This is a genomic window from Noviherbaspirillum sp. Root189, assembly GCF_001428545.1.
Taxonomy (GTDB): domain Bacteria; phylum Pseudomonadota; class Gammaproteobacteria; order Burkholderiales; family Burkholderiaceae_D; genus Noviherbaspirillum.
Genome location: NZ_LMHZ01000012.1, coordinates 57,672 through 173,014 on the forward strand (window position 1 = coordinate 57,672; position 115,343 = coordinate 173,014).

The 115,343-nt window shown below is 56.8% G+C and carries 92 protein-coding genes, 2 tRNA genes and 3 pseudogenes (2 of these 97 cut by a window edge); 46 read left to right on the forward strand and 51 right to left on the reverse strand.

Translation table 11 applies throughout. The features are described 5' to 3' along the window. Positions 1–422 carry the 5' end (the start) of an L-histidine N(alpha)-methyltransferase gene (gene egtD, locus ASE07_RS08195; RefSeq protein ID WP_082584017.1) on the reverse strand. The gene continues 559 nt to the left of window position 1, outside the view, so the window shows 422 of its 981 coding nt (coding positions 1–422); the start codon lies at positions 420–422; the stop codon falls past the left edge of the window. 236 nt (positions 423–658) lie between these two features. Here egtD and ASE07_RS08200 point away from each other — a divergent pair, with 236 nt between their 5' ends. The 5 genes from ASE07_RS08200 (at position 659) to ASE07_RS08220 (ending at position 7,926) form a co-directional block, all read left to right on the forward strand. Continuing rightward, a complete protein-coding gene (locus ASE07_RS08200) occupies positions 659–1,324 on the forward strand; it encodes an ABC transporter ATP-binding protein (protein WP_057290557.1) in 666 nt (221 codons plus the stop codon). Beyond that, a complete protein-coding gene (locus ASE07_RS08205) occupies positions 1,321–3,855 on the forward strand; it encodes an FtsX-like permease family protein (protein WP_057290329.1) in 2,535 nt (844 codons plus the stop codon). Before ASE07_RS08200 ends, ASE07_RS08205 begins: the two co-directional genes overlap by 4 nt. Further along, entirely contained in the window at positions 3,855–5,048 is a 1,194-nt protein-coding gene (locus tag ASE07_RS08210) for a lipocalin-like domain-containing protein (protein WP_235548391.1), read from the forward strand. The genes ASE07_RS08205 and ASE07_RS08210 overlap by 1 nt, the downstream gene beginning before the upstream one ends. Beyond that, a complete protein-coding gene (locus tag ASE07_RS08215) occupies positions 5,045–6,832 on the forward strand; it encodes an ABC transporter transmembrane domain-containing protein (protein WP_057290330.1) in 1,788 nt (595 codons plus the stop codon). The genes ASE07_RS08210 and ASE07_RS08215 overlap by 4 nt, the downstream gene beginning before the upstream one ends. A gap of 119 nt (positions 6,833–6,951) precedes the next feature. Next, the gene (locus tag ASE07_RS08220; RefSeq protein WP_057290331.1) at positions 6,952–7,926 is read left to right on the forward strand and encodes a thymidylate synthase; all 975 of its coding nucleotides are present in this window, start codon (positions 6,952–6,954) and stop codon (positions 7,924–7,926) included. 138 nt (positions 7,927–8,064) lie between these two features. Here the strand turns inward: ASE07_RS08220 and ASE07_RS08225 are convergent, their stop codons facing one another. From ASE07_RS08225 to ASE07_RS08255, 7 genes are all read right to left on the reverse strand, one after another. Beyond that, entirely contained in the window at positions 8,065–8,568 is a 504-nt protein-coding gene (locus tag ASE07_RS08225) for a protein-disulfide reductase DsbD N-terminal domain-containing protein (protein WP_235548392.1), read from the reverse strand. A 170-nt stretch (positions 8,569–8,738) separates the two neighbouring features. Further along, on the reverse strand, positions 8,739–9,074 hold the full coding sequence (locus ASE07_RS08230; protein WP_057290332.1) for a copper-binding protein: 336 nt from the start codon (positions 9,072–9,074) through the stop codon (positions 8,739–8,741). Between the two features lie 21 nt (positions 9,075–9,095). Further along, positions 9,096–9,539 (reverse strand): DUF411 domain-containing protein, encoded by a 444-nt coding sequence (locus ASE07_RS08235; RefSeq protein ID WP_057290333.1) that lies wholly within the window; start codon positions 9,537–9,539, stop codon positions 9,096–9,098. Between the two features lie 2 nt (positions 9,540–9,541). After that, the gene (locus ASE07_RS08240) at positions 9,542–10,066 is read right to left on the reverse strand and encodes a cupredoxin domain-containing protein (RefSeq protein WP_057290334.1); all 525 of its coding nucleotides are present in this window, start codon (positions 10,064–10,066) and stop codon (positions 9,542–9,544) included. A 32-nt stretch (positions 10,067–10,098) separates the two neighbouring features. Further along, complete coding sequence (locus ASE07_RS08245; RefSeq protein ID WP_057290560.1) at positions 10,099–11,496, reverse strand: multicopper oxidase family protein; 1,398 nt, start codon at positions 11,494–11,496, stop codon at positions 10,099–10,101. A gap of 13 nt (positions 11,497–11,509) precedes the next feature. Next, a complete protein-coding gene (locus tag ASE07_RS08250; protein WP_235548393.1) occupies positions 11,510–12,946 on the reverse strand; it encodes a TolC family protein in 1,437 nt (478 codons plus the stop codon). Between the two features lie 10 nt (positions 12,947–12,956). After that, positions 12,957–13,289 (reverse strand): hypothetical protein, encoded by a 333-nt coding sequence (locus ASE07_RS08255; protein WP_057290335.1) that lies wholly within the window; start codon positions 13,287–13,289, stop codon positions 12,957–12,959. Between the two features lie 389 nt (positions 13,290–13,678). Here ASE07_RS08255 and ASE07_RS29625 point away from each other — a divergent pair, with 389 nt between their 5' ends. Then, positions 13,679–13,816: a hypothetical protein gene (locus ASE07_RS29625; RefSeq protein WP_235548394.1), complete on the forward strand. Its 138-nt coding sequence runs from the start codon at positions 13,679–13,681 to the stop codon at positions 13,814–13,816. 251 nt (positions 13,817–14,067) lie between these two features. On the opposite strand, the gene cueR is transcribed toward ASE07_RS29625, so the two are convergent. Together cueR and ASE07_RS08265 are read right to left on the reverse strand one after the other, a co-directional pair. Beyond that, a complete protein-coding gene (gene cueR / locus ASE07_RS08260) occupies positions 14,068–14,523 on the reverse strand; it encodes a Cu(I)-responsive transcriptional regulator (RefSeq protein ID WP_057290336.1) in 456 nt (151 codons plus the stop codon). A gap of 33 nt (positions 14,524–14,556) precedes the next feature. Continuing rightward, the gene (locus tag ASE07_RS08265) at positions 14,557–17,028 is read right to left on the reverse strand and encodes a heavy metal translocating P-type ATPase (protein ID WP_057290337.1); all 2,472 of its coding nucleotides are present in this window, start codon (positions 17,026–17,028) and stop codon (positions 14,557–14,559) included. A 453-nt stretch (positions 17,029–17,481) separates the two neighbouring features. Here ASE07_RS08265 and ASE07_RS08270 point away from each other — a divergent pair, with 453 nt between their 5' ends. Beyond that, positions 17,482–17,979, forward strand: a complete 498-nt coding sequence (locus tag ASE07_RS08270) for a dihydrofolate reductase (protein WP_057290338.1) — start codon at positions 17,482–17,484, stop codon at positions 17,977–17,979. Between the two features lie 260 nt (positions 17,980–18,239). Then, on the forward strand, positions 18,240–20,498 hold the full coding sequence (locus tag ASE07_RS08275) for an arginine/lysine/ornithine decarboxylase (protein ID WP_057290339.1): 2,259 nt from the start codon (positions 18,240–18,242) through the stop codon (positions 20,496–20,498). 562 nt (positions 20,499–21,060) lie between these two features. Here ASE07_RS08275 and ASE07_RS08280 read toward each other — a convergent pair. The 6 genes from ASE07_RS08280 to ASE07_RS08305 all read right to left on the reverse strand — a co-directional run bounded on the left by ASE07_RS08280 (position 21,061) and on the right by ASE07_RS08305 (position 27,429). Beyond that, positions 21,061–21,990 (reverse strand): glutaminase, encoded by a 930-nt coding sequence (locus ASE07_RS08280; protein WP_057290340.1) that lies wholly within the window; start codon positions 21,988–21,990, stop codon positions 21,061–21,063. 204 nt (positions 21,991–22,194) lie between these two features. After that, positions 22,195–23,430: an acyltransferase family protein gene (locus ASE07_RS08285; RefSeq protein WP_235548395.1), complete on the reverse strand. Its 1,236-nt coding sequence runs from the start codon at positions 23,428–23,430 to the stop codon at positions 22,195–22,197. 110 nt (positions 23,431–23,540) lie between these two features. Beyond that, positions 23,541–24,848 (reverse strand): glycosyltransferase family 39 protein, encoded by a 1,308-nt coding sequence (locus tag ASE07_RS08290; protein ID WP_057290341.1) that lies wholly within the window; start codon positions 24,846–24,848, stop codon positions 23,541–23,543. A 130-nt stretch (positions 24,849–24,978) separates the two neighbouring features. Beyond that, entirely contained in the window at positions 24,979–25,731 is a 753-nt protein-coding gene (locus ASE07_RS08295) for an SDR family NAD(P)-dependent oxidoreductase (RefSeq protein ID WP_057290342.1), read from the reverse strand. Between the two features lies 1 nt (position 25,732). After that, positions 25,733–27,031, reverse strand: coding sequence for an FAD-binding oxidoreductase (locus ASE07_RS08300; protein ID WP_057290343.1), 1,299 nt, complete (start codon positions 27,029–27,031; stop codon positions 25,733–25,735). Continuing rightward, positions 27,028–27,429 (reverse strand): GtrA family protein, encoded by a 402-nt coding sequence (locus ASE07_RS08305; RefSeq protein ID WP_057290562.1) that lies wholly within the window; start codon positions 27,427–27,429, stop codon positions 27,028–27,030. The genes ASE07_RS08300 and ASE07_RS08305 overlap by 4 nt, the downstream gene beginning before the upstream one ends. Positions 27,430–27,466: 37 nt before the next feature. Between ASE07_RS08305 and ASE07_RS08310 the strand changes: the two genes are divergently transcribed. Both ASE07_RS08310 and ASE07_RS08315 read left to right on the forward strand, forming a co-directional pair. Continuing rightward, positions 27,467–28,351 carry a decaprenyl-phosphate phosphoribosyltransferase gene (locus ASE07_RS08310; RefSeq protein WP_057290344.1) on the forward strand — a complete coding sequence of 295 codons (885 nt, stop codon included), beginning with the start codon at positions 27,467–27,469 and terminating at the stop codon, positions 28,349–28,351. A 2-nt stretch (positions 28,352–28,353) separates the two neighbouring features. Beyond that, entirely contained in the window at positions 28,354–28,776 is a 423-nt protein-coding gene (locus ASE07_RS08315; RefSeq protein ID WP_057290345.1) for a divergent PAP2 family protein, read from the forward strand. Between the two features lie 352 nt (positions 28,777–29,128). On the opposite strand, the pseudogene ASE07_RS29630 reads toward ASE07_RS08315, so the two are convergent. The 5 genes and pseudogenes from ASE07_RS29630 to hrpA all read right to left on the reverse strand — a co-directional run. Further along, positions 29,129–29,347: pseudogene (locus tag ASE07_RS29630) on the reverse strand (dCTP deaminase); the annotation flags it as partial. A gap of 3 nt (positions 29,348–29,350) precedes the next feature. Then, a pseudogene (locus tag ASE07_RS29635) lies at positions 29,351–29,860 on the reverse strand (hypothetical protein); the annotation flags it as partial. A gap of 42 nt (positions 29,861–29,902) precedes the next feature. Beyond that, positions 29,903–30,256 (reverse strand): annotated as a pseudogene (locus ASE07_RS29640) (dCTP deaminase); the annotation flags it as partial. A 139-nt stretch (positions 30,257–30,395) separates the two neighbouring features. Continuing rightward, positions 30,396–31,721 (reverse strand): NAD(P)/FAD-dependent oxidoreductase, encoded by a 1,326-nt coding sequence (locus ASE07_RS08325; RefSeq protein ID WP_057290347.1) that lies wholly within the window; start codon positions 31,719–31,721, stop codon positions 30,396–30,398. A 460-nt stretch (positions 31,722–32,181) separates the two neighbouring features. Next, entirely contained in the window at positions 32,182–36,114 is a 3,933-nt protein-coding gene (gene hrpA / locus ASE07_RS08330; RefSeq protein ID WP_057290348.1) for an ATP-dependent RNA helicase HrpA, read from the reverse strand. 67 nt (positions 36,115–36,181) lie between these two features. On the opposite strand from hrpA, the gene argA reads away from it, so the two are divergent. Both argA and ASE07_RS08340 read left to right on the forward strand, forming a co-directional pair. Beyond that, the gene (argA, locus tag ASE07_RS08335) at positions 36,182–37,492 is read left to right on the forward strand and encodes an amino-acid N-acetyltransferase (protein ID WP_057290563.1); all 1,311 of its coding nucleotides are present in this window, start codon (positions 36,182–36,184) and stop codon (positions 37,490–37,492) included. Positions 37,493–37,548: 56 nt separating this feature from the next. After that, positions 37,549–37,821, forward strand: a complete 273-nt coding sequence (locus ASE07_RS08340; RefSeq protein ID WP_057290349.1) for an oxidative damage protection protein — start codon at positions 37,549–37,551, stop codon at positions 37,819–37,821. A gap of 130 nt (positions 37,822–37,951) precedes the next feature. Here ASE07_RS08340 and rpiA read toward each other — a convergent pair whose 3' ends face one another. Beyond that, complete coding sequence (gene rpiA / locus ASE07_RS08345) at positions 37,952–38,623, reverse strand: ribose-5-phosphate isomerase RpiA (RefSeq protein ID WP_057290350.1); 672 nt, start codon at positions 38,621–38,623, stop codon at positions 37,952–37,954. A gap of 199 nt (positions 38,624–38,822) precedes the next feature. On the opposite strand from rpiA, the gene ASE07_RS08350 reads away from it, so the two are divergent. From ASE07_RS08350 to ASE07_RS08360, 3 genes are read left to right on the forward strand one after another with little or no spacing between them, the layout of a single operon-like run. Continuing rightward, positions 38,823–39,185, forward strand: coding sequence for a response regulator (locus ASE07_RS08350; RefSeq protein ID WP_057290351.1), 363 nt, complete (start codon positions 38,823–38,825; stop codon positions 39,183–39,185). After that, positions 39,185–39,799 (forward strand): chemotaxis protein CheX, encoded by a 615-nt coding sequence (locus ASE07_RS08355; RefSeq protein WP_057290352.1) that lies wholly within the window; start codon positions 39,185–39,187, stop codon positions 39,797–39,799. Before ASE07_RS08350 ends, ASE07_RS08355 begins: the two co-directional genes overlap by 1 nt. 27 nt (positions 39,800–39,826) lie before the next feature. After that, on the forward strand, positions 39,827–40,774 hold the full coding sequence (locus tag ASE07_RS08360) for a GGDEF domain-containing protein (protein ID WP_057290353.1): 948 nt from the start codon (positions 39,827–39,829) through the stop codon (positions 40,772–40,774). Between the two features lie 55 nt (positions 40,775–40,829). Here the strand turns inward: ASE07_RS08360 and ASE07_RS08365 are convergent, their stop codons facing one another. Both ASE07_RS08365 and edd read right to left on the reverse strand, forming a co-directional pair. Then, a complete protein-coding gene (locus tag ASE07_RS08365) occupies positions 40,830–41,453 on the reverse strand; it encodes a bifunctional 4-hydroxy-2-oxoglutarate aldolase/2-dehydro-3-deoxy-phosphogluconate aldolase (protein ID WP_057290354.1) in 624 nt (207 codons plus the stop codon). Positions 41,454–41,500: 47 nt separating this feature from the next. Further along, a complete protein-coding gene (edd, locus tag ASE07_RS08370) occupies positions 41,501–43,414 on the reverse strand; it encodes a phosphogluconate dehydratase (RefSeq protein ID WP_057290355.1) in 1,914 nt (637 codons plus the stop codon). Between the two features lie 253 nt (positions 43,415–43,667). Here edd and pgi point away from each other — a divergent pair, with 253 nt between their 5' ends. From pgi to tal, 4 genes are all read left to right on the forward strand, one after another. Continuing rightward, entirely contained in the window at positions 43,668–45,320 is a 1,653-nt protein-coding gene (pgi, locus tag ASE07_RS08375; RefSeq protein WP_057290564.1) for a glucose-6-phosphate isomerase, read from the forward strand. Positions 45,321–45,491: 171 nt separating this feature from the next. Beyond that, positions 45,492–46,982: a glucose-6-phosphate dehydrogenase gene (zwf, locus tag ASE07_RS08380; protein ID WP_057290565.1), complete on the forward strand. Its 1,491-nt coding sequence runs from the start codon at positions 45,492–45,494 to the stop codon at positions 46,980–46,982. Positions 46,983–46,985: 3 nt separating this feature from the next. Further along, positions 46,986–47,855: an SIS domain-containing protein gene (locus ASE07_RS08385; protein WP_057290356.1), complete on the forward strand. Its 870-nt coding sequence runs from the start codon at positions 46,986–46,988 to the stop codon at positions 47,853–47,855. Positions 47,856–47,941: 86 nt separating this feature from the next. Next, the gene (gene tal / locus ASE07_RS08390; RefSeq protein WP_057290357.1) at positions 47,942–48,877 is read left to right on the forward strand and encodes a transaldolase; all 936 of its coding nucleotides are present in this window, start codon (positions 47,942–47,944) and stop codon (positions 48,875–48,877) included. Between the two features lie 275 nt (positions 48,878–49,152). On the opposite strand, the gene ASE07_RS08395 is transcribed toward tal, so the two are convergent. From ASE07_RS08395 to ASE07_RS08405, 3 genes are all read right to left on the reverse strand, one after another. Continuing rightward, a complete protein-coding gene (locus ASE07_RS08395; RefSeq protein WP_057290358.1) occupies positions 49,153–50,448 on the reverse strand; it encodes a replication-associated recombination protein A in 1,296 nt (431 codons plus the stop codon). 84 nt (positions 50,449–50,532) lie between these two features. After that, a complete protein-coding gene (gene lolA / locus ASE07_RS08400; protein WP_057290359.1) occupies positions 50,533–51,192 on the reverse strand; it encodes an outer membrane lipoprotein chaperone LolA in 660 nt (219 codons plus the stop codon). Between the two features lie 9 nt (positions 51,193–51,201). Next, positions 51,202–53,541, reverse strand: coding sequence for a DNA translocase FtsK (locus tag ASE07_RS08405; protein WP_057290360.1), 2,340 nt, complete (start codon positions 53,539–53,541; stop codon positions 51,202–51,204). Positions 53,542–53,767: 226 nt separating this feature from the next. On the opposite strand from ASE07_RS08405, the gene trxB reads away from it, so the two are divergent. From trxB to ASE07_RS08420, 3 genes are all read left to right on the forward strand, one after another. Beyond that, positions 53,768–54,724 (forward strand): thioredoxin-disulfide reductase, encoded by a 957-nt coding sequence (gene trxB / locus ASE07_RS08410; RefSeq protein ID WP_057290566.1) that lies wholly within the window; start codon positions 53,768–53,770, stop codon positions 54,722–54,724. Positions 54,725–54,868: 144 nt separating this feature from the next. Next, positions 54,869–55,507 carry a Smr/MutS family protein gene (locus ASE07_RS08415; RefSeq protein WP_057290361.1) on the forward strand — a complete coding sequence of 213 codons (639 nt, stop codon included), beginning with the start codon at positions 54,869–54,871 and terminating at the stop codon, positions 55,505–55,507. Positions 55,508–55,712: 205 nt separating this feature from the next. Then, positions 55,713–56,315, forward strand: a complete 603-nt coding sequence (locus ASE07_RS08420) for a trimeric intracellular cation channel family protein (RefSeq protein WP_057290362.1) — start codon at positions 55,713–55,715, stop codon at positions 56,313–56,315. Positions 56,316–56,337: 22 nt separating this feature from the next. Here the strand turns inward: ASE07_RS08420 and ASE07_RS08425 are convergent, their stop codons facing one another. Continuing rightward, positions 56,338–56,676, reverse strand: a complete 339-nt coding sequence (locus ASE07_RS08425) for a P-II family nitrogen regulator (protein WP_057290363.1) — start codon at positions 56,674–56,676, stop codon at positions 56,338–56,340. Positions 56,677–56,737: 61 nt separating this feature from the next. After that, on the reverse strand, positions 56,738–58,804 hold the full coding sequence (locus ASE07_RS08430) for an NAD(+) synthase (protein WP_057290364.1): 2,067 nt from the start codon (positions 58,802–58,804) through the stop codon (positions 56,738–56,740). A 282-nt stretch (positions 58,805–59,086) separates the two neighbouring features. Between ASE07_RS08430 and ASE07_RS08435 the strand changes: the two genes are divergently transcribed. Further along, on the forward strand, positions 59,087–60,226 hold the full coding sequence (locus ASE07_RS08435; protein ID WP_057290567.1) for a GNAT family N-acetyltransferase: 1,140 nt from the start codon (positions 59,087–59,089) through the stop codon (positions 60,224–60,226). Positions 60,227–60,405: 179 nt separating this feature from the next. Continuing rightward, on the forward strand, positions 60,406–61,395 hold the full coding sequence (locus ASE07_RS08440; RefSeq protein WP_235548397.1) for a serine/threonine-protein kinase: 990 nt from the start codon (positions 60,406–60,408) through the stop codon (positions 61,393–61,395). Between the two features lie 87 nt (positions 61,396–61,482). Here ASE07_RS08440 and ASE07_RS08445 read toward each other — a convergent pair whose 3' ends face one another. Continuing rightward, a complete protein-coding gene (locus tag ASE07_RS08445) occupies positions 61,483–63,135 on the reverse strand; it encodes an HDOD domain-containing protein (RefSeq protein ID WP_235548398.1) in 1,653 nt (550 codons plus the stop codon). A 183-nt stretch (positions 63,136–63,318) separates the two neighbouring features. Beyond that, complete coding sequence (locus tag ASE07_RS08450; RefSeq protein ID WP_057290365.1) at positions 63,319–64,215, reverse strand: LysR family transcriptional regulator; 897 nt, start codon at positions 64,213–64,215, stop codon at positions 63,319–63,321. Between the two features lie 112 nt (positions 64,216–64,327). Here ASE07_RS08450 and ASE07_RS08455 point away from each other — a divergent pair, with 112 nt between their 5' ends. Continuing rightward, the gene (locus tag ASE07_RS08455; RefSeq protein WP_057290366.1) at positions 64,328–65,203 is read left to right on the forward strand and encodes an EamA family transporter; all 876 of its coding nucleotides are present in this window, start codon (positions 64,328–64,330) and stop codon (positions 65,201–65,203) included. 82 nt (positions 65,204–65,285) lie between these two features. Here ASE07_RS08455 and ppa read toward each other — a convergent pair whose 3' ends face one another. The 5 genes from ppa to hemC all read right to left on the reverse strand — a co-directional run bounded on the left by ppa (position 65,286) and on the right by hemC (position 70,222). After that, positions 65,286–65,825, reverse strand: coding sequence for an inorganic diphosphatase (gene ppa, locus ASE07_RS08460; protein WP_057290367.1), 540 nt, complete (start codon positions 65,823–65,825; stop codon positions 65,286–65,288). A 213-nt stretch (positions 65,826–66,038) separates the two neighbouring features. Continuing rightward, positions 66,039–67,232, reverse strand: a complete 1,194-nt coding sequence (locus tag ASE07_RS08465) for a heme biosynthesis protein HemY (RefSeq protein WP_057290368.1) — start codon at positions 67,230–67,232, stop codon at positions 66,039–66,041. A 2-nt stretch (positions 67,233–67,234) separates the two neighbouring features. After that, positions 67,235–68,401, reverse strand: coding sequence for a uroporphyrinogen-III C-methyltransferase (locus tag ASE07_RS08470; protein ID WP_057290369.1), 1,167 nt, complete (start codon positions 68,399–68,401; stop codon positions 67,235–67,237). After that, on the reverse strand, positions 68,398–69,180 hold the full coding sequence (locus tag ASE07_RS08475) for a uroporphyrinogen-III synthase (protein WP_057290370.1): 783 nt from the start codon (positions 69,178–69,180) through the stop codon (positions 68,398–68,400). Before ASE07_RS08475 ends, ASE07_RS08470 begins: the two co-directional genes overlap by 4 nt. Before the next feature lie 94 nt (positions 69,181–69,274). After that, positions 69,275–70,222 carry a hydroxymethylbilane synthase gene (gene hemC, locus ASE07_RS08480; RefSeq protein WP_057290570.1) on the reverse strand — a complete coding sequence of 316 codons (948 nt, stop codon included), beginning with the start codon at positions 70,220–70,222 and terminating at the stop codon, positions 69,275–69,277. A gap of 116 nt (positions 70,223–70,338) precedes the next feature. Here hemC and ppc point away from each other — a divergent pair, with 116 nt between their 5' ends. Continuing rightward, positions 70,339–73,215 (forward strand): phosphoenolpyruvate carboxylase, encoded by a 2,877-nt coding sequence (ppc, locus tag ASE07_RS08485; RefSeq protein WP_057290371.1) that lies wholly within the window; start codon positions 70,339–70,341, stop codon positions 73,213–73,215. Between the two features lie 209 nt (positions 73,216–73,424). Here ppc and ASE07_RS08490 read toward each other — a convergent pair whose 3' ends face one another. Both ASE07_RS08490 and ASE07_RS08495 read right to left on the reverse strand, forming a co-directional pair. After that, positions 73,425–74,195 (reverse strand): LytR/AlgR family response regulator transcription factor, encoded by a 771-nt coding sequence (locus tag ASE07_RS08490; RefSeq protein WP_057290372.1) that lies wholly within the window; start codon positions 74,193–74,195, stop codon positions 73,425–73,427. 2 nt (positions 74,196–74,197) lie between these two features. Beyond that, positions 74,198–75,298, reverse strand: coding sequence for a sensor histidine kinase (locus ASE07_RS08495; protein ID WP_235548399.1), 1,101 nt, complete (start codon positions 75,296–75,298; stop codon positions 74,198–74,200). Between the two features lie 1,084 nt (positions 75,299–76,382). Between ASE07_RS08495 and ltrA the strand changes: the two genes are divergently transcribed. The 4 genes from ltrA to ASE07_RS08515 all read left to right on the forward strand — a co-directional run bounded on the left by ltrA (position 76,383) and on the right by ASE07_RS08515 (position 82,372). After that, positions 76,383–78,086, forward strand: coding sequence for a group II intron reverse transcriptase/maturase (gene ltrA, locus ASE07_RS08500; RefSeq protein WP_057290373.1), 1,704 nt, complete (start codon positions 76,383–76,385; stop codon positions 78,084–78,086). Between the two features lie 106 nt (positions 78,087–78,192). Next, the gene (gene argH / locus ASE07_RS08505) at positions 78,193–79,587 is read left to right on the forward strand and encodes an argininosuccinate lyase (protein WP_057290374.1); all 1,395 of its coding nucleotides are present in this window, start codon (positions 78,193–78,195) and stop codon (positions 79,585–79,587) included. 491 nt (positions 79,588–80,078) lie between these two features. Further along, positions 80,079–80,663, forward strand: coding sequence for a TRAP transporter small permease subunit (locus ASE07_RS08510; protein ID WP_057290375.1), 585 nt, complete (start codon positions 80,079–80,081; stop codon positions 80,661–80,663). Between the two features lie 17 nt (positions 80,664–80,680). Continuing rightward, entirely contained in the window at positions 80,681–82,372 is a 1,692-nt protein-coding gene (locus ASE07_RS08515) for a TRAP transporter large permease (RefSeq protein ID WP_057290376.1), read from the forward strand. A gap of 498 nt (positions 82,373–82,870) precedes the next feature. On the opposite strand, the gene ASE07_RS08525 is transcribed toward ASE07_RS08515, so the two are convergent. Beyond that, the gene (locus ASE07_RS08525) at positions 82,871–83,950 is read right to left on the reverse strand and encodes a TRAP transporter substrate-binding protein (RefSeq protein WP_057290378.1); all 1,080 of its coding nucleotides are present in this window, start codon (positions 83,948–83,950) and stop codon (positions 82,871–82,873) included. A 296-nt stretch (positions 83,951–84,246) separates the two neighbouring features. Next, positions 84,247–85,326, reverse strand: a complete 1,080-nt coding sequence (locus ASE07_RS08530) for a TRAP transporter substrate-binding protein (protein WP_057290379.1) — start codon at positions 85,324–85,326, stop codon at positions 84,247–84,249. 555 nt (positions 85,327–85,881) lie between these two features. On the opposite strand from ASE07_RS08530, the gene ASE07_RS08535 reads away from it, so the two are divergent. Further along, positions 85,882–87,237: a dicarboxylate/amino acid:cation symporter gene (locus tag ASE07_RS08535; RefSeq protein ID WP_057290380.1), complete on the forward strand. Its 1,356-nt coding sequence runs from the start codon at positions 85,882–85,884 to the stop codon at positions 87,235–87,237. Between the two features lie 153 nt (positions 87,238–87,390). Here the strand turns inward: ASE07_RS08535 and pmbA are convergent, their stop codons facing one another. After that, a complete protein-coding gene (pmbA, locus tag ASE07_RS08540) occupies positions 87,391–88,755 on the reverse strand; it encodes a metalloprotease PmbA (protein WP_057290381.1) in 1,365 nt (454 codons plus the stop codon). Positions 88,756–88,827: 72 nt separating this feature from the next. Between pmbA and yjgA the strand changes: the two genes are divergently transcribed. From yjgA to ASE07_RS08555, 3 genes are read left to right on the forward strand one after another with little or no spacing between them, the layout of a single operon-like run. After that, positions 88,828–89,445, forward strand: a complete 618-nt coding sequence (gene yjgA / locus ASE07_RS08545; protein ID WP_057290382.1) for a ribosome biogenesis factor YjgA — start codon at positions 88,828–88,830, stop codon at positions 89,443–89,445. After that, positions 89,423–90,040 carry a molybdopterin adenylyltransferase gene (gene mog / locus ASE07_RS08550; RefSeq protein WP_057290383.1) on the forward strand — a complete coding sequence of 206 codons (618 nt, stop codon included), beginning with the start codon at positions 89,423–89,425 and terminating at the stop codon, positions 90,038–90,040. The genes yjgA and mog overlap by 23 nt, the downstream gene beginning before the upstream one ends. A gap of 51 nt (positions 90,041–90,091) precedes the next feature. Then, positions 90,092–90,763 carry an alpha/beta hydrolase gene (locus tag ASE07_RS08555; protein WP_057290384.1) on the forward strand — a complete coding sequence of 224 codons (672 nt, stop codon included), beginning with the start codon at positions 90,092–90,094 and terminating at the stop codon, positions 90,761–90,763. Positions 90,764–90,902: 139 nt separating this feature from the next. Here the strand turns inward: ASE07_RS08555 and purU are convergent, their stop codons facing one another. Both purU and ASE07_RS08565 read right to left on the reverse strand, forming a co-directional pair. After that, the gene (gene purU / locus ASE07_RS08560) at positions 90,903–91,772 is read right to left on the reverse strand and encodes a formyltetrahydrofolate deformylase (protein ID WP_057290572.1); all 870 of its coding nucleotides are present in this window, start codon (positions 91,770–91,772) and stop codon (positions 90,903–90,905) included. A 345-nt stretch (positions 91,773–92,117) separates the two neighbouring features. Beyond that, positions 92,118–92,666, reverse strand: coding sequence for a bactofilin family protein (locus ASE07_RS08565; protein WP_057290385.1), 549 nt, complete (start codon positions 92,664–92,666; stop codon positions 92,118–92,120). Positions 92,667–92,962: 296 nt separating this feature from the next. On the opposite strand from ASE07_RS08565, the gene ASE07_RS08570 reads away from it, so the two are divergent. After that, complete coding sequence (locus ASE07_RS08570; RefSeq protein WP_057290386.1) at positions 92,963–93,997, forward strand: NADP-dependent oxidoreductase; 1,035 nt, start codon at positions 92,963–92,965, stop codon at positions 93,995–93,997. 138 nt (positions 93,998–94,135) lie between these two features. On the opposite strand, the gene ASE07_RS08575 is transcribed toward ASE07_RS08570, so the two are convergent. The 6 genes from ASE07_RS08575 to gltX form a co-directional block, all read right to left on the reverse strand. Beyond that, positions 94,136–94,519, reverse strand: a complete 384-nt coding sequence (locus tag ASE07_RS08575; protein WP_235548400.1) for a hypothetical protein — start codon at positions 94,517–94,519, stop codon at positions 94,136–94,138. 213 nt (positions 94,520–94,732) lie between these two features. Next, positions 94,733–95,308 carry an elongation factor P gene (locus ASE07_RS08580; RefSeq protein WP_057290388.1) on the reverse strand — a complete coding sequence of 192 codons (576 nt, stop codon included), beginning with the start codon at positions 95,306–95,308 and terminating at the stop codon, positions 94,733–94,735. Positions 95,309–95,418: 110 nt separating this feature from the next. After that, positions 95,419–96,615 (reverse strand): elongation factor P maturation arginine rhamnosyltransferase EarP, encoded by a 1,197-nt coding sequence (earP, locus tag ASE07_RS08585; RefSeq protein ID WP_057290573.1) that lies wholly within the window; start codon positions 96,613–96,615, stop codon positions 95,419–95,421. A gap of 174 nt (positions 96,616–96,789) precedes the next feature. Beyond that, positions 96,790–96,865: transfer RNA gene (locus ASE07_RS08590), tRNA-Glu, on the reverse strand. Between the two features lie 56 nt (positions 96,866–96,921). Further along, positions 96,922–96,997: transfer RNA gene (locus ASE07_RS08595), tRNA-Ala, on the reverse strand. Between the two features lie 84 nt (positions 96,998–97,081). Continuing rightward, a complete protein-coding gene (gltX, locus tag ASE07_RS08600; RefSeq protein ID WP_057290389.1) occupies positions 97,082–98,476 on the reverse strand; it encodes a glutamate--tRNA ligase in 1,395 nt (464 codons plus the stop codon). Between the two features lie 186 nt (positions 98,477–98,662). On the opposite strand from gltX, the gene metG reads away from it, so the two are divergent. From metG to ASE07_RS08635, 7 genes are all read left to right on the forward strand, one after another. Next, positions 98,663–100,771, forward strand: coding sequence for a methionine--tRNA ligase (gene metG / locus ASE07_RS08605; protein WP_057290390.1), 2,109 nt, complete (start codon positions 98,663–98,665; stop codon positions 100,769–100,771). A gap of 68 nt (positions 100,772–100,839) precedes the next feature. Then, the gene (locus ASE07_RS08610; RefSeq protein WP_057290574.1) at positions 100,840–101,319 is read left to right on the forward strand and encodes a GNAT family N-acetyltransferase; all 480 of its coding nucleotides are present in this window, start codon (positions 100,840–100,842) and stop codon (positions 101,317–101,319) included. A 137-nt stretch (positions 101,320–101,456) separates the two neighbouring features. Next, a complete protein-coding gene (locus ASE07_RS08615; RefSeq protein ID WP_057290391.1) occupies positions 101,457–101,654 on the forward strand; it encodes a DUF3460 family protein in 198 nt (65 codons plus the stop codon). Next, positions 101,654–102,532: a segregation and condensation protein A gene (locus ASE07_RS08620; RefSeq protein ID WP_057290392.1), complete on the forward strand. Its 879-nt coding sequence runs from the start codon at positions 101,654–101,656 to the stop codon at positions 102,530–102,532. Before ASE07_RS08615 ends, ASE07_RS08620 begins: the two co-directional genes overlap by 1 nt. A 94-nt stretch (positions 102,533–102,626) precedes the next feature. After that, positions 102,627–103,466 (forward strand): pantoate--beta-alanine ligase, encoded by an 840-nt coding sequence (panC, locus tag ASE07_RS08625; RefSeq protein ID WP_057290393.1) that lies wholly within the window; start codon positions 102,627–102,629, stop codon positions 103,464–103,466. 40 nt (positions 103,467–103,506) lie between these two features. Next, positions 103,507–104,430 (forward strand): cobalamin-binding protein, encoded by a 924-nt coding sequence (locus ASE07_RS08630; protein WP_235548401.1) that lies wholly within the window; start codon positions 103,507–103,509, stop codon positions 104,428–104,430. A 515-nt stretch (positions 104,431–104,945) separates the two neighbouring features. Continuing rightward, positions 104,946–107,615: a protein kinase domain-containing protein gene (locus ASE07_RS08635; protein WP_057290394.1), complete on the forward strand. Its 2,670-nt coding sequence runs from the start codon at positions 104,946–104,948 to the stop codon at positions 107,613–107,615. 73 nt (positions 107,616–107,688) lie between these two features. Here the strand turns inward: ASE07_RS08635 and ASE07_RS08640 are convergent, their stop codons facing one another. Then, positions 107,689–108,300: a ParA family protein gene (locus ASE07_RS08640; protein ID WP_057290395.1), complete on the reverse strand. Its 612-nt coding sequence runs from the start codon at positions 108,298–108,300 to the stop codon at positions 107,689–107,691. Positions 108,301–108,458: 158 nt separating this feature from the next. On the opposite strand from ASE07_RS08640, the gene ASE07_RS08645 reads away from it, so the two are divergent. The 4 genes from ASE07_RS08645 (at position 108,459) to ASE07_RS08660 (ending at position 114,035) form a co-directional block, all read left to right on the forward strand. Further along, positions 108,459–109,817, forward strand: a complete 1,359-nt coding sequence (locus ASE07_RS08645; protein ID WP_057290396.1) for a hypothetical protein — start codon at positions 108,459–108,461, stop codon at positions 109,815–109,817. Then, positions 109,810–110,523 carry a hypothetical protein gene (locus ASE07_RS08650; protein WP_057290397.1) on the forward strand — a complete coding sequence of 238 codons (714 nt, stop codon included), beginning with the start codon at positions 109,810–109,812 and terminating at the stop codon, positions 110,521–110,523. Before ASE07_RS08645 ends, ASE07_RS08650 begins: the two co-directional genes overlap by 8 nt. A 14-nt stretch (positions 110,524–110,537) precedes the next feature. Beyond that, on the forward strand, positions 110,538–113,357 hold the full coding sequence (locus ASE07_RS08655; RefSeq protein WP_057290398.1) for an ATP-binding protein: 2,820 nt from the start codon (positions 110,538–110,540) through the stop codon (positions 113,355–113,357). 168 nt (positions 113,358–113,525) lie between these two features. Next, complete coding sequence (locus ASE07_RS08660; protein ID WP_057290399.1) at positions 113,526–114,035, forward strand: hemerythrin domain-containing protein; 510 nt, start codon at positions 113,526–113,528, stop codon at positions 114,033–114,035. A gap of 140 nt (positions 114,036–114,175) precedes the next feature. Here the strand turns inward: ASE07_RS08660 and ASE07_RS08665 are convergent, their stop codons facing one another. Beyond that, positions 114,176–115,343 carry the 3' portion of a cobyric acid synthase gene (locus ASE07_RS08665; RefSeq protein ID WP_200960906.1) on the reverse strand. 275 nt of this gene lie beyond the right edge of the window, so only the last 1,168 of its 1,443 coding nucleotides appear in the window; its start codon lies beyond the right edge, outside the window; the stop codon is at positions 114,176–114,178.

Consider the following 115,343-nt stretch of genomic DNA (forward strand, 5'->3'; position numbering starts at 1 on the left):
CCCGTCATGCGAATCTGCGGAAAACGCTGCCGCAAGCTCTCTACCGCATCTTTCAAAAACTCTACGGAAATATCGACGGGTACGTATTGCAGGGGCTGCAGATAAGGAAAAAACTGCGCCGCCTTTGCGCAGTTACCCGCCCCAAGATCGATCAGAGTCGTTCCGCGGCCTGTTGATTTTGCGATGTCATGCAACCGGGCATCGAATATCGCTTTTTCGGTGCGGGTCGGATAATACTCGGGCAGTTCACAAATTGCCTCGAACAGTTTCGAACCCAGGGCGTCATAAAGAAACTTGGGTGATGTAGCCGGCTGGTCGGCCAGCAAGCCAGCGGTCAATTCCGCCCGAATGGCGTCATCGTCCCTGCGGTACAGTTGTATGAAGCCGCTATGCGGCATGTCCCGAGAATTTAGTGGCGCCATGGAATCAGCAATAGTAGATTGCCCATCGGACAGAACGGGCGGTGGGGGATGAGCGGCAAGGTTTTTAGCTATCATAGTGAACACTTCCCGTCTGTTTTTGAGCCGACACAAGTCTTTTGAGTATATCGATATGTTGATAATGCGCTTGTAAGCTTACAAGGCAGCAAGATGTTCGATGCGGCCCGCCGTGTTTGTTCTTTGATGACGCATTTCCGGAAAACAACTACAGACTCTTCATGCTGATATTACGCGAGCTTACGAAATCGTATGCAAATGGACGCCAGATCTTAAACGGATTGAATTACACACTTGAGGCGGGCGAATATGTCGCAGTGATGGGAGAGTCGGGCGTCGGCAAGTCGACTTTGCTGAATCTGATTGCCGGACTTGATACGCCGGACCGGGGCCGCATAGAGATCGACGGCGTTGATATCGCTTCGCTCAGTGACGATGAAGCAACGCTGCTGCGACGCCAGAAATTCGGCTTCGTGTTCCAGGCTTTTCATATCCTGCCCCATCTCTCGATTGCACAAAACGTGGCGCTTCCTCTGCTGCTTAACGGGATTACCGATCGCAACGCTGAACACATGCTGGACGCTGTCGGGCTGGGAGGACGCGGACGCGATTTTCCACGTCAGTTGTCCGGCGGTGAAATGCAGCGTGTCGCGATTGCCCGTGCCCTGATCCACCGTCCGAAACTGCTGCTTGCAGATGAGCCGACCGGGAATCTCGATCCGGATACCGCCAACGACGTCCTGCGCCTGCTGCGCGAGGAAATCAAGCAGAACGGCGCATCGGCCATCATCGTTACCCATTCGCACGCAGCGGCAGCCAGCGCTGACCGGGTTCTCGAACTGACGAAGACCGGCCTGCACCCCATGGCAACGAGACAACAGGGATGAGGCCTCGCCGGATACCCGCGATTTATCAGAGCCTGCTGCTCGGCGAGTGGCGCGCCCATCCGGTGCGCGCAATCGTCGCCGTGGCGGCAATTGCCATCGGCGTCGCGCTGGGTTTCGCCATTCACCTGATTAACGCGGCCGCCTACAATGAATTTTCAGGTGCCATCAAAAGCCTGTCCGGTCAGGCTGACCTGCAGGTACGTGGCACGCAAGGACTCATGGACGAGGCGGTCTATGGGCGCATCGCAGGAAAGAAGGAAGTCACCGTGGCAAGCCCGGTGCTCGAACTCGATGCGGTACTCCCCGGGCGGCGAGAGTCCTTGAAAGTAATCGGCGTGGACGTGTTCCGGGCGGCTGCCATCGCCCCGGACCTGACCGGGTTGCCGGCGGAGGACCGCCCTTTCGATACGCTGGCCGATGACGCGGTGTTCCTTTCACCTGCCGCGATGGAATGGCTGAACCTTCGGCAAGGCGATCGTCTTGAGGTGCGTGTCGGCACGCAGCCCGTTTCGCTGCGTGTCGCCGGCGGACTTGTGCGTGCGCGTGCGGGCCAGCGTCTCGGCATCATGGATATCGGGGCGGCGCAGTGGCGCTTTGCACGTATCGGCAGTTTGTCCAGGGTGGACATCAAACTGACCGCAGGGGTCGATCGTGACGCCTTTCGCGCAACACTGACCCGTGAACTCCAACCGGGCTTTCTGGTTACCCAACCGCAGGATGAAGAAGCGCGCACCGCCAACATGTCGCGTGCCTATCGGGTCAACCTCAATGTGCTGGCCCTGGTCGCCTTGTTCACCGGCGCCTTCCTGGTGTTTTCGACACAGGCATTGTCTGTCATTCGCCGACGAAGCCAGCTTGCCTTGCTACGGGTGGTCGGCATGACTCGTCGACAGGTTCTGTTCCAGATTCTGCTGGAAGGAAGCACTCTTGGCGTACTGGGTTCGCTGCTCGGCCTCGCTGGCGGGTATGCCATGGCGGCGACCGCATTGCGACTGTTCGGCGGCGATCTCGGAGGCGGCTATTTCCCGGGCGTGCAGCCGACAGCCCAATTCGCCCCATTGGCTGCACTGACGTTCTTTCTGCTCGGTACGGCCGCCGCGGTGCTTGGTTGCATCACCCCCGCCTGGGAAGCCGCACGCGCCCGTCCTGCGCAGGCGCTCAAATCGGGAGCGGAAGACGCGGTACTGACACGGCTGTCCACGCCGTGGCCTGCGCTTGCTTGTATCGCTATCGGCGCCGGCATGACGCGTCTTCCACCGGTATATGAATTGCCGGTGTTCGGTTACCTTGCGATTGCCCTGTTGCTGATTGGTGGAATCGGCCTGATGCCACGTCTGGCCGCATGGAGTTTTTCTCTGCTTTCCGCTGCCGCGCCGCGCACACTGCTGACCTCCCTTACCGTGTCACGTCTTGCCAATGCGCCGAATCAGGCATCGATCGCACTGGGCGGCATATTGTCTAGCTTCAGCCTGATGGTGGCGATGGCCATCATGGTGGCAAGCTTTCGGGTATCGGTGGATGACTGGCTGTCGCAAGTGCTGCCTGCCGATCTCTATGTCCGATCGGCAGCCGGCGGCAATACCGGCGGGCTGTCACCGGACGAACAGGCAGGAATTGCGGCGATCCCCGGTGTCCGGCAGGCCGACTTTCTTCGTCAGTCGCAATTGATTCTTGACCCGGCACGCCCTGCGGTAGCCTTGATTGCCCGGCCTATCGATATCGACAATCCGGAAAAGATTTTGCCGCTGGTCGGTAGCACACTGTCCGAAGAAAACGCATTGCAGGGCCGCATGCCGATATGGATTTCTGAAGCCATGGTGGACCTGTACGGCTTTCATGTCGGTGCCGAAGTGACGCTGACGCTTGCAGGAAAGCCGCACCACTTCGTGGTGGCAGGGATCTGGCGTGATTATGCCCGTCAGACCGGTGCGATCCAGATGCGCTTATCCGATTATCAAAGCCTGACCGGAGACAGCATCGTCAATGACGCCGCGTTATGGCTGCAGAACGATATCGGCGCCGAACAGATCTCCAGTGCACTGAAGGACCTGCCCTTCGGTGACGCGCTGGAGCTTGCGCAGCCCAATGAAATCCGCGCGATCAGCCTGAGGATCTTCGACCGCAGCTTCGCCGTCACTTACCTGCTCGAAGCGGTGGCAGTCATCATCGGCCTGTTCGGGATTGCCGCGACCTTTTCCGCCCAGACGCTGGCGCGCGCCAAGGAGTTCGGCATGCTGCGGCATGTCGGAGTACTGCGGCGCCAGATACTCGCCATGCTGGCAGCAGAAGGCACCCTGCTGACCTTGCTCGGCATCGCGGTCGGGTTCATTCTCGGCGGTGCAATCAGCCTTATCCTGGTATTCGTGGTCAACCCGCAATCGTTTCACTGGAGCATGCGCCTGCACATGCCGTGGGCGCTGCTTGTCAGCGTCGCATCCGTACTGCTGATATCCGCCGCAGTCACAGCGCTCATTGCCGGCAGATACGCGGTATCCATGAGCGCCGTGCGCGCCGTTAAGGAGGATTGGTGATGAAATTGCGTCAGGCGAATCGTCAACGTAACCGGTACCAGGGTGTGGTTATGCATGTGGTTATGCAGGTATATCGTGCCTTGCGTGCCTGCAATTCCTGCTACCGAAACCTGGCAGGATTGCGCATCCTGCTCCCAGCCGCATTCCTGATTGGTCTTATCGGTCCGACCGCCCTCGCCGCCCCGCCGGCGCTTTCCACAGTGGTGCCAGGCAAGGCGCTCACCTTCCCTCAGGATTTCGGTTCGCATCCGGGCTATCGCACCGAATGGTGGTATGTCACCGGATGGCTGGAAACACCTGACGGTAAACCCTTGGGATTCCAGGTTACCTTCTTCCGTTCGGCCACTGACCATGATCCGGCGAACCTAAGCAAGTTCGCCCCAAGGCAACTGATCATTGCCCATGCCGCATTGTCCGATCCCGCGCTAGGCAAGCTGCTGCACGATCAGAAAGCGGCGCGTGAAGGGTTTGACATTGCCTACGCCAAAGAAGGCAACACCGACGTGCGACTGGGAGACTGGCACTTCTGGCGGGAAGCAGATGGTGCCTATACCGCCGAAGTCGGTGCCCGCGACTTCGGTCTCAGGCTGTCGTTACAGCCTTCGCAAGCGATCATGCTGCAGGGCGACGCCGGCTTTTCGCGCAAAGGTCCTGGCCGCGAGCAGGCAAGCTACTACTACAGCGAGCCGCATCTCAAGGTGTCGGGCACGGTGACCCGACACGGCAAAGCGGTCCAGGTTAAAGGCAGCGCGTGGCTGGATCATGAGTGGTCGACCAGCGTGCTTGAGCACGATGCCGCAGGATGGGACTGGATAGGCGCCAACCTGGATGACGGCTCGTCGCTAATGGCCTTCCAGATCCGCGGCAAGAATGGCGGCACCGTGTGGGCGCATGGCGCACTGCGCGACGCCAGCGGCAAGCTGACCCAATTGAATCCCGAACAAGTACGGTTTATTCCTCGCCGAACCTGGCGTTCGCCCCGTACAGGCGCCAGCTATCCGGTCGCGGTTCGGCTGGAAGCCGGCGCGAACGTGTGGGACCTTGACCCCCTGCAGGATGACCAGGAACTCGACTCGCGCCAATCCACCGGTGCAGTCTATTGGGAAGGTGCTGTTACACTGAAACGCGATGGCCGGCGGGTCGGACGTGGATACCTTGAATTGACCGGATACCTGAAGCCAATGAAGCTATGACAGAAAAACCCTCGCGCGACCGACAAAAGAGCAGCATCGCCACGCTGAAAGGCTTGCTGCCTTTCCTGATGCCTTACAAAAAACAGTTTGTGCTGGCCGGGATTGCCCTGTTGCTGGCCGCGGGCTCGACGCTTGCCATTCCATACGCCTTCAAGCAGATGATCGATCTTGGCTTCGGCGCGGCAGGCGAACAGAGCACGACCCATATCGACCTGTATTTTCTGGCGCTGTTTGGCGTTGCCAGTGTGCTGGCGATTGCTACCGCAGCGCGTTTTTACATGGTGTCATGGCTGGGCGAACGGGTGACGGCCGACTTGCGCAGCGCTGTGTACCGGCACGTCGTCACGCAGAGCCCGGAGTTTTTCGAAACCACGCAGACCGGCGAAGTCCTGTCTCGACTGACCACCGATACCACGCTGATTCAGACACTGGTCGGCACCAGCATCTCGATGGCCCTGCGCAACACGCTGCTCTTCGTGGGCGGTCTTGTCATGCTGTTTGTGACCAGCGTGAAGCTATCATCGATCATCATCGTCATGCTGGCGGCGGTGGTGCTACCTATCGTGCTGTTCGGTCGCCGTGTACGTGCCCTATCGCGCGACTCGCAGGACCGGGTGGCCGATGCCTCGGCACTGGCAGGCGAGATCCTGAATGCCATGCCGACCGTGCAGGCATTCACGCACGAAAAAGAAGAAGCAAGCCGCTTCGGCGCTTCCATCGAGCGCGCCTTCAGCGCAGCGATGCGCCGCATTCGCGCCCGCTCGATGTTGACGATGATGGCGATCCTGCTGGTGTTCGGCGCCATCGTGTTTGTGCTTTGGCTGGGCGCCCACGCCGTGATCCAGGGGCGGATGACCGCCGGTGAACTCGGCCAGTTCATTCTGTACGCGACGATCGTGGCCGGCGCAATCGGTGCGCTCTCGGAAGTGCTGGGAGAGGCACAACGTGCGGCTGGCGCGGCGGAGCGATTGCTGGAATTGCTGGCCGTGCGTTCCCCGATTCAATCGCCCATGCATCCCGTTTCTCTGCCACCGCGCACCGCTCAGGGTGCGTCGCTCAGCCTTCGCCATCTGGGCTTTCATTATCCTTCGCGTCCGCAATCCGCAGCCTTGTCGGATCTGACGCTCGATATTGGCGCGGGCGAAACAGTCGCGATTGTCGGGCCTTCCGGGGCCGGTAAAACAACCCTCTTCCAGTTGCTGCTGCGGTTTTACGATCCACAGCACGGCAGCATTCTGCTCGACGGCGTCGATATCCGTCAGCTCGACTTGCACACACTGCGCGAGGCAATTGGCGTCGTACCCCAGGACACGATCATCTTTTCCGCCAATGCGATGGAAAACATCCGCTATGGCCGGAGCGATGCCAGCGACGACGAAGTCATCGCTGCTGCGAAACAAGCCGCCGCCCATGAATTCATCGAGCGCCTGCCGGAAGGCTATCGGTCGTTCCTTGGCGAGCGAGGTGTGCGGCTGTCGGGTGGTCAACGTCAGCGCATCGCGATTGCCCGCGCCCTGCTGAAGAATCCACCGCTGCTGTTATTGGATGAAGCGACCAGCGCGCTGGATGCTGAATCCGAGCGACTGGTCCAGGCCGCACTGGAAGCCGCGATGGTCGGCCGCACGACGCTGGTCATCGCACACCGACTGGCGACGGTCCAAAGAGCCGATCGCATCATCGTGATGGAGCATGGCCGCATCATCGAAAGCGGGACGCATGCTTCCCTGGTAGAGCGTGGTGGGTTGTATGCCAGCCTCGCGGCGTTGCAATTTTCACAAGCATGAATGTGTCCTTATGGCTTGGTGATGCGACATAAAGCCGCCACACTACGCGTTTGGATAACTTAAAATAGCGCAACATCCAGAAATTCAGACTCCGTCCGACCCCAACCGACCGCCGCCCCATGAAGCAATATCAAGAACTCATCCAGACTATTCTCGACTCCGGAAGCTGGCAGGAAAACCGTACTGGCATCCGCACCATCAGCATTCCGGGCGCGATGATGCGCTTCGACTTGCAGAAGGACGGTTTTCCGGCCGTCACGACCAAGAAGCTGGCTTTCAAGTCCGTCATGGGTGAACTGGTTGGATTCTTGCGCGCCACACGCAGCGCGGCCGAATTTCGGGCACTGGGTTGCAAGGTCTGGGACCAGAATGCCAACGAAAATGCGGACTGGCTCGCCAATCCCTATCGAATGGGACAAGATGACCTGGGCCCGGTCTATGGCGTCCAATGGCGTGCATGGCCGGCTTACAAGTTGCTCGACGCGGATAAGCAACAGCAGATCGACGATGCACAGAAACGGGGTTTCCGACTCGTTTCCGCACTCGAAGACAACGGCAAGCCGAAAGTCCTTTTGTATAAAGCCATCGACCAGTTGCGCGAATGCCTCGACACCATCATCAAGAATCCCGGCAGCCGCCGCATCCTGTTCCACGGCTGGAACTGCGCCGACCTTGACGCGATCGCATTGCCGGCCTGCCACCTGCTCTATCAGTTCCTGCCGAACGCATCGACCAGGGAAATCTCGCTGTGCCTGTATATCCGCAGCAATGACGTCGGCCTCGGCACGCCATTCAATCTGGCCGAAGGCGCAGCTCTGCTGCATCTGGTCGGACGACTCACTGGTTACAAGCCGCGCTGGTTCACTTATTTCATTGGCGACGCCCACATCTACGAGAATCATCTCGACATGGTGAAGGAACAGCTTGCGCGTACACCGTATCCGGCACCGCGCTTCGTGATATCCGATCGCATTCCGGATTACGCGAACACTGGGCTGTATGCACCCGAATGGCTGGAAAAAGTCGAACCGAGTGATTTTTCGCTGGAAGAGTATCAGCATCACGCGCCGATTACGGCGCCGATGGCGGTATAGCGAACGAAGTTACTTGTATAAAAGATAGCCTCAGGTTCGGTGGACCAGTTATTTAGAAGTCATGGACCGCGGGCATTCTCTGACAATGCGCACAACCTGCCCGTCATGCGGCACACCAGCAAATAGCATCAACCCGATTCAGGGCAAATTTAGATTAATCTCTTTGCCCATCGGTGGATAGCAAACACCGGTCTTTTCATTGCACCCTTGATAATTGGCCGCGAGCGTGATGTTCTTCGCATTTGGAGCCCGTTCCAGTGCAATCTCAGCCTGAACTGGTTTTTCGTAGGTTTCCATTCTGCCAAATGTTGGGTCGTTCTTTACCTTGCCCGGAGGGAGTTTGACCGATTTGATTGCCACTCCACGCGCGTTTTTTAGCGCAAAGCGAATTCTGTCCCTGTAGAGGTAATAACCGTCTGCGGGTATCAGGTCTACAACCAGCGTGGTGGGACCGGAAGCGACTACCTTCAGTTTGAAGGCCAGGTCGGGTTCCAGGAGTTCCTCCTCTTTTGAACTTGAAAAGAGATCACTCAGCCGCTTCTGCATGCCAGGGCTTGTCGATTGCTGGGCCATGATGGATGGATGAGCCGACAAGAAAACCAACGCGAGCATCAGATATCTGGATAGGTGGTGTTTCAACATGGTGTGTTTCGGATTCGTAATTCGTAGTATGAGTGTACAGGGTTGAACGCAAGTCTTATCGCCAACGCGCCGCTCCAGCGCGTCGGCTTCCGTCGTTGCAAGACCATGCGTTCATCATCAAAACAGCAGGCATGATGCTCGCGCGCCATGACCGCATTGAGGGATTGGTATTACTGCTTTACCTGGATTTGTGTGACTGTAAATTTGCCACCAATCTTCTCGGCTAAAAAACTTACTTTGTCGCCCTGCTTTACTTTATCTACCATCTCGGGCTCTTTTACCTGAAATACCATTGTCATTGGAGGCATCTCAAGATTTTTAAGCTCGCCATGCCTGATGGTGATTTTCCTGGCTTCCTTATCGACCTTCCGGATTTCGCCTTCCGACATCTGGCCATCCGACTGAGCAGATGCGGAGGGCGTTGTCTCATCTGACGCTGCATGACTGCTAAATGGAGCAGTACCCAGAATTGCCGCAGCGAGCGCAAGTTTCGCGACAGTATGCATTTTCGAGTCCTTTCGTTTATATCAGTTGTAATGCTTGTACACGGAATACTTGCCGTTGCCTTGTACCAGCATCACGTCATACGGATCGTTACGGTGCCCCTCCATACCAGGCGAACCCATCGGCATCGAAGGCACTGCCAGGCCCTTTGCCTTGGGCTTTTCCGCCAACAAGCGCTTGATTTCGGCGGCTGGCACGTGGCCTTCCAGCGCATAGCCCTGGATCAGACCGGTGTGACATGAACCAAGCTCCTCGGGGATACCAAATTTCTCTCGATAATCGGAGGGGTTGGCGACGTTCTGCGTTTTAACCTTGAAGCCGTTACTCTCCAGGTGTTTGACCCATTCTGTGCAGCAACCGCAATACGCACTTTTGTAGACTTCGATAATCGGTGCGGCTGCCATGGCGGACAGGTGCAGCGTCAGGGCTCCGACGAGTGTGGCTTGTATTAGTAAGTGCCGTTTCATGACTATCCTTTCTTTACAGTGATTTTTCCAACCATACCGGCTTCGAAATGACCCGGGATCAGGCATGCGTAGTAATACTCGCCCGCCTTGGTAAACTGCCACACCATTTGTTCTTTCTTGCCTGGGCCGACATGCGACATATACGGCTCGTCATGCTCCATGCCAGGGTGCCTTTTCATCAGTTCACCATGCGCCTTCAGTTCGTCCATCGTGCCGATCACCATTTCGTGCATCATCTGTCCCTTGTTGGTAACGACAAACTTAATGGTCTCGCCTGCCTTGACGGCGATATCCACCGGGTCGAAGCGCATGGTGTCCGACATGCCGATGACAATGGTCCTCGTGACATTTTTCGGGTCACCTTGTTTACCAAACGCATGCTCGTCTGTGGAGACGGCTGCTTTGGCATTGGCATCGACCTGTATGTGTTTTTCTCCGGTGTGCGCATAGGCGGGCGATGCACTAACTGCGACCATGAGCGACATGGCGAAGGCGGAAAGCGTGTTGATTGTGTTTTGCTTGTTCATCTGATTTTCGTTGCGGTGTACGCTGATATGTTTTAGTGGTGTCCGCCGTGACCGGTCGGCTTCCTGACTGTCATTTCGAGATTTCCGGCACTGTTCGCCGACGGCATTGACTGACCACCTGCCGAACCGCTGCGTGCAGGAACCGGGGTTTCGCCCGTCCATTCGTAGGCGACAGTGCCCGCCGGATGCTTATACCAACCGGGATCTTTGTAATCCCCCGGCTTCTGCTCTTTGCGCACCTTGACGACCGTGAACATCCCGCCCATCTCGACGCCACCAAATGGCCCCTGCCCTCCCATCATCGGGAGCGTGTTGTCTGGAATGGGCATTTCCATCTCGCCCATGTCCGCCATCCCACGCTCGCCCATGACCATGTAATCCGGAACCAGCTTGCTGATCTTTTGGGCGACGCCGCGATGGTCCGCTCCGATCATGGTCGGTACGTTGTGACCCATCGCGTTCATCGTGTGGTGAGACTTATGGCAGTGGAAAGCCCAATCTCCCAGGTCAGTAGCTTCAAACTCAATGGCCCGCATCTGTCCGACCGCCACGTCGGTTGTCACCTCTGGCCAGCGGGATTCCGGACGCGTCCATCCACCGTCGGTGCCCGTTACAAAAAACTCGTGTCCATGCAGGTGAATCGGGTGATTGGTCATCGTCAGGTTGCCAAACCGGATGCGCACCTTGTCGCCCTGCCGCACGTTCATCGAGTCGATGCCCGGAAAGACCCGACTGTTAAAGGTGAACAAATTAAAGTCCAGCATGGTGTTGACCTTCGGCGTGAAGCTTCCTGGTTCGATGTCGTAATTACTCAGCAGGAAAACGAAATCCCGGTCTACCTTCATAAAATCCCGGTTCCTGGGATGGGTTACCCAAAACCCCATCATGCCCATTGCCATCTGCGTCATCTCGTCCGCATGCGGATGATACATAAACGTGCCGGGTCGTTTGGCGACGAATTCGTAGACAAAGGTTTTCCCGGGCTTGATGCCTGGCTGGGTCAAGCCTGTAATGCCGTCCATGCCATTCGGCAGGCGTTGGCCATGCCAGTGGACGCTCGTATGTTCGGGCAGCTTGTTCGTCACAAAAATACGCACGCGGTCACCTTCAACCACCTCGATGGTTGGTCCAGGCGATTGTCCGTTGTAACCCCACAGGTTGGCTTTCATGCCAGGCGCCAGTTCACGAACCACCGGCTCCGCGACAAGATGAAATTCCTTGACGCCGTTATTCATGCGCCATGGCAGTGACCAGCCGTTCAAGGTCACGACCGGATTATATGGACGCCCGTTTGGCGGTATGAGCGGCGCCTGTGTCGCGGCACCTTCCATGATCGGTGCCTCGGGGAGCGACGCTGCACCGACCCGGCTTACCATTCCTGCGCCGACCAATGCGGCGGCACCTGTAAAAAAATCTCTGCGTGAAACCATTTTCATTTCTTCCTTAGTGTTCTGCGCCGCCAACTCCGGCGGACGCGGCACTGCGAGTCCGCCCACCACTAGCATTTGCCCCGTCTGCACCGCCCGACCCATTGATCGCTGCCTGCAGATCTGTTTCTGAAATCCAGAAATCGCGTTGCGCCTCGATGGCGGCATTCACGCTGGTAATCTGGTCACGGGCGTCGGCGAGCAATTCAAAGACACTCGCCAGCATCCCGTTATAGCGAAGAAGGACTTCGTCGGAAATCTTCTTCCGCAATGGGACGACCTCGGCCTGATAGTGCTTTGCCAGGTCATAGGTCGTGCGGTATGCGGAGTATGCCTCTCGTACCTGTGACCGTGCACGCACAGCAATATCGGCTGTACGATGGACCGATTGCATATACGTGGCCTCTGCTTTTGCTGTACGGGCGCCGCCCCAATCAAATATTGGGAGTGCAAGCTCGATTTCATAGCCGTTCGCCCGTGGAGCACCAGTCTCGCTTTTGTTCTGATAACCGGCATCAAACACATTGATAAAGCGGGTTGCCCTGGATAAGCCAAGTGCGCTTGCCGTCGCTTCGGCATCATGCCTGGCCATCTGAATGTCGAGACGTTGTGACATGGCCAATTGCTCTGCGTCTGCCATGTCGTCAGGGGTCTTCGGCAAGTCCGGAAGCCTGTCGCGCAGCTTGAATGCCGCACTTGGTCCCCAGAGTCCCAGCAGACGCGTGAGCTGTTCACGGGCAGCGGTCGCGTTATGGCGGGCACGGGCGACCTGCGCAGTCGCCTCGGCATAGAACACTTGCTGGCGCGCCTGGTCGAGCTTGCTGAAGTTGCCTACCTGAGCCATCCGCCGTGCGAGTTCGTCGCCGGCGTCGGCGGCGGCCTGTACCTGTTCCATGTACCGAGCTGTTTGCTGCGCAGCTACCGCATTGAAATAGGCGCGACGCGTGTCAGCGGCAAGTTGCACGGCTTGAGATGTGGCTTGCAGCTTGGCTTGTTCAAATCGTCGTTGCTCGATTCCACTTCGAATCGGGATGGTCAGGAGGCCTACCAGGTCGAACATGACGCTGCGTTCGATTTCAACATCTTCACCGCCGCGCAGACGTCCAAAGGAAAATCCGGGGTTGCGCAGACGGCCGGCCTGGATCAGATCGGCTTCCGCCACGCCCAACTCAGCAAAGGATGCCTGCAGACCTTTATTGTTGAGCAAGGCAATCTGGACCGCGGTATCCGCTGTCAGCGGCTGTGCCAACAGCTGATGGACTTGCCCGGAAGTCGAACCGGCGTCCCGAGATGGTTTCGAAAACTGAACATCCTGGCCAGTCCGCTTGCCGGTCATCGTTGACACCGACTCCAGTCCGCCATCTTTCGAAAAATTAGCGCAACCGGTGAGGACCAAAGCAAGCAGGCCCGCCAGGGCGAACGAGCGGCCCGGCATATATTGTTTATCAGTCATATTGCCCACCTTAGTGATGCGTGCGGTGGTCGGCTGGAGTACCTTCCATCGGCACTTCCGCATCCGCGCCATGCTTCACAACGGGTTGACTTGCATCGGCTTTTATCTGGCCGACGTGGCCTCCGAGCCTGCCCATTTCTTCATTGGCAGACCGCCAGACCTTATCCGGTGTTTTCTCTTCATCTCCGGACGCGCGATAGCCCTTGAACGCAGACTCGTAGCCCATACTGGTGATGGGCGCGTTGGCGTCGGTGGGGGCGAACTGTGCTTGTTTTTGTTGCGCAGTAGCAGTCATGGGAACGACGACCCATGCGACAACTGCAAGCCATTGCTTGGATGACATTGCTTTCCTCAAAATCGGCAATACAGACGTGCCAGACATGCCAGACGTGCGTTGACACGAAAAACGACGTGAGCCGGAGACAAGGCAGGCGAACAAAGCCTGCCGCCAGGCCACGGCAGCGATTAAGCGAAAAGATGTCTTGGAGGACGTTCCAGCCCAGCAGGAATAAAGCCGGTGTAGGAAATTACAGGAGGATTGACTGCCGCTTCAACACTGCTGAATGCAGGCATCAAAGATACAGTTGGCGGCGGTGCTGCGGCGCCAAAACAGCAAGCGGCGCAGGCGCTGCAATATGACGTTTTGTGAACGTGTTTGGTGTCCGATGACGTGTCAGTGTCAGCTACGTCGATGTCCGTGTCAGCCAATGCAGTATTTACATCAGGGCTCTCATGATGATGAGGAAGGGACCCGGCATCGTGATGATGCTCGGCACCGTTCGTCGTAACAGCCGACATGTCATGGTGCTGCGGACCGCAAGACGCTTTGACGGCAGCCGCCATGCCCTGGATGGGCAAAGCGGCTATTAGTAGCCAAAGCAAAAATGTCTTGAGGACACGCATCATATAAGTAAATCTGGAAAATGCCTTTGGTTGCCAGTTGCAAGTCACCCCGGTATTGTAGACCTTCCTACAGGAGGCAGGTCAAGCCTTGGATGGCATTAATCGTCCGAAGTTGCCAAATAGGGCTTCGGGCTTCGAACATCGACGGAGAGAAAACACATTTCTCTTTTGGAAATGGAGATTTCAACGGAGCGGATCGAGCAGATGACGCAAGTCGTTTAATGTGCACAATCTGACGCACGCCTTCCCGGCGCGTCATGCTGTTTATGCGAAGCGTCCATGCCCTCCTCATTCGCCAGCCCGAGCAGGATCGGACAATCCGGTCGATCGTCACCGGCACAATTGAACGCAAGGTGTTTCAGTGTATCGCGCATCTCCGTCAGCTCCTGGATACGCCGATCAAGATCCGCCACGTGTTCGTGTGCGATCGCCTTGACATCCTTGCTGGCCCTGCTGCCATCCTGCCAGAGGGACAGCAGGTCGCGGATCTGTTCCAGTGAAAAGCCGAGTGTGCGGGCACGCTTTACAAAGCGCAGGATATGCAGGTCGTTCTGGCCATACGTACGGTAGCCGGAATCGGTTCGCGCCGATGCCTTGATCAATCCAATACTCTCGTAGTAGCGGATCATCTTTGCCGACACGCCGGTTGCGGTCGCAGCTTGTCCAATATTCATGTCAGTTTCCTTTCTTTTCCAGCACCGTAATCATTACGCTTGATGAACATCCGGCCGGGTAACGGCGGGCCGGGGTTTCCAGCGGCGCAGCAGCAAGGCATTCGACACGACGCTGACAGAACTGAACGCCATGGCGGCCCCTGCGATGACAGGATTGAGCATACCGAATGCAGCCAGCGGAATTCCGACCAGATTGTAGATAAATGCCCAGAACAGGTTCTGCTGGATTTTTGCATAGGTGCGCTTGGATATATCGATGGCGTCAGCGACCAGTACAGGATCGCCGCGCATCAACGTGATACCTGCCGTATGCATGGCGACATCGGTTCCTGTGGACATCGCGATGCCCACATCTGCCGCCGCAAGGGCGGGTGCGTCGTTGATACCATCGCCCACCATGGCGACCCTGCGACCTTGGGTTTTAAGCTGGGCAACCACGTCGGCCTTATCCGCTGGAAGGACTTCCGCCCTGAATTCATGAATGCCTACGGCCTCGGCCACTGCGCGCGCACTGCCGGGATTGTCGCCAGTCAGCATGATCGAATGCACGCCCATGCGTTCGAGGCGCGCGACGGCGTCACGCGCCGACGCTTTCACCGTATCGCCGAATGCCAGCAAGCCGATCAGGCGGGCATCATCCGATTCTGCGCGGGCCAGCCAGGAGACCGTACGTCCGGCGGCTTCATGCAACGCTGCCTGTTTTTCCAGCACCTGGATGGATGCACCGATTTCCTGCATCAGCCGCTTGTTACCCAGATACACGACGGCACCTTCGACGTTGGCCTGAACACCTCGACCGGGAAGCGCCCTGGCTTCCGTCGCGGCTTTCAGTATCACCGCTTTTGCGATGGCAGCCTGCTTCACGGCGGCGGCCAGTGGGTGATCGCTGTATTGCTGGACGGCGTGTGCCAGTTCGAGGACTTCGCGTTGAGCGTCGCGGGCTTCAGGATCTTGTGCTGCTCCCTCGATCGCAACGACCGCCGGCTTGCCTTCGGTCAGTGTGCCGGTCTTGTCGAATGCTACCGCAGACACGGCATGCGCGGTTTCGAGCGCCTCGGCATCTTTGATCAGAATACCGTATCGGGCGGCCACACCAGTGCCCGCCATGATGGATGTGGGTGTCGCCAGGCCAAGCGCGCACGGGCAGGCAATGACTTGCACGGCGACCGCATTGAGCACGGCCTGCTGCCAGTCGCCGGTCAACCATCCCCAGGCCAGAAGCGTCACGACGGAAACCAGCAATACCACCGGTACGAACACCGCGCTGACGCGATCGACCAGGCGCTGGATGGGCGCCTTGACGGCCTGTGCGTCTTCGACCAGCTTGATGATTTGCGACAGCATGGTGGCGCTACCGACGGCGGTGGCTTCCAGCACCAGCAAGCCTTCCGCGTTGATGGCTCCCCCGGTCACACCGTCTCCCGGGCCCTTCGCGACCGGCAGGCTTTCACCGGTAAGCAGGGATTCATCGAGATGACTGCTGCCTTCGACAATCCTGCCGTCGACCGGCACCCGCTCGCCAGGTCGTACGACCACCATATCGGCTGTGCGAACGGCTTCCACCGGCACCTTCAGATCACGCCCGTCCCTGCGCACCGTTGCTTCGACGACACGTAACGATTCCAGCGCGCGCAGTGCGGCAACCGTCTGCTGCTTGGCCCTGCCTTCCAGCCACTTGCCAAGCAGGACCAGGGTAATCACGACGGCGGAGGATTCAAAATAAAGATGAGCACTGCCTTCGTGGCCCGCATGCTGCAGGAGAAGATACAGCGACAGGCCATACGCGGCGCTGGTGCCGATTGCAACCAGCAGATCCATGTTGCCGGAACGGGCCAGCAGCGCCTTCCAGCCGGCTTTATAGAAACGCGCGCCCAGCCAGAATTGCACGGGGGTCGCCAGCAACCATTGAACCCATCCAGGCAGCATCCAGTCGCTGCCGAACAGCATGCCGATCATGGGCAAGACCAAGGGCAGGCTGAAGGCCGCCGACGCCGCCACCGGCCACCATGCCGGCAAGCCGCCGGATGTCTTTTCTTCAGGCGTATGGCGGGCGATGGACGCTTCGTAGCCGGCTTTGCGCACTGCCGCGATGAGCGCTTCCGCAGTGACACCGGTCGCCTGTACCTGGGCTTTTTCAGTCGCCAGATTGACACTGGCATCCTGGACACCGGCGACTTTCTTTAATGCCTTTTCCACCCGCGTGACGCAGGAGGCGCAGGTCATTCCGGTGATCGACAAGGAGACTGGCTCCACGGCAACGTGATAGCCAGCCTTTTCGACTGCGCCTGTGAGCGCTTCCAGCGATATGCCAGGCTGTGCCTGGACCGTGGCCTTTTCCGTCGCCAGGTTCACGCTTGCGCCATTGACGCCAGGAACCTTGGCAAGTGCCTTTTCAACACGCGCAACGCACGATCCGCAGGTCATGCCTTCGACGCCGAAACTCAGTTCGGTCAAGGTCAGGGTGCGGGCGGTGCTGTTGCGGTCAGCTTGCAATACGGTATCCATAGGGTGCTCCATTAGCTATACCTGCAGGATAAACCTTCCAATGATAGCAAGGTCAAGCTAAATTCCAGATCCTTAAGGAATATACAATCCGAGGCCGAATTACTAAAAACGCACCGCCCAAAACCCTGGTCGGCTCAGGGCGATCCGGCAATCTTTTTAATACATCCAGTCCAACCGGTTTGAACCAGTGCTGGTCGAGTCCAGCCTGGTAAGCGAAGCGATCAAGGTGGGGGCGTCAGTGTGGCACCGTATAATGGCGGCGGTTTTAGCAGACGTATGGGGACTGCGCCGCCGAAGGCGCCATTGAGCTTATTGGTCTAACCCGCCTTTTGAGCCGGTTTAGGCAATTAGCAGTTCGAGTCCATAGGTCGTCGATAATTCCGCATTTTGCCGCCCCAGCCGATGCGGCAAAAGCCGCAATAACAAGTTAACTCTTCGATAATGCACTTTTTCATGATCCAGTCACCACTTACCATCGTCGTCGCCACCGATGCACAACGCGGAATCGGTATCAATAATTCGCTGCCATGGCGCTTGAAGGAAGACATGGCGCACTTCAAACGCACTACGGTGGGACATCCGGTGATCATGGGGCGTAAAACGTTTGAATCGATTGGCAAGCCGCTGCCCAATCGGCGCAACATCGTTATCACACGTAATCCGGACTGGCAGCAGGAGGGTGTCGAAGCGGTAACGTCGGTGGACGCGGCGCTGCGACTCGTCGAGGGTGTGCCGGCCTGCATCATCGGTGGCGCGCAGATCTACACCGAAACGCTGCCACGCACATCCAGACTGGTCGTTACCGAGATTGCCAGAACTTTTAATTGTGATGCTTTTTTTCCTGAAATCGATGCAAAGGATTGGAAAGAAGTGACCCGCGAACAGTACCATTCCCAGGAGAACGGGTTTGATTATGCGTTCGTCACTTATGAAAGAATCCAAGGGAATTAATGTCCGGCCTCGGTTTTCATGTGCGTGGCCCGCACGCTGGGGAAGATCGATCCGATCACATCCGCCAGTCTGGCTGCGGCGCGGACCGCTTCAGGCGTTCCTGAAGCGAGTCGACAGCCTGACCAGATCTGATTCGATCCTTACCCGGCACTTTTCACACACATTTCACTCATATCTGCGAAAATCCCGGTTTTCGTAATTTTGGCGCGCAAGCTCTCCCGCCCAGGCGTCTCCCTCGTACCCTTCATCCTGGAGACCACATGAAATTCCGCTTTCCCATCGTCATCATTGACGAAGACTTCCGTTCCGAGAATACCTCGGGCCTAGGCATTCGCGCGCTCGCCGCAGCCATGGAGAAGGAAGGCATGGAAGTCCTGGGCGTGACCAGCTATGGCGACCTGTCGCAGTTCGCCCAGCAGCAATCCCGCGCATCGGCTTTCATCTTGTCGATTGACGATGAAGAGTTTGGCGGCGGCACGTCGGAAGAAACCGACTTCGCGCTGAAATCGCTGCGCGCGTTCGTCGAAGAAATCCGCTACAAGAACGCCGATATTCCAATCTACATTTACGGTGAGACCCGTACCTCGCGCCATATCCCCAACGATATCCTGCGCGAACTGCACGGCTTCATCCATATGTTCGAGGACACGCCCGAATTTGTGGCGCGCCACATCATCCGTGAAGCGAAGTCCTACCTCGATAGCCTGGCGCCACCCTTCTTCCGTGCGCTCGTTCATTACGCGCAGGATGGTTCGTATTCATGGCACTGTCCCGGCCACTCCGGTGGCGTCGCGTTCCTGAAGTCACCGGTGGGCCAGATGTTCCACCAGTTCTTTGGCGAGAACATGCTGCGCGCCGACGTCTGCAACGCGGTGGAAGAACTCGGCCAGCTGCTCGACCATACCGGCCCGGTCGCCGCGTCGGAACGCAATGCGGCGCGTATCTTCAATGCCGATCACTGCTACTTCGTCACCAATGGCACGTCGACCTCCAACAAGATGGTCTGGCACTCGACGGTCGGCCCCGGCGACATCGTCGTGGTGGACCGCAACTGCCACAAATCCATCCTGCACTCCATCATCATGACCGGCGCGATTCCGGTGTTCCTGATGCCAACCCGTAATCACCTCGGCATCATCGGACCGATCCCGCTGGAAGAGTTCAAGATGGAGAACATCCGCAAGAAGATCGAGGCCAATCCCTTCGCTCGCGAAGCGAAAAACAAGAAGCCGCGCATCCTGACCATCACGCAATCGACCTATGACGGCGTGCTGTACAACGTCGAGACGCTGAAGGAAATGCTGGACGGCGAGATCGATACGCTGCACTTCGATGAAGCGTGGTTGCCGCATGCGACGTTCCATGACTTCTACAAGAACATGCACGCCATCGGCAAGGACCGTCCGCGCGCCAAGGAATCGCTGATCTTTTCGACCCAGTCCACGCACAAGCTGCTGGCCGGTCTGTCGCAGGCATCGCAGATCCTGGTCCGCGATTCGCAGACGGTCAAGCTGGACCAGGACATGTTCAACGAAGCCTACCTGATGCATACGTCCACATCGCCGCAGTACGCAATCATTGCGTCCTGCGACGTGGCGGCTGCGATGATGGAACCGCCGGGCGGCACCGCGCTCGTCGAGGAAAGCATTTTCGAAGCGCTGGATTTCCGCCGTGCGATGAAGAAGGTCGATCAGGAATGGGGCCAGGACTGGTGGTTCCAGGTATGGGGACCGGACGTCACCTCGGAAAACGGCATCGGCACGCAGGAAGACTGGCTGATCCGTGCGGAAGACGACTGGCACGGCTTCGGCAAGCTGGCGCCAGGCTTTAACATGCTGGACCCGATCAAGGCGACGATCGTGACGCCAGGACTGTCACTGGACGGCAAGTTCGGCGAGAGCGGCATTCCGGCCTCGATCGTGACGCGTTACCTTGCCGAGCACGGCGTTATCGTCGAGAAGGCTGGCTTGTATTCGTTCTTCATCATGTTCACGATCGGCATTACCAAGGGCCGCTGGAACACGCTGCTGACCGCGCTGCAGCAGTTCAAGGACGACTACGACAAGAACCAGCCGATGTGGCGCATTTTGCCGGAGTTCTCTGCGGCCAATCCGCGTTATGAGCGTGCGGGACTGCGTGACCTCTGCCACCAGATTCACGATATGTACAAAACGTATGACGTGGCACGCCTGACGACCGAGATGTACTTGTCGGATATGCAGCCGGCGATGAAGCCGTCCGATGCCTTTGCGAAGATGGCGCATCGGGAGATTGAGCGTGTGGCGATCGATGAGCTCGAAGGTCGGGTGACGGCAATTCTGCTGACGCCCTACCCACCGGGTATTCCGCTGTTGATCCCGGGCGAGCGATTCAACAAGACCATCGTCGATTACCTGAAGTTCGCACGCGATTTCAATGAGAAGTTTCCTGGCTTCGAGACCGATGTGCATGGCCTGGTCACGCAGGAAATAGCTGGGCGGCGTGGGTATTACGTTGATTGTGTACGTCAGGATGACTAAGCTGTAGTTGTACTAGTAGTTGTACTAGCAGTTGTCCTCATCACGAAGTCGCGAAAGGCACCCTCACGGTGCCTTTCTTTTATCCAGTGACGCTCCCGCACCCCGAATCGGCGTGCATTATTACCCGTTACACCGCTCCCTCGGACAACGAGACTGAGAACTCCATCGCTAAAGCCTTCAGCCTTCGCATTCACGCCTGCCGTCAGCGCTGCAATTTACATTCAGAAACATCTCTCTCAATTGAGATACATCTTATCTCCATCTTTCCGTTCATCATTCCATTCGATGCTTTCAGGCAACAATTCGGCTGTCGACGGTAAGGATGTCTAAGGCGAATTTGTGGTCATGCATTGAGACATGCGAAAAAGCATGTAACCGAACACTTGCAACACCAACGGATGTTGTCGTAACGGCTCCTGAGGAGGGCTGCCTCCCCTGCATGGGGAGGTTTTGGGTGGGGGCGCGAATGCGTGTAGTACGTGGTATCGCATGTAGCCCCGCCCCTACCTGTCCCTCTCCCTTTGCGGGGAGAGGGGTTTTTTTCATATTTTGATAGTCGCTCTTAGAAAATCGAACGAGACGTGAGCGTGGTAAAACGTTCCAGTGCATAGGTCCCTGCCAGCGAGTTTCCATTCGCTTCAAGTCCTGGCGACCACACCGCGATGGCGGCCTCTCCGGGCAAAAGTGCAAGAATTCCCCCGCCCACACCGCTTTTTGCCGGCAATCCGACACGATAAGCGAAGTCGCCCGCGGCATCATAGGTACCGCAGGTCAACATCAAGGCATTAAGACGTTTTGCCGAACTGGGATCGAGAATTTCCTGCCCTGTCCAGGGAACCGTTCCATGCTTCGCAAGAAAGGCCCCTGCCTTCGCCAGCTCACTGCAGGTCATCGTGATGGAACACTGGCGGCAATACGTATCAATCACTTCACTGACATCGTTGTGCAGGTTGCCGAAGTTCTTCATGAAATAGGCAATCGCACTATTCCGGTTTGCAGTCTTCTGCTCGGACTGCGCGACTGCCATGTCAAAGTCGATCGTCGGGTCGTCGGCAAGCATGCGCATGAACTGCAGGACAGCAACATCAGCCTGTACAAACCGGGAGACCAGGATGTCGGTGATGACCAGCGCACCGGCATTGATGAAAGGATTGCGCGGGATGCCGCGCTCATGTTCCAGCTGAACCAGCGAGTTGAAAGGATTGCCGGAGGGTTCACGTCCTACCCGTTTCCAGATATTGTCCCCTTCGCGCGAAAAAGCCAGCGCAAGAGCAAACAGTTTGGTGACGCTCTGAAGGGAAAATTTGACGTCAGCATCCCCGGTCGAGAAGGTGCGTCCATCAAGGCAATACACGGCCATGCCGAAACGTTCGGACGAGGCTTTACGTAGCTCGGGAATATAGTCGGCGACATGGCCGCGCCCCAGCAATGGGCGGACTTCTTCCTGTATGGACTCCAGGACTTGCTGGTAATCGGGCTGGGCGGTGATCATTGTTACTGGTCGGCTGCAGACTGGATTAGACTTCAATCACTGTATTCTAGGCGATCGTTTCCCGAATGTTGTTCGGGATAAAAACGTCTTAATTCCATTCCCACGGCAACCAGGCCGCCCTTGCCGGACTTACGCGGATGGTTCAGCGTCTCAGGTTTGTATTGACCCACTAAAAATCTGCTCAAGTCACAATCTTGAACGGGCTTAGGATATCGCAGCGGACGGCGATACGCTCTTGCGGCCCCTTCCCATGCGTAGGAGGAGTAACAATTTATTCCGAACATAATTGGAAGCGCCAACCTCAAGGAATCTATGCGACAACGCTGCTACCAAAATCGATGCCACAGTGGTGAGAATTAGCATAGAAAACCCGCTCGTTAGATCCCCTCTTTCTAGCCTGACGAACAACTTCGGTAACGTCTCTTGTACAAGTGGATGCCAAAGGTAGAGGGAGAATGAAATATCGCCAAGATAAGAGAGCGAGGCCGGTGCATCAATCTGGCGCTGCTTACTCCCAATTGCGAAAATCAACATCATTGGTATCAGGGAGCATCCCCATTCGAGGACGCCGTGTCCCATTTCGAACTGGGTCATATATTGCCAGATAACAAATGACACTGATGCGAACAGAAGCAGATTAATGACCGTCTTATTGGAAATCGAGATTCGCGAACGGTAAATTAGCCCGATAAAGACACCTACTGCAAATTGCCAAATGATTGGTGACGTTATTAGGTTCAGGTACGCTCGCTTAAACCCAAAGTCCGTATGTGTGCCCAGTACGACTATTCCATTCAAATAGGGAATCAGGAGTAGCGATATGCTTAACCATGCCGCTAAAATTGCCCATCTGGCGCGGCCGAACAGCATAGATAGAGCAAAGATTACGTAGAAATACATTTCGTAACTGAGTGACCATCCTACTGAAAGCACAGGAAACCCGAAGTCAGGCGGAGCGCCATTTCCAATAGGGAGGAAGAACAGAGAATAAACAAACCTGCGTAAATTCCCCGCCTCTTGAAGGTAACTCAGTCCATCCAGGCTAACGAACAGATACGCAATTGTCGCAACCGCGTACACCGGCCACACACGCGAAAAGCGCTTCACCAAGAACTCTGCGACGTACACTGGCGAGCCATCTGACCGGGCAGTCGTATGAACCATAATAAAACCGCTCACGATAAAGAAGAGCGCAACTCCCATTGAGCCGCCTGGACCAAATAATTGGTATCCTAGTCCCGTACCATACGGACTAACAAAGCGACTGCCATGATAAAGAACGACGATTAGTGCGGCAGCGCCACGAAAGGCTTGAATAAAGTCAAGCCGAGCTTCCGGTTGTGCGACAACCTGCCTTGCACCATTTATAGAGGCAGCCAGTGACATATTCGACGTTGCGAGCGACGAACCCATTGAATTAGGATGAAGGTTAACGGCCATCTGATTGTGAGTTTATTGCGTTGGATTGCGCATTATGCAGTTAATGCCATAAGAATTGGCCCTGACCTCTACGTGAGAAGAGGCACACCCCTTATGGATAACTGCGGGCGTCAGGAACCATTTCGTGAAAGAAGCCTTTCAGTATGTTCACGAAGTCTTTTCTCATGCCGCTTCTTACTGCCCAAGAACTGCGGATAGCTCCAGTCGAACAGATACTCCGGATACTGATCAATACTCGGTTCACTATTCCACGCAGCCGTCCATTGATTAAATAGCCCTGAATAGGTATTTACTGCGATGGAAAATAGTATTGATAGTGCCAGAAGCCCTATCCCGACTTTAGCCCGAAGCCCGTATATGGAGACGGGCCAAGTGAATAACGTTAATAAGAAAAGGCCCGGCAATACGTCAGTCATTAACCGGGCTCCGAAAGAGTACCCAGCCCACCAATGAGGAAATCTCGAAATAAATAAAAGATGAATAACTGGCCAGGCAAGTCCGACTAACAGCCACGACTTTTTTATGGACCAGCTTTTCTCCCCACTCCGGTAACACAACCATGCGATCAAGATAAATGGCGAATAGATTAACAATCCGCGCGCCGGGCTAAGCAAGTTACCGTAAAGTGCTTGAGCAAAATAGCCACCGGCCAAGCGCTTGGGTAGATAGTAATCTGGAAGAATCTGCCCAAATTCATGCAAGCTAAAACCGATGAAACAGCCGATAAGCACAGCTAAGAGTAATGCGCATTTGACAGCCGATTTCCTATGATGCGTAAAGAGGAAAAGTAACACGCAGGGAGAAAGCAATGCCAGAGTGGGACGGCACAGATAAGCGAAGAAAAGGAAGAGAGCAATTCCTGGCCAAACGCCAGGGCTGTTGTCTTGAGCCGACTTGACGGCAAAGTAAATCGCTAGAAAGGAAAATACAACAGCAAAATTATGTGACCATAGCGCGGTGCCGGAAGTACTCGCTAACGAAGTACCAAACCAGAATGCGCTGCTGACAAAGAGCGCATTCCAGGGCCCTAAGAAACGCCTTGCAAGCATAATCATCAAGGCAAGGGTCGCTACGGCAGTAATTGACGCAATCATCATCTGAATCTGGTATTCAGATTGAACTATTTGAAATCCCCATCCTTTCGCCACTGCCACAAAAGGAATGCTGGCGATCGACGTACCAATTGGGAAATAATAATAAAAATGCCCGTTCTTCTCATGTATAGCTACACCATAGCCATTCCGAACCTGGGCATCATAATGGTCGAGCTTAATCGTTTTATGGTCGATAATGGATTCGGTCACTAGCAGTGACGCACGTGGATCTGAGCCACCGTATCGCAAGTTGGAAAACGTTACACATAAAAACGCGATTACCAGAACCAACAAGCTTAAAACATTTATTCTTTTTGTGACCATAATTTATCCTCCAATTGGTGGGCAACATTCTGCATGTGCCCATAATCCAATTGGACCTTGATTAAGCAATTTAATAATACCGGCTTTGGCAAGCAGCCGAGCCCGGGACAAGCTTTTTTGCCGGTTACTCTTAGATGTTCAGCTTGTTGAATATTCGCGAAGGAAGATGCTTGATGACCAGCATGATCAACTGCCATTTTCCTGGTACATAAGCAACGGCGCGCCCAGTGTCAGCCGCTTTAACAATTCTCATTGCAACGTCTTCAACAGAGGCAAGTTTAGCGCCTTGGCTTTTTAACTGTGCCGTCATTGGCGTATCAGTCGGCCCGGGTTTGATTAAAACGACGCGTATATCTGTACCCGCAAATCGATGTTGCAACCCTTGAGCATACCGTGTGACGAGGCCTTTCGCCGCTCCGTAGACATAATTGGATTTTCTTCCGCGATCACCAGCGACTGACCCAATGATGATTAGTGTGCCTTGATTTGCTTTAGCCATATGTCCTGCAAATGCTTCAGCAAACAATACAGGCGAGACAGCATTAATCTCTAACGCATTTTGGCATGCCGCCAAATCTGATTCACAAACCTTTTGATCTGGCAGCGAGCCATGTGCAATTAACACTACATCAACTGCGCCAGCAGCAACGATACTGTCGGCTGCGGCTTGAATCGCAGCAGGCTCATCGAATCTCGTTGACATTGTGCGAACAATAGATTGCGAATTCCTGACTCGGAGATCTGCGGCTACCCTCTCGATACGCGTGCCATCCCTTCCTACAAGCGTTAGGTCAACATTTTCCCGTTCAGTCCATAAACGGGCGCAATGTTCGGCAATGGCGGAAGTCGCCCCAATGATGACGATTCTTTTTTTGTTTTTCAATTTAATATCCCATTAAGCGACGTGACAATGCTGAGGAAATGCCTGGGTCGCGATACTGCATAAATTCGATATGACGGGGATAACCGGATTCAAAGAGATCTCGTGGCATTCGCGCGTCCTTTGCCGGATACAAGCGTCCTCCACTGTCTCTCACGATGGCGTCAAGCCGGTCAAAAAGCTTCAAGGTTTTTTCGCCGTTGTTTGGAAAATCCAGTGCCAGGGTTACGCCCGGCTGTGGGAAGCTTAGCATTCCAAGAGACTGACGGTGACCAAAGGTTTTCAGGACGGCCAAGAAGGAGCCTTCGCCGGAACGCGCAATTTCCTTAAGCATGGCATGAATCGGCAATTTTCCCGCAGTTCTAGGAACGACACTCTGATATTGATAAAACCCCTTGGGTCCGTACATCCGATTCCAATGCAGCAAATTATCAAGGGGATAAAAGAAGGATTCGTAGTGTGCTGTCTGGCGCCCTGCCTTCATCTTCTTCAGCGTAAAGTAAGCCGAATTGAAAGGACGAAGCGATAGTCGATTAACCAAGGAAACTGGGGGCACGAACGGCATTGAAAAACTTCGTGACTTGCGCGGCTCCGGAATTTTGGCATCAATATGCCTGCCACGCATAAATAGGCCGCGGCTCTCGGTTCCGGACAAGCAGTCAATCCAGGATACGGTATGCTCCCATTCTGCTTCGGAAGCATCAGACAAACTGAAAAAATCGTCCAGATTTCCGAAGGGGATAGATTCGGTATCGAGCCACGGACTCGCTACTCGTTTTAATTGTATTTCTGCTTCAACTATTACACCCGTTAAACCCAAGCCGCCTACTGTAGCCGCAAACCATGCCGAAAGGCGCTCTGGGCCGCATTCGATAATCTCTCCATCGGTTCGGACCAGCCGAATTCTATGTAAGTGGTTACCAAAAGAGCCAACAGCATGATGATTCTTTCCATGTATGTCGTTAGCAATGGCGCCGCCCACAGTCAACAACTGCGTACCTGGTGTAGTTGGAAGAATCCATCCTTGTGGAATGGTGAGCTTTTGAATGTCGCGCAACAGAACACCGGCCTCACACACAAGTCGGCCAGTCTGTCGATTGAATTCGATAAAACGATCCAGCCCAGTTGTAATCCAGAGGATTCCATCTGGATTGAGACAGCTATCCCCGTAGCTCCGGCCCATACCATAAGCCAGACCGGGTCGCTTAGATACCAGCACGTCGGGTACGCTGCTGCGATCGCTTAGTTCAACGACCTCATGTGGAAATTCCCCAAGGCGGCCCCAAGAGGAAATGCGCTTCATTTCCCATCCTTTCGGAAGACGAAATGCTTATCCAAGTGGTACTTCGCCACGTAACCTATTGTCAGTCCGATGATGCCGCCTAAGTAACGCATTTCTTTGCTTGCGAATAGAAAATGAAAAATGAACTCCGATCCCCAAAAGATGACCGTCGTCAGGAGACCCATTGCGGTATAAATCACAAATGTCTGACGGTCGTGTGCCGCATCGCGTGCACGAAAATTGAATATGTATCGCTTATCAAGGATGTACTTGACCACTAGCCCAAGGCCGGTCCCGGCAATCACGGACAACAGGACGGCAAAAGCGCCTTGGTAACAACGGAGGAGTATGTCTTGAGCTGCAATATTTGCAATGGTCGCAATTAATGCGAGAATTGCGTATGTGGTTGCCATTTTCATTTGGCAAATTCTCCAATATATCACCAAGGTTATCAAGATGCACAATACCGTCACAGCGCGACCACTCCTTGCGCAGTTTTTTGGAGTGGTCGCTCTGATGCGTCCAAAGCAGTGGATAAAAAATGGATTCGTCCTTGCCCCTCTCATTTTTTCAGGCGTTTTTTTAGATTTCAGCGCGATCAGGCAGGCCCTCATTGCCGTCGTGCTCTTCTGCATCGCATCTTCGTCAACGTACATCATCAATGACATGCATGATGTCGATCGTGATCGACGTCATCCTAAAAAGTCGAAGACTCGTCCACTGGCGGCTGGCCTGGTATCGTTTCCGATGGCATTTGTCTTGTTGATCCTCCTTTGGAGCGCACTATACTTTGGATGGCTACTTGCACCGGCTGTTGTAGAGGTTATTGCGGCCTATCTATTGTTGAATATTGCCTATACCTTCGCCTTGAAGCATCAGCCAGTTCTCGATATCTTTACCATTGCAATCGGTTTTGTGTTGCGAGTTTATGCCGGTGCAGTTGCATTGACCGTGCCCGTATCAAACTGGATGTTTGTGACCACGCTTTGCCTTGCGCTGTACCTGGCGGCGGTAAAGCGGCGCCAGGAGTTGTCTCAAAGTGGAACAGAAGGGAGAAAAGTCCTAGAGAAGTATTCTGTTTCATTAGTTGACCGTTACGCTGAAATGTCGGCGATGGGTGCGCTAGTTTTTTACAGCATGTTTGTGATGTCTGCAAAGCCAGAACTAGTCATTACAGTTCCGTTAGTGTTATTTGGATTATTTCGATACTGGTTCGTGGTAGAGGTACTTGAAGCGGGAGAGTCCCCAACAGACGCACTGATCGCTGACTGGCAATTGCTGCTTACGGTCGTTTTGTGGATGGCTTCCTGCGTTTGGGCATTATGGCCAGGACGGGTATGAACATGGATTTGTCTTACGCCCTTATACCATTCCTCGCCTGGCTCGTTGCCGGAAGCACTAAATTCCTTATTAATACGATTAGGGCAAAACGTTTTGCTTTTGATCTTATCGGATACGGTGGTCTGCCGAGCAACCATAGCGCTATTGTTAGCAGTACCGCAGCGTTGATTGCTCTTAAGGAGGGTATTGGCCACCCTGCCTTTGGCTTGGCAGTCACCCTAGCGTTTATCGTCATATTGGATGCGAACAGCCTGCGGCGGCAGATCGGAGCGCAAGCTGCCGTTATTAATCGCCTCACCACGCCATCGGAAGGTTTAAAACCATTGCGCGAACGCATGGGACATACGCGCACTGAGATTGCTGCCGGGGTTTTAGTAGGAGTTGTTGTCGCATTCGTTACGTATACGTTTATTCCTATTTGGTGAGCTTAACTAATACGGTGTCGCGCATATAACTTGATAAGCGTTGATTTCTCGTTATGGGACGTAGGGTCGTGATGAATTGCCGTTCTTGCTGTGATCCGACAACGGGTTAGTCCAGAGATGACTTCATAAACGCCTCCGGAGCAGAATCATAGCCAAGGCAAGGGAGACAAAGCCGGTGTAATGTTCTATGCACCGGTTCCATCAGGTAGGCACGCGCTTGAGCTTGTTGAGTCATGCGAAAGTGCGTTCGATTTTCCAGCGTGGGGTGTACCGCCGCAGTGCTCGGCCGGACCATGGCGGCTGTGGCCTCACCTTCATGTGCAGAGAAGATGAGGTCATTTTTTATTGATGTTCAGGTCTTTGGCAGTGTCACGCCTATCTGCCCCTGATATTTACCGCCACGGTCTTTATAAGACACATCGCAGACTTCATCCGATTCGAAGAAGAGTACCTGCGCCACGCCTTCGTTAGCATAAATTTTTGCAGGAAGCGGCGTCGTGTTTGAAAATTCCAAAGTCACAAATCCCTCCCATTCCGGCTCAAAGGGGGTGACGTTGACAATGATCCCGCAGTTGTGGACGATTACGCCGTCCTCGAGCGCGAAGTTTTGACCCTCTGGAACCGTCAAGCAAAATACCGCATGCGTGCCCGCTCGTTTTCGCACTGAAACGACACGGTGATTTGAGGGCATGCTTGCGTCCGCATCGACTGCTTCCGTAACGGATGTCGGCAAACCGGCAAAGCGCCTCTTACACGCCTCAAGCAATTGGCTGGTCATCGCTAACGTGCCCGATAGCGGTCGATAAACCAACTCGGCGGCGCCAGTCCCATATCGATAAAGCGGCATCAATCGTTCGTCCGGCACCAAGTCCTGTGCCATAACGTAGCTTCCATCGCGACGCATGAAACGATGATCTAGGGTCGCTGCGATTACTCGGCCATTGTCGAGCTCGATTTCCAGCAACTCATCGTATCCGACTAATCGCGGTGCGACGAGTTGCGCAACACCCAGGTCACCTCCGGGAAGCATGGTGTATCCATAGTATTCCTCATCGGGATGTAAGGCCATTGCCTGCAGCGTCATTGCGGGACGACCCACGAGTGCAACTTTAGTATCGCCCGAAAAACAACGTGCATAAGTGGACTTACCAAGACATATGGTTAGCACATTACGTGGAATTCGAAAGTATTCCACTGTTCTCGCCAATGCAAACGAATTGGGTGGAATGATGCAATAGCCCTTGCCGGAAACGTCAACGAAGTTATTTTCATCGAAGTTCTTTGGGTCGACAATTGTGGTGTTTATATTTGTGAAGAGCTTGAATTCGTCGGCACAGCGTATATCGTATCCATAGCTTGATGTACCGTAAGAGACGATCTTATGCCCATCAACCGTCTTTACCTGATTTGGCTCGAACGGTTCAATCATGCCTGCCTCGGACGCCATGCGGCGGATCCACTTGTCGGATTTGATACTCATTGTTTTCGCGGGTGTAGTGAAATCGGGTCACACAGCATGAGCGTGCCAGTCGATGACGATCGAAGCATCCTGATGCCGCATGGAGTTTCCCGCGATTTTACGCGAAAACGGGAGCCGGACGCGCTTTCGCGCCCGCAAATTACACCGACTGGCTGGCTGGCTCCGCCGGAGAGCCGTACGGGGTATGGAAGACCGACGCCTGGTCGACAAATTGCTCCTGGACGCACTCGGCATAAGCCTGTTTGAGGAGGGTCGGATCCTGCAGCAAACGGTCTTTCCACTCTCCGAGCCTGACCTGATGCTGGATCAGGCCACGCAGGATGTTGGCATGTTCGGTGATACCCACGACATTGCAACCAATCAGGATATCCCGGCTGAACTCCAGCCGCATGTAGCGGAAATGCGTCTCGTCAGCGACCTCTACCCACTGGCCGCCTCGTATTCCCTGCCAATGGCCGAAGGACGATGAAATCAGGCCCATGGTGTCGAACACGTCGATCTGGCGCAGCCCGCGCTGCACCGCATGCTTGTCGCTCATATTGAGCGCCGCGCAGTAAGCCTGGTCGGCTGCATTCGGTTGTACGCCCGCAATGACGCTGCGGCCGCACGCTTCGTCGAAGGTTTCGGCGCAGTCCCCGGCGGCATAGATGCCCGGCATATTGGTCTGCATGGCAGCATCGACCACCACGCCCTGGACGAACTTGATGCCGCTCCCCTTCAGGAAATCGATGTTCGGCGTGCTGCCGGTGCAGTAAACCACCAGGTCAGCCTGCAATTGCACACCGCTCGACAGGCGGACGATGCGTGGCGAGCCGACTTGCTGCAATGTGTTGCTGCCAATGGCAACAACACGGGTCGAAGTGTGTACCTTGATGCCCTTGCGCTCGCACCAGCGCTGCACCATATCGCCCGCGCCCTTGCTCAATGCGCCCGCCATCATGCGGTCACGTTTTTCAATAATGGTCAGGTCGACGCCGCGCGATGCCAACGCCTCCATCACCAGGCAGCCGATGAAGCCGGCGCCAATCACGACAACACGGGAGCGCGGCCGTGCAAGCTGCATGATCTGACGCGCATCGTCCAGCGTCCAGCAGGCGTGCACGCCGGGGAAATCAATACCCGGGATCGTGGGGACACGGGGACGCGAACCGGTCGCGATCAGCAGCTTGTCAAAAGAGAGGATACCGCCGTCTTCCATCTTGATGGTACGGGTCCGGCTGCTGATGTGTACGGCACGGCCGGTAATCTGTTGAATACGCTGGCGCGCGAAATAATCCTTGTCGCGCCGCAGTTGCGTGCTGGACTCGCTGATTTCGCCTGCGATCAGGTTTGGGAGCGCCATACGGGAATATGGCATTTCGACTTCGTCGCCGACGAGCACAATGTCATCCGCCGGCGCATTCTTGCGCAGGGTTTCAGCGGCGATGACTCCGGCAGGCCCGTTGCCGAGAATGACGTGTTTCATGTCGCGGCCCCACCTTCCTGTCTTGTCGCAACCCAAATGGGAGCCTTGGTCTGACGGGGGTGCGTTGTCTGCGTTGCGTGTGTTGTTTTTGATCGATGCATTTCCTTCTCCCTGTGGATGAGGACTGATACCAATCCCAACCCATAACGCACCATGAGATCGCGTCTTTTTCTGGGGGCGCCGAGCTGCCTGCCTGCGTTGCACTCGTCGTCAATAGCTCGCTATTGACTCCTCCTGCGCCTTGCCAGTCAAAAAAATCCATCGATCTCATTTGTCACGTTATAGCGACTATATCGGCGCAATGATGCTATTTGTTGAAAAAGATCAACACGAGAATATGACCTGGAACAAAAGGAACGGAATACTGCCCCGAGGTTTGATCTAAACAGGTGTTTGGCAGGCCGGATTGTGGTGTTTGATTTGCAATGTTGCAAGTCATGACGCCGCGCAGGGATCCACGTTAGCGCTGCATGGACTCCCAGACTTTCTGGAGGCGCTTGACCGACACCGGCATCGGCGTCCGTAATTCCTGCGCAAACAGGGATACCCGCAACTCCTCCAGCAACCAGCGGAATTCAAGCATCTTGGGATCGCCGCTTTTCTGCCGGTCCTTGAGCGCACGTTGCCATGGCGCTGCAACCTGCATCCATTCGGCCATCAGACGTGCATCACGCGCCGGATCGGCCCGTAGCTTCTCCAGCCGTACGTTGATCGCCTTCAGGTAGCGCGGAAAATGGCTGAGCTGTGTGTAATCGTTGTCCGCGATGAATCGCTTGCCGACCAGTGCCTGCAGCTGTGACTGCATGTCCGCCGCGCTCGCAGCATGCGCCTTCGCCCCCTGCAGCTTTTTCGGGAGCGTGTAGTACTCGGCCAGTACCTGTCCCGCCAGCCGTGCAATCTCATTGACCAGCAAGCTGATGCGCGACTTTCCTTCGTCCTTGCGCTGGTTGAACTCCTGCGCATTCTTCGGTAGCGGATCCTGCATGCAGGCACGCTCCAGCCCGGCCTGAATGATCTGGTCGCGCAACTCTTCCTGCGATCCCAGCGTCATGTATTGCATACCCATTTGCTGCAGTCCGGGGATATTCTTTTCAAGGAACTTGATCTGCTCCTTGAGCTGCAGCGCAAACAGCTTGCGCAATCCAACCCGGTGCACCCGCGCCGCTTCGGCCGGATCGTCGAAGACTTCGAGATCGCAGTGACTGCCCTTGTCCACCAAGGCCGGAAAGCCGATCAGGCTTTGCTTGCCTTGCTGGATTTCCAGCAGTTCGGGCAGTTCGCCGAAGGACCATGTGGTCAGGTTCTGCTGGTCCGCGGAGGATGACCTGGACGCTCCGGACCCTTCCGAGGCCGCTGCCTTCGGCTTTGCCGCAGCGGATGCCGCTGGTGCCTCGCCGCCGGCCACTGGAGCAACCGTGGTTTTCTCGGCGATCTTCTGGAAGCTTTCGCGCGCCTGGCTGCCGAACTCCGCCTGCAGGTTCGACAGGTTACGGCCCATCTCCAGCTGGCGTCCATGCTCATCAATGATCTTGAAGTTCATGAAGTGGTGTGCCGGCAGCGTCTCCAGCTTGAAATCCGTGGTCTTGGGCGTGACACCGGTCTGTTCGCGCACATCAGCGATCACGGCATCGAGCAGATTGCCCTTGCCGAACTCGGCGCGCTCGCAGAATCTGGCGGCGTAGTCCGGCAACGGCACGCAATGCCGGCGCAGCTTTTGCGGCAGCGACTTCAGCAGCAGATGCACCTTTTCCTTCAGCATGCCGGGCACCAGCCATTCGCAGCGGTCAGCCGATACCTGGTTGAGCACATACAGCGGCACGGCGAGCGTAACGCCGTCGCGCGGGCTGCCCGGCTCGAAGTGATAGGACAAAGTCATCGCAACGCCGCTGACCGTCATCGTTTTTGGAAACAGGTCCGTCGTGATGCCTGCCGCCTCATGCCGCATCAGATCATCCCGGTTCAGATGCAGAAGCTTGGGATTTTTAGCTGTAGCTTCCTTTAGCCATTTCTCGAACGCGATACCGGTGTGTATTTCCTGCGGGATCAGCTTGTCGTAAAAGGCGGCAATCAGTTCCTCGTCGACCAGCACGTCCAGGCGGCGCGACTTGTGCTCGAGGTTTTCGATTTCACGGACCAGTTTCTGGTTATGCGCCAGGAACGGAGCGCGTGTTTCGTATTCGCCATCCACCAGCGCGCTGCGGATGAAGATGTCGCGCGCTTCCGCCGGATTGATCTGTCCATAGTTGATGCGGCGCTGACTGTAGACCACCAGGCCGTAGAGCGTAGCGCGCTCGCTGGCCGTGACCTGCGCAGTGCGCTTTTCCCAGCGTGGATCGCCGTAGGATTTTTTCAGCAGGTGACCGCCGACGCGTTCCAGCCAGTCGGGCTGGATTTGCGCAATGCAGCGCGCATACAGGCGTGTCGTTTCGACTAGTTCTGCACCCATGACCCAGCGTCCGGCTTTCTTCGCAAGATTCGATCCCGGCCAGATGAAGAACTTGATGCCGCGCGCTCCAAGGTAATGCGGCTCATCGTCGGCCTTGTAGCCCACGTTGCCAAGCAGTCCTGTCAGCAAGGCCGTATGCAGCTGCTCGTAGGTCGCTGGCGCCTCATTGAGGCGCCAGCCCTGCTCGCGTACCAGCGTCAATAGTTGCGAATGCACATCGCGCCATTCGCGCAGCCGCAGTTGCGACAGGAAGTTCGCTCGACAACTGTCCATCAGTTGCCGGTTCGACTTCTTTTGTTCGATGGCTTCTTCAAACCATTTCCAGATCTTCAGGTAGGTCTGGAATTCAGACTTTTCGTCCGCAAATTTTTTGTGGGCGTTGTCCGCCGCATCCTGCGCCTCGACAGGCCGCTCGCGCGGGTCCTGCACCGACAGGGCCGAGGCGATGATCAGCACTTCACTGAGCGCCGCATTGTCGCGCGCGGCGAGGATCATGCGCCCCACCCTCGGATCCAGCGGCAGCTTGGCAAGCTGCCTGCCAAGCGGGGTCAGCTGGTTGGCATCATCGACCGCACCCAGTTCCTGCAGCAATTGATAGCCGTCGGCAATCGCGCGGCCCATCGGCGGCTCGATGAAGGGAAAGGTTTCGACATCGGCCAGCCGCAGCGACTTCATGCGCAGGATGACTGACGCCAGCGAAGAACGCAGGATCTCCGGATCGGTAAACTTCGGACGCTGCAGGAAATCCTGTTCGTCATAGAGACGGATACAAACGCCGGCAGCCACCCGGCCACAACGCCCGGCGCGCTGGTTGGCGGCGGACTGGGCCACCGGTTCGATCTGCAGTTGCTCAACCTTGTTGCGATAGCTGTAGCGTTTGACGCGGGCAAGGCCGGCGTCAACAACGTAGCGAATGCCGGGCACGGTCAGCGAGGTTTCCGCAACATTGGTGGCCAGCACGATGCGTCGTGCATTCGAGGTCTTGAACACCCTTTCCTGTTCCTGCACGGACAGGCGCGCAAACAGAGGCAGGATTTCGACATGTGGCGGATGATGCTTCCGCAAGGCTTCCGCCGCGTCGCGGATCTCGCGTTCGCCGGGCAGAAACACCAGTACGTCTCCGGGACCAATCCGGGCCAGTTCATCGACGGCGTCGACCACCGCATCCATCAGGTCGCGCTGCTCCTTCTGGGCAGCCGACCGGCCATCGGGTTTACCATCGGTTTTCCCATCATTCTTATCTGCCGGTTCCACCGGGCGATAACGGACCTCCACCGGGTATAGCCGGCCCGAAACCTCGATGACCGGTGCCAGCTTGTCGCCACGGGAAAAATGCCGGGCAAACCGGTCGGCATCGATGGTTGCCGACGTAATAATGATTTTCAGGTCAGGACGTTTGGGCAGCAGTTGCTTCAGGTAACCGAGCAGGAAGTCGATGTTGAGGCTGCGTTCATGCGCTTCGTCGATAATGATCGTGTCGTACTGCCTGAGCAGTGGATCGGTCTGCGTTTCGGCCAGAAGGATGCCGTCGGTCATCAGTTTGACGGACGCACCTTTGGAAAGGGTATCGGTAAAGCGCACCTTGAAGCCGACATGTTCGCCGAGCGGCGTGCCGAGTTCCTGGGCGATGCGCTTGGCGGTGGACGATGCGGCAATACGGCGCGGCTGGGTATGGCCGATCAGGCCCTTGCTGCCGCGTCCAAGCTCCAGGCAGATTTTGGGCAACTGCGTGGTCTTGCCGGACCCCGTTTCCCCGGACACGATGATGACCTGGTTCGCGCGCAGGGCATCGGCAATCTCGCGCCGCCGGCCCGAGACGGGCAGCTCTTCGGGAAAGACGATGGGCGGCAGCGGATTACGGACAACCGGCGCGGGAGGTACGGGGGCTTTTGCCTGCGGATGGCGCGGCTTTTGCGGTGTTTTTTGGGCTTGTTCTGGTGCTGACATATCGTGGCGAATTATACAGAGCCTGAACTAACCGACTCGGCGACAAGCTCTGTATATAATGCGCATCATGGAAAATCCAATAGAGTTCGTTCAATGGCTGCGCTCGGTTGCGCCGTACATTCACGCTTTTCGCGGTAAAACCTTCGTGGTGGCCTTCCCAGGCGAACTGGTGATGGCCGGTGCCCTGCCCCTGCTGGCGCAGGATTTGTCGCTGTTGCATGCACTCGGCATCAAGGTCGTGATCGTTCACGGTTCGCGCCCCCAGGTTGAAGAGCAACTCGGCTTGCGCAACCTGAAAGCCCGTTACCACAACGGGCTGCGGATCACGGACGCGCCGGCAATGGAATGCGTCAAGGAAGCGGCCGGAGAGCTGCGCCTCGATATCGAAGCCGCGTTCAGCCAGGGCTTGCCGAACACGCCGATGGCGCATGCCGCGATTCGTATCATTTCCGGCAACTTCGTGACTGCCCGACCGATTGGCGTCATCGACGGGGTCGACCTCGAATTTACCGGCGTGGCGCGCAAGATTGCTTATGAGACCATCCACCCGATATTAAGTGCCGGCGGCCTGGTCCTGCTATCGCCGCTGGGCTTCTCGCCGACAGGCGAAGCCTTCAACCTGACCATGGAAGACGTGGCGGTGGCCGCAGCGACGGCATTGAGGGCCGACAAGCTGATTTTCATCACCGAAACCCCGCTGATGAGCGATGTCGAAGGCCGCGACGTGCGGGAATTGACTGCGGCGCAAGCCAACACCTTGCTCAATGCCAGCGTCCTGCCGCCTGATTCGGCTTTCTATCTGCAGCATTGCGTCAAGGCATCCCGTAGCGGGGTGCCGCGCTGCCATATCGTGCCTTTTGAGATGGACGGTTCCGCGCTGCTGGAAATCTTTACCCACGACGGCGTGGGCACCATGGTCAGCACCGAAAACCTTGAGACCCTGCGTGAAGCGACCATTGAAGACGTGGGCGGCATCCTCAAATTGATTGAACCACTGGAAGCCGACGGCACGCTGGTCAAACGCGGACGTGAACTGATCGAACGCGAAATCGACTATTTTTCTGTCATCGAGCACGACGGCGTTATCTTTGGCTGCGCCGCGCTCTATCCTTTCCCCGCGGAGAAAATGGCCGAAATGGCATGCCTTACCGTCAATCCGGAGGTGCAGAGCCAAGGCGACGGAGAACGGATCCTCAAGCATATGGAAAACCGGGCACGCGCCGCCGGTTTCAACAAGTTGTTCGTCCTGACGACGCGTACCGCCCACTGGTTCATCAAGCGTGGCTTCGTGCCGGCAACGGTCGACGATCTGCCCAAGGACAGGCAACATATGTATAACTGGCAACGCAAGTCGCTGGTACTGATCAAGCAACTTTAAAACCGCAGGTCCTCCAACCGGAGAGACCAACAATTTGAATCGATAAGGAGTAGAACATGGCCCGCATGGTCCACTGCGTCAAGCTGAACAAAGAAGCCGAAGGCCTGGATTTTCCGCCCTATCCCGGGGAACTCGGCAAACGCATATACGAAAGCGTCTCCAAGGAAGCATGGGCCGGCTGGCTGAAGCATCAGACCATGCTGGTTAATGAAAACCGCCTCAACCTGGCGGATGCGCGCGCACGCAAGTATCTCGCGACCCAAATGGAAAACCACTTCTTTGGTTCGGGTGCGGATGCGGCGTCCGGTTACGTACCACCCTCGGAGTAAGAAAAATACAGAAGTACGCAAAATAAGCAGGCGTAACCGTCTGCCCAAAAACAAAAGCCCGCCGGCATCATGCCGCGGGCTTTTGTTTTTCAAGCATGCCGGACTGTCGCCGGCTTACCGAGGCTACCTGTCAGAAGGTCAACTTTTTTACACCTTCCGCCGTGCCCAGCAACGCCACATCCGCCCCGCGCTGCGCGAACAGGCCCACTGTCACCACACCAACGATATTGTTGATTTCCGCTTCGAATGCCTTTGGATCGGCGATTTGCAAGCCGACCAGGTCGATAATCATGCAACCGTTATCGGTCAGCAACGGCTTGCCGTCCTTCAGACGCAAACGCGGTTCGCCGCCGAGCGTCTTCAGCTTGCGGGCAACGGCCGCCTGCGCCATCGGAATCACTTCGATCGGCAGGGGAAACTTGCCGAGCATATCGACAAGTTTGGACCCGTCGGCGATGCAAATGAATTGCCTGGCCACGGATGCCACAATCTTTTCGCGAGTCAGCGCCGCCCCGCCTCCCTTGATCATGGCGCCGGCATTGGTAATTTCGTCAGCGCCGTCGATGTAGACGGACATCGATTCAACGTCGTTGAGGTCAAGCACCTGGATACCGTGGGAACGCAGGCGCTCCGCGGTCGCTTCCGACGACGCGACCGCGCCCGTGATGCGGTCTTTGATCTTGCCGAGTTCGTCGATGAAAAAATTGGCGGTGGAACCGGTGCCGACGCCGATGATTTCGCCGGAAGGAACATATTCGATTGCGGCGCGGGCCACGGCTTGTTTCAGTTCGTCTTGGGTCATGATGCGGTGCTGCCGGTCTTGCCGAGTGCAGTTACTACGCTCAGCGACGGCAGTGTTGGTTGATGGAAGCCGATATTTTAAGGGCTGAAGCGTGCGGATTCAGGTTTTTTCTTTTTCAACTGTCCGACGCCGGCAAAGGGAATGGTAGACTTGCCATAAAGCATGAACATGCGTCAATCCGTTCTGAAGTGATGTGAAAATGACAACCGTATTGGTAGTAGACGACAGCAGAGTATCCCGTATGCTGTCCCGGCAATTCCTGCTGCAGAAGCAGCCCGACTGGACGATTGCCGAGGCAGCCAGCGGCGAGGAAGCGATCGACAAGCTTGACAGCGTCACACCGGACCTGGTGTTGCTGGACCTGAATATGCCCGGCATGGGCGGACTTGCCGCCGTCACCGAGATCCAGGCGAAATGCCCCGGCACACGCATCATCCTCCTGACCGCAAACGTGCAGGAGGCAATCCGTGACAAAGCCAAAGCCATGGGCATCGGCTTTGCGGAAAAACCGATTACCGAAGCCCGTATCGACCAGATCATCGCCTCTTTCGAGAAACCGTGATGTTTCAGCTCACCGAACTTCAGCATGACGCGCTGGTGGAAATGTTCAACCAGGGCGTAGGACAGGCCGCAGCGGCCATGAGCCGCATCGTGAACGAGGAAGTCACGATGTCCGTGCCGATGGTCCAGTTCCAGAGCCGTGCCGAGGTGGCAAAGACATTGGGTAGCGGTGAAGGCCGCCGTATTTGCGCGATTGCGCAGCAATTCAACGGCGCATTCAATACCGAAGCTTTCCTGATGTTCCCCGAAGAGAAAAGCCTGGAAATCGTCCGCCTGATGGTGGGACAAAGCCTCTCGCTCGAAGAACTGAGCGAGATGGAACAGGAAGCGATGAGTGAAATCGGCAACATCATCCTGAATTCCTGCATGGCGACGCTGGCCAATGCGTCCGGGCGCGAACTGCAGGGCTCTCTGCCGATGTACCACGTCGGCACCAGCGACGACATCCTCGGCCAGAATGGCAAGCAATGGGACGGCGTGGTGCTAACCCTGACAATCGATTTCAACATCGAGCGCCATCATATTTACGGCTATGTCGCCTTCCTCCTCGACATGCCGGCACTGCAGGACCTGCAGCACTATATCGACGGCTACCTGGCCAAATTGACCGGTTAAACTTACTGCAAAACGGAAAAGAGGCAAATGCAAAGCTTGCTACAAGGCGTGCTGAAAGCTGTCCGGACCGGCATCATCGTGTTTGATGCCGAGCAGCGCGTCGTCCTGTGGAATCACTGGATGGAACAGCACTCGCACGTTGCTGCAGCTTCTGTGCTCGGCAAGGCTTTCAGCGAAGTCTTCCCCGACATGGTCGATGGCCGTACCCACATCGCGATCGACGCGGCGCTGCAACACAATTTTGCCTCTCTGCTGTCACAGACCCTGAACAAGGCGCCCTTCCCGCTCTTCGTCAATCCGGCCGATGCTGACAGCGGCCTGCGCATGCAACAGGCGGTTCATGTGATGCCGCTCGAAGTCGATACCATGCCGCGTCATTGCGTGGTGCAAATTACCGATGTCAGCATGGCGGTTTCGCGCGAACGCAAGCTGCGCGAGATGGCGCTCGAACTGGAATCCCAGACGCTTGTCGACGGCCTCACCGGCATCGCCAACCGTCGCCGTTTCGATCTGCACCTGGATGATGAATTCCGGCGTGCCAAACGCAATGGATCACCGATCTCACTGATCATGATCGACGTTGATTCCTTCAAGGATTTCAACGACAACTATGGCCACCAGCGCGGTGACGCCTGCCTGGTGGAGATTGCCGCTGCGCTCGTGCGCGTGCTCAACCGGGCACGTGACCTTGTGGCACGTTATGGCGGCGAAGAGTTCACCGTGGTCTTGCCGGACACGAATGAAGATGGTGCGCTACAGGTGGCTGAAGCAATGCGCGCGGAAGTGGAAGGCTTGTGCGTCGAGCATGGCTTTTCCGGCGTGGCCAAACATGTGACCATCAGCCTGGGCGTCAGCACGATGGTGCCGGAACTTACCACGACGACCAGTAGCCTGGTGCATGCCGCGGATCGTGCCCTGTATCAGGCCAAGCGCTCAGGCCGAAATTGCGTGATGGTGAATAGCGAAGGCAAATAGGCAGGAGCCCTGCGCCCTGCATGGCGTACTGAACTGCGCCTTCGCTGTGTTGCCATCATTTGCGCAGCGATGCCGCTGCTGCCGCCAATGAAGTAATCATTGCCCAGTCCCCCGCCTGTATTGCCTCTTTCGGCGTCAACCACGAACCGCCAACGCATACCACGTTCTTGCAGGCGAGGAATTGCGCCGCAGTTTCCTGCGAAATGCCGCCGGTCGGGCAAAAACTGACATCCGGCAGCGGTCCTGCGATTGCATTGAGCATCCCGACCCCACCGGCCGGCACGGCGGGAAACAGTTTCAGTTGTCGAAACCCCGCTTCGCGCGCCGCCATGACTTCAGACGGCGACATCACGCCGGGCAGCAAAGGCAGGCCGCTCGATTTTGCGGCATCGATCAGGCTGGGCGTCAGGCCGGGCGACACACCGAATACAGCGCCGGCGTCACGCGCCGCACGAAACTCCTCGGATTGCGTCAGCGTCCCGACACCCACAATTGCATCGGGCACCTGGTCCGCCATGGCACGGATTGCCGACAAACCGTGCTCGGTGCGCAAGGTCACTTCCAACACGCGGATACCGCCGGCCACCAGTGCCTTGGCGAGGGGGACGGCGTGTTCGATACGTTCAATCGCGATCACCGGAATCACCGGAGAACTGCGCATGATGTCGAGAAGATTCATGATGTATTTAGCTTGATGGATGGTTGTGGTTATTGTAGTTATTGTGGTTATTTACGGGTAATGAGCGAATCTTCATCGGAGAAAGATTGCTGCTCCGGTACCGCAAGCGAATTATCCTGCTCCTGAGGCATATTGAGCGGCGGCGGCAACCCGAATGTCGCCGCACCCTCTTCCGCGGTACTGACTGAGTTGCGGAACATCGCAAACAACTCGCGGCCCATGCCGACATGGCTGCTGGTCAGATCCACGGACGGCGTGCCACGCACATTCCACTCTGTTTCTGCAACGAGCGCCTGCAAGATGCCGGCTTCCGCATCGACGCGGATCATGTCCCCATTCCGCACGCGGCCCAGCGGTCCGTCGGCCAACACTTCCGGCGACACATGAATCGCTGCCGGGACCTTGCCGGACGCGCCCGACATGCGGCCATCGGTGACTAGCGCGACGCGGCGGCCGGCGTCCTGCAGATTGGATAGGGCCGGTGTCATGGCATGCAGTTCCGGCATGCCGTTGGCGCGCGGCCCCTGGAAACGAACGACGGCAACAAAGTCGCGGTCAAGTTTGCCCGCCTTGTAGGCGTCCATGAAATCTTCCTGCGAATCGAACACGATGGCGGGCGCTTCGACGACGCGATGTTCCGGCTTGACGGCAGATACCTTGATGACCGCGCGACCGAGGTTGCCTTGCAGCAGGCGCAGGCCGCCGTCGGGAGAAAACGGATCTTTCGCGGTACGCAGCACGTTCGCATCCCCGCTTTCGACGGGCGGTGTCTTCCATACAACTTGCTGGCCGTTGAGGAAAGGTTCGGCACAATGTGCGCGCAAGCCCTGCCCCATGACAGTCGTGACGTCTTCGTGCAGACGTCCGGCATCCAGCAGTTCGCGGATGACGAAGCCTGTGCCGCCAGCGGCATGGAAATGATTGACGTCGGCCTCTCCGTTCGGATAAATGCGCGTCAGGAGCGGTACCGCGCCCGACAATTCATGAAAATCGTTCCAGTCGATCACGATCCCTGCGGCGCGCGCCATCGCAACCAGATGCAGCGTGTGGTTGGTCGAACCACCGGTCGCCAATAAAGCCACGATGGCATTGACAATCGCTTTTTCATCGACGATGCGTCCCACGGGAATATACGTCTTGCCCTGCTGACTGATCTCGACCGCGCGACGCGCTGCGGCAGCGGTTAGCGCGTCCCGCAATTCGGTGTTGGGAGTAACAAAAGCGGTGGCGGGCATATGCAGGCCCATGACCTCCATCAGCATCTGGTTGCTGTTGGCGGTGCCGTAAAACGTACAGGTGCCGGCACCATGATAAGACTGCGATTCGGATTCCAGCAATGCGTCACGCCCGAGCTTGCCCTGTGCATACAACTGGCGTACCTTGGCTTTTTCAGAGTTGGAAATACCGGTGGTCATTGGTCCCGCAGGAATGAAGACAGCCGGCAAGTGCCCAAAATGCAATGCGCCGATCAGCAGGCCGGGAACGATCTTGTCGCAGACGCCGAGGTAGACGGCGGCATCGAACATGTTATGAGACAGCGCAACGGCGGTCGCCATGGCTATCGTGTCGCGCGAGAACAGCGACAGCTCCATACCCGGCTGGCCCTGCGTGACACCGTCGCACATCGCAGGCGTGCCGCCGGCAAACTGGGCGACTCCGCCAACGCTGCGCACGGTTTCCTTGATGATATGAGGAAAGCGTTCAAAAGGCTGGTGTGCCGACAGCATGTCGTTGTAGGCCGAGACGATGGCAACCGATGGCGCCTTTTGCTCCTTGAGCCTCAGTTTGTCGTTCGCGGGAAATGCGGCAAAACCATGGGCGAGATTGGTGCACGCCAGTGCGCTACGGTGCACGCCCTGCAGGCGGGCGGCCTCCATTCTTGCAAGGTAAGCGGAGCGATAGGGTTTGCTGCGCGCGATGATGCGTTGCGTGACGGTATGAATGACAGGATGAAGTGACATAATTCGGATTCCGCTGTTTTTCGTAATTTTACTACGTATTTTTGAAGACTGTTCCAGAGCTCTTCATAAGAAGCTTCGCTTGGTTTTTCTCTGCTACCGATGGAAAAGATGGAAAACTCACACCACAAATACACATATTCCTTACTGAGAAAACGCAAGACTCGATAGACAGGAATTCAATATGATGTAGTGAATTTACCAGAATTTATGTATAGTTAAATTAATGACGACCTCCGGCCCGCAACGAATCGACATGCATCAACTTCCTCCTCTTCACGACGCACCCGCCTTTCAGGCGCTGCAGCGGCACTATACGGACGCCAGCCAGTGGCATTTGCGTACCTTGTTTTCGGGACATCCCGATCGCTTCACGCAATTTTCGCTTGAAGCCGCCGGCTTGTTTCTTGATTACTCCAAGAACAGGATGGATGGAACGACGCTCTCGCTGCTGATGGAACTGGCGCGGGAACGGCATGTGATCAAGCATCGCGATGCCATGTTTGCCGGCGAAAAAATCAACTCCACCGAGCAGCGCGCGGTCCTGCATACCGCACTGCGCGCACCACGCGGCGCGACCGTCATCGTCAATGGACAAAATGTGGTGCCAGAGGTTCATGCGGTGCTAGATCATCTGGGCGAGTTCACGGAGCGCGTGCGCTCGGGAAAGTGGTTAGGCCGTAGCGGCAAGCCCATGACGGACATCGTCAATATCGGCATTGGCGGCTCCGATCTCGGCCCTGAAATGGTGTGCCGGGCGTTACGTACGCATGCCCAGCCCGGGCTCAATCTGCACTTCGTCGCCAATGTTGACGGCCACGACCTGGTCGCGGTGCTTGCCAGAGTGCAGCCCGAGACCACGCTCTTCGTCATTGCTTCCAAAACCTTTACCACGCGCGAAACCATGATGAACGCCCAGTCGGCGCGTGCATGGTTCCTGCAGACAGGCAAGGAAACCGATCTTGCCAGGCACTTTGTCGCGGTGTCGACAAATGCAAAGGCGGTCAGCGAATTCGGCATCGACACCGACAACATGTTTCCGTTCTGGGATTGGGTCGGCGGGCGCTATTCGGTCTGGTCGGCAATTGGACTGCCGGTTGCGCTCGCCATCGGCATTGATGGGTTCCAAGAATTTCTTGCCGGTGCCCATGCAATGGACAAGCATTTCCGCACGGCGCCGCTGGAACGCAATATGCCGGTTATCCTGGGCATGCTTGGCGTGTGGTATCGCAACTTCTTTCAGTGCGGCTCGATATCGATTGCGCCCTACCACCAGGATCTCGCCCAGTTTCCCGCGTATCTGCAGCAACTGGATATGGAAAGCAATGGCAAGCAGGTCACCATGGCCGGCAAAAGCGTGGGCGCTGACACCGGCCCTGTAGTCTGGGGCGATGTCGGTACGAACGGACAGCATGCCTACTTCCAATTGCTGCATCAGGGGACGACAATGATCCCTGTCGATTTCATTGCGGCCTTGCAGCCGACGCACGCGTTACCGTCGCATCATGCGGTGCTGCTTGCCAATTGCTTTGCACAGTCGGAAGCGCTGATGCGCGGCAAGGACGCTGATGAAGTACGCAAAGAGTTGCAGGATCAGGGTTTGCCTGAGGACCAGATTAACGCATTGTTGATGCACAAGGTTTTTCCAGGCAATCGACCGAGCAATACGATCCTGATGGAAAAGCTCACGCCGGCAGCGCTCGGTGCGCTCATTGCGCTTTATGAACACAAGGTGTTCGTGCAAGGCGTGGTGTGGGGGATCAACAGTTTTGATCAGTGGGGGGTCGAACTCGGCAAGGTATTGGCCAAGAATATCGAGCCGGAGATCAACGGCGCGCCGCGTCCGGATTTGCATGACAGTTCAACAAATGGACTGATTGCAAGGGCGAAAGCAGCGCTGAGTGATTAGGCTAAACCGATGTGCGTGATGAGTTAAACGACTGCATTGCGCATTGCATGGTCCCCCGCATGCTTCCACGTGCATGGCTGGCTCGGCATGCATGCGCGGGGCTCACACCAGCAAACTTCAACCGAAGCGACAAGCTTCCCTTTCCAACGCTCCGCATCCACCACATATATCATGGCCTTATCCGACTTCGATCTTGTACTCTTTGGCGGCGGCGGCGACCTCGCCATGCGCAAACTGCTGCCGGCGATGTACAACCGTCACCGCGCCAATGACTTGCCTCCCGCCGCGCGCATCATTGCTGTCGGACGCCATCCGTGGAGCCACGACGAATTTCTCAACACGCTGGAACAGAACGCGCGTCCTCACATCCTGCAAGACCATTTCAACGATGCAGCGTGGGAAAGTTTTCGCAAACGATTGTCCTATGTATCGCTCGATGCCAGTGACGGCCATACCTACGGCGCGTTGGCGCAGACCATGCGAAACGATGCGGACAACAAGACAGGAACGCCGGTCACGCGCGTGTTCTACCTCGCCATGCCGCCCAACCTGTTTGCCACGATCTGCCGCCACCTGAAGGAATGCGGCCTGGCGACACCCGAGTCGCGGGTCGTCCTCGAAAAACCCCTGGGGCGCGACCTTGCCAGCGCAAGACAAATCAATCATGAAGTCGGCCAGGTATTCGCCGAATCACAGATCTACCGCATTGACCATTATCTCGGCAAGGAAACGGTGCAGAACCTCCTGGCCCTGCGCTTCGGCAATGTCCTGTTCGAACCATTGTGGCGACGCGAATGGATTTCCGATGTCCAGATCACCATCGCCGAAGAACTGGGCGTAGGCAATCGCCTCGATTACTACGAGACCGCCGGCGCACTACGCGACATGCTGCAAAATCACCTGCTGCAGCTGCTCTGCATCGTCGCCATGGAACCGCCCGTATCCACCTCACCCAATGCCGTCCGCGACGAGAAGCTCAAGGTGCTGCGTTCACTCAAGCGTTTCACCCCGCAAATGCTCACGCAGAACGTGGTGCGCGGCCAGTACCGGTCGGGTCATGTCGATGGTGTCGCCGTACCCGGCTACCGCAAGGAGCCCAATGCCAATCCGACCTCACGTACCGAAACCTTCGTCGCAGTGAAAGCGGAGATCGATACCTGGCGCTGGGCCGGCGTGCCGTTTTACCTGCGTACCGGCAAACGCATGGCCGACCAGCTCGCGGAAATCGTGGTGCGCTTCAAGAAAATTCCGCATTCCATTTTCGCCCGCCCCAACAGCAGCTTTCAGTCCAACAGCCTGATCATCAGCCTGCAGCCGGATGAAGGCCTGCAGATGAACCTGATGGCCAAGACGCCGGGCGATGGCATGCGCTTGCGCCCGGTGGAACTGGAACTGGATTTCCGCGAAACCTTCAAGATGCCGCGCATGGACGCTTACGAGCGTTTGCTGCTTGATGTGCTGCGCGGACAACTGACGCTCTTCATGCGTAGCGATGAACTCGAAGCCGCATGGGAATGGGTAGAGCCCATCCTTGAACACTGGGAACAGGAAGGCGACGATCCCTTGCCTTATACTGCGGGCACGTGGGGCCCTGCAGCCGCCAGTGCGCTGATCAGTCGCGATGGCCTGCAGTGGCGCGAAGAATCCATTCCCGAGAAATAAGCCATGCTGCTTGATTCCATCCGTACACAGCTGGACGCGCTTTCCAAGTCGGAAAAAAAGGTGGCGCTGGCGGTGCTGAAGAATCCGGACCTCGCGGTCTCCGGCAACATCACTGCGCTCGCAAAGAATGCGCAGGTGTCGGAGCCGACGGTCGTTCGCTTTTGCCGTGCTCTCGGCTATGACGGCTGGCATGAGTTCAAGCTCAAGCTTGCGCAGACTCTCGCGCTGGCATTACCGCAGACGGATGAATCGCCGCTGCAGGATGATCTGGCCGCCGATCTGGTCAACAAGATCTGCAGCCGTTCGATCAACACGCTGCTCGACCTGCGCAACAATTTGCAACCAGCCGCCATCGAACGTGCGCTGGATGTCCTTAACCGTTCGAATAAGATTGAATTCTGGGGACAGGGCACGTCGGGCATCGTCGCCTCCGACGCCCAGCACAAATTTTTCCGCTCGGGCGTGCCGACCGTCGCCTACTCGGACCCGCATATCCATGCCATCTCGGCGGCCCTGCTCAAGAAAGGCGATACGGTGGTTGCCATCTCCCAGCGCGGTAACAGCACTGCCTTGCTGCACAGCGTGCAACTCGCGCGCCGGGTGGGCGCCGATGTGGTCGCCCTGACGCCGAGCGGCACACCGCTGTCCGACCTGGCGACGGTGCTGGTACCGATCGACCTCAGTTTCAATATCGATCCGTACACGCCAATTTCCGCACGACTGGCCCATCTGGTGGTCATCGATATTCTTGCGGTCGGCCTGGCGCTGAAGGGTGGACCGGAATTCAGGAAAAAAATGCAAAATGCACAAAAGGCGCTGCAGAAACTGGATATGCAGTTCGATTCCTTCCTGCGCCATCCGCCAAAGCTCTAGTTGCATATTGTCATGACGCACATCTAACCATAGTCATCCGATGGGGTTATCATGCTGGTTTCCCGTTCCTCATTGGCGCATTTCCCATGAACCAGCTCGAACAACTGAAGCAGTACACGACCATCGTTGCCGATACCGGCGATTTCCAGTCCATCGAGGCGTTTGCACCACGCGACGCCACCACCAATCCCTCGCTGATCCTGAAAGCGGTTCAGAAGGATCAGTACAAGCCGCTATTGGAAAAAGCCGTGCGTGACAACGCGGGCAAACCGACAGGCGACGTCATCGACCGCCTGCTGGTCGCTTTTGGCACGGCAATTCTGAACATCATTCCTGGGCGTGTATCGACCGAAACCGATGCCCGTCTTTCCTTCGATACGCAAGCCACCATCGACAAAGGCCGTGCGCTGATCGCCTTGTATGAAGCCGCCGGTGTTTCGCGCGAGCGCATCCTGATCAAGATCGCCTCGACCTGGGAAGGCATCCGCGCAGCGGAAGTGCTGGAGAAGGAAGGTATTCGCTGCAACATGACGCTGCTGTTTTCGCTGCCTCAGGCGATTGCCTGCGCCGATGCGCAAGTACAGTTGATCTCGCCGTTCGTTGGCCGTATCTATGACTGGTACAAGAAGTCGACTGGCCAGGAATACACCGGCGCAGACGATCCGGGTGTTCAGTCCGTCAAGCGGATCTATAACTACTATCGCAAGTTCGGCTACAAGACCGAAGTCATGGGGGCGAGCTTCCGCAACACTTCGCAGATTACGGAACTGGCCGGCTGCGATCTGCTGACCATCAGTCCCGAACTGCTGCAGAAACTGGCTGACAGTGATGCGCCGATCGCTCGCCAATTGAGCCTTGAAGAGGCACAGGGGGCCGAGTTGCAGAAGCTCACACTCGATGAAAAGTCGTTCCGCTTCATGCTGAATGAAGACGCCATGGGCACGGAGAAACTGTCCGAAGGGATTCGGTTGTTCTGTGCTGATGCGGTGAAGCTGGAAAAGATGGTCGAGGCTTTGCGATAAGGTTCAGTTCGGTCGAACGATTTCCAGCGGCGAATGAAAGAAAAGGCCGTTGTACATCGCTGAACCGCTCCTTCCCCCTTTTAGGGGGAAGGTTGGGATGGGGGTGAAAAGGTTGGTCCGAAGCAGGTGCTTGCTCGACCTCCACACCCCCACCCTAGCCCCCCCCTAACAGGGGAAGGGAATCTGACGGCGATGGTTGCGAGATCGTTTGATTCAGCTGGCTGACGATAATCTACTCAAGCCCAAAAACACCACTTCAACACTTACACCACCCCCTACTTCTTCTCGTTCTTCTTCGCTTCCCGGTCGAGTGTCTTCAGGTACGCAAGTTTTTCCCCTATCTTTCCTTCCAGCCCGCGTGGCGTAGGCTGATACCAGTTCGGCTCCCGCATGCCTTCCGGTAGATAGGTTTCTCCGGCCGCATAGGCATCCGGTTCATCATGTGCATAGCGATAGAGCTTGCCGTAGCCGAGTTCCTTCATCAGCTTGGTCGGCGCATTGCGCAGATGTTCCGGCACCGGTCGTGATTTGTCCTTGGCAATGAAGGCACGTGCGGCGTTATACGCGTTGTAGACAGCATTTGATTTTGCCGCACAGGCGAGATACACCACGGCTTCGGCCAGCGCGAGTTCGCCTTCCGGCGATCCAAGTCGCTCATAGGTTTCTGCCGCATCGAGTGAAAGCCGCAAGGCGCGCGGATCGGCCAGGCCGACGTCTTCCGCCGCCATGCGAATGATGCGACGTGCGAGGTAGCGCGGATCGGCACCGCCATCAATCATGCGCACGAACCAGTAAAGCGATGCATCCGGATTCGAGCCGCGCACCGATTTATGCAGTGCAGATATCTGGTCGTAGAAGGCATCACCGCCCTTGTCGAAGCGGCGCAGATTTTCCGCCAGTGCGGTGGACAGCAAGGCTTCATCCACCTCCTGCTGGTCGCTTGCAGCGGCGGCCCTTGCGACGATTTCAAGGTTGTTCAGCAGTTTGCGTCCGTCTCCGTCAGCGCTGGCGACGAGGGTAGCCTTGGCATCCGGCGTAAAATCCAGGCCGTCGAGTTCCTGGATGCAGGCGCGATCCACCAGCGCATCAAGATCCTCGTCCGACAAGGACTTCAACACATAGACCGCGGCACGCGACAACAACGCGCCATTCACTTCAAATGAGGGATTTTCCGTCGTTGCGCCGATGAAGGTGAACAGTCCGCTTTCAACATGTGGCAGGAAAGCATCCTGCTGGCTTTTGTTGAATCGATGTACCTCGTCCACGAACAGAATGGTGCGCCGCCCGGAATTGGCCTTGACCACCTGGGCGCGCTCGACAGCCTCGCGGATATCCTTGACGCCCGACAGCACCGCGGACAGCGCGATGAATTCCGCATTGAAGCTGTCAGCCATGAGCCGGGCCAGCGTCGTCTTGCCGACACCCGGCGGCCCCCAGAGGATCATGGAATGCGGCTCGCCGGATTCAAACGCAACGCGCAAGGGTTTGCCCGGTCCCAGCAGATGATGCTGGCCGATCACGTCGTCGAGCGTTTGCGGGCGTAGCCTTTCGGCGAGTGGGATGGAGTTCATGGCGTCGGACGGGTCAGCCCCGCCTTTCTTGTTTTAATCTGCACGAAAACAGCGCCGTATCCGGGCGCCGCCATTGTTTATTAATTATTGCTGAAAGACGTCGGCGCCTTTGGGTACCGCAAACCGAAACTGGTCGGCAGCCATTGCCGGGTTCTTTTCAAACTTCTTGAACGACAGCAGCGACACCTGGCCAAAGGAATCACGCAATTCCATCGCCAAAGGTACACCATCCTTGAGGCCGATGCCGATACGGTCGAAGGTCGTGTCCTTGCTCTTGGGCGTCGCTTCCAACCACTCCAGCCCGTCCTTGGTGCCGGCATCCTTCAGGGTGAAATTCTTTTCGAGGTCATTGCTGCCGAACAGGATGGCCGCCGGTGACGAACCGAGGGCATTGCCGAGCTGCCTGACGGTCACCTGGTTCAGATCTTTGTCATAGATGTAGAGCTTTTCGCCATCCGCCTGCAGCAACTGTTCATACGGCTTCTGGTAAGTCCAGATGAACTTGCCCGGACGGGCGAACATGAAGGTGCCCGTCGACTCATTGGAGACCTTGGCACTGCCGTCCATCATCTTGACCTGGCGCTGCGTAAATTCGCCCTTTGCCGACTTGGTCGACTTGACGAAAGATTTGAACTGGTCGAGCGCCGATGCGCTTGCGACGACGGGCAATACCATCGCGAGCACAGCAAGCGCGCGCATGGCGGGAAGCAGACGGGGAAAGCGAACCGATCTTTTTTGTGTCAAAGCGTTTTCCTATTCCTGGGTAGTGCCGGCCGGAACAAGGATTTCGCGGTTGCCATTCGATTGCATCGAGGAAACCAAACCGCTCTGCTCCATTTGTTCCAGCAACCGGGCTGCGCGATTGTAGCCGATCCGTAAATGTCGCTGCACGAGGGAGATGGATGCGCGGCGGTTCTTCAGTACGACGGCGACGGCCTGATCGTACAAGTTGTCAGACTCGCCGCCGCCTGCAGCGGCTTCTCCGCCGAAAGCAGCATCGCCCCCCTCTTCGGCTACGCCTCCTTCTAAGATTCCTTCTATGTAATTCGGTTCCCCCTGGGCCTTGAGGTGCTCGACCACGCGGTGCACTTCATCGTCCGATACGAAGGCGCCATGCACGCGCACCGGCAAGCCGGTACCGGGCGGCATGTAAAGCATGTCACCCATGCCGAGCAACGTTTCGGCGCCCATCTGGTCAAGGATGGTACGCGAGTCGATCTTGCTGCTGACCTGGAAGGCGATGCGCGTCGGGATGTTGGCCTTGATCAGGCCGGTGATCACGTCGACCGATGGGCGCTGCGTGGCAAGAATCAGGTGAATGCCGGCTGCCCGCGCCTTCTGCGCGATACGGGCAATCAGCTCTTCCACCTTTTTGCCGACTACCATCATCAGGTCAGCCAATTCGTCGATGATGATGACGATCGTCGGCAGTTTTTCGAGCGGCTCAGGCGCATCCGGGGTCAGGCTGAAGGGGTTGGGAATCTTTTCTTCCTTCTTGTCCGCCTCGGCGATCTTGGTGTTATAGCCGGCAAGGTTACGCACGCCCAGCTTGGACATCAGCTTGTAGCGGCGCTCCATTTCGGCGACCGCCCAGTTCAGCGCGTGACCCGCCTGGCGCATGTCGGTGACAACCGGCGCCAGCAAGTGCGGGATACCTTCATAGACCGACATTTCCAGCATCTTCGGGTCGATCAGGATCATCCGCACATTGTTGGGATCGGATTTGTACAGCAGCGACAGGATGGTGGCATTGATACCCACTGACTTACCGGAACCGGTCGTACCGGCGACCAGCAAGTGGGGCATCTTGGCCAGGTCGGCCACCACCGGATTGCCGGCGATATCCTTGCCGAGCGCCACGGTCAGGCTTGACGCACTGTCGTTGTAGATCTTGGAACCGAGGATTTCGGTCAGGCGCACGATCTGGCGTTTCGGATTCGGCAGTTCGAGCCCCATGTAGTTCTTGCCGGGGATGGTCTCGACCACACGGATCGAGGTCAGCGACAGCGAACGCGCAAGGTCACGCCCCAGGTTGACGATCTGGCTGCCCTTGACACCGGTCGCCGGCTCGATTTCGTAACGGGTGATCACCGGACCGGGATAGGCGGCGACCACCTTGGCTTCCACGCCAAAGTCGGACAGCTTTTTCTCGATCAGGCGGCTGGTGAATTCCAGGGTTTCGATGCTGACGGTTTCCTGCGCCGGCGGCGGCTCATCCAGCAGCGACAGGGGCGGCAGGTTGGTGTCGGGAAGATCGGCAAACAGGGAAACCTGTTTTTCCTTTTCCACGCGCTCGGATTTCGGTACCGCGACCACCTGTGGCTCGATGCGGATCGGCGGCGCCTCGACAATCTTGGCACGCTCCTGCACCACCACTTCCTCGCGCTTGACCGCGGCAACCTGACCGACCTTACGGTCTTCGCGCGCGGCATACAGGTTTTGGACGCGCTCGACCAGGGTTTCAATGACGCCGCCAATACGCTCGGCCACAGCGAGCCATGAAACATGGAAGAACAGGCTGAAGCCGACGCCGAACAGCAGCAGCAAAAATAAGGTCGCGCCGGTAAAGCCGAATGCGTGCTGCGCTGCGCTGCCGATCAATTCTCCGAGTACGCCGCCCGGCGCGCGTGGCAGTTGGGCCTTCAACGAATACATGCGCAGATATTCGATGGCGACACTGCCGAGCAGCATCAGTACGAAACCGATGGCGCGTACCCATACTTCGGTATGGTGTTCGGGCTCGGGTTCTGTCTGGAGCAGAAACCGCTGGGAAAGCCGGCGATAGCCTTTCATGACGGAGCGCAGCAGGAAGACACAGCACCACCAGGCCGAAAAACCGAAGATGAACAACATCAAGTCGGCCAGCCAGGCACCGATGCGCCCGCCCCAGTTGTGCAGATGCGGCACCACATTAGCTTGCGACCAGCCGGGATCGGTCTTGGAATAGGTCAGAAAAATAAGAAACAGATAAACGGTAACCACCGTCAGCACGAACCAGCGTGCTTCCGACAGCAGGCGTACCAGCCGGTTAGGCAGCGGATTGGCTTCCGGCGGGCTGGTATTACGGGTATAGGCTTGGGTTGTTCTACTCATAACTTATGTGAAATTCGGGAAGCGCCGCTTCCGGGCGTGTGATCAGCGGATTTTGGTCGACGCTCCGCCTCGCAGGGCATGTTCGACTATAATCTTAACCAGTTTTTCGGGTGCAATACTGACAGGCCGTTGAAATTTTGCCTTTTGGCGACATATGGATCGCAGAGGCGCCGTTTTCACTGCACTCACGCGCTTAATTGTCACAATTACTTACTCTTCTACTGCCATGGCAACCACCAAACACGCCAACGTTCTGATTATCGGCTCCGGCCCGGCCGGTTACAGCGCCGCCGTTTACGCTGCCCGCGCTAACCTGAAACCCGTCCTGATTACCGGTGTCGAGCAAGGCGGCCAGCTAATGACCACCACCGACGTCGAAAACTGGCCCGGCGACCCGATGGGCGTGCAAGGTCCGGAACTGATGCAGCGCCTGCTGCAGCATGCCGAACGCTTCAATACCGAAGTCATCTTCGACTACATTCACACGGCCAAGCTAACTGAAAAACCGATGCGCCTGATCGGTGATTCCGGCGAGTACACCTGCGATTCGCTGATCATTGCGACCGGCGCGTCGGCCCAGTACCTCGGCCTGCCCTCCGAAGAAGCCTTCATGGGCAAAGGTGTGTCAGCCTGCGCTACCTGCGACGGTTTTTTCTACAAGGGCCAGAACGTGGCGGTCGTCGGTGGCGGCAATACCGCGGTCGAAGAAGCCTTGTATCTGTCGAATATCGCGACCAAGGTGACTGTCATTCACCGTCGCAACAAGTTTCGCGCGGAACCGATCCTGATTGATCGCCTGATGGCCAAGGTCGCCGAAGGCAAGATCGAGGTGAAATGGGACCATACCCTAGACGAAGTGCTGGGTGACGACAGTGGCGTGACCGGGATCAGCATCAAATCGGTCAAGGACGGCAGCCTCAGCAAGGTCGACGTGCATGGACTCTTCATTGCCATCGGCCACAAACCGAATACGAGCCTCTTCGAAGGCCAGCTCGACATGCGGAACGGCTACATCAAGACCAGGACCGGTCTCGAAGGCATGGCAACCGCAACCAATATCCCTGGCGTGTTTGCGGCCGGTGACGTACAGGACCATGTGTACCGCCAGGCCATTACCAGTGCCGGCACCGGTTGCATGGCTGCACTGGACGCCCAGCGCTATCTTGAAAGCCTTGAGGACTAATAGCGGCCCCAACCCAGGGCGTAATAGGTCAGCATTGGTATAAGACCTCGCGTGTACGGAACCTGCAATGCGGATTCCGTACAAAGTAGTATCCCGGGACGCCATCGCAGGCCCTCTGCATCCCGGCCAAAGGAATAGCCCATCATGTCTGGCCCCATCAAGGATTTTGCCGCGCTCAAGTCCCTGCGAGCGGAGATCAAGGCAAAGGAAGAAGCCCGCAAGGCAGCGGAAGAAGAACGGCTGCGCCGCGAGAAAGAAAGCCGGCGCGATGCCGAACTGTTCCGCAGTGCGATTGGCGAGGTTGCGCCCTTGCGTTCCGCACCAAAGGTGCAACCCGTCACGCCGCGCCCTGCCCCGATCGCCCGTCAGCATCTGGCCGATGAACAGGCCGCGCTGCAGGAATCACTCTCCGACGAGTTCAATGTCGACACGCTGCTCGACACCGATGAAGCGCTCAGCTATGCGCGGGCCAATATCGGACCGGACACCTTGCGCAAGTTGCGTCGCGGCCACTGGGTTATTCAGGCACAGCTCGACTTGCATGGATTGCGTCGCGAGGAAGCCCGTGAGGCGCTGGCGGAGTTCTTGCGCAACGCCGTCAAGCGGGGCATACGCTGTGTCCGCATCATCCATGGGAAAGGCCTGGGTTCGGTCAACAAGGAACCGGTGTTGAAGAGCAAGGTACGCAGCTGGCTCGTGCAGAAGGAAGAAGTGATCGCCTTTTGCCAGGCGCGGGCAGCGGATGGCGGCGCAGGCGCACTGGTAGTGTTGCTGAAAGCTTGATTGTGCGCGTGTATAGCGCGGACAATGCATGCAAGCTGCTCTCCGCCTGGTCATTACACGATCACATAATTACACAGTCTCCCCATACCGGGACGCACTCAGGTTGTTCTCCATCCGGACGCAACACAGGGCGGCATTAGCAGGCAATTGCGCATTTTTCTACTTCCCCAGTATCATGCGCTGATTCCCACTCCATCCTGAGCGCATGTCCCTGATCAAAATCCTCGAAATCCTCGCCATCCTGGTCGGTGCATTTTCCGGCTTCATCGAGGCAAGGCAAAAGAAGATGGACGTAGTCGGGATCTTTACGGTAGCGTTTATTACCGCGTTCGGCGGTGGAACCTTGCGCGACATCCTGCTCGATAAGCGCCCGCTGTTCTGGGTCACCCATCAGGAATACGCAATCCTTATCTTCATACTGGCATTGGTGGCGGCACAGGCCATCAAGACGCTACGCAGACTGATTTCAGAACGCATGATCGTGATCGCGGATGCGCTTGGTCTCGGGCTGTTTTCCATCGTGGGGGTGTCGCAAGCATTGGAAGCCGGCATGCCGATCTTCATCGCGTCGATGATGGGCGTCATCACCGGCATTTTTGGCGGCATACTGCGCGATATCGTCTGCAATGAAATCCCGATGGTGTTGCGAGATGGCCGGCCTTATGCCATCTGCTCGTTTGGGGGATGCTGGATGTACCTGCTCATGCAAAAAACCGGCATTCCGCCAGATTTTTCACTGTGGACCAGTGCGCTTGCCATTGCGATCGCGCGACTGGTCACCTGGCATCGGGGCGTGCGGCTGGAATAAACCCGGCTTCGCGCCCAAATGATCAGACTGCGTCCGTGCCGGTTTCGCCGGTACGAATGCGGATAACCTGCTCGACTTCGCGGACGAAAATCTTGCCGTCACCAATCTTGCCCGTGCGCGCCGCCTTGATGATCGCATCGACTGCCTGCTCGACCTGCTTTTCATCAATAACCGCCTCGATCTTCACTTTGGGAAGGAAGTCGACGACGTACTCGGCGCCGCGATACAGTTCGGTATGGCCCTTCTGGCGGCCAAAACCCTTCACTTCGGTGACGGTCAGGCCAGTTACGCCGATTTCCCCGAGCGCTTCGCGCACTTCGTCCAGCTTGAATGGTTTGATGATTGCGGTAACCAGCTTCATAACAGCTCCTTCTTAGTAAATCGTCTACAAAATCTCAAGGCCGGCAAGTTCTATCCAACGATTATATTTCGACACGTGATGCATCGGGAATATTCTTCAGGTCCTCAAGCCAGACAACAGCCTCGGAATCACTCGGCGCACGCCAGTCACCGCGAGGAGAAAGCGAGCCGCCTGAACCCACTTTAGGCGAATTCGGTACGCAGGACCGCTTGAACTGGCTGGTCTTGAAAAACCTGTACAAGAAAATGCCCAAGTTGCGTTTAATCGCTGCCAGGTCATATTCGTTGCGTGCAACGTGGCCCCCTTCGGGCCAGCGACCGGCTTCCCGGTCGTTCCAGGCGGAGTAGGCAAGGAATGCCACCTTGGACGGCGCAAAACCGAAACGCAGCGTGTAATACAAATTGAAATCCTGTAGTTCGTAGGGCCCGATGACGCCTTCTGTCTTTTGCCCGGGTTGCTTATTGGACTTGCCAGGCACCAGTTCCGGACTGATATCGGTATCGAGGATATTGATCAGCACGTCTGACCCGGAATCACCGATCTGCCCGGTCTCGGCGACCCAGCGCACCAGATGTGTGATGAGTGTCTTGGGTACGCTGGCGTTCACGTTGTAGTGCGACATATGGTCGCCGACGCCATAAGTGCACCATCCCAGCGCAAGCTCACTCAGGTCGCCGGTACCAATGACGATGCCGTTCCGGAAATTGGCGATCCGGAACAGGTGGCTGGTACGCTCGCCCGCCTGCACGTTCTCGAAGGTGATGTCGTAGTCTTCCTTGCCTTCCGAATACGGGTGTCCGATGTCCTTGAGCATCTGAAGGCAACTTGGCCGGATATCGACCTCGCTTGCGGAACAGCCGACCACCTCCATCAACTGCCTTGCCTGCAGCAAGGTTCTGTCGCTGGTGGCGAAGCCGGGCATGGTAATGCCGATGATGTTGGTACGCGGCAGGCCCAGCCTGTCCATGGCTTTGGCACAGACCAGCAGTGCATGCGTCGAGTCAAGGCCGCCCGATACGCCGATGACAACCCTGGAGATCCCGGAAGCCGACAGGCGCTGCACCAGCGCCTGGACCTGGATGTTATAGACTTCTTCGCAGCGCTCATCGCGCCGCCTTGCATCGGAAGGCACATAAGGGAAGCGCTCGACGCTCCGGTTCAGGCGCATTGGCTTGTCGAGTGGCAGGTCGAGCTGGAAAGACACGACCCTGAATTTCGCCACTTCCAGCTGGTGCCGTTGGACCGAATGCCCGAAGGTGCCGGTACGCATGCGTTCGCGCGACAAGCGCTCGAGATCGACGTCGGCGTAGATTAAATGTGAGTCATCCGAAAAGCGCTCCGATTCGGCGAGCTTCTCGCCGTTTTCATAGATCAGCGCTTGTCCATCCCAAGCCATGTCAGTCGACGATTCGCCCTTTCCTGCCGATGAGTACAGATAGGCAGAAAGGCAGCGGGCCGACTGTTGCGACACCAATTGATGCCGGTAGCCGGACTTTCCGACCACGATATTGGATGCCGACAGGTTGACCAGCACCGTCGCACCCGCAAGCGCGGCGAAAGACGATGGCGGAATCGGCACCCACACATCCTCACAGATCTCGACATGGAACCGGAACAGCGGAAGGTTTTCTATCTCGAACAGCAGCGCCGCGCCGAAGGGAACGGTCTGTCCACACAGCGTGATCACCTCGGTCGTTGCACTGTCCGCGGCATTGAACTGGCGCGCCTCATAAAACTCACCGTAGTTAGGCAGGTAGCTTTTGGGAACGATGCCATGGATGCGTCCGCCGGACACGACGGCCGCGCAATTGAACAGCCGGTGTTCGACCCGCAACGGGAGACCGACGATCATGGCGATCGGCAATGTTCGGGAAGCCTCCACGATTGTCGCCAGCGCATCGATGCAGGCATCAAGCAAGGCGCGTTGATGAAACAGGTCGTCGCAAGTATAGGCGGACAGGCCCAGTTCCGGAAAAGCGATGAGCGCTGCGCCCTCGCCCGCCGCCCTGGTGGCAAGGACGATTGTCTCGGCGGCATTCGATACAGGATCCGCAACGCGGCAGCGTGGAACGCCTACTGCGACGCGTGCAAAGTCATGGGAATAAATGCTGAAAAATTCTTTAGCCATCTTTTTTCTTTACATTTGGGAAGCGACACGACATCAAACATGTCTACAGTTTTTGCGTAGAATGAACAACATAACCGGAAGTCGTATAACGGGTCAGGCCACGAGGGACAAGTCCGAATAAATAATATATTAACGATGCTTGCGCCTTGCGGAGCACTGTAGCCCAAAGCGGTCTCTGCCAAAGTGCTGCCGTACATCATTCATGCCATGGGAACCTGGCAGCGCCGCTTTTACTTCCACAGAGGCAACGATTTCGACCCTCGGACAGTCAAGTTATCAATAGTGAATTATCGCACGCGAATCATTTCTTCTCTTTCGGACCTTGGCCAGCAGGCATGGGATTCTCTTGTCTTACAGCAAACGGAGCGCAATCCGTTTCTGTCGTACGCATTTCTGCATGCACTGCATGAATCCGGCTCGGCATCACCCAGATCCGGCTGGCAGGTACAGTACCTGACGCTATGGAAAGCCGAAGTTTTGGAAGCCGCACTGCCCCTCTATGTCAAATCGCACTCCTACGGCGAGTACGTTTTCGACTGGGCCTGGGCTGATGCCTACCGGCGAAATGGCTTGGCGTATTACCCGAAATTATTGTCAGCGATTCCTTTCACACCGGTTTCCGGAAGCCGCCTGCTGGCAAGCGGTCCGGAAGCAAGAGCGGCGCTGATTGCGGCCTTGTGCGAACTTCAGGCGAATAACGATCTGTCCTCGACACACATCCTGTTTCCTCCGGAAGCGGAAGCCAAGGCATTACATGAAGCCGGTTTCATGCTGCGCAGTGGTGTGCAATTCCACTGGTTGAACAACGGCTACCAGGATTTCGAACAATTCCTGTCCACGCTCGACCGCAAAAAGCGCAAGAACATCCGTGCCGAGCGCCGCAAGGTGGAAGAAGCCGGCGTTCGTTTTCGCCGCGTCGGCGGACACGACGCCACTGACGCCGACTGGCGCTTCTTCAAGCGCTGTTATGACCATACTTATGCCGCGCACTATTCCACCCCGTATCTGAACCTCGATTTCTTTCGTCAGATCGGCACGTCGATGCCCGACAATATCCTGATCATCATTGCCGAGCGAGACGGCCGCCCCATCGCTTCCTCTCTTGTCATCCATGACGAACGCAACCTGTACGGCCGATATTGGGGGGCGATCGAAGAAGTGCCCTGCCTGCATTTCGAAACCGCCTATTACCAGCCGCTTGAATTCTGCATCGAGCGTGGCATTCAGTGTTTTGAAGGCGGTGCGCAAGGCGAGCACAAAATGGCGCGCGGCTTTCTGCCGCAAAAAACCTGGTCCGCACACTGGCTTGCCCATCCTTCGTTTGCCGATGCGATCGAACGCTTTCTCGAACAGGAAGTTGGGGGCATCGATGCCTACATTGACGAATTGAACGAACATAGTCCCTTCAGGCAGGCAAAATAACCAACAGTCAACCAAAGCCACCATATATCTGAACGAAGGCTGGCAACCGTACACATTTACTGCGTGTATTGCTTGCCAAAAACATCACTTCACGGCATTCTCACGTCATCATGACGATGCCGCCGCCAGCCGTTTTTTCTCATAGCCTGCCCGCCAACAGCAGGATCGGCCGCTTTTGCGTGACACGCGAACTGGGGCGCGGCACAGCCGGGTGTGTCTATCTGGCGCACGACCCCGTGATTGCCCGCGATGTGGCTATCAAAACCTTTAATCCGCGCCTCAATCTCGCCGAGAAGGTGCGCTTTGAACAGCAGTTCATCAACGAAGCACGTGCTGCGGGACGACTGTCCCACCCGCATATCGTCACGGTGTACGATGCGCTCAATGAAAACGGCACCACCTATCTGGCGATGGAATATTTGCAGGGACGCGAACTGAACCGCATCCTGGAAAACGGGCATCGTTATACACCCGATGAAGTCGCTTCGATCGCATGGAAAATCGCAGATGCCTTGCATCATGCGCATGGACGCGAAGTCATCCATCGCGATATCAAGCCGTCCAATATCTTCATGGTGAAGGATGATCATCCGAAGCTGATCGACTTCGGCATCGCACGCTCGCCGAACCGCCTCGCGGAGCGGCATGCGCCCGCGGACGAACCCTACACCATGGTCCGCGATAACAAGCTTCTCGGCACGCCCAATTACATGTCTCCCGAACAGGCCACGGGCAAAGCCATCGATATGCGTACCGATATCTATTCGCTCGGTACGGTGATGTATGAAATGCTGACAGGACACACACCCTTCAACGCAGAGCGCGCAGACAAACTGATTCAGCAGATCGCCTATAAGGCAGCGGCGCCGCCCATCGAAGTCGACGCCCGGGTGCCGGCAAGCCTGTCGCATATCGTCATGAAGGCCATGGCAAAGCGTCCGGAGAAACGCTATCAGACGGCGGAAGAACTTGCGCTGGATCTGAAGCGCTACCTGCTGAAGGAAAGACGTGCACGCAAGCACATGCGAATTTCCATTCCTGCCGTTTCGACAGCATCTGACAGCAATGAAACGACATCATCGGCTACCGTCGATGTGCGCACGGTGGCCGCGGGTGCAGGTGCCGTTGCGGTTGCGGTTGCCTGTGTCGCCTATGTGCTGCTGCGCTGATTCGTCATCAGTCGTACGCGACTCGACCAGGAGTCCTGGTGAGTCGTACGCATTTGCGATCGGTTATGTCCCGCAAACCAGTGACAATCAACGTGCCCGCAGCGCCGTCAACACCTGCCCCTTCAAGGTTTTGATCAACGCGGTCTCGTCGGGCGGCACTCCTTCCGGCGCGGCCTGTGTACGGTCTGCATAAAAGAAGCCCAGCGGCTTATTCTGGACCACCATTGGCAGGACGATGAAGCTGCGTGCGTCAGGCAGGAGCGATCGGTGCCACCCGGGTAACAAAGCACGAATCTTTGGCACGCTGGCATCCGCAATCATCAGGTCCGCATCGTTCTCCATCGCCAGATGGAATAGGTCATGCGACGCGGCGGCGGGGAATACAAATCCAGCCTGCCTTTGTGCGAAGTCGTCGCCCATCGAAATACGCGCGCGAAATTGCTGTGTCTGGCCATCCTTGAGGCAAATGGTGGCAAAACTGAAACCCATGCTGCCGTACAGCGTTTCCAGCACAAGAAGCAGCAAATCATTCACCTTGCAACGTCCGGACGCCATCATGTGCGTCACGTCCTGTACACCGGCAAGCAACAGGTCGCGCGCATTCATCGGCTTCCCGCTGGCATGGCGGTCACTCACGAACACCGCCTGATCGTCAGCAATCAGATCCAGCAGCAGTTCGCTCGGCAGGCCGGTATCTGCCGATGTGTCGGCGTCGACATTGGCATGGTTGCTGTTGCGGTCAGCTCCCGAAGCGGACTCAGTGACAGAATCCGGATGATCGTCCACATGCATGACCAGTTCCGCATTGCTGGCAAGGACCCGGGTTTCTTCGGCTACGCTGGCAAATAGCTGGCTCAGCTTGGCCTGATCGAGATTGAGTGCGTGCCCAAACCGGGTCAGCACCGCCTTGCCCGCCGCATCCTGTCCCGGATCATTCATGTCAGGGATAAGACGCGCCGCCGCGGAGCTGAACGCTGAAACTTGCTGCAGCCATTCCTGCCTTCCCTTGGCTGGCTTCAGTACGCCTGCGGGCGGCGAAGACAGGGCGAGGACGATCGTCTCGGGGATATTCCACTCGCGTAGCACAGCTTCACCCAGCAAGTCGAAACTGCAGCCCAGGACTTGCATCGACGCCTGGACCGGGGTGAACTTGCCGCTCTCGACCAGCCGCGCAATCTCGGTATAGAGACCATGATCGTGCGACGCAACCAGAAGCCGTCCGATATTCTTGAATAGCGCCGCGATTGCCGCTTCCTCCGCATCCTTGTACTGGCTGCGGCGCGCCATTTCACGACCGACGATGCTTGCACATAATGCATGGTTAAGTTCGGTGCGCACATTCTTGGCATGCCGCGTCGACATGCCGTCGACCAGCAGCATTGCCAGCGCGCTGGTTTTCACGACATCGAAACCAAGCAGGAAGATTGCCTTCGATACCGTGGTGACCGGCGTGCCGGAAGCGGTGCGATAGGACACCGTATTGGCGATGCGTAGAATCTTTTGCGTCAGTGCGACGTCGGACAGGATGAAATGCGCCAGCGCCCTGACCGCTTCATCGTCTGACGATGCCATTTGCACAACCCGCGAGACCGAACTGCCCAGCGCGGGCAAGTCCGCTTCGGCACTGATCTTTTGCAGCAGGCGGTCGCGCGCGCGGACGGCGGAATCATCATCATTGACACTGGCTGCCGATACAGGTGCAGCCACAGTTCCGCTTGGTGCCGTATTGTCGAAAACCACTTATAGGCTCCTGAGTATGCGTATGCTGATAGGGCCTATGATGAGCCATAGCCTGCACCTTGTCGATGCGCCGCGCCGTTCAGGCATGCGGCTCCCTTCTCCTCTATCGGCAAGAATGCAACAATATTGAGGCTGGCGCCCAGGTTTTTATAGCTGGACATGAACCGTAGGCAATGACCCGCATTAGTCCTTCCGCAACCCGTTTTCCACGGCATCAAGGAATAACCTTACCTTGGACGACAGATAGCGGTTCGGCAGATAAATTCCGTACAGCCACTTCTGCGGCTGCGCTTCAAATCCGGGAAGGAGGCGCACCAGCCGTTTTTGGGCGAGATCATCCTCGATCATGAAATCGGGCAGCAAGGCGAGACCCATGTCGCGTAGCGCGCATTGCCTGAGCCACTCGCTGTTACCGCAGCGGACACGAGGCGTCACCTGCACTTCGATGCTTCGACCTCCGGAAGTAAACTGCCATACATCCCTCGGCGAATTCGTGGTATCCGACAGGCAGTCGAGGGTGGCAAGGTCGGCCAAGTCGGCGAGGTCACGGACTTTTCGCCGTTTGAGATAGGCCGGACTGGCGACCAGATTCCAGCCTATCTTGCGCAGCCTGCGCGCGTAGACGTTCATGGGGATGTCATCGACAATGCGCAGCGCAATATCAATCGATTCCTCGGCCAGATCGAACAACTGGTTTGAAAGCGTCAAATCAAGCTGAATCTGCGGATAGGCGGCCATGAAATCATGAACGATATCGCCAAGGCTGGCATTGGCGAGGTTGGGTGGCGCGGTCACACGCAGTACACCTTGTGGCGTATCGAGGCGTCGCAAGACCTCTTGTTCGGCGGCGGCCACATCCGACAGAATCGCCTTGCAACGATGATGAAAAATTTCGCCTGCCTCGGTCAGGTTAATGCTTCGCGTCGTGCGATGCAAAAGGCGCGTATGCAATTCCTTTTCAAGGGCGGAGATTTGTTTGCTGACATGCGAGTTCGAGACTTCCAATCGCGCGGCGGCCAGTGAAAAGCTGCGCGTATCCGCGACGGCGGCAAAGACAACGATGCGCTGAAGATCTAGCATATTTTCCGTATAAAAATAATCCTTTTCCAGGAACCACTTTAATCATCACACGGAAATAATACAATCTTCACATCGTCACCTGCCAAGTGCCAAGCGCCACCGGCTCACTGTCATGAAACCTGCGGATATCCTCCTCGCCCTGCTTGTCGTCGTTATCTGGGGATTTAATTTCGTCGTCATCAAGGTCGGTCTGCAAGGTTTGCCACCGATACTATTCAGCGCCTTGCGTTTCGCTTGCGCCGCACTGCCGATGGTTTTCTTCGTTCGCAGGCCTGCCATACCGTGGCGCCTTCTGGCGGGGTATGCGACTTTCCAGTTCGCGTTGCAGTTCACCTTGCTTTTTTCAGGAATGAAGCTCGGTTTTCCGCCCGGTCTGGCTTCGCTTGTGGTTCAGTTGCAGGCCTTCTTCAGCATTGGTCTTGCGGTCATGCTATTGGGCGAGCGACCGATGAAAGCACAACTGTTTGGCGCACTCGTTGCCTTCAGCGGCATGGTCCTCGTCGCCATCCATCTACAGGCCACCGCCACAATCATTGGTTTTCTTCTTGTAATGGTCGCGGCGTTTTGCTGGGGAGTGGGCAATATTTTTACCAAGCGCATGGGAAAGGCAGATGCGTTGACCTTGGTAGTGTGGGGATCGCTTCTCGCGGCACCGCCCCTGTTCGTCGCATCCCTGCTGATTGAAGGACCGTATGCCATTGCAACGGCGTTTTCCCGATTGAACTGGCTGTCCGTCGGCGCGGTGTTGTTCCAGTCTTATCCAACCACCATTCTCGGCTTTGGCATCTGGTCAGTCTTGATGCGCCGGTATCCCACCGCGACCATTGCCCCGTTCAGCCTGCTGGTCCCCGTTGCCGGCATGATCAGTGCGTCGCTTGTGCTGGGCGAACCCTTGCAGTGGTGGAAAATTGCAGCCGGCGTACTGGTCTTGTGCGGACTGGCGCTTAACCAGTTCGGCGGAATGCTCGTAACGCGATTCGCCAAATAAAAAGCGCACTGCAAAGTGCGCTTTTTAAAACATCAGCATGTTTACCATTGCCTCAGCGAAGAGGCATCATGGTGCGCACCGCTTACTGGTCTTGTGACTTGCGGTAGGCTTCTGCGCTGGCGAGAATTTCTTTCTTCGCTTCTTCCGGGCCATACCAGCCGTCAATCTTTACCCACTTGCCTTTTTCCAGATCCTTGTAGTGCTCGAAGAAATGCTGGATCTGCTGCAGGCGCAGGTCATTGATGTCTTCCGGCTTCTGCCAGTGGGTGTAGATCGGGAGAACCTTGTCCACTGGCACGGCGAGCAGCTTCGCATCACCACCGGCTTCGTCCGTCATCTTCAATACGCCGATCGGGCGGCAGCGCACCACCACACCGGGGATCAGCGGAAACGGTGTAACCACGAGCACGTCGACGGGATCGCCATCATCGGAAATGGTTTGCGGAATGTAGCCGTAATTGCAAGGATAGTGCATGGCCGTGCCCATGAAACGGTCGACGAAAATGGCGCCGGTTTCCTTGTCTACTTCATATTTGATTGGGTCGGCATTCATCGGAATCTCGATGATTACGTTGAAATCGTCAGGAAGATTGCGTCCGGCCGGGACTTTATTCAGGCTCATGTTGCTCTCTCAAAAAGTAAGGAAAATTTCATAATGCGCGATTATAACGGCTTCGCCAGGAGCTTGTGCGGCGCAACAGATCGGGCCCTGCGCGCAATCAATCATCAATTGCCACAGCCTAGCAAGCGGGGCTTACACGAGGCTGAACTCGGGAAGCTAGACTTTTGGGCGGTTAAACCGGCACCTTGTGCAACGCGTTGCACAAGGTATAAATCACAGCATTGTCGCCAGTGCGCACTGCCGGTAATGTGATGCCGCCTCCTCGGGCTGGTTCAATGCCTCGTGCAACTGCGCAAGCTTAAGATGTGCTTGACGCACAATTTCCGAATCTGCAGCTTCATAAAGCGCTTGTTCGAGGTGGCGTTGTGCCTTGCCCCACAGTTTCTGGCGCAGGCAAAGCGTGCCGAGTGTGAGTGCAAGCTCGGGGTCCGTCGGGTGTTTCTGGGCCCACTCCTCGCAACGCTCGATTTGCGACAGCAATGCCGGCGAACCTTCGGCTGCCGCAGATTCCCCGTAGGCTCGTACAAGCCGGTCGTCCCACTCCACGCTCAAGGCTTTTTCGACGACCATCCTGGCATCATCATGCAGTCCTCTGGCATTAAATGCCATGGCGGCGCGTACCGCGACATAAGGTTGAACCCGGTCTTCCGTGGGAATGGTCGCCCAAACGCGACGAATCGATTCGGCGTCATGCGCCTGCGTCGTCAACAAATCTTCATAGGCAAGTTCGCGCAAGCGTTGGGACAAGGCAGGATGCAAGGCATTGCGTTTGTCCAGCAGACGCACCAGGCGAAGCACTTCCGGCCAGTTCTTGCCGCGCTGGTTCGCCTTCAGCGCGAGTCGCAGCGCATGGATATGCCGGGTGCCGCTGGAGTTGAGCTCTCTCACCGCTTCAAGCGCGCTCTCAGGTTCATGCCCATCGGTCGACAGCTCAATGGCGGTCATCAGGCGTGCTGTCTTGAGGCTGGGCTCCTGCACCTTTGAAAGCCAGAGGTCGCGGCGGGCGGACTGGCTCATCCGGTGCGCAGCTCTTGCCCCGATCAGGGCGGACAGGCCGGCGTTCTCCGGAGATTCGCCGGCACGGGTCGCCGCCTTTTCCGCATGGCCGAAACGACCTTCGAACAGCGCTTTGAGCGCATCGCGCAACGCGCGGTTACCTTCGCGCTCACGCTTTTCGCGGCGATATGCCGCGACCCGTTGCGGCATCTGCTGCGTGCTGCGGATGGCGTTCATGATGGCGTAGACCAGCACAAACAGCAGCACGACCAGGACGATGAACAGGTTCAGCGACAGGTCAATACGATACGGCGGATAAAAGAACACCACATTGCCAGGGTTGAACCGGGCGCCGACGGCGAGGCCAATCGCCGTGGCCAGCAGGATGACGAGCGTAATGAGGAAGCGCATCGTTATGGCTTCGCCTTGTAATTGCGCACGGCGCTCAGGCTTTCGTTGAGCGTGGGCATTTCGATGGAAAGATTACTTGCCTGCACCTGCCGCAACAGCGCCTGCGTGGTCTGCGTCTGCCGCGCCCGCGTATCGAAATACCGTGCGATAGCATCCTGTGCAGCGATCAGATCACTGCGAAATGCCGATTCATTGCGCGTCAAAAGCGCAAGACGTGCATTGAGCAGTCGCAGCTTCAGGTTTTCACGCGCATAGTAGGCCTGCGTCGGCGACAGCAACAGAACGTCAGGTGATTCGACTTCGCGCACCCGGATCAACTGCCGGATTTCCGTCCACATTTCGTTGGTCCAGCTATACCATTTGTTTTCAAGATCAGCGATCCAGTCGGAATTGCCACTTCCCTTGCCGGTCGGCGCCTGGGCCGCCGCAGCCTTCTCCGCGCGCCGTGAGGTCTTTGGCTGGCTCGCCGGCAGCACAGGCTTTTCATCCGACAGCAAAGGCATGTTGTCAATCTGGCCAATGACGCTGTCAAGGCGCAGCGCAATGCCGGTCAGATCGACTGCGGGAACGGCTTTCAGGCGTTCAAGATCTTTGGCGATGGCACGGCGGATGATGATGAATTGCGGCTTGTCCGAACGGGACAGGCGGTTATCGGCATTTTGCAGAGCGATGATGGCACCCTGGAGATTACCGGCGAGCTGCAACTGCTGGCTGGCGGTCGACAGGACCTGTTCGATCTCCGCGAGCGCCCAGTCGTCGCGATTACGATTGAGCTCCTGGTACAGTTGTTCAAGCGCCAGTTGCTGGCTTTGCGCTTCGGTTTGCTTGCTTTCAAGGACATTCACCTTGGCCTGCAACTCCTTGGTGGCATCCTGCAAGGACTTGGCGACGACCCGCGTCTCCGCGCTGACGGATTCGCCGGTCTTCAGTCGTTGCGCAATGTCTTCCCGCAGGTTGCCCAGTTCTTTCTGCGTGGCCCACCACTGCGCCAGTAGCAGCACAGCCAGGGCTCCCAGCCCCCCGTAAATCAGTTTGCGCTGGTTCATGGCGGCGGCATGATCATTTTGCAAAGGCGTGCGCGGCAAGACAACGTCCGGTCCAGGCGACGCTGCATGGGAGGTGGCGGTTGCGGGCTGGCCGCCATCGGAAGAGGAAGGTAATTCATTCATGCTCGAAATTGTAACGCGGCAATGAGTTGATCGTCGCCGGAACCGGTTTCGGCGATGCGATGAAATCCCAGCGAACGCGCGGTTTCCGCGATGCGGACATGCGGCACAACGAGTCGATGCTGTTGCATTTTGACTACGCCACTCGCGCCTTCAAGGTCTCTGACCAGGTCCAGCAGGATACGCAGCGCTTCTGAACTGGTAATGATCCATTCGGCATCCCCATGAACCAGCTCCGACAATTGCCGGCGGCGGGTATGGTCCAGTCCTGGGGCAACCCGGCGATAGGCTGCGAGCTGTTCAACCTGCACGCCTTTGGCGCGCAAGGCATCGGCTAGCAGCTCGCGGCCGGTTTCGCCACGAATGATCAGCACGCGCTTTCCACGTAAGGCATCGATATCCAGCGTTTCCAGCAGTGTCTGGGAGTCGGTACGAAGCCGATTGGCCGGGCTGATGATCCGGGTGGTTGCCGGTGTGATGCCATGGGCCTCAAGTGCAGCCCGACTGCCCTCTCCCATTACGGCAATACTGACGCCTTCCGGCCACGTTGTCAGGTGCCGGAAAGCCATATCAATCGCATTGGGACTGACAAACGCCACCAGAGCGTAGGCATCGAGCCCGGCCAGGCTGGATATCAGCTTACTTTCGTCTTCCAGCGGGAGGATCTCCAGCAAAGGAAAAACCAGGGTATCCCGGCCAGCCGCACGCAAGCGCTCGGCAAGCGGCTGCGCTTGCGTCAGCGGGCGCGTAATCACAACCGGTGGAAGGGAGGCGTCAGTCATGGGTACCGAAAACAATCAGAAAAATGTGGCGGCTTTGCGTATGCGGTCAGGTGGTTTAGCGTCTGTCGGGACACGTGTTTTGGGATAACGGTATTCAGCCCGCATCCATTGCCCTGCATGCGGCGAGAATGTCCGACGCGCCTTTGGTTTCAAGTGCTGCGGCGACTTGCTGGCCCACGGATTCCGGAAGACCTGCGGCGCCGTCCACTTCGGCGTACGCAATACGTTTTCCATCCGGCGTCCCGACCATCGCCCGCAAATGCATGCTGCCGTTATCGACTGTTGCAAATGCCGCCAGCGGTATCTGGCAGCTTCCGCCGAATACGCGCGACACGGTGCGCTCGGCACTGACCGCTTGTGCGGTGGCTTCATGGTTCAGTGGCGCCAATAATTGCAGCAGGTCGTCCCGGCCATTGAGAATCTCGATCGCCATTGCTCCCTGACCGGGGGCCGGCAGGCTTTGCTCGGGCTCGATCAAGGCACGGATACGTTGCGGCAGTCCCAGGCGCTTGAGGCCGGCCGCGGCAAGGATGATTGCAGCATACTCACCACGATCGAGCTTGCCGAGGCGGGTATCGAGATTGCCGCGCAAAGGACGGATCACCAGATTCGGGTATCGGGCAGCAATCAGCGCCTGGCGCCGCAGGCTGCTGGTGCCAACGATGGCGCCGTCGGGCAGTTCGTCCAACGATGCATAATCATTGGATACAAAGGCATCCCGAGGATCTTCCCGCTCCATCACGGCCGCCAAGACAAATCCTTCCGGCAATTCCATCGGCACATCCTTCAGAGAATGGACGGCCAGATCGGCGCGGCGCTCCTCCATGGCCACTTCCAGTTCCTTGACGAACAGTCCTTTGCCGCCCACTTTGGACAAGGTGCGGTCAAGGATCTGGTCACCTTTGGTAGTCATACCGAGAATTTCGATACTGCACTGCGGATATAATGCCGAAAGTTTTGCACGGACATGCTCTGCCTGCCACATGGCGAGGCGGCTTTCGCGCGAGGCGATGACTAACTTGGAAGGAGGAGAAACTTTCACGACGGCTCTTTCGAATTCATAGGTGTGCAGGTCGCACCGGCGCGCAGATTTTATCATGCGAGCGTCAGCAATCCCCGGTCAAAAGCCGCTTTCATTCCTTCTAATAAGCATTCACCATGGCAAAACAAGCGAATACCCCGTCCGGCCCTAAAAAGCCGGCAGTCGATAAAGACGCCCCGTTGAAAGAAGATATCCGTCTCCTTGGACGGCTGCTTGGTAATGTGCTCCGTGAGCAGGAAGGTGACGCCGTTTTCCAGGTGGTCGAGACTGTTCGCCAGACGGCGGTACGCTTTCGGCGGGAATCGGATGCCCAGTCCGGGGCCGAACTCAACCGTATGCTGAAGAAGCTGACACGCGACCAGACCGTATCGGTGGTGCGGGCTTTTTCGTATTTTTCGCATCTTGCCAATATTGCCGAAGACCAGCATCACAACCGTCGTCGTCGCGCCCACCTGTTGGCAGGATCGGCACCCCAACGCGGCAGCATTGCCTGGGCGCTGTCCCGCCTCGATGATGCGGGCGTATCCGGGGCAACCGTGCGCAATTTCTTCAAGGATGCGCTGGTCTCACCGGTGCTGACGGCCCACCCCACCGAGGTACAGCGCAAAAGTATCCTCGATGCCGAACGCGAAATCGCCCGCCTGCTGGCAGAGCGCGATCATCCGCTGACACCGAAAGAGCTGGCGCACAACACCCAACTGTTGCATGCACGTGTGGCGACCCTCTGGCAGACCCGCATGCTGCGTTACTCCAAGCTGACGGTGGCCGATGAGATCGACAATGCCTTGTCGTACTATCGGATTACTTTCCTGCGCGAACTGCCTGGATTATATGAGGACATCCAGTCCGAACTCGCCGCGCAGTTCCCGCAGCGTCAGGCCGCCGAAAAGGAATTGCCGCCCTTTGTGCAGATGGGAAGCTGGATCGGGGGCGACCGCGACGGCAACCCCAACGTCAATGCCGGCACAATGAAGCACGCGCTAGTGCGCCAATCCACAGCGATCTTCGATTTTTATCTCGACGAGGTACATGCACTCGGCGCCGAACTGTCGATCTCGACCTTGCTCGTCGGTGTCAGTCCGGAACTCGAGGCACTTGCCAAAACGTCGCCGGATCAGTCCGATCACCGGATGGACGAGCCCTACCGGCGCGCCCTGATCGGGCTATATGCACGTCTCGCGGCGACCGCGCGCAATCTGGGTGCGGCTCACGTCCTGCGCCAGGAAGTCGGCACGGCAGCGCCCTATGCGACTACGGCGGAATTCACTCGCGACTTGCAAATTCTTGCCGATTCGCTCAAGTCCCATCACGGCAATGCGTTGATCAAGCCGCGTCTCGCCACCCTGAAACGTGCGTCCGAGATTTTCGGCTTCCATCTCGCCACGCTCGACATGCGCCAGAGTTCGGATGTGCATGAGCGCGTGCTTGCTGAATTGTTTGCGCGTGCACGGGTCGCTGACGACTACGCCGCCCTGGACGAAGAAGACAAGATCACACTGCTGCTGGACGAACTCGGCAAACCGCGCCTCCTGTATTCACCTTACCTTGCCTATTCGGACGAGACCGATTCCGAACTAACCATTCTGCGTACGGCGCGCGAAGTGCGGCAGCGCTATGGTGACCGTGCGATTCGCAATTACATCATTTCGCATACCGAGACCGTATCGGACCTGCTGGAAGTCTTGCTGCTGCAAAAGGAAACCGGTCTGCTGCACATTGAATGGGACAGCACGTCGACACAGGGTGCGCAGGGTCAACGGGGTCTACAGGCGCAGATGGAATTGATGGTGATTCCGCTGTTCGAGACGATTCCGGACTTGCGCTGCGCGGCCGATATCATGCAGCGCTTCATGGCACTGCCGCAGGTACGTCACCTGATCGCCAAACAGGGCGAGCTGCAGGAAGTAATGCTCGGTTATTCGGATTCAAACAAGGATGGCGGCTTTCTGACGTCCAACTGGGAGCTGTACAAAGCGGAGACACGCCTCATCGAGCTGTTCAATAACTCCGGCGTCAAGCTGCGTCTTTTCCATGGTCGTGGCGGCACTGTCGGCCGCGGCGGCGGACCGAGCTACGAAGCAATCATCGCCCAGCCGGCAGGCACGGTGAACGGCCAGATTCGCCTGACAGAACAGGGCGAAATCATCGCGTCCAAATTTTCCAATCCCGAAATCGGCCGCCGCAACCTGGAGCTCTTGGTCGCAGCCACACTGGAAGCGAGCCTGATGCCGAATGGCACACAAGGCAAGGAAGCGCGCAAGCTGGCCGGCTTTGAACAGGTGATGGAAGAGTTGTCGGAACGTGCTTACCACGCATACCGTAACCTGGTTTACGAGACTCCCGGTTTTACCGATTACTTCTTCTCTGCCACACCGATTGCCGAAATTGCGGAGCTCAATATCGGCTCGCGTCCGGCGTCGCGCAAGTCGTCGCGTCGCATTGAAGACCTGCGCGCCATCCCATGGGGTTTTTCCTGGGGACAGTGCCGGCTCCTGCTGCCGGGCTGGTACGGCTTCGGCAGCGCGGTGGCATCCTGGCTGGCTGAAGGTGGCGACAGCAAGGAGCAGAAGCGCCGGATCGCGCAGCTGCGCGCCATGTTCAAGGAGTGGCCATTCTTCGCCACGCTGCTATCGAATATGGATATGGTGCTATCGAAGACCGATCTCGCGGTAGCCTCGCGTTATGCCGACCTGGTAGCGGACCGCAAGCTGCGCAACAGTATCTTCAAGCGCATCGTCGACGAGCACGAGCGGACCGCCGCCTGCCTGACGACAATCACCGGTGCCAAGGAGCGTCTTGCGGGGAACCCCTTGCTGGCGCGGTCGATCAAGAACCGCTTCGCTTATCTCGATCCTCTCAATCACTTGCAGGTTGAACTGATCAAGCGTCACCGTGCTGCGACAGCGGATGGTCGCAAGCTCGATGAGCGTGTGCGTCGCGGGATTCATTTGTCGATCAACGGTATTGCGGCAGGTTTACGAAACACGGGTTGATTTTTATCGGACTTGCCGGTTGATGCTACCCCGCGTGGCGTCGGATTCCAACGCATACCCGCACCATACCTGATTGACCACGACCAGACTACCGGTCCCTTCCCCCTCGCAGGGGGAAGGTTAGGATGGGGATGAGCAGCTTGGACCGTAGCAGGCATTGATCCTACCGTCTTCACCCAGACGCAATCTCACGCAAACCTGTGCGCCCCTCACTTCACCAACGCCTTCACCACCGGCCACTGCCGCCGTGAAATCGGCAACCGTTCCTCGGCACCCCGCAGGATCACCTGCCACGCTTCCTGCGCCTTGTCATGCTCTCCCTCCCCATCGACTGACACAGTTGCCCGCTCCACTCCGAGGATCGCCGCTCGCGCCACTAGAGCATTCCGATGTACACGCACAAAGCTCGCGCCAAGCTCGTCTTCAATTGAAGTCAGCGACTCTTCGATCAGGTAATCCTGCTGCCGAGTGCGCAAGGTCACGTACTTCAATTCCGCTTTCAGGTACAGCACATCCGCCACCGGCACCAGCAGCAATCTCCCGCGCTCCTGCACGGAAAAATGGCGGCGCACCGTCTGCGGGAACGATGCGGCTGGCGCCAACTGTCCCCGCAGCTCAGCCACCCTGCGCAGCGCTTCGGCAAGGCGTGTCGCACGCACTGGCTTGAGCAGGTAATCCAGGGCATGCACTTCAAAGGCTTTCAGTGCATATTCGTCATAGGCGGTGACGAATACCACCGCGGGCCGTACCGGCAGCCTGGTCAGGTGCGCCGCCAATTCCAGTCCTGTCATGCCCGGCATCTGCACATCGAGCAGCACGATGTCCGGTGCCGCGGCACTGATTCCGTCAAGCGCTGCCTGCGGATCCCCGGCTTCACCGACAAGCTCATTCGGACACTCTTCCAGAATATCCGACAGCAGCGTCTTCAGCCGTGACCGCGCCGGCGCTTCGTCATCCACAATAAACAAGCGTGGTTTCATGCCTATCCCCTTACATACGGAAACTGCAATTTCACGTCGAAGAAACCGTCGACAATCGTCGTTGTGATCTGTCCCTCGACGTCGTAAAGCAGGGCCAGGCGCTCGCGGATATTGTCTAGCGCCATATGGTTGCCTGCTCCGCTGACTTGCGCATGATAGGGATTCAGTATCTGGATTTCGATGCGGTCCAGCATGCGGCTCAGGCGAATCTGCACCTGGGTCGGATCGGCTGCGGGTTCGACACCATAGTGAACGGCATTCTCCAGCAGCGGCTGTAGCAATAAAACGGGAATTTGCGCCTTGCGCATCACCTGCTCATCAATATTGTCCATTTGCCACGACACTTGTAGCCGGTCACCAAGACGGATCTGTTCGATGGACAGATATTGTTTGCAGAGGCGAATCTCGTCATCCAGCGTTGTCATATTGCGAGGATCGGTCATCAGCACCCGGAACAGATCGGCAAGGTCCTCCAGCGTGGTTTCCGCGCGCCGCGGTTCGGTCCGGATCAGGGAAAGTACGGCGTTCAGACTGTTGAAAAGGAAATGCGGCCGGATACGTGCCTGCAACGCCTGTAGTCGCGCCTCGACCAGCGCCGGCGAAAACGCTCGCGTCCGCAATTCAAAGTAATGCTGGAATATCGCGCCAAATAAGGCGGCAAGCACAATGCTTTTGGCCAGCGTCATGCGCACAAAATTGCTGATCAGCCAATCGACTGTCGTGAACAGATAGACAATGATTCCGGTCACAACGGCCGGCACGACCACGCAGGCAAGCCGCTGGGCCCAGAGCAAGTCATTTCCATGCGGGCCTAGTTTCGTCACAGCCCGGCGCATCAGGCACATGACGAACAGGGACCATAGGCAGGACAACTCCACCACAATGGAAGTCTCCACGAATTCGAATAGTCCCGCCCGCCAACTGACTGCTTGCAGCATCACCCAGCCAAAAGCAGCGGCATTGACCCCCAGTAGGGTACGAAACACCACGCCAAGGTTGCAGCAGTCAGGGATGACAATGTCGGTCGGCCTCGGGGCCGCATGGCCCTGAGATGCACGAGCTTGAGATAACGGCATACGTTCCAGCGCTTGTTTTATAATCACGGATTCAGTGCGACTAGCGTCGCTCGGAGTTTGCTGGTTCTCTCACAAAACCTTCCATAGAAATCAGGTAACGCATTGATTTTAAATGCCTCTTATCTGGTGAACTGGCCTAGCCAGTATGCAAACGGCACCCTAAGGGTCCAAGAAGGGTGCCGTGAACGGCTACAGATTTATACCTGTAGCCGCTGACACTCGTCTTGAACTATTGCCTACAAGGCGGGGAAGCGTTGCGTGGCCGCAACATCCGACATCAAGGTAGTACCGATGTTGGCGCGTAAATCGTACTCCTTACCGGGGGTATGGTGCCTGCTGAGCATTACTCTCTTCGGAGAGCGCTCTGCATATTTCTATGAGTCGCAAACACAGAGCTAACTCTGTGATGCCTTGTCGTGCTTGTCGTACCCGCAGTCTGGGTATGGCTCGCCACGACCGGATGTACGACCATCCGTAGCCTACTTGGGCATGCGTCACCGGCAACGGTGAGGTGTGAAGCCCCGAGGACAATGCACCCCCGCTTCGGCGGGATAGGCTACCTGCGAGGGTAGCGATCGATACTGCCAGCAGCAAGGTGGTTAAGGGGCTAGGCTAGTGCTGTATGGGTAATGTAATGTGAACTGACGTTTGAACCCTCGTAATGATTGAAAGGCCGAAGCTGCTATTGGCCTTAACCAAAATGGTACGTGGCTGGCTGTTCCTGTTGAATCTAGGAGCACGTCGTCATCCAAGCCACCGGGGGAGAGTCAGGCCCTAACCGGCTAGTCGCGTCGCAGTCTGGACGCGTCGGCATTGCAGGGAACTAGGTAAGCCCGATAACTCGCCACCCTCCAGAACACCGGAGAACGGCAAGTGAACCGTAAGGGGATCTGTTGAGTTAGCGGGTAGAGGATGGTGGAAAAAGCGAATGCCGGTCTGTAATGGATCGGATAGGGATTCAAACTTTGTCCCAACCTGAAAGGGTGCAGACTTCCACTTGGTGTAACAGTCGCAAGCGACTGGATCGACTCTAATCATTAGCCCCGAAGGGACGTAACTGCCCTTCGGGGCAGCGTGCGTCCTCGGCGGGCATTTCTCCACGAGGTACAGCATGCGAGTAACTGACGGCGGTCAGGTCGGTTCTGCGTCCTCGCACGCCCCAACGGACTGGGCTTCCATTGACTGGAAGCTCGTTCAACGGAACGTGAGAGTCATGCAGCACCGCGTAGCGAAGGCAACACAGGAAGGCGACTGGCGCAGGGCGAAAGCCTTGCAAAGGATGCTGACCCGCTCGTTTAGTGCGAAAGCACTGGCAGTGAAACGAGTGACGGAAAACCAAGGCAAACGCACCGCTGGTGTAGACGGCAAGCTGTGGGATACCCCGCAGCAGAAGTACGCCGCGATTGCCGGGTTGAAGAAGCATCGGTATCGACCCCTGCCATTACGGAGGGTCTATATTCCGAAGTCGAATGGAAAAGAACGTCCTTTGGGCATTCCAACCATGAAGGACCGGGCCATGCAGGCGTTACACCTGTTGGTACTGGACCCGGTCTTGGAATCGGTGAGCGACCCGAACTCGTATGGGTTCAGGAAAAATCGCTGCACCGCCGATGCCATGTCACAGATATTTCTCCAGACGTGCCGGAAGGTTTCGGCACAATGGGTCTTAGATGCGGACATCGAAGGCTTCTTTGACCACATCAATCATCAATGGATGCTCGACAACGTCTGTATGGACAAAGTTGTGCTTCGGCGGTGGTTGAAATCCGGGGTCGTCGACCGGGGGCAATTGTTCGCGACCAACGAGGGCACGCCGCAGGGGGGCATCATCAGCCCTGCGTTGGCCAATTGGACGCTGAACGGTTTGGAGACACAACTGCTGACGCACCTTACTCAGCGACACGGCGTATCCAAACTACAGAAGCTGAAAGTAGGTGTTATCCGATACGCAGATGATTTTGTGGTGACCGGGGCTTCACAAGAGCTACTGGAAACCGAAATCAGGCCATGGATCGAAGCATTTCTCGCTGAGCGAGGCCTGCGACTGTCTAACGCCAAAACGCGTGTCGTACATATCGACCAAGGCTTTGACTTTCTGGGGTGGAATTTCCGGAAGTACTCGGGAAAGCTGCTTATCAAGCCCAGTAAGAAGAACGTGCAAGTGTTCTATGAAAAGCTACAGAAGGTTATCGGCGACAATCTGTCGGTAACGCATGAGCAACTTATCGCCATGCTGAATCCGATGCTACGGGGTTGGACGCAGTATCACCGCCCGGTAGTTGCCAAAGAAGCGTTTACACGCCTCGACTGGTTGTTGCACTGGCGATTGTGGCGATGGGCGAAGCGACGCCACCCGACGAAGAGCGCTGATTGGATCCGTAAGAAGTACTGGCGGACCGTTGACGATCGGAATTGGGTATTTGCGACGCCCGTTAAGACGCCCACCGGCAATAAGGAATTGATGGAGTTGTACGAGCTGTCGGCTACATCCATCGAGCGGCACAAGAAGGTCAAAGGGGCATATCACCCTTACGACCGGCAATGGGAAGAATACGGGGAAACCCTCCGTCAGGAACGCATGCTCCAAAGCATGCGATACCGGAAGGAATGGGCTCGCCTGTATGCCGACCAACGCGGTCTTTGTGCGTTGTGCGGGTACGAGATGGACTTGGACAGCGGCTGGCACGATCATCACATTCAGTATCGGATGGACGGCGGGTCAGACGCGCTCGGAAATCGAGTACTATTGCACCCTGAATGCCATAGGCGGGTACACAGCCTAGGTTTAACCGTTGTAAAGCCGGTCTCTGTATAGAGACTTTTGTTATGCTTGAGCCGTGTGCGGTGAAAGTCGCACGCACGGTTCTTAGGGGGGAGGGGTTCCGGTAACGGACCCTTCCTACCCTACCCGGAATTCCATTATGACAGCACAACTTTCCAAAAAAGGCGAAGCCTGGTCGGCCCGCTTTTCCGAACCGGTCTCCGACCTGGTCAAACGTTACACCGCTTCCGTGTTCTTCGACAAGCGCATGGCGGATGCCGACATACAAGGTTCGCTCGCCCATGCCGAAATGCTGTCGCATCAAGGCATCATCAGTGCACAGGATTATGCCGACATCCAGCGCGGCATGGCGCAAATCGAGGCAGAAATCGCTTCGGGCAAGTTTGAATGGCTGCTCGACCTTGAAGACGTCCACCTGAATATCGAAAAGCGCCTGACCGAACTGGTCGGCGACGCCGGCAAGCGTCTGCATACCGGCCGCTCGCGCAATGACCAGGTGGCGACCGATATCCGCCTTTACATGCGCTCGGCAATCGACGACATCAGCGGACTGCTGCGCGACTTCCGTCTCGCACTGCTCGATCTCGCGGAACAGCATGCCGACACCATCCTGCCGGGCTTCACCCATATGCAGGTGGCGCAACCGATCACCTTCGGTCATCACATGCTGGCTTATGTGGAAATGTTCAATCGCGATGCGGAACGCATGGCGGATTGCCGCAAGCGCGTCAACCGCTTGCCCCTGGGCGCCGCAGCGCTCGCTGGAACTACTTTCCCGATTGACCGTGAGCGCGTGGCAAAGACCCTCGGTTTCGATGAAGTCTGCCGCAACTCGCTGGATGCGGTGTCGGATCGCGACTTCGCCATCGAATTTTGTGCTGCTGCCGCACTGGTGATGACGCATGTCTCGCGCATGTCGGAAGAACTGGTGATCTGGATGAGCCCACGCGTTGGCTTTATCGATATCGCCGACCGCTTCTGCACCGGCTCGTCGATCATGCCGCAAAAGAAAAATCCGGATGTTCCCGAACTGGCCCGCGGCAAGACTGGACGTGTCAACGGTCACCTGATCGGCCTGCTGACCCTGATGAAAGGCCAGCCACTGGCTTACAACAAGGATAACCAGGAAGATAAGGAACCGCTGTTCGACACCGTAGATACCGTCGTCGATACCTTGCGTATTTTTGCCGACATGGCGCGCGGCATTACCGTCAAGCCCGAAGCGATGCGTGCCGCTGCATTGCAGGGTTATGCCACCGCCACCGACCTGGCCGATTACCTGGTGAAGAAAGGCCTGGCTTTCCGCGACGCGCACGAGGCTGTCGCCCATGCGGTGCGTACCTGCGAACAGCGTGGGTGCGACTTGACCGACCTGACTCTCGATGAAATGCGGACATACTCGCAGTTGATCGAAGCGGATGTGTTTGAGGTATTGACGCTGGAAGGCTCCGTTGCCGCACGCGATCATATCGGTGGTACCGCCCCTAATCAGGTTCGTGCCGCGATTGCTTACCATCGCAAATTACTGGCCTGATCCAAAGTCTCATCTCGGTCATTTTGGTTAGAAGGTCTGAGAGGCAGGGTGCTGACACGGTGCCCTGCTTCCTCACACAAGGCCTATCTAGAAGAGACACATAGTTCTGCAAGCGTTGCCAAGTTGCTACAGACCGCAGCAGTCAATCTTGAAAACAAGTATGCTTTGAGTTCGCTGCACCGCATCGGATTACCTCTCCACCAATCTATCGGGCCCCTCCTTTCCCGCTACATCAAAATCCTCTTAAGTACGCGGTTTTAATAGGTTATCCGTAGTTCTACGTAAGCGTTTGCACCGGAAAAATGAAAAAACCCATGCGCTTTTGCAGCGCAACATGAAAAGAATTGCGTATGCATTCGGGAACCATTCGTTTGCAAGTTGAAATGACATATACTCCCCCGAGTTTTACCTACCCTATATATGGCATTGCGTCCGCCAATAACTAAAATTCTGCGGTCGCGCCAATGATTTCTTATTGATGGAGACAAATCATGTCTTTCTTGCTTTCACTATCAAGGTTCATTGACGCGCTCAATGAAAAGATAGGAAACGGTATCAGTTGGGCGCTTCTGCTCTCGGTCCTTATCTGTACAGGCAACGCGCTTGTACGTTATACGTTCAACACCAGCTCAAATGCCTGGCTTGAAATCCAGTGGTATCTGTTCTCGGCAATCTTTTTGCTGGCTACCGCATACACGTTGCGTCGTAACGAGCACGTCCGTATCGATGTGGTTGCCGGTCGCTTCTCCAAGCGAACCCAGGTCTGGATCGATCTGTTCGGCTTCCTGCTTTTCCTGCTTCCGATTACCTGCATCATTCTGTACTACGCGATTCCCTATGCCTGGGATTCCATCCAGAGCCAGGAAGTATCGAGTAACGCCGGCGGCCTCATTGTCTGGCCGGCAAAGTTGTTGATTCCAGCAGGCTTCCTGCTACTGGCTTTGCAGGGTCTTTCCGAGTTGATCAAGCGTATCGGTTTCCTGCGCGGCGATCTCGATGCCAGCGCGTTTGAAAAGCAGGCAACCACACCCGAAGAAGAAATCGAGGCGATCAAAGCCGCGAATAAACTTAACTGATCGCCGGAGAACACATAATGGAGCAGTTTCTGATCGCAAACATGGCGCCTGTCATGTTCGGCGCCCTCGTCGTCTTTCTGCTATCGGGTTTCCCCGTAGCCTTCTCACTTGCCGCCAACGGTTTGTTCTTTGGCCTGCTTGGCATTGAATTCGGCTTGCTCAAGCCTGAGCTCCTGCAGGCGCTGCCAAACCGTATCTTCGGCATCATGTCCAACGATACCCTGCTGGCGATCCCGTTCTTTACCTTCATGGGCCTGATTCTCGAGCGCTCAGGGATGGCGGAAGATTTGCTGGATACGATTGGACAATTGTTCGGTCCGATTCGTGGCGGTGTTGCCTATGCAGTCATTTTCGTCGGCGCGCTGCTGGCCGCAACTACTGGCGTGGTCGCTGCGTCGGTCATCTCGATGGGCCTGATTTCCTTGCCTGTGATGCTGCGTTATGGCTATGACAAGCGTATCGCTTCCGGTGTCATCGCCGCCTCGGGCACGCTCGCACAGATCATCCCGCCCTCACTGGTGCTGATCGTGATGGCCGACCAGCTGGGACGCTCCGTCGGCGACATGTACAAGGCCGCGTTTGGGCCAGGTCTGCTGCTTACAGTAATGTATGCCGGCTACGTGTTGGCAGTGTCAATCTTCAAGCCGGCTGCAGTTCCGGCCCTGCCGCCGGAAGCGCGTAATCTTCGTGAACCGAATGGACGCAGCGGTGTTGTTTCGCTGTTCGCGCTGCTGCTCGCTGCGGTCGGCATTTCCTTCGGGTTTGCAGAATATTATGGGTCTTCGCACCCCAACGCCGCCAGTGACGAAGTAGGTATTTATTCGGCCGCGGTCGGCATCGCAGTGGCTTTCGTACTTGCGCTCGCAAACCGCAAGCTGAAGCTCGGACTGCTGTCGCGCATGGCTGAAAAGGTCGTATTCGTCCTGATCCCGCCGTTGGCGCTGATTTTCCTGGTACTTGGTACGATTTTCGTTGGTATCGCGACGCCGACCGAAGGCGGCGGCATGGGCGCATTCGGCGCGCTGGTACTGGCCATGATGAATCGTCGCCTGTCCTGGTCACTGATGAAGCAAGCGATGGATTCGACGACACGTCTGTCGTGCTTCGTGGTTTTCATCCTGATCGGTTCGAGCGTGTTCGGCCTGACCTTCCGTGCGGTCAATGGCGACTTGTGGGTAGAGCATCTGCTGACCTCTTTACCGGGCGGCACGATGGGATTCCTCATCGTCGTCAACATCATGTTCTTCGCGCTGGCCTTCTTCCTGGACTTCTTTGAACTGGCCTTCATCCTGGTGCCGCTGGTCGGACCGGTTGCCGAAAAACTGGGTATCGACCTGATCTGGTTCGGCGTGCTGCTGGGAGTGAACATGCAAACCTCCTTCATGCACCCGCCCTTTGGCTTCGCACTGTTCTATTTGCGGTCAGTCGCGCCGAAAGAGGTTAAAACCTCGGATATTTACTGGGGTGCGGTACCTTTCGTATTGATACAGGTGATCATGGTCGCCTTGATCATTGCCTTCCCGCAGCTTGTGTCGATCGAAAAGAAAACCGACATGAAAGAACAAATCGAGCTTAAGATCGACATTCCGTCGCAGCAAGAATCGCCTGATAGCGGCACACCGCAGCTCAATTTCTCGAATGAGAACGAGCAGCAAGAAAGCAGTGATGCGCCACAGCTCAACTTCTCGACAGACGATGAGAAAAAATAAGCTTTAGTGTAGTTGTGAAGGCCCCGCCCGGTTACCGCGCGGGGCTTTTGTTTTACAGGAAGCTGCTAAAGCGTTTTCATCCTGACCGGGCCACGCAAGGCCGAGGTGATTTGCTTGCGGAACAAGGCGCGACGAGGCGACGACGCGACGACGCGGCATGGGAAGCCATGAAAGAAACGAACGTTCCATATCCTATTCAGATTGGAGCGCACGGCGCGCGCGAGACGGGAAGGATGGAAAAGATCTTGCAAGAGCGCAGAAGAGAAATCTGCAAGGCAAGGTTCAGAGTGAATTCGTATTGACTAGCAGCGCAATAAATTCAGAGCGCAACGTAACAGCGTCACACGAAGCAACGCCGCCATGACCGTCCAAGCAGTCCGGGGCGGCAATACATCATGCCAGCATCAATGCTAAGCGTACGTCATGGTGATGCGAGGCATCCTGCAGCGCACGGCAAGGCGATGCGCTGCAGGACTTTACTGCAGGATGAGACTCAAGTTACTTGTGTGCCGACATAAAGTTTTGCAGCGGCCCTTCAGCGACCGAGAACCATTGGTTCTGGTCACGCTGGAAGCGCTTGTACGGCTCGTAGATTTTCTTGAACTTGGCGTTCTTGGATGCTTCTTCTTCCATCGTGGCGACAGCCGCCTTATAGGAAGCTTCCATGATGGCTTTCGAGAAGAAGCGCAGCTTCGCGCCATTCTTGATCAAGCGTGCGAGCGCCGCCGGGTTCTTGGCATCGTACTCGGCCTGCATGGTGACGTGTGCTTCATAAGAAGCTGCTTCAAACGCCATCTGGTATTCCTTCGGCAGCTTTTCCCATTCCTTGATACCGACGTAGAAGGACAGCTGCGCGCCGGCTTCCCACCAGCCCGGTGCGTAGTAATAGGGAGCGACTTTGTAGAAGCCGAGCTTCTCGTCGTCGTAGGGTGTGGTCCACTCGACCGCGTCCAGCGTACCCTTTTCCAGCGCCGGATAAATATCCGCACCGGCCAGCTGCTGAGGCACCAGACCCAGCGGCGCCATCACCTTGCCGGCAAATGCGCTGATACGCATTTTCAGGCCCTTGATGTCGTCCAGTGTCTTGATCTCCTTGCGGAACCAGCCACCCATCTGCGCACCGGTATTCCCGCCCAGGAAATTGATGATGCCGTAGTCCTTGTAGAACTCACGCATCAGGTCGCGTCCACCGCCCTGGTCGAACCATGCGGTTTGCTGGCGGGAATTCATTCCGAACGGGACTGCGCAGTCGAAGGCGAATGTCGGATCCTTGCCGAAGTAGTAGTAAGGTGCGGTATGCCCCATTTCGACGGTGCCGTTTTGTACAGCGTCGACCACCTGGAGAGCCGGAACGATTTCACCACCGGCGAACACACGAATGTTGAACTTGCCGCCAGTAAGCGCAGAAACGCGCTTACTGAACACTTCGGCTGTACCGAACAGCGTGTCCAGTGATTTAGGGAAGCTGGAAGCGAGCCGCCAGTTGATGGTCGGCTGGGATTGCGCGAGGGCGGGAGCCGCCACTGCACCAATCGATGCGCCGACCGCTGCTTTTTTTAGAAAGGAACGACGTTCCATTTTGTCTCCTGTTGAATGAAGCCTCAAATCATTGTGAGTCTTGCGCCGTGATGGCGTTGCGCAAAACCTGACACTAACCAGCGGACTGGTGACGGACGCCGTAAATCGCAGCATGTTTTGCGTCCACTTTGACACCTGCCCGACAACCCAGAAGAATGCCATAAAAATTCAATTTCGTCCGGGAATTAGTTATTAATGGTCGATGGCGCATCGCCCGCACCAAATGAAAAAGCCCGCTGCACGTTCGTGCTGCGGGCCTTAATCACTGCAACTGCGGCTTCACTTCTTACCGACGCTTACTTGCGTGTAATCATGAAGTTTTGCAGCGGCACTTCAGCCACCGAGAACCACTGGTTCTGATCCTGGCGGAATCGCTTCCAGGGTTCATAAATCTTCTTGAACTTGGCGTTCTTGGCGGCTTCTTCTTCCATGACTTGATTGGTCGCCTTGTAGCAGGCTTCCATGATTTCTTTGGAGAATTGACGCAGCTTCACACCGTTCTTCAGCAAACGAGCGAGCGCCGCAGGGTTTCTCGCGTCGTACTCGGCCTGCATGGTAACGTGCGATTCATACGAGGCGGCTTCGATCGCTGCCTGATATTCCTTCGGCAGCTTTTCCCACTCCTTGATACCGATGTAAAAGGAAACCTGAAGGCCTGCTTCCCACCAGCCTGGTGTGTAGTAGAACGGGGCGACCTTGTTGAAGCCGAGTTTTTCGTCGTCGTACGGACCGATCCATTCCGCCGCATCGATCGTGCCCTTTTCCAGCGCCGGGTAGATGTCACCGCCAGCGATCTGCTGCGGCACCAGGCCCAGGTTCTGCATCACGCGGCCGGCGAAGCCGCCGATACGCATCTTCAGGCCGTTCAGGTCCTGCACGGTTTTTACTTCCTTGCGGAACCAGCCGCCCATCTGTGCGCCAGTGTTGCCGCCCATGAAGTTGATGATGCCGTAGTCTTTGAAGAATTCGCGGGTCAGCGCCTTGCCGCCGCCCTGGTCCCACCATGCTGTCTGCTGACGCGAGTTGAGGCCGAAAGGCACCACGCCGTCAAAGGCGAATGTCGGATCTTTGCCGAAATAGTAGTAGGAAGCACTGTGTCCCATTTCCACGGTGCCAGCCTGGACCGCGTCCATGACCTGCAGCGCCGGAACGATCTCACCGCCCGCGAACACGCGGATATTGAATTTGCCGCCTGTCAGTGCAGCGACGCGCTTGGAAAATACTTCTGCTGCGCCATAGATGGTATCGAGCGACTTCGGGAAGCTTGATGCAAGCCGCCAGTTGATGGTGGGCTGCGTCTGGGCAAGCGCCGGTGCCGCGATGGCACCGGCTGCCGTGCCGGCAGCAGCCTTCTTGATAAATGAACGACGTTCCATTTTGTCTCCTTGAGAATTGAACACAGGTTGTATGCGGAACCGCGCTTTGGTGTCCAGCGGATAGCCGGATCGCGAGCATAGGGATTCTAGAGGCGCAAATAAGCCCGAAGCAATACTAAACCACGTAGGCGGTAACAGTGCTTAGGTAGAAATACGTAGAGGAAATTGGAGCAGCGTGCGCTGGCGTGAATGAGCGAGACAAGTTATGGCCGGTTTTCATAGAGGTCGGCTCGGGCTCAGGGTGAGGAAAGCAGACTAAACGGAGCTACCGATACGTCCTTGATGAAAAGTTTGAAGGTATGCCCATGTTAAATTTCATCGATCTCCAATTCAAGCATCGCCGCAGAATTCCGTGCTGCATCGATCTTCACAGCGCAGTAACGGTTTCTACTGGATGTCCACAATTGCGCACGACATGTTGCATCCGACAGAATGCAACGTTCCCGCGATCTAGCCACTCTCAATACAGACTGGCGCCCGGATACAAAAGTACAAAGGCGATCGCAGCATTCATTCCCGATTTTTGCATATCCTGCGCTGACAACGGAGCCATCCATGAAACCTTCCGCCGGCAAAAAGCCGATCTACAAATCACTTTATTTTCAGGTCGTGACCGCCATTATCATTGGCGTACTGCTCGGCCATTTCTATCCGTCGCTCGGCGCGGAAATGAAGCCACTGGGCGACGGCTTCATCAAGCTCATCAAGATGATCATTGCGCCTATCATCTTCTGCACAGTGGTGATCGGCATTGCCGGCATGGAAGATATGAAAAAAGTCGGCAAGACGGGTGGCCTGGCACTCATCTATTTCGAGGTCGTCAGCACGATCGCATTAATAGTCGGGCTCATCATCGTGAACCTGGTACAGCCAGGCAGCGGTATGCATGTCGATCCAAAGTTGCTTGATACCAAGGGCATCGCCGCCTATACCGGACCAGGCAAGATGCAATCGACCACGGAGTTTTTCCTTAACGTTATCCCGACCAGCGTCGTCGATGCATTTGCCAAAGGCGACATCCTGCAGGTCCTTTTGTTCTCGGTACTGTTCGGCTTTGCGTTGCATAAGTTTGGTGGTCGCGGCACGCTGGTGTTCGACTTCATCGAAAAGCTTTCGCACGTTTTGTTCAGCATCGTGGGCATTATCATGAAGCTTGCGCCGATTGGCGCCTTTGGCGCAATGGCCTTTACGATCGGTAAATATGGTGTCGGCTCTCTGCTTTCCCTTGGCAAACTGATGGGTACCTTCTACCTGACCTGCATCGTGTTTATCTTTGTCGTGCTCGGCACCATTTCCCGATTGCACGGTTTCTCGGTCTGGAAATTTATCAAGTACATCAAGGAAGAACTTTTTATCGTGCTCGGCACATCGTCATCGGAGTCAGTCCTGCCGCGCATGATGGCAAAGCTTGAGAACCTGGGCGTGCGCAAGTCGGTTGTCGGCCTCGTTATCCCAACTGGCTATTCCTTTAACCTGGACGGCACCTCCATTTATTTGACGATGGCCGCCGTGTTCATTGCCCAGGCGACCGACACGCCCATGACGCTGACCCAGCAATTGACGCTGCTGGCAGTGTTGTTGCTGACCTCAAAGGGAGCAGCCGGTATTACAGGCAGCGGCTTCATTGTTCTTGCCGCGACCTTGTCGGCGGTTGGCGGAGTTCCTGTCGCAGGCCTGGCGCTGATTCTTGGCATCGATCGTTTTATGTCGGAAGCGCGCGCACTGACTAACCTGATCGGCAATGGCGTTGCCACCGTCGTCGTAGGCAAGTGGACTGGCGACGTTGATATGGCCCGCGTGCGGCAGCAGCTGAACCACGAGACGCTACAGGACGCCGATGATCCTGAAGAAATCCTGGACCAGTCGGAAGCGCATATGCCCCACACCAAGGCGCCGCCCCGCACTGCCTGACATACCTGGCCATGCGCACGGCCAAGGGTAAGCCGACCTTAACTTCGTCATTCCCGAACTGGTGAAGACCATCCAGTAAAAGAACGGCACCTATTACGCGGAGAAAGGCGATTTTTCGGCTGCGGAATCAGTGACCTTTGACTATGTCCGTGGCTAGCTACCTGCCACGGTCATATTCTCGATAAGGATGGAACCCGTCACTTTCGTGCCGCGTACCACCGTATCAGCACCAACGGCGACAATTTGCTGGAACATTTCCTTCATGTTGCCGGCGATCGTGATTTCTTCGACCGGGTACTGGATGACGCCATCTTCCACCCAGTAGCCCGACGCACCGCGAGAGTAGTCACCGGTGACATAGTTGACGCCCTGCCCCATCAATTCCGTGACCAGCAAACCGGTTCTCAACTTTTTCAGCATGGCCTCAAAGTTATCTTCGGCGCGTGTCAGTGTCGACGTGAACGTCAGATTGTGTGCGCCGCCTGCATTACCGGTCGTCTTCAACCCGAGCTTGCGGGCGGAATACGTGGACAGGAAATATCCCTGCACCACACCATCCTTGACCACATCGCGACGGAAGGTCTTGACACCCTCTTCATCGAACGGCGAGGAACCCACGCCCCCAATGATATGCGGGTCTTCGAGGGCCTGAATGTGGGAAGCGAAAACCGGCTTGCCCAGCGAGTCGAGCAGGAAGGTCGACTTGCGATACAAGGCTCCACCGGAGATGGCCTGAACAAAGGCACCCACCAGTCCGGCGGCCAGCGGCGCCTCAAACAGCACCGGGCACTTGCGGGTATCCAGCTTGCGTGCGTTTAGACGGGCCAGCGCACGCTCGGCGGCGTAGCGACCGACATCTTCGGGACGTGCGAGTTTGGCGGGATCGCGGCCGGAGGTGTACCAGTCGTCGCGCTGCATGTTGGCGCCCTTGCCGGCGATCGGCGACACTGAAATCGTGTGGCGCGAATACGGGTAGCCCCCCATAAACCCCCGCGTATTGGCCGACACGAAATGCGATTGCTGCGCATAGACGCTTGAGCCTTCGCTATTGGTGATGCGCTTATCGACTGCGAACGCGGCTGCTTCGCAACGCGTTGCCAGCGCAACCGCTTCTTCCGTCGTAATCGGCCACGGATAGCAGAGCTGCAAATCGCGCGGCGCCATTTCCAGCATATCCTCGTCCGGCAAGCCGGCGCAGTCGTCTTCGGCGGTAAAACGCGCAATGTTGTAAGCTGCCTCGACGGTCGCTTTCAGCGATGCCTGGGAAAAGTCGGAGGTGCTGGCATTGCCGCGTCTCACATGGCGTTCTTCACCCATATAGACGGTAACGCCAATACCCTTGTCCTTGTTTTGTTCAATGGTTTCAATCTTGCCTTTGCGCACGCTGACGGATAACCCGCTGCCTTCACTGATTTCCACCGCAGCATTGGAAGCACCCATTTCCCGTGCGAAACGAAGGACATCTTCTGCGATTTGCTTGAGCTGGTCATGGCTGTGAGTAAATACGGGTGTGCTCATGGGCTTGTTTTTTTGGAGTTCGATTTAAAACAGTTATCATAGCAGTCGTTTACAGAATGGCTTCAATTCATCATGGTTAATCCAAACAGAGGCGCAGTCGGCTTCAAGTCCACCGAGTTCGAACAGGAATACGACCGCCCGTCCAAATCCCAACTGAAGCGCGACATGACCGCGCTCCAGAAACTTGGCGCAGAACTCGTCGCCGAGCCCAAGGAACGCGTCATGCGCGTCCCCATGCCGGAAGACGTCCGGGATGCGATCCTGGAATGTCAAAAGATCAAGGATCACGAAGGGCGGCGCCGGCAGATGCAGTTCGTCGGAAAGAAAATGCGTACGCTCGAAGATGACGAAATCGCCGCCATCCAGAAAGTTATCGATAGCTGGAAAGGTGCCTCGAAGGCGGAAACTGCTGCGATGCATGCGCTGGAACGGCGCCGCGATAAACTGCTCGCCGACGACAAGGCGCTGACCGACCTGAAGGAACAGCACCCCGAGATCGATGTCCAGCAATTGCGCACGCTGATCCGCAATGCGCGCAAGGAACAGGCGGAGAACAAGCCGCCCAAGGCCTACCGCGAAATTTTCCAGATCCTTAAACAGTTGCAGGGCAAGTCCTCGGGCGCTGCAGGTTCGGCAGCCTCTGCAACCTCCGAAACGTCCGACGAAAATGACGACACCGAAGAAGAGTAATCCCGACGAACTGCTGATCGGCCTGGTCTCCATTTCTGACCGCGCTTCCAGCGGCGTCTACGAAGACCAGGGCATTCCAGCCCTGCGCGACTGGTTCACGACGGCATTGACCAGCGCCTGGAAGATGGAAACGCGGCTGATCCCGGACGAGCGAGCGCAAATCGAACAGGCGCTCATTGAACTGGTCGACAAGGCAGGCTGCGACCTGGTCCTGACCACTGGTGGGACTGGCCCGGCGCGGCGTGATGTAACGCCCGAAGCGACCCTGGCCGTAGGCACGAAGGAAATGCCTGGCTTTGGCGAACAGATGCGCCAGATCAGCCTTAAGTTCGTCCCGACGGCCATCCTGTCGCGCCAAGTGGCCGTGATTCGCGAGACGAAGGATCACGCCGCCCTGATCATGAACCTTCCCGGCCAACCGAAGTCGATCAAGGAAACCCTGGAAGGTTTGAAGGATGCCGACGGCAAGCAGATTGTTTCCGGCATTTTCGCAGCGGTGCCATATTGCATCGATTTGATCGGTGGCCCGTATATCGAGACCAACGAAGCAATATGCAAGGCATTCCGGCCCAAGTCGGCCATTCGCCAGAAATGACAGCCCTGCCCTGCCACCATCTGTGCAGGGTGGCTTGAAACAAGGAAACTCATGAGCACAAACTCGCTGGAAACCATCGAGATCGAAACCACGCCCAACCCGACCGCGTCGGTTATCTGGCTGCATGGATTGGGCGCTGATGGCAATGACTTCGTGCCCATCGTGCGGGAACTCGACCTTAGCGGATGCCCGGGCATCCGTTTTGTTTTTCCGCATGCGCCGACCATGCCGGTCACTATCAACAATGGCTATGTGATGCGCGCCTGGTACGACGTTCTCGGTACCGATCTGGTCAAACGCGAAGATGAAACCGGCCTGCGGAAATCCCAGGCAATGGTCGAACAACTGATCGCCCACGAAAAGGCACGCGGCATTCCGGCTCACAAAATCGTCCTCGCCGGTTTCTCTCAAGGATGCGCGATGACCTTGCAGACCGGATTGCGGCATCCTGAAAGACTCGCCGGGCTGCTTTGCCTGTCAGGTTACCTGCCATTGCATGCCGTCGTTCCAGACGAACGCCACAGTGCCAACCACGACACACCCATTTTCCTTGTGCATGGCCGCGGTGACCCGGTGATCCCGATTGACCGCGCAGAAAAATCGCGCGACATCCTGCAGTCCCTGGGCTACAACGTCGAATGGCATGCCTACAACATGCCGCATTCGGTATGTGCTGAAGAAATCGATGACGTCAGCGCCTGGCTCAAGCGCATCCTGGCCTAGCTTTCAGTAACACACTTCCGGGTAAAACGAAAAACGCATTGCTGTGCCTGGCACAGCAATGCGTTTTTTCATATGCAGAATTTCAGCGTTGAAGCCTGTCGCAATGCTTCAACGGACGGCGCGTCGTGTTCCAGGATGCTTATTTGAATACCACTGTCTTGTGGCCATTCAGGAGAATACGGTGTTCGACAAAGCACTTCACGGCACGCGCCAGCACCACGCATTCAACGTCGCGCCCGATTGCTGTCAAGGTATCCGGCCCCATCGAATGATCGACCCGCTCCACATCCTGCTCGATGATCGGGCCTTCGTCCAGGTCACTGGTAACGAAATGCGCGGTCGCACCGATCAGCTTCACCCCGCGCTCGTGCGCCTGGTAATACGGCTTCGCGCCCTTGAAGCTCGGCAGGAAAGAGTGATGGATGTTGATTGCCTTCCCCTTGAGCGCAGCGCACATCTCAGGTGACAGTATCTGCATGTAACGGGCCAGCACGACGAGATCGATGTCGTTGGCTTTGACGATTTCCAGTATCCGTTCTTCCTGCGCACGCTTGGCTTCAGGCGATGCGCCGGCCGCCAGCGGCAAATGATGGAATGGAATGTTATAGCTTGCCGACAGCTGATAGAAATCGGTGTGGTTCGAGACGATTGCCGGAATTTCGACCGGCAGCAGACCGCTCTTGTAACGGAACAGCAAGTCGTTCAGGCAATGGCCGATCTTTGACACCATCAGCATCATGCGGGGCTTCTTGCCTGCATCGTGCAACTGCGCATTCATATTCAGCTCTTCAGCAATCGCGGCAAAGTCCGCGCGCAGCGTGGCATCACTGATGGACGCGTTCTCGGCGGCAAAATGCACGCGCATGAAGAACAGCTGCGACTGTGCATCACCGAATTGCGCAGAGTCGATGATGTTGCAGCCATGTTCGGCCAGGAAGCCCGACACGCGGTGCACAATGCCCCGATGGTCGGGACAGGATAAGGTAAGAATGTATTCCGGATACGTCATGATGATGTTTTTGATAATGCGGCAAACCAAAGTCCGCTATTGTCGCATGCCTCGCCGGGTTGCGAGCAGGCCAGGTAGGTTACGCATGCAAACTAGCCGATCTCTGCAATACGCGACGGGAAAAGAAAAACCCGGATACGCGATGCGTGATCCGGGTTGTCCGAAACCCCTTGGGACTTCGCTACCTCAGGTACAGCCGATATGTCGCGCAAGGCGCGCGGCTGCAAAGCGGAAGTGTTGGGACGCCAGTGCGGTTACTCCAAGCGTTGGCGTGTTCCCTTTTTATGATTCCTGAAACGCCTTATAACAGCGTCAGCATTGCGTACTACTTAACCGCGTATTACCTTAGCCAACCTTGGCGACCGACAGATTCTTTGCTGCGCTTGCTGTGCCAACCTGAATGTCACCAGCCAGCTGACCGCCTTCTTCGATCACTACCTTGCCGTAACGAACCTTGCCGGTAACCTTGCCGGTCGAGTAAATAACCAGCTTCTGGCGGACTGTCAGGTCGCCGTCGAATTCGCCATGGATTTCAGCGATGTCGATTTCAGCGGAGCCTTTGAACGCACCACGCTCAGCGATCTGGATCACGCGCGAATCGATAGTGGCTTCAACGCGGCCTTCGACGACGAGCGTGTCGCAATCGGTGATTTCTACGCCCTTGAGCTTGATATTTGGGCCGACGATCAATTTACTGCCGCCTTCATTGGTGCTGGAAGTTGTGTCCATGTTGGTCGTAGCGTTGCTGTTGGTGGAATGGGAACTGCCGACGGAAGCGGTGATGCTCTTGTTGATGCTCGATGTGCCGGTCGGTACGATGCCGCTGGCTGTATTGAGAGGAGAGTTTGGTGTGTTGGCATCGCGCTTGCCAAAGAGTGTTTCGGAACGAAGCATGTGAACTCCTAAAAAATCTGTATGGTTAGAACGTAACGGTTGCAATGTCATTGAACGCATCAGCATTCCGTTACATCAAAAACTAGGCAACACTGGACTTGCGGTTGCTCTGCAGGAAAACGAGCTCTTGACTCCACCTCCCCACTTCTTGAGCCGCAGCAATGTTGCGGCTTCTCACTTTGTCCGCATGCCTGCGGGAAAGTTCAAAAGGATTTTCGCCTGTTACACTTTATAAAAAAGCACGACCGTTCATATTGTTGTATAGTGCCTCACACCCTGCCATATAGGAGACAAAGATGACCACATCCACCCTGACCAATCAACAAATTCGCCTTGCGGCCCGCCCAGTCGGCATGCCAAAACCGACTGACTGGAAGTTCATGTCGGAGCCGGTCCGTGAACTGGCTGATGGCGAAATCGCCGTCAAGGCGCTGTACCTTTCACTCGATCCCGCCATGCGTGGCTGGATGAATGAAGGGAAGTCCTATATTCGCCCGGTCGCCATTGATGAAGTCATGCGAGCTGGGGGCATCGGCAAGGTCGTGGCATCAAAATCGCCGAAATTTGCAGTAGGCGATTATGTTTCCGGCACCATCGGCGTGCAACAGTATTGGGTCGGCGCGGCCGACGACAAGGCTGGCGCTTTCTACAAAGTCGATCCGAAAATGGCGCCCTTGCCCAAATACCTGAACGCCTTGGGTATGCCAGGCATGACCGCGTACTTCGGCTTGCTGGAAGTTGGTCAGCCCAAGCCCGGTGAAACGGTGGTCGTGTCAGGTGCCGCAGGCGCAGTCGGTCAGACTGTCGGCCAGGTCGCCAAGCACAAAGGCTGCCGTGTGGTTGGCATTGCGGGTGGCAAGGACAAGTGTGACTTCGTTGTCAACGAACTCGGATTCGATGCCTGCATTGATTACAAGAACGAGTCAGTCCGTGAAGGCCTGAAGACCCACTGCCCGAAAGGTGTGGACATCTATTTCGACAACGTCGGCGGCGAGATCCTCGACCATGTCCTCGCAAAACTGGCCATGAAGGCGCGGATCATCATTTGCGGTGCGATTTCACAGTACAACAACACGACGCCAGTCCAGGGCCCTGCGAATTACCTGTCGTTGCTGGTCAACCGTGCCCGCATGGAAGGTATCGTGGTGTTCGACTACGCGGATCGTTATCATCTTGCCGCGGCTGAAATGGCCAAGTGGATGAAGGAAGGCACATTCAAAACCCGTGAAGACATCGTCCAGGGTCTTGAGAAGTTTCCCGAAGCGTTGTTGATGCTGTTTGAAGGTAAGAACTTTGGCAAGCTGATTTTGCAAGTTGCCAACGACGACTAAACTAAAGCGACCGTGCAGGGCAAGACATGTAACCATGTCTTGTCAACTCACGCTTTCCTTTCTTTAGCTTACCGCGTATAAAAAAACCCTTTGTTCTTGCAAAGGGCTTTTTACATGATGTCGCGTGACAGGCTCAAATCAGCGCATCGGCCTGCACTGCCGCAACTCGCATTGGGCAAGAAAGCTTGTGCCGTTTTCACAGCGCATCCGATACACTTCGACCGGCCCCTTTTCGGTGACGAGCCCTGCTCCATGGGTGCCCTCGCAGCCAAACTTCCTTGCCAATCGCTCTACCGCTGCTGAGGACACGCCTGCCCGATATTCCACTTTTTGCACCACGACGCTACCGGCTTCGTCCTGGATTTGCGCGACGTTTGCGGCGGTTTTGGTCGCCTGCCGGGCGACGGGCGCTGTGGACGCAGAAGAACTTGCCGGCTCATCGCCAGACAATCCGGTCATCGCTGCGCAGCCGGTCACCAAGGCTGACATGGTCAGGACGGCAATCGGTATCAGTCGCATCATGGACATGACTTTCATTAAAGGTAAAAAATAGCCAGCGACAGTTTATACCGTGCAATGCCATCAGTGCAAAGTCGCAAAGAACATTCTTCACAACATCACCACAACTCCCTTGGGAAGTCCATGGAGGGACGAAAAAAAACCGCAGACTTCTCTGCGGTTCTTCTCATGGCCGGAACAATCAAGCGATCAGGAATCGATCAAGTCGACTGTGAGTTAGTTACGGACCACGCGCTTATACTCGTTGGTACGCGTATCGATTTCAATCACGTCACCCTGGCTGACGAACAGCGGCACTTGCACAACATGACGATGTGCCTCGAGGGCGTTTTCAATTTGCGCATCTTTCAGGACGTTGCCTGAAGTATTACCCTTGACGGCAGGTTCCGAGTATACGACTTCACGTGCAATGGTGGTCGGCAGTTCAACGGAAATCGCTTTGCCGTCATAGAAAACCGCTTCGCATTCCATGCCGTCTTTCAGGTAGTGCAGTGCATCGCCGAGGTTTTCTTCTTCGATTTCATACTGGTTGTATTCTTCATCCATGAAGACATACAGCGGATCCGCGAAGTATGAGAAAGTCACCGGCTTCTTGTCGAGAACCACAACGTCGAACTTGTCGTCGCCGCGGAATACGTTTTCAAGAGGGGAATTTGTCAGAAGATTTTTCATCTTCCATTTGTAAGTGAAGCCCGTGCGGCTGGAACCGTTCACATCGGAACGCAACACGATAAAAGGCTTGCCGTCGACCATGATGATGTTGCCAACGCGAATTTCTTTTGCAGGTTTCATAGGGAATGTACGTAAAAAATAAGTTGCATAAAAACCATCTGCAGCCTCTTGGCCAACGGCGCATTCAGCTTAGGTTTGATTCAAAACAAACGCTGTAGATTAACCGCGCATTATACCTTCTTTTCTGCATCGGCCGACCCAAGTGAACGGACAAACTTCAACAAGTTAGAGGTCAGATCGCCGTTACCCAGCATTTGCCGTTGCCATTGCTCGCAATGTAAAACGATTTCTGGCATTGCTGTTTCAAACGCTTGCCAAAGCGCACACCAGCCAGCCTTTTCCTGCACACCGACGGGCTTGACACTGTTCCATGCCAGAGAAAGATCAGACAGGCTTTCAATTCCGGCCGAATACCGCTCCAGAAATGCCCGCAATTTCTTGTGATGCAGGTTCTCATCCTGTGGATAGATATGCCAGATGAACGGCTTGCCGGCCCACTGCGCACGCACAAAGGAGTCTTCGCCCCGCACAAAATTGAGATCACACGCCCAAAGCAGCTTGTCATAGTCAGGTTGTGGAACGAAGGGTATGACATTTACCGTGAGCGCGCCGCTTGTCCCCACAGCGCCTGCTCTTGGCTCCGCGCCCAGAAAAGCGCGCACTGCCTCGGTCGCCACCCCTTCAGGCACCAGGCACACGACTGGCTGGTCGTTGTCCTTCCATGCATCAAACAATGCCGAGACAGGCGCATGAGCATAACAAAACAGGGATACTTTCAAGGCTGTCATTTCGTCCACTGGCATGCCGAGCCGGCCAAGGAAAGTCGCCATGGCTGTCGGGTCGGATTGAAATTGCCGACGCTGTTCTTCCAATGAAGATTCATGCAGCAACCCGCCTGTTTTGTCTGTAAAGCCTGGGAAGAAAAAGTACTTGGTCAAGGGCAAACGCGGGTGCGACGAAGGCAAAGTATGGCAGCCCTCCACCCATTCCTCGGCAGTCAAGCCCTCAAGGTTGATCCATACCGGTTGGGGTGTGCGTTCTGCCATCGCGGCAATGTACCCTGGGGGAATATCACAGCCAAAAAACTCGATGACAATATCAGCGATCTCGGCAGGAGAAAATTGTCCGTCTTGCGTATGCCAATGATGCACTGTCACATCGTCAAGCTGCTGGATGTCAGCATGGAGGAGAACCTCGGGACAAATCTTCTGAAAGCTTTTCAGATCGTCTACCCACAAGCTGACGTGGATACCGTGCTCCTGTTGCAGTTGTCTTGCCAGGCGCCAGCAAATGCCGATATCACCAAAGTTATCGACGACTTTGCAGAACAGGGCGAGGGTTGTTGCCTGACTTTCTTTGAGGACCATATTGATGATGTGGGTAGTCGGCATGACGAGCAGCGCAATTACCTGGAGACCCGTGCAACATTTTTGCGACGGACGTGCTCCGGCAGAATGGTACCGAAGCGCAGGTCATACTGAAACAAGCACAAGTAGTATCGCGGAAAAGAAAAACGCCACGCATATGCGTGGCGTTTTGAGTGGCGTCCCCACGGGGATTCGAACCCCGGTACTCACCGTGAAAGGGTGATGTCCTAGGCCTCTAGACGATGGGGACAGTGACCTGTCGATACTGCAGCCTATTATACTTCTTCTTTTGTCGCAATCTTCTGCTGGTGGAGGTAAGCGGGATCGAACCGCTGACCTCTTGCATGCCATGCAAGCGCTCTCCCAGCTGAGCTATACCCCCCTTGCGAAGAAACGAGAGTATAGCAAAGTTTTTTCTCAGGTGTAAATCCCTTTGGCAAAGAAAGCGATAAATAAGCCAAAACCCTCAGGCGGAAAATTGCTTGAGGCGTGCAAGAACTACATCGCGGCCAAACAGTTCAAGGACGGCGTCAATCCCGGGGGTCTGCAACTGGCCCGTAATAAACAATCGCAATGGCATTGCAAGTTGAGGCATTTTAAGTTTGTGCGCTGCCAACACTTCCTTCATTGCAGCGGAAATCGCAGCCTTGTTCCAATCGATGGTCTTGCACTGCTCGGCGAACTGGCTAAGGGCCGGCTTGATTGCGTCCGTCACATGCTGCGCAACCAAGCCCGCATCCGGCGTAGGTTGCCGATAGAACAGCATCGCCGCATCGGCGAGTTCGTTAATGGTATTGGCGCGCTCTTTCATCAAGGCAATCACCGCGTGCAGATCGGGTGCACCGGCAAATTGCGCACCTTCTTTTTCCATCAGCGGACGCACCAGCGTTTCCAGCCGGGCGTTGTCAGCCTGCTTGATGTAGTGGTTGTTGAGCCATGCCAGCTTTTCCGGATTGAACTGGGCCGGCGACTTCGACAGGTGATCCAGATCAAACCACTCGCGGAACTGCTCCATCGTGAAAATTTCGTCGTCACCGTGGCTCCAGCCGAGTCGGGCAAGATAGTTCAGCATGGCTTCCGGCAGGTATCCCTGTGCCGGATATTCCATCACGCTGACCGCACCGTGGCGCTTGGACAGTTTCTCACCGTCGGCGCCGAGGATCATCGGCACATGACCGTACTCGGGCAACGGCGCACCGAGTGCGCGCAGGATATTGATCTGGCGCGGGGTATTGTTTACATGGTCGTCGCCGCGAATGACGTGGGTGATTTTCATGTCCCAGTCGTCGACCGCCACGCAGAAATTGTAGGTCGGTGTGCCATCCGGGCGTGCGATGACCAGGTCATCCAGTTCGCGGTTGGAGATTGTGATCTGGCCTTTGACCACATCGTTCCAGCTAACATCGCCATCGAGCGGATTCTTGAACCGCACTACCGGCTTGCGTCCTTCAGGCACGGCTGGCAGGGTCTTCCCCGGCTCCGGTCGCCAGGTGCCGTCGTAGCGCGGCTTATCGCCCACCGCGCGCTGACGCTCGCGCATCGCTTCTACTTCTTCAGGCGTGCAATAGCAAAGATAGGCAGTGCCCGCTTCGAGCATCTGGGCCACCACTTCACGATAGCGGTCCATGCGCTTCATCTGGTAAAACGGGCCTTCGTCATGATGCAGCCCAAGCCAGTTCATGCCATCCAGAATCGCCTGCACGGCTTCCGGTGTCGAGCGTTCCAGGTCGGTATCTTCGATGCGCAAGATGAAGGTGCCGCCGAAGTGGCGCGCGTAGGCCCAGGAAAACAGCGCTGTGCGCGCGCCGCCAAGGTGTAGGTAGCCGGTCGGGCTGGGAGCAAAACGGGTGCGGACGGTCATGGCAAATAAAAACGGCCTTGGGATGCCAAAGCCGTAATGAATGAAAGATACGCTATTTTACCCTGTCGACAACAGGGTTCCAATCCACTCCTTGTTCCTGCAAGGGCTGCCTTTGCAGCCAATGCAGCGTCAAGCGGCCCTGCACTGCTAAAATGGCAGTTTTCCTCTTTCAATAAGCATTGCCAAATGAGCACCACACCGTCCCGCAAGCTGTTTGTCACGACCGCCCTGCCGTATGCCAACGGCGCATTCCATATCGGCCATATCATGGAATATATTCAGGCCGACATCTGGGTGCGGTTTCAGCGCATGCAAGGCAACGAGGTGCATTTTGTCGGTGCCGACGATGCCCACGGCGCACCGATCATGATCGCCGCGGAAAAAGCAGGCGTAACGCCTCAGGAGTTTGTCGCCAGGATCGCCGCCGGTCGCAAGCAGTATCTCGACGGCTTCCATATCAGCTTCGACAACTGGCACTCGACCGATGCGCCTGAAAACCATGCGTTGTCGCAGGATATCTATCGACGCCTGCGGGACAATGCCAGGCTGATCACAACCAAGACCATCGAACAATTTTTCGATCCGGTTAAAAACATGTTCTTGCCGGACCGCTACATCAAGGGCGAGTGCCCGAAATGCGGCGCCAAGGATCAGTATGGCGATTCCTGCGAAGTCTGCAGCGCAGTGTATGCGCCGACCGATCTGGTCAACCCGTACTCCACCCTGTCGGGCGCCACACCAGTCCTGAAATCGTCTGAACACTACTTCTTCCAGCTATCCGATCCCAAGTGCGTAAGTTTCCTCCGCGAATGGACCCAGGAACCCGGCCGCCTGCAACCGGAAGTCGTCAACAAGGCCAAGGAATGGCTGGAAGGCGAGGAAGGACTGGGTGACTGGGATATCAGCCGCGATGCGCCCTACTTCGGCATCGAGATTCCGGACGCGCCGGGGAAATATTTCTATGTCTGGCTGGATGCGCCGGTCGGCTACCTCGCTTCGCTGAAAAACTACTTCGACAAGACAGGCCGCGATTACAACGCCTTCATGAATGACCCGGCTACCGAGCAGTATCACTTTATCGGCAAGGACATCATTTATTTCCACACGCTGTTCTGGCCGGCGATGCTCAAGTTTTCCGGCCTGAAGGTGCCGACGAATGTCTTCGTCCACGGTTTTATTACCGTCAGCGGCGAAAAAATGTCGAAATCGCGCGGCACCGGCATTTCGCCTCTACGCTATCTTGACATCGGCATGAATCCCGAATGGCTGCGCTACTACATTGCCGCCAAACTGAATGCCAAGGTGGAGGACGTCGATTTCAACCCGGAAGACTTCGTAGCCCGCGTCAATTCGGATTTGATCGGCAAGTATGTCAATATCGCCAGCCGCGCAGCAGGCTTCATTACCAAACGGTTCGGCGGCGAGCTCAGCCCGACGGTGACCTGGAGTCCGCGTTTTGCCGAGGACGAACCGGCGATCCGCGAAGCCTTCGAAGCGCGTGAATATGGCAAGGCCATCCGCCTTGTCATGGGCCTGGCTGATGAAGTCAATCAGTACGTCGACACCAAGAAACCGTGGGAACTGGCGAAGGACGTTGCCAACAACCAGGAACTGCAGGAAGTATGCAGTAACCTGCTGCGCGCATTCTTCAACCTGTCGGTCTATCTTGCCCCGATTCTTCCGGCTACGTCCCGCAAGGTCTCGACGCTGTTCGGTATCGAGCGCGACCTTACCTGGGCGGATTTGCAGAATGCGCCGTCGGCAATTTCCACTTTCGAGCACTTGATGCAGCGAGTCGATCCGAAAATGCTGGATGCCTTGTTCGAAATGCCGGAGCAGGCGGCAGCTACAAATAATGCATCAGCCGCAGCGGGTCCGACCTCCGCCACCCCATCCCGGCCTTCCCCTTCAGAGGGAGAAAGCGAGAACGGCGGCGCGATCGAAGCGATCGCGCCGGAGATCAAGATTGACGACTTTGGCAAGATCGACTTACGGATCGCCAAAATCGTCAATTGCGAACACGTGGAAGGTTCGGACAAATTACTGCGCCTGACTCTCGATGTGGGCGAAGGCCGTATGCGCAATGTGTTTTCCGGCATCAAGTCCGCCTATAAACCGGAAGATCTGGTCGGCAAGCTGACGGTTATGGTGGCCAATCTCGCCCCGCGCAAAATGAAGTTTGGCATTTCTGAAGGCATGGTGCTGGCAGCATCGGCCGCAGATGAAAAGACCAATGCGGGCATCTATGTCCTCAATCCGTGGCCGGGTGCAGAACCTGGCATGCGGGTGCGCTAAGACCGGATGATGTTTGCCATGCGACCCGCCATGTGGCCTGCATTCTTTCTTGGATGGATGCCCTGCCCATGAATATCCTAGTGCGTGAAGCGACGCTCGACGATGTCCAGCTCATTGCCGGCCTGACACGGGCGGCATGGGCTGGCAAGGTAGCAGTAACTTCCAGCGGGCACCGCGAAACGGCTGTACGCGTCCGTCAGGATTTGCAGCACGGCGGTGGATTCATCCTCCTGCGCGACGAGGAGCCGATCGGCTCGGTGCGTTGGATTCCGCTGGAATCCGATTCTGACGTCTGGGAAATCATGCGGATGGGCGTAGTGCCGCAGCACCGCGGCGAACATTTGTCGCAACATCTGCTCGAAGCGGTTATCCACCAGGCGCAGGCATCCGACATTTGCGAACTTCGTCTCGGGGTAAGGTCGGACCAGACCCGGTTGCTCGATCTCTACGCGGCCTATGGTTTCGAGCTGGCGCCGGAGCTGGAATACACACACGCCAACCCGCTTGAGCCGGCACCGACAGTGATGCGCCGGATACTTCGCGACTAGGCTGATTGCCGGTGTGACAACAATCGCCCCCTCTATCCTGTCGCTGCGCCGCATGTCCTTGCCAAAGTAAAGGTTTTGCGTGCAAGACAAGGTAGAATAGTGGCAGCAATTTTCTTGTGACCTGATACGCAAACACCATGAAATTTTCGCAATACGAGTCCGACTTCACCAAGTTTCTGAAAGAACTGAAACAGAAGGATCCCGAACTAGAGCAAAAACAGCGGGCTGGCCGCGCCATTTTCTGGGATAAGGCGCCTATCGACCTGGACGCACGCAAGCGGGCCGAGGAATCGCGCATCAAGCAACAGCCTTACGTCTACCAGAACAAGTTCTGATGTCGATCGAGCAGGACGCGCTGCTAGCGCATTTGCCGGCTGATGCGCCTGAACTGGCGCTGGCCGGTCAACCGGATACGACGCCGAATGTGATTGATGGCATGGCCTACGCCAAACTCTACGGCGAGCCGCTGTTCAAGCTGCCGTCAGACCTCTACATTCCACCAGATGCGCTCGAGGTATTCCTTGAAGCCTTCCAGGGACCGCTCGACCTCCTGCTGTATCTGATCCGCAAGCAGAACTTTAATATCCTCGACATTCCGATGGCGCAGGTCACGCGCCAGTACCTGGACTATGTCGATCAGATTCGTGTGCGCAATCTCGAACTCGCCGCAGAATACCTGCTGATGGCCGCGATGCTTATCGAGATCAAGTCGCGCATGCTGTTGCCGGTCAAGAAAGCCGACACCGGCGAGGAAGCGGAAGATCCGCGCGCCGAACTGGTGCGCCGCCTGCTCGAGTACGAACAAATGAAGCTCGCTGCGCAACAGATCGACACCCTGCCGCAGCTGGGCCGTGATTATGTTCGCGCGCAAATCCATATCGAACAAAGCGTTGTGACGCGCTGGCCGGATGTCAACATGAGCGAGCTGCAAGCCGTCTGGGCGGATATCCTCAAGCGCGCCAAGCTGACCGCACACCATACGATCAGCCGCGAAGAACTGTCGGTACGCGAACACATGACCGGCATCCTGCGCCGCTTGCAATCGGCCAGGTTCGTCGAATTCGCTGACCTGTTCGATCCATCGCGCGGCGTACCGGTCGTGGTCGTCAATTTCATCGCACTGCTCGAGCTTGCCAAGGAAACCTTGATTGAAATCACTCAGGCTGAAGCGTTTGCACCAATCTACGTGCGCCTGGCTTATTCTCCGAGCTGAGTTTTGGCAACGACATTCATCATTCTCAACGGGCGCGTTCAACCTCACTGTTGAAATGCGCAACGTAAAACCTCTTTCCCTAATTCGGTGAACCATGAAAATCATTTCTTCCATCGATGAATTGCGTGACCAATTGCGTGGGCAGTTACGCACTGCGTTTGTGCCCACCATGGGCAACCTGCATGAAGGCCATCTGTCGCTGATGCGCCTCGCACGCAAGCATGGCGATCCGGTTGTCGCATCAATCTTCGTCAACCGCCTCCAGTTCGGGCCGAACGAGGATTTCGACAAGTATCCCCGTACCTTCCAGGCCGATGTCGAGAAGCTGGAAAAGGAAGGCGTGTATGTGCTTTTTGCGCCGACCGAAAAGGATCTCTATCCGGAGCCGCAGGAATATCGCGTACGCCCTCCCGACGACCTCGGCAACATTCTCGAAGGCGAATTCCGTCCAGGCTTCTTCGTTGGCGTGACAACCGTCGTGCTTAAGCTGTTTTCCTGCGTACAGCCACGCGTTGCCGTATTCGGCAAGAAGGATTACCAGCAATTAATGATTGTGCGCAACATGTGCAAGCAGTTTGCCATGCCGACCGAGATCATTGCGGCCGATACCTTTCGCGCGGAAGATGGTTTGGCGTTATCTTCCCGCAATGGCTACCTGTCGGCTGAAGAACGCGCTGAAGCGCCTGCGTTGTACCAGTTACTCAATGAAGTAGCGGACGAGGTACGTGGTGGCCATCTCGATGTATTCGAACTGGAACGTCAGGCGATGGCAAAACTGGCAGGACGTGGCTGGAAGCCCGATTACATTTCCATCCGTAAGCGTGCTGACCTGCAACCGCCTTCAGCAGGCGATCTCGCAAAGGGGGAACAACTCGTCGTTGTCGCCGCCGCCAAACTCGGGGCCACGCGCCTGATCGACAATCTCGAAATCTGAGAACACTGTGACACGGCCTCGGCGGTCGATGATGTCAGCGATGTCGATGATGTCAGCGATGTCGACGACGCGAAAAATGACCGCATACGCATCATCGCTGCTGCTGGCCGCCGCATTCCTCACGTTTGCCGAAGCTGCGCACGCGGCCGTGTCCGTGTCCGTTACCGATGATGCCGGACGTGCTGTTACACTCAACCGCCCTGCACACCGCATCGTTAGCCTTGCACCGCACACCACTGAAATGCTTTTTGCCGCAGGCGCAGGCACGCAGATCGTCGGCGTCACCGAATTCAGCGACTTTCCGCCAGAAGCAAAGCGCATTGCATCGGTAGGGAATGGCGTCACGCTTGACCTGGAGCGTATCCTGGCACTCAAACCGGATCTGGTCGTGGGCTGGAACAACGGCAATGCCGCCGCGCAGCTTGCGAAACTGGAAGCACTCGGTATCACGGTCTACAAGAGCGAGCCCTACGACTTTGCTGCCATCGCCGCCTCGATTGAAAAGCTGGCACGGCTTTCCGGTACCGACGCAATCGGACAAGCCGCCGCCGATCACTTTCGCCAGCGCTTGAAAAGCCTTCAGAATAGCTATCAGCAGCGTCGCAATGTTCGTGTCTTTTACCAGATCTGGCGCACGCCGCTGATGACGCTCAATGGCACACATATGGTCTCGTCAGCGCTGCGTGTCTGCGGTGCTGAAAATGTGTTTTCCGGGCTGAAGCAAATAGCGCCCACGGTCAGCATCGAAGCCGTCATCAAGGCGGATCCGGAAGCCATCATTGCCAGCGGCGGCGAACAAGACGACGTTCTCGCCGGCTGGAAGCGCTTCTCCGGCATGACGGCGGTCAAACGCGCCAACCTCATTCTGATCGATGGCGAACTGCTCAATCGATCCGGCCCGCGGATTCTCGACGGGACCGAAGCATTATGCAAACGACTCGATGCCGTCAGGGTGAAACGGTAAGCGGGCGAATCAAGTCAGCAATAAATTCCGCAATAGGAATACATACGCAACCATGCGGTCGGCGCAGTCCATGCAAAACAAACAGGCATGCAATCGCACGGCGAATTGAGCTGATGCATATTTGTAGCGCCATCTTCTTGCGCCGGCATACAGCGGAGGAGCCGACAAAGCTTTACGCAAGCTTGTTTGACCAAGATCGACACGCGTAAAGCTGTGCAGGCTATGCTGAGCAACGTCGCATATGATGCGCCCTGCCTTACTCCTTTCAGCGCGCCTTTCTAGAGTGACGTGTCTTCAAGGTAACTTTGCCTTTGATCGCCATGCGCCGCCCGCACCACTGATCCCGGCTTGCCATCCTTGCCATACCGGTGATCCACTCCATTTATAGTTTGCAAGTAATGAACATGCCAGATGACAACACCAAACCCGGACACGCTAGCCATCCAATCCGGAATCGCATCGACGGGGATCATCGAGTAGCGCACTCGTCCTATGCTCTCCCGGCCGGAACCCGCGTGGAGCAGCTCAATATTGTGGACGTGATCGGCGAAAGTGCAGCGTCCATTGTTTACCTGGCCTTTGATCATTCACTGCACCGGCACATGGCGTTGAGAGAATATTTGCCCAGGGGCATTACCGCCCGGGATGTCGATCTTTCGCTCAGGCCGAAGTCCAAAGAAGATTACGTGCCATTTCAGGCAGGCTTGCGCGGCTTTATCAACGAGGCGCTATTGCTAAGCCGCCTGCAATCGCCATCGCTGATCCAGATTCGGCGCTATTGGGAAGCCAACAATACCGCATACGCCGTCATGCCCTTATACGAAGGCATGACGCTGCAACAGGCATTTGCCGAACGCAGGATCACCATCAACGAAGATTGGGTCAGGGCGTTAATCCTGCACTTGCTGAACGCAGTCGAAGCCGTCCATCGCGCACAGTCCTGCCACGGCAACATTTCTCCCGCCAATATCCTGGTGCGGGAAGACGGCCCTCCGCTGCTGATGGAAATCGATGCCGCGCAACTGGTCATTGCTGAAACGCTGGGAAGGGAATCCGGCACATTGGCGCGCGGTTTTGCCCCCATCGAACTGTACCCCGAGATGGCGGGCGCACAGCAAGGCGCGTGGACGGACATCTACTCTATCGCCGCAGTTGCCTATTATCTGATTGCCTGCAAGGCACCCCCACCGGCGATGCAACGCATTGTCAACGATACCTTGCGCCCGGCGCGCGAGATCGGCGGAGGTGCCTATAGCGGCGCGCTGCTCGCAGCCCTTGACAGTGCGTTGTCGGTACGGCCCGAGCAGCGCATCCAGACAGTCAGTGCAATGCGGATGATATTGAATGCGCAGGGCAAGGGACCGGAATCGCCAGCGAGCCGGGCCACGCACGGGCGCGAAGCCATACGCAGCCATCGCGAGTCCCTGGCGACCCAGACTCAGGCAAGACCAGTCACCGCAACCGCCGCACTTGAACCACATAAACCACTTAAACCAATTAAACCGGAGACCGAGACCGAAACCGAGCCTGACTGGAGGCTTCCTGCGTCTCAGCAAAAAAATACATTTCCCGCCGCATCCAGATCGCGCAAGTCGGCGCTGATCGCCTCCGGCATCGTTCTGGTCGCGGGCGTGGCGCTCGGTCTTGCGGTTGGAGGGGGACACTTATTCGGCAGCGACGACAGCGAAGACAACGATAGCGGCGCCACGGTCGCCACTGCGGAGCAACGACAAGCCGCCCCCCCTGCCAGTACGCCGTCCGAGGCGCCAGCAGCCGAGATCCCGCCGTTTGGGTCCCCGCTCCCTGCTCCGGTGGCCCGTAATGAAACAGCGCCGGCGCCTTCAAGTCCGGCAGTGGAAGCCCCCGCTCCCGCAGTGGGCCGCTTTGGTGAATCGCCGGTCATTCCACCCCAGGCGGCCATAACCGCTCCACCAAGGCAGACAATGCCACCGAAGGCTGCGGCGACACCAGAAAAACCCGTCCCGGCCGAACCTTCTCAGGAAGAACAGGCGAAGGCCAAGGAAGCTGAGCGCCTTGCCGCCGCGGAACGCGAGCAATGGCGAGTCGCAAGCACGATCGATCAGATTACCGCCTATGAAGCCTATCTGGGTCGCTATCCCACCGGCGCCAATCATGTCGCAGCGAGACAACGGCTTGCCGAACTCCGCCTGCGGGCGAAGTCCCAGCCGGACCTGGCTGCTGCGCAACGTTCGCAGTCGAAGACGCCGGACACTTCGACGGCCGACCGCAGCACCAGCGCAAAGGCTGCCGGATCGAAGAGCGCCGCATCCGATGCACAAGCTTCTTCTACACCTGCACCTGCGACAGCGGATTCCAGAACACGCACGCCGGCTCCCGCTGCGGATACGCAAGTTGCCGCGCGGACGGAGCGCAGCGCCGCTTCCTCTACAGCGTCGCCTGCCTCCCAGTCGCCGGTCCCGGTCCGGCCATCATCATCACCATCGACTTCCCCGGCCACCGAGCCTGCCGGCATTCCCGACACGGCAAGCGCACCTGGCCGCAAGACCTACCGCCATGCGGACCAGACCATGACCGGCGATTTCACCGCCGATCCGTCTACCGGACTGGTATCCGGCAAGGGACGGATCGTCTGGAACAATGGCGATCGCTTCGACGGCACGCTGGTCAAGGGCTCCAAGGAAGGAAAAGGGCAGTTTGTGTGGAGCAATGGGCAACGCTATAACGGCGATTGGGCAAGGAACGAACCCAATGGCCGCGGCACCCTGGTGTTCGCCAACGGAAACCGCTATGAAGGCGATATCCGGAACGGCTTGCCGGACGGGCGCGGTGTGCTGGTGTTTTCAGACGGTTCGCGTTATGAAGGGCAAATCCGGAATGGTGTGCCGAATGGCCGGGGCGTCCAGGTCTTTGCCGATGGCACACGCTACGAAGGCGATGTCCGCGATGGCCTGCCGCATGGACAGGGCGTCACTCGTTTCCGCAATGGGGACGTCTATGTCGGCAGTGTGGCCAGAGGCAGAAGCAGCGGTCAGGGACGTCTGACGTGGGCAAATGGTGCCGTCTGGGAAGGCGAATTCCGGGACGGCCAGCGTACTGCTAACGGCCGTCTCCTCGCAGCCAGCGGCGACACATCGGCTTCCGGCACATCACAGGCAGCGACCAGCGAGTCCGATGCGGCCGGTGACGAGAATACCCGGCGTTGAACCGCGCGAGGTGATTGCTTCCATCCGCATCTATCCGCACGACATCCGGTTAAGACACCGGCAGGTATCACTGCTACTGATCCACCCATGCAACCAGTTGCTGCCACTGCTCAAGGTCCCGCTCGACCCGGGATGGCGCCACATCCCACAGGGTCGCGCCGTGGGCTGCCAGTTGCACATAGTTCTGGGTATCGCGCAGGTAGCCAAGCACCGGCAGACCAAGTCCCTGAACATAGTGGGCCAATTGATCAGCGGCCCGGGTGCGTACGTTGACCCGCATACCGACCACACCTACTTTTTGCTTGCCCATAGGGCCGGAAAGACGTTGCAAGAATTCCTGCGTTGCCAAAATATCAAACATTGACGGCTGTAGCGGAACAACCACCTTGTCCGCCAGCCGCATGATTTCGTCCAGCCGGCTTCCGGCAAGACCTGCCGGTGTGTCCAGTACGATATGGGTAGTGCCCTTGGGCGGCTTGGCAACATGGCCATCGACGATATCCCAGGGAACGATCCGGGACAGGCTTCCTGGTCGTAATGCCAGCCAGGCGCGGGAACTCTGCTGGACATCCACATCACCGAGCATGACCTTCTGCCCCTGCTTGGCAAAAAAACCAGCCAGGTTGGTCGCAATCGTACTTTTGCCGACGCCCCCCTTGGGATTGGCGATGACGATGACTGGCATAGGATTCCTCCGCTGGTAACGTGTAATACCGATTTAACGCTATCAAAATTCCATCCGGACAACATTCATGCAAGCATAGCATGAGGCTTTTTCACACTGTTACAGAGTCTGCAGCCATTTGTTTCTGCCCGGCAGCCGGGGTGCCTTAAAATAACGGGATGCAGAATTTTTCACCGAATGCGGCCACCGTGCCGGATGAGGAGCAGCAGACTTCTCTCAAGGCCTATTTCAGGCCGAACATCTCCCCTGACGACATTGAACAGGTCCACCGACTCAGGCGCGCCCAGCCGCTGCTGACCGCCTTCACCGCCCTGTTCTATGGCGGCTCGGATGCGGTACTGGTCCGTCTTCTGGTCTTGCAGGAACTGGCTTCCGATGCGGCAGCGCCCACCCTGACGCGCGCCGATATCAATACCCGGCTGGGTTACCTGGAGCCGGAGAGCCTGGAAACCGTGCTGTACCGCCTGCGCTCGCACCAGCTGTTGTCCTGGGACGCGCCGCAGGGTGTCTACCGGATCACGCCGCTTGCGCGGAATGTGCTCGCGGCCATCGACAGCCTGATGGCATTGGCGCAGGATGAGGACGACGGCGATATGGGCTTCCTGCTGTCCCAGGTAGCGGGTTCGCAGGCGGTGGGTGGCGTCACGGTCGAGCAGCTTCAGCACCTGCTGGGCCGCCTGGTCGACCTGACCGAGGAATTTCGCGATGCGATTGCATCCGGCTCCGAGTTCCGGCTGCGCACGGCGCAGGAAAAATGGAACACCGCTTGCGACTGGGTGGAAAAGGGGTCCGAGGTCCTCCACGCGATCACCAATGACCCGAACGCGGACGCGGCGACCCACAGGGCGGCACAGGCCATTGGCCGCGCGCAGAGCGCCCTGCTCAATATGCAAGGCATGTTCTCCCGCGCACTCAACCAGATCGAACGGCAGCGCGTGCATCTGGGCCAGTCCGGTCTGTCGACCACCGACATCAAGACCTGGCTGATGGCGCATGAAGACCTTGCGGGCCTGGCCCGCGACGCGGTTGCCTTGCCGGTAACGCCGATGTTCATTACGCCTTCCGAAATGATCGACGTTGCCGAAGCCGAACTGTTCGCCGACAAGAACGCGACGCCGGTCGCCGAACTGCCTGCAGGCGAAAACGCCACGGTCATGCAAAGTGAAGCCAGCACGACCCCAATCGAACTGGATAGCTGGCTCAACCGGCTCAGCAGCTTTGCCACTTCCGTTGACGCCTCGACCAGGGTCCATGACACCCTGCTGCCGGCGAACTTTGCCGTCGCCTCGTATCGCGCCTCACTGCTGCCGCTGCTCGGCGATGAAAGCGAAGCCGCACTGCAGGGCGGCACCGCGACCATGGCGCGACTGCCGCTGGAATTTGCGCCGCAGGACGGCATGATCAAGCTGAAAGATCCGCATGTCGCGGCCATCTCCAACGCGACGCTGACAGCAAAAACACTCAAACAAGACAAGCAAGATACACAAGAACTGACACCGGACACCAAGCATGACTGACGATGCACAAATCCTGATCGCGCAACTGATGACGCATCAGACCCTGTCGCGCGAAAACAAACTGGTCAAGCGTGCGCTGACCGATGATGTATTTCGTCTCGATATCGATACACGCCTTGCGGCATGCGGCCTGAAGTTTCTCGACAACGTCTACGCCGATAACGTCACGCTTGCGCTCGCCCGCGAGATCGAGCCGAAAATCTTCGGGTCACGCGAAGTCTGGCAGAACAACAACATGGGGCTTGCGCGCGATGGCGTCGCCCTCCTCGTCGTGCTGTGGGCGATGATCATTCTGCCCAAGCGAGAACGGCAGGAAGCGCACCAGAATGCGCTGGAAAACCAGGAAGACATGTTCGGCAAGGACAAGCCCATGCCACGCGCGGAAGATGCATCGATGGGAATTTCCTACAAGGCGCTGCTTGCCGATTTTGGCGACAAGCTTGGCAAGAAGACGCGCATGGATATCAACCTCGGCCAGCTCAACAAGCTGGGTTTCATCGAGCGACGCGGCGACATGATTGTCGAAGGTCCGCTGCTCGACCTGATGATGGATACGGATACCCTCAAGGACCGCATCATCAATGGCGCACTGGCCGATATCTTTCATCGTCCACCGCCGAAAGAAGCCGCAATCATCCACTTCCCGCAGCCTGAATCGCAGGACCGCGACCAGGCATCGTCGCCCGCCGCGCACCACGAACAATAAGCAACAGGATTCGCATGTTTCATATCAAATCGCTGGAAATGGTCCATTGGGACTACTGGCAACGCGTCAAAAACATACCGCTGGATGCCAAGATCATCACCATTGCCGGACAAAACGGCTCGGGCAAGACCACCCTGCTCGATGCATTGCGCACGCTGTTCGGTCTCGACTGCTCGATGGGGCGCTCTTACAAACACTATGCGCGTCATGCCGGTCAGCAGACATCGTGGCTGCGCGCAGTAGTCGACAATCGCGCAACCGGCCGGCAGCTTTCCAATCGACCATTTCGCGCATCGGGTTTCTTCAGCGAAGATGAAGTCACGCTGTTTTGCCAGATCCAGAAAAACGGCGGCGACTGGAAGCGTCAATACCTGATGCGCGCAGGCGCAGTCCAGATCGAGGAAGTACAGGATGCGACCGACTGGCTGGGTCTGGAAAGCTACCGCAAGCGCCTCGCCAATGCGGGCCTGTCACCGGCCATGGCAAAAGTGCTGGCACTGGAGCAAGGCGAAACCGACAAGCTCTGCGAATACGCGCCCCGGCAGTTGCTGGACCTGGTATTCCAGGTCTTTGGCGACAAGGAGGTGCTAGATGCCTACGATGAAGCGAAGCGCCATCAGCGCGATACCGAAACCGAACTGCAGCGCTTTGAAGCCGAACTGGAATCCGCCCAGACCAATCAGGAACGGCTGCGTCTGCGCGCGGCCAATTACCATCAGTGGGAAGGTCTGAACAAGGAGCAGCGCGACCTGCAGGAAGAAGTGCTGCCGACGCTGCAGTACCACGAGATTCGCGAGAAAGCCAAGGCCACCAGCGTCGCCTTGCGCGATACGCGTTCTACGCTTGCCGCACAGGATGCACAGTTGTCCGAGAAGCGCGTCGATCTTGCAGCACGCGCCGCCGCGCTGAGCAGCGCGCATCAGCATGAGTCCGCACTGGAGGAAGAAAAGTCGGTACTCGAAAAACGACTTGGCGACATCAACGGCAAATTGAAACCGCTGGAAAGCCTCCTGGAACAGAAAACCCGCTTGCAAAAGCTGGCCGCCGATGCCGGCGCGGATATCGCCGATGTGGCCGCCGAACTGGAGCAAAAGGAAGCCGAGTACATACGCCAGCGCCAGTCGCGCGACGACCTGGCTGCACGTATCGCGGCGGAACGCGCCGCGATCGCCGCACTGGAAAGCAAGGCTGCCCTGCCCGATCCGGAAAACGTGCGCATCATGCGGCGCGCATTGAGTGAAGCCAATATTGCGCACACCATCCTGCCCGATATCGTCGAGGTCACCGATGCGCGCTGGCAAGGCGCGGTGGAAGGCATGCTGCGCGGCTATACCTCCGTCATTCTGCTGGAACATGCACGGGACGCAGCCGCGGCTTTTCGCATCGGCGAAAAGGAAAAGTATGCGCATTTCATCGTGGCCGATCGCGTGTCGGCACCCGAGGTCAAGGATCAGAGCCTGCTGTCCGTGGTCCGCTTTACGGCCAAGGCGCCGGGATGGCTGATCGAGCAACTGGCCCGGATCACGCGTGTCGACTCCGCCGAGGCCGGCATGAAGCTGCCATCGAGCGAAGAATGGATTACGCCGGAAGCCTACCATCGCGAACGCCGCGGCGGACGCTCCGTGTATGTCGAGGCATCGCGTTATCGCTTCGGACAAGCCGGTCGCGCCCAGCGCCTCGCAGCGCTGCAACAGTCGCTACCCAAACTCGAAGCGCAGGAAGACCAGTTGACCCTGCGCATCAGCAAGATGGCGAGTGAAGTCAGCGCGCTGAAAGCCCGTATTGCCGGCGTCGATGCGGCGAAAGAATTGGTAGCACGTCAGGCGGAGTTCGATGAGGCAACGCATAACGCCACGCCGCTGAAGGCGACCCGTACCGACGTGGGATCACGTCTCGGCGAACTCTTCCCGCTGATCAAGAAAGCGACCGAGGAACGCACGCTTGCTGACAGTGCCTGGCAAAACGCGAAGCGCGCGCTTGCCGACAGCGAAGCCTATGTCCGGCAATCGCAGAAGCGTACCCAGGAAGACCGCGCCGCCCACGCAAAGGCGCTGTCGGAGATCCGCAAGAACTGGCGTCATCTACCAGGTGCATGGCGACGTCCATCCCGCCGTGCCGAGCTGGTCGAGCAGCACCAGAATGCGCACCAGGTAAACCTGCGTATCGGCCACCTCGCAACCGATCTGGAACGCGACGACTGGGAAACGGATTCCACGGTCGTCGACCAGCATGTGCGCCTGACCGCCTTGCTACAGGGACGACAGGCCGAAACCGAAGAACGTCGCTATCAGAACAACCGTGCGATAGAGGCAACCACAAATGCGCGCGGTGCTTACATCGAACGTCTGCGCTATACCATCAAGACTTACAGCCGCAATATCAAGGAGCTCGGCGAGCTTGCCAACATCGAAGTCCATACCGATCCGGTACGTCTTGAAAATGACGACGTGCAACTTGCGCAGGCCGGCTTGCAGGTGCGTTTCAAATTCGATGGCAAGGGTCCGATCGGATTGAATGATGGCGAAGCCTCCGGCGGCCAGCAAGTGATGAAGTCGCTGATCCTGTTGATCGGCTTGCTGAAGTCGGATGATGGTTCTGGCGGATTTGTCTTCATCGATGAACCGTTTGCCCACCTTGATATTCGTAACATTCAGCTGGTCGGCGAGTTCCTCAAGAACACCGATGCGCAATACCTGATGACAACGCCGCTGACGCACAATACGGATGTCTACGATCCTTCCGAACTGACGCTGATCACCAGCAAGAAGAAAAAAGACACGCATTGGGCACAACCGATTTTTGTGCTGCAACGGAGAGCGGAAAAGGCGGCGTAACAATCGCAGCCGTTCTTATACCTTCGTACTGGAATCGGCATGTGAGGCAGCGCGTTTATTTCGCAAGGCAAATTTTAGAGGCCGACGGCAGCATGATGAAACCTTGTTATCCGTAGGGTGTCTTCTAAACTCTAGTTCTTTGCCAATTTTGGCATCAAGGAGACACGAATGGATATGGAACCCCATGAGCATCGCAGCAGCGCCGGATTTCCTGTCGATCAACCGCTCGAAGCATTGAAGGCAGACCATCATTTTGTGCGGCAACTGTTCGAGCGCTATCTGAGTACGCATGACATGAAGGTAAAGCAGGAAGCAGGGCCGCGCATTCTTGCATTGCTGGACATGCATGCCAACCTGGAAGAAACCGTTTTCTACCCGAAGGTCCATGAAGCCGACCCATCGCTGGTGGATCACTGCGAACAGGAACATCAGGAAGCGCGGCAAATGATGGATCAGCTGAGTGCCATGAACGTAGGTGATGCGCAGTACGATCAACTGATGACGCAGTTGCGCGATTCGGTGATGCATCACGTCGAAAGCGAAGAGCAAAGCCTGTTCCCGAAAGTGCAGCAGTCCAGCATCGACATGACGGCGCTCGGTGTACAGATGCAGGCTTTTGAGGCAAGCATGGTGAGCTCACAGGCACGTGCTTCGGACCAGAGCACCCGACGGACCTGATCGACAGGCGAATAAAGGAGTTAGTTCAGCCGCACGTATCGGCGTGTATTGCACACCATGGCATCAATCGATGTACAAGGTGTACAAGATGTACGATGTGCAATCCCGCACACCCTGCGTGCCATGCACGCAGGGAAATTTCATCTGTATTTCATCAGTGCCTGATACAACGGCTCAGCCGCATCCGCAATTCGGTCAATACTTGCTTCTCTCAGCGAGGCAAGGTCGACGGGCTTGACGTCTTTCAGACCTGCCCATTCGAGCAAAGCACGCATCGCTTCCGGCGCATCAAAGACGCCATGCAGATAGGTCCCAAGAATCAGATCATCCTCCGAACGTGCGCCTTCCGCACGACCATCAATCTGGAAGGCTGCTCTTTCCGCTGCCGGACCACCGGTTTGACCCATGTGGATTTCGTAGCCGGTCACCACGGCATCGGCGAATGCGCAGCGCCCCTCCACGCGCGCCAGGCGCTTGGCCTGCGTCATTTCGGTGTCGACATCGAGCAACCCAAGCCCTTGCGTCACGCCAGGCGTTCCTTCGACGCCATGCGGATCGGACACGGAACGGCCGAGCATCTGATAGCCACCGCAAATGCCGATCACCTTGCCACCGTAACGCACATGCTTGCGTATGGCGTCATCCCAACCGTTGCGTAACAGCCATTCCAGATCGGCGCGCGTACTCTTGCTGCCAGGAAGAATGATCAGGTCCGCAGGAGGAATCGCCTCGCCAGGACCAATGAAACGCAAGTCGATTTCCGGTTGTGCACGCAACGCGTCGAAGTCCGTGTGGTTGCTGATGCGCGGCAGCACCGGCACGACGACACGGAAACTGCCCTGCTCGTTCTGCTCCGGCTTGACCGCATCTTCCGCGTCGAGAAACAAACCGTGCAGATACGGAAGCACGGCAAGAACGGGTTTGCCGGTTTGCTGCTCCAGCCAATCGAGGCCGGGTTGCAGCAAGCTGATATCGCCACGGAATCGATTGATCACGAAGCCGACGATGCGCGTCCGCTCACTTTCGGACAGACAGGACAGCGTACCGACGATGTGCGCGAACACGCCGCCGCGATCGATATCGGCGACCAGAATCACCGGGCAGTCGACCGCTTCCGCGAAGCCCATATTGGCGATGTCGCGGTCGCGCAGATTGATTTCCGCGGGACTGCCGGCGCCTTCCACCATGACGACCTGGTACTGGGCGCTTAGCCGGCGGTGGGATTCAAGTACCGCACCCATCGCCACCGTTTTGTACTGATGGTAATCGCGGGCGTTCATGTCGGCGCGCACCTGGCCGTGAATGATG

Coding starts and splice junctions, on each gene's coding strand:
- ASE07_RS08200 (WP_057290557.1), top strand. CDS start 659: ATGCTGATATTACGCGAGCTTACGAAATCGTATGCAAATGGACGCCAG.
- ASE07_RS08205 (WP_057290329.1), top strand. CDS start 1,321: ATGAGGCCTCGCCGGATACCCGCGATTTATCAGAGCCTGCTGCTCGGC.
- ASE07_RS08210 (WP_235548391.1), top strand. CDS start 3,855: ATGAAATTGCGTCAGGCGAATCGTCAACGTAACCGGTACCAGGGTGTG.
- ASE07_RS08215 (WP_057290330.1), top strand. CDS start 5,045: ATGACAGAAAAACCCTCGCGCGACCGACAAAAGAGCAGCATCGCCACG.
- ASE07_RS08220 (WP_057290331.1), top strand. CDS start 6,952: ATGAAGCAATATCAAGAACTCATCCAGACTATTCTCGACTCCGGAAGC.
- ASE07_RS08225 (WP_235548392.1), bottom strand. CDS start 8,568: ATGTTGAAACACCACCTATCCAGATATCTGATGCTCGCGTTGGTTTTC.
- ASE07_RS08230 (WP_057290332.1), bottom strand. CDS start 9,074: ATGCATACTGTCGCGAAACTTGCGCTCGCTGCGGCAATTCTGGGTACT.
- ASE07_RS08235 (WP_057290333.1), bottom strand. CDS start 9,539: ATGAAACGGCACTTACTAATACAAGCCACACTCGTCGGAGCCCTGACG.
- ASE07_RS08240 (WP_057290334.1), bottom strand. CDS start 10,066: ATGAACAAGCAAAACACAATCAACACGCTTTCCGCCTTCGCCATGTCG.
- ASE07_RS08245 (WP_057290560.1), bottom strand. CDS start 11,496: ATGGTTTCACGCAGAGATTTTTTTACAGGTGCCGCCGCATTGGTCGGC.
- ASE07_RS08250 (WP_235548393.1), bottom strand. CDS start 12,946: ATGACTGATAAACAATATATGCCGGGCCGCTCGTTCGCCCTGGCGGGC.
- ASE07_RS08255 (WP_057290335.1), bottom strand. CDS start 13,289: ATGTCATCCAAGCAATGGCTTGCAGTTGTCGCATGGGTCGTCGTTCCC.
- ASE07_RS29625 (WP_235548394.1), top strand. CDS start 13,679: ATGATGATGAGGAAGGGACCCGGCATCGTGATGATGCTCGGCACCGTT.
- cueR (WP_057290336.1), bottom strand. CDS start 14,523: ATGAATATTGGACAAGCTGCGACCGCAACCGGCGTGTCGGCAAAGATG.
- ASE07_RS08265 (WP_057290337.1), bottom strand. CDS start 17,028: ATGGATACCGTATTGCAAGCTGACCGCAACAGCACCGCCCGCACCCTG.
- ASE07_RS08270 (WP_057290338.1), top strand. CDS start 17,482: ATGATCCAGTCACCACTTACCATCGTCGTCGCCACCGATGCACAACGC.
- ASE07_RS08275 (WP_057290339.1), top strand. CDS start 18,240: ATGAAATTCCGCTTTCCCATCGTCATCATTGACGAAGACTTCCGTTCC.
- ASE07_RS08280 (WP_057290340.1), bottom strand. CDS start 21,990: ATGATCACCGCCCAGCCCGATTACCAGCAAGTCCTGGAGTCCATACAG.
- ASE07_RS08285 (WP_235548395.1), bottom strand. CDS start 23,430: ATGGCCGTTAACCTTCATCCTAATTCAATGGGTTCGTCGCTCGCAACG.
- ASE07_RS08290 (WP_057290341.1), bottom strand. CDS start 24,848: ATGGTCACAAAAAGAATAAATGTTTTAAGCTTGTTGGTTCTGGTAATC.
- ASE07_RS08300 (WP_057290343.1), bottom strand. CDS start 27,031: ATGAAGCGCATTTCCTCTTGGGGCCGCCTTGGGGAATTTCCACATGAG.
- ASE07_RS08305 (WP_057290562.1), bottom strand. CDS start 27,429: ATGAAAATGGCAACCACATACGCAATTCTCGCATTAATTGCGACCATT.
- ASE07_RS08310 (WP_057290344.1), top strand. CDS start 27,467: ATGCACAATACCGTCACAGCGCGACCACTCCTTGCGCAGTTTTTTGGA.
- ASE07_RS08315 (WP_057290345.1), top strand. CDS start 28,354: ATGGATTTGTCTTACGCCCTTATACCATTCCTCGCCTGGCTCGTTGCC.
- ASE07_RS08325 (WP_057290347.1), bottom strand. CDS start 31,721: ATGAAACACGTCATTCTCGGCAACGGGCCTGCCGGAGTCATCGCCGCT.
- hrpA (WP_057290348.1), bottom strand. CDS start 36,114: ATGTCAGCACCAGAACAAGCCCAAAAAACACCGCAAAAGCCGCGCCAT.
- argA (WP_057290563.1), top strand. CDS start 36,182: ATGGAAAATCCAATAGAGTTCGTTCAATGGCTGCGCTCGGTTGCGCCG.
- ASE07_RS08340 (WP_057290349.1), top strand. CDS start 37,549: ATGGCCCGCATGGTCCACTGCGTCAAGCTGAACAAAGAAGCCGAAGGC.
- rpiA (WP_057290350.1), bottom strand. CDS start 38,623: ATGACCCAAGACGAACTGAAACAAGCCGTGGCCCGCGCCGCAATCGAA.
- ASE07_RS08350 (WP_057290351.1), top strand. CDS start 38,823: ATGACAACCGTATTGGTAGTAGACGACAGCAGAGTATCCCGTATGCTG.
- ASE07_RS08355 (WP_057290352.1), top strand. CDS start 39,185: ATGTTTCAGCTCACCGAACTTCAGCATGACGCGCTGGTGGAAATGTTC.
- ASE07_RS08360 (WP_057290353.1), top strand. CDS start 39,827: ATGCAAAGCTTGCTACAAGGCGTGCTGAAAGCTGTCCGGACCGGCATC.
- ASE07_RS08365 (WP_057290354.1), bottom strand. CDS start 41,453: ATGAATCTTCTCGACATCATGCGCAGTTCTCCGGTGATTCCGGTGATC.
- edd (WP_057290355.1), bottom strand. CDS start 43,414: ATGTCACTTCATCCTGTCATTCATACCGTCACGCAACGCATCATCGCG.
- pgi (WP_057290564.1), top strand. CDS start 43,668: ATGCATCAACTTCCTCCTCTTCACGACGCACCCGCCTTTCAGGCGCTG.
- zwf (WP_057290565.1), top strand. CDS start 45,492: ATGGCCTTATCCGACTTCGATCTTGTACTCTTTGGCGGCGGCGGCGAC.
- ASE07_RS08385 (WP_057290356.1), top strand. CDS start 46,986: ATGCTGCTTGATTCCATCCGTACACAGCTGGACGCGCTTTCCAAGTCG.
- tal (WP_057290357.1), top strand. CDS start 47,942: ATGAACCAGCTCGAACAACTGAAGCAGTACACGACCATCGTTGCCGAT.
- ASE07_RS08395 (WP_057290358.1), bottom strand. CDS start 50,448: ATGAACTCCATCCCACTCGCCGAAAGGCTACGCCCGCAAACGCTCGAC.
- ASE07_RS08405 (WP_057290360.1), bottom strand. CDS start 53,541: ATGAGTAGAACAACCCAAGCCTATACCCGTAATACCAGCCCGCCGGAA.
- trxB (WP_057290566.1), top strand. CDS start 53,768: ATGGCAACCACCAAACACGCCAACGTTCTGATTATCGGCTCCGGCCCG.
- ASE07_RS08415 (WP_057290361.1), top strand. CDS start 54,869: ATGTCTGGCCCCATCAAGGATTTTGCCGCGCTCAAGTCCCTGCGAGCG.
- ASE07_RS08420 (WP_057290362.1), top strand. CDS start 55,713: ATGTCCCTGATCAAAATCCTCGAAATCCTCGCCATCCTGGTCGGTGCA.
- ASE07_RS08425 (WP_057290363.1), bottom strand. CDS start 56,676: ATGAAGCTGGTTACCGCAATCATCAAACCATTCAAGCTGGACGAAGTG.
- ASE07_RS08430 (WP_057290364.1), bottom strand. CDS start 58,804: ATGGCTAAAGAATTTTTCAGCATTTATTCCCATGACTTTGCACGCGTC.
- ASE07_RS08450 (WP_057290365.1), bottom strand. CDS start 64,215: ATGCTAGATCTTCAGCGCATCGTTGTCTTTGCCGCCGTCGCGGATACG.
- ASE07_RS08455 (WP_057290366.1), top strand. CDS start 64,328: ATGAAACCTGCGGATATCCTCCTCGCCCTGCTTGTCGTCGTTATCTGG.
- ppa (WP_057290367.1), bottom strand. CDS start 65,825: ATGAGCCTGAATAAAGTCCCGGCCGGACGCAATCTTCCTGACGATTTC.
- ASE07_RS08465 (WP_057290368.1), bottom strand. CDS start 67,232: ATGCGCTTCCTCATTACGCTCGTCATCCTGCTGGCCACGGCGATTGGC.
- ASE07_RS08470 (WP_057290369.1), bottom strand. CDS start 68,401: ATGAATGAATTACCTTCCTCTTCCGATGGCGGCCAGCCCGCAACCGCC.
- ASE07_RS08475 (WP_057290370.1), bottom strand. CDS start 69,180: ATGACTGACGCCTCCCTTCCACCGGTTGTGATTACGCGCCCGCTGACG.
- ppc (WP_057290371.1), top strand. CDS start 70,339: ATGGCAAAACAAGCGAATACCCCGTCCGGCCCTAAAAAGCCGGCAGTC.
- ASE07_RS08490 (WP_057290372.1), bottom strand. CDS start 74,195: ATGAAACCACGCTTGTTTATTGTGGATGACGAAGCGCCGGCGCGGTCA.
- ltrA (WP_057290373.1), top strand. CDS start 76,383: ATGCGAGTAACTGACGGCGGTCAGGTCGGTTCTGCGTCCTCGCACGCC.
- argH (WP_057290374.1), top strand. CDS start 78,193: ATGACAGCACAACTTTCCAAAAAAGGCGAAGCCTGGTCGGCCCGCTTT.
- ASE07_RS08510 (WP_057290375.1), top strand. CDS start 80,079: ATGTCTTTCTTGCTTTCACTATCAAGGTTCATTGACGCGCTCAATGAA.
- ASE07_RS08515 (WP_057290376.1), top strand. CDS start 80,681: ATGGAGCAGTTTCTGATCGCAAACATGGCGCCTGTCATGTTCGGCGCC.
- ASE07_RS08525 (WP_057290378.1), bottom strand. CDS start 83,950: ATGGAACGTCGTTCCTTTCTAAAAAAAGCAGCGGTCGGCGCATCGATT.
- ASE07_RS08530 (WP_057290379.1), bottom strand. CDS start 85,326: ATGGAACGTCGTTCATTTATCAAGAAGGCTGCTGCCGGCACGGCAGCC.
- ASE07_RS08535 (WP_057290380.1), top strand. CDS start 85,882: ATGAAACCTTCCGCCGGCAAAAAGCCGATCTACAAATCACTTTATTTT.
- pmbA (WP_057290381.1), bottom strand. CDS start 88,755: ATGAGCACACCCGTATTTACTCACAGCCATGACCAGCTCAAGCAAATC.
- yjgA (WP_057290382.1), top strand. CDS start 88,828: ATGGTTAATCCAAACAGAGGCGCAGTCGGCTTCAAGTCCACCGAGTTC.
- mog (WP_057290383.1), top strand. CDS start 89,423: ATGACGACACCGAAGAAGAGTAATCCCGACGAACTGCTGATCGGCCTG.
- ASE07_RS08555 (WP_057290384.1), top strand. CDS start 90,092: ATGAGCACAAACTCGCTGGAAACCATCGAGATCGAAACCACGCCCAAC.
- purU (WP_057290572.1), bottom strand. CDS start 91,772: ATGACGTATCCGGAATACATTCTTACCTTATCCTGTCCCGACCATCGG.
- ASE07_RS08565 (WP_057290385.1), bottom strand. CDS start 92,666: ATGCTTCGTTCCGAAACACTCTTTGGCAAGCGCGATGCCAACACACCA.
- ASE07_RS08570 (WP_057290386.1), top strand. CDS start 92,963: ATGACCACATCCACCCTGACCAATCAACAAATTCGCCTTGCGGCCCGC.
- ASE07_RS08575 (WP_235548400.1), bottom strand. CDS start 94,519: ATGATGCGACTGATACCGATTGCCGTCCTGACCATGTCAGCCTTGGTG.
- ASE07_RS08580 (WP_057290388.1), bottom strand. CDS start 95,308: ATGAAACCTGCAAAAGAAATTCGCGTTGGCAACATCATCATGGTCGAC.
- earP (WP_057290573.1), bottom strand. CDS start 96,615: ATGGTCCTCAAAGAAAGTCAGGCAACAACCCTCGCCCTGTTCTGCAAA.
- gltX (WP_057290389.1), bottom strand. CDS start 98,476: ATGACCGTCCGCACCCGTTTTGCTCCCAGCCCGACCGGCTACCTACAC.
- metG (WP_057290390.1), top strand. CDS start 98,663: ATGAGCACCACACCGTCCCGCAAGCTGTTTGTCACGACCGCCCTGCCG.
- ASE07_RS08610 (WP_057290574.1), top strand. CDS start 100,840: ATGAATATCCTAGTGCGTGAAGCGACGCTCGACGATGTCCAGCTCATT.
- ASE07_RS08615 (WP_057290391.1), top strand. CDS start 101,457: ATGAAATTTTCGCAATACGAGTCCGACTTCACCAAGTTTCTGAAAGAA.
- ASE07_RS08620 (WP_057290392.1), top strand. CDS start 101,654: ATGTCGATCGAGCAGGACGCGCTGCTAGCGCATTTGCCGGCTGATGCG.
- panC (WP_057290393.1), top strand. CDS start 102,627: ATGAAAATCATTTCTTCCATCGATGAATTGCGTGACCAATTGCGTGGG.
- ASE07_RS08630 (WP_235548401.1), top strand. CDS start 103,507: ATGTCGATGATGTCAGCGATGTCGACGACGCGAAAAATGACCGCATAC.
- ASE07_RS08640 (WP_057290395.1), bottom strand. CDS start 108,300: ATGCCAGTCATCGTCATCGCCAATCCCAAGGGGGGCGTCGGCAAAAGT.
- ASE07_RS08645 (WP_057290396.1), top strand. CDS start 108,459: ATGCAGAATTTTTCACCGAATGCGGCCACCGTGCCGGATGAGGAGCAG.
- ASE07_RS08650 (WP_057290397.1), top strand. CDS start 109,810: ATGACTGACGATGCACAAATCCTGATCGCGCAACTGATGACGCATCAG.
- ASE07_RS08655 (WP_057290398.1), top strand. CDS start 110,538: ATGTTTCATATCAAATCGCTGGAAATGGTCCATTGGGACTACTGGCAA.
- ASE07_RS08660 (WP_057290399.1), top strand. CDS start 113,526: ATGGATATGGAACCCCATGAGCATCGCAGCAGCGCCGGATTTCCTGTC.